Annotated in this window: 94 protein-coding genes, 1 other RNA gene, 2 pseudogenes and 1 riboswitch (2 of these 98 cut by a window edge); of the genes and pseudogenes, 37 read left to right on the top strand and 60 right to left on the bottom strand. The window is 62.1% G+C overall.

Translation table 11 applies throughout. From position 1 onward, the window contains the following. The 4 genes from CWE01_RS15010 to CWE01_RS14995 all read right to left on the bottom strand — a co-directional run. Nucleotides 1-2468, bottom strand: the 5' portion of a protein-coding gene (locus CWE01_RS15010) for a fimbria/pilus outer membrane usher protein (RefSeq protein ID WP_100941318.1). It extends 112 nt beyond the left edge of the window; 2468 of the gene's 2580 nt are visible here — the first part of the coding sequence; the start codon lies at nt 2466-2468; the stop codon falls past the left edge of the window. Nucleotides 2469-2585: 117 nt separating this feature from the next. Then, the gene (locus CWE01_RS15005; RefSeq protein ID WP_100941317.1) at nt 2586-3326 is read right to left on the bottom strand and encodes a molecular chaperone; all 741 of its coding nucleotides are present in this window, start codon (nt 3324-3326) and stop codon (nt 2586-2588) included. Between the two features lie 63 nt (nt 3327-3389). Further along, entirely contained in the window at nt 3390-3947 is a 558-nt protein-coding gene (locus CWE01_RS15000; RefSeq protein WP_100941316.1) for a fimbrial protein, read from the bottom strand. A gap of 415 nt (nt 3948-4362) precedes the next feature. Beyond that, on the bottom strand, nt 4363-4689 hold the full coding sequence (locus tag CWE01_RS14995) for a hypothetical protein (protein WP_100941315.1): 327 nt from the start codon (nt 4687-4689) through the stop codon (nt 4363-4365). A gap of 300 nt (nt 4690-4989) precedes the next feature. Here CWE01_RS14995 and CWE01_RS14990 point away from each other — a divergent pair, with 300 nt between their 5' ends. The 5 genes from CWE01_RS14990 to CWE01_RS14970 all read left to right on the top strand — a co-directional run bounded on the left by CWE01_RS14990 (nt 4990) and on the right by CWE01_RS14970 (nt 12882). Then, nucleotides 4990-6153 carry an efflux RND transporter periplasmic adaptor subunit gene (locus CWE01_RS14990; protein WP_100941314.1) on the top strand — a complete coding sequence of 388 codons (1164 nt, stop codon included), beginning with the start codon at nt 4990-4992 and terminating at the stop codon, nt 6151-6153. Continuing rightward, a complete protein-coding gene (locus tag CWE01_RS14985) occupies nt 6150-9245 on the top strand; it encodes a multidrug efflux RND transporter permease subunit (protein ID WP_100941313.1) in 3096 nt (1031 codons plus the stop codon). Before CWE01_RS14990 ends, CWE01_RS14985 begins: the two co-directional genes overlap by 4 nt. A gap of 9 nt (nt 9246-9254) precedes the next feature. Next, nucleotides 9255-9935 carry a heavy metal response regulator transcription factor gene (locus tag CWE01_RS14980; protein WP_100941312.1) on the top strand — a complete coding sequence of 227 codons (681 nt, stop codon included), beginning with the start codon at nt 9255-9257 and terminating at the stop codon, nt 9933-9935. Beyond that, the gene (locus tag CWE01_RS14975; RefSeq protein ID WP_100941311.1) at nt 9925-11289 is read left to right on the top strand and encodes a heavy metal sensor histidine kinase; all 1365 of its coding nucleotides are present in this window, start codon (nt 9925-9927) and stop codon (nt 11287-11289) included. Before CWE01_RS14980 ends, CWE01_RS14975 begins: the two co-directional genes overlap by 11 nt. A gap of 150 nt (nt 11290-11439) precedes the next feature. Next, entirely contained in the window at nt 11440-12882 is a 1443-nt protein-coding gene (locus CWE01_RS14970; RefSeq protein WP_100941310.1) for a diguanylate cyclase, read from the top strand. Nucleotides 12883-13030: 148 nt separating this feature from the next. On the opposite strand, the gene lpxC is transcribed toward CWE01_RS14970, so the two are convergent. From lpxC to rsmI, 18 genes are all read right to left on the bottom strand, one after another. Next, nucleotides 13031-13942 (bottom strand): UDP-3-O-acyl-N-acetylglucosamine deacetylase, encoded by a 912-nt coding sequence (gene lpxC, locus CWE01_RS14965; protein ID WP_100941309.1) that lies wholly within the window; start codon nt 13940-13942, stop codon nt 13031-13033. Between the two features lie 112 nt (nt 13943-14054). Then, nucleotides 14055-15248, bottom strand: coding sequence for a cell division protein FtsZ (gene ftsZ, locus CWE01_RS14960; protein ID WP_100941308.1), 1194 nt, complete (start codon nt 15246-15248; stop codon nt 14055-14057). 55 nt (nt 15249-15303) lie between these two features. Next, nucleotides 15304-16569 carry a cell division protein FtsA gene (gene ftsA, locus CWE01_RS14955; RefSeq protein ID WP_100941307.1) on the bottom strand — a complete coding sequence of 422 codons (1266 nt, stop codon included), beginning with the start codon at nt 16567-16569 and terminating at the stop codon, nt 15304-15306. 14 nt (nt 16570-16583) lie between these two features. Beyond that, complete coding sequence (locus CWE01_RS14950) at nt 16584-17453, bottom strand: cell division protein FtsQ/DivIB (protein ID WP_100941306.1); 870 nt, start codon at nt 17451-17453, stop codon at nt 16584-16586. Between the two features lie 4 nt (nt 17454-17457). Beyond that, complete coding sequence (locus tag CWE01_RS14945) at nt 17458-18414, bottom strand: D-alanine--D-alanine ligase (protein ID WP_100941305.1); 957 nt, start codon at nt 18412-18414, stop codon at nt 17458-17460. Continuing rightward, complete coding sequence (gene murC, locus CWE01_RS14940) at nt 18411-19865, bottom strand: UDP-N-acetylmuramate--L-alanine ligase (protein WP_100941304.1); 1455 nt, start codon at nt 19863-19865, stop codon at nt 18411-18413. The genes CWE01_RS14945 and murC overlap by 4 nt, the downstream gene beginning before the upstream one ends. Then, nucleotides 19858-20928, bottom strand: a complete 1071-nt coding sequence (gene murG / locus CWE01_RS14935) for an undecaprenyldiphospho-muramoylpentapeptide beta-N-acetylglucosaminyltransferase (RefSeq protein ID WP_100941303.1) — start codon at nt 20926-20928, stop codon at nt 19858-19860. Before murG ends, murC begins: the two co-directional genes overlap by 8 nt. Further along, nucleotides 20918-22132, bottom strand: a complete 1215-nt coding sequence (gene ftsW, locus CWE01_RS14930; protein WP_100941302.1) for a putative lipid II flippase FtsW — start codon at nt 22130-22132, stop codon at nt 20918-20920. Before ftsW ends, murG begins: the two co-directional genes overlap by 11 nt. Next, a complete protein-coding gene (gene murD / locus CWE01_RS14925) occupies nt 22129-23475 on the bottom strand; it encodes a UDP-N-acetylmuramoyl-L-alanine--D-glutamate ligase (RefSeq protein WP_100941301.1) in 1347 nt (448 codons plus the stop codon). Before murD ends, ftsW begins: the two co-directional genes overlap by 4 nt. Nucleotides 23476-23480: 5 nt before the next feature. Beyond that, nucleotides 23481-24563 (bottom strand): phospho-N-acetylmuramoyl-pentapeptide-transferase, encoded by a 1083-nt coding sequence (mraY, locus tag CWE01_RS14920; RefSeq protein WP_100941300.1) that lies wholly within the window; start codon nt 24561-24563, stop codon nt 23481-23483. Then, a complete protein-coding gene (murF, locus tag CWE01_RS14915; protein WP_100941299.1) occupies nt 24563-25945 on the bottom strand; it encodes a UDP-N-acetylmuramoyl-tripeptide--D-alanyl-D-alanine ligase in 1383 nt (460 codons plus the stop codon). Before murF ends, mraY begins: the two co-directional genes overlap by 1 nt. Beyond that, nucleotides 25938-27401 (bottom strand): UDP-N-acetylmuramoyl-L-alanyl-D-glutamate--2,6-diaminopimelate ligase, encoded by a 1464-nt coding sequence (locus CWE01_RS14910; protein WP_100941298.1) that lies wholly within the window; start codon nt 27399-27401, stop codon nt 25938-25940. The genes murF and CWE01_RS14910 overlap by 8 nt, the downstream gene beginning before the upstream one ends. Further along, entirely contained in the window at nt 27401-29137 is a 1737-nt protein-coding gene (locus tag CWE01_RS14905; protein ID WP_177145043.1) for a penicillin-binding protein 2, read from the bottom strand. The genes CWE01_RS14910 and CWE01_RS14905 overlap by 1 nt, the downstream gene beginning before the upstream one ends. After that, on the bottom strand, nt 29137-29430 hold the full coding sequence (gene ftsL / locus CWE01_RS14900) for a cell division protein FtsL (RefSeq protein ID WP_100941296.1): 294 nt from the start codon (nt 29428-29430) through the stop codon (nt 29137-29139). The genes CWE01_RS14905 and ftsL overlap by 1 nt, the downstream gene beginning before the upstream one ends. Beyond that, entirely contained in the window at nt 29427-30374 is a 948-nt protein-coding gene (gene rsmH / locus CWE01_RS14895) for a 16S rRNA (cytosine(1402)-N(4))-methyltransferase RsmH (protein ID WP_371315572.1), read from the bottom strand. The genes ftsL and rsmH overlap by 4 nt, the downstream gene beginning before the upstream one ends. Continuing rightward, complete coding sequence (gene mraZ, locus CWE01_RS14890; protein ID WP_100941295.1) at nt 30371-30826, bottom strand: division/cell wall cluster transcriptional repressor MraZ; 456 nt, start codon at nt 30824-30826, stop codon at nt 30371-30373. Before mraZ ends, rsmH begins: the two co-directional genes overlap by 4 nt. 310 nt (nt 30827-31136) lie before the next feature. Continuing rightward, nucleotides 31137-31490, bottom strand: an RNA gene (rnpB, locus tag CWE01_RS14885) — RNase P RNA component class A. A gap of 132 nt (nt 31491-31622) precedes the next feature. Further along, a complete protein-coding gene (gene rsmI, locus CWE01_RS14880; RefSeq protein ID WP_177410480.1) occupies nt 31623-32477 on the bottom strand; it encodes a 16S rRNA (cytidine(1402)-2'-O)-methyltransferase in 855 nt (284 codons plus the stop codon). 236 nt (nt 32478-32713) lie between these two features. Here rsmI and CWE01_RS14875 point away from each other — a divergent pair, with 236 nt between their 5' ends. The 4 genes from CWE01_RS14875 (at nt 32714) to CWE01_RS14860 (ending at nt 36202) form a co-directional block, all read left to right on the top strand. Next, complete coding sequence (locus CWE01_RS14875) at nt 32714-34525, top strand: penicillin-binding protein activator (RefSeq protein WP_100941294.1); 1812 nt, start codon at nt 32714-32716, stop codon at nt 34523-34525. After that, nucleotides 34525-34896, top strand: coding sequence for a YraN family protein (locus CWE01_RS14870; protein WP_100941293.1), 372 nt, complete (start codon nt 34525-34527; stop codon nt 34894-34896). The genes CWE01_RS14875 and CWE01_RS14870 overlap by 1 nt, the downstream gene beginning before the upstream one ends. Before the next feature lie 137 nt (nt 34897-35033). After that, nucleotides 35034-35627: a phosphoheptose isomerase gene (locus tag CWE01_RS14865; RefSeq protein WP_100941292.1), complete on the top strand. Its 594-nt coding sequence runs from the start codon at nt 35034-35036 to the stop codon at nt 35625-35627. Beyond that, nucleotides 35624-36202 carry a BON domain-containing protein gene (locus CWE01_RS14860; protein WP_100941291.1) on the top strand — a complete coding sequence of 193 codons (579 nt, stop codon included), beginning with the start codon at nt 35624-35626 and terminating at the stop codon, nt 36200-36202. The genes CWE01_RS14865 and CWE01_RS14860 overlap by 4 nt, the downstream gene beginning before the upstream one ends. A 195-nt stretch (nt 36203-36397) precedes the next feature. Here the strand turns inward: CWE01_RS14860 and CWE01_RS14855 are convergent, their stop codons facing one another. The 7 genes from CWE01_RS14855 to rplM all read right to left on the bottom strand — a co-directional run bounded on the left by CWE01_RS14855 (nt 36398) and on the right by rplM (nt 41324). Then, nucleotides 36398-36811 carry a ClpXP protease specificity-enhancing factor gene (locus CWE01_RS14855; protein ID WP_100941290.1) on the bottom strand — a complete coding sequence of 138 codons (414 nt, stop codon included), beginning with the start codon at nt 36809-36811 and terminating at the stop codon, nt 36398-36400. Nucleotides 36812-36822: 11 nt separating this feature from the next. Next, a complete protein-coding gene (locus CWE01_RS14850; protein ID WP_100941289.1) occupies nt 36823-37440 on the bottom strand; it encodes a glutathione S-transferase N-terminal domain-containing protein in 618 nt (205 codons plus the stop codon). Between the two features lie 185 nt (nt 37441-37625). Beyond that, nucleotides 37626-38405, bottom strand: coding sequence for a cytochrome c1 (locus CWE01_RS14845; RefSeq protein WP_100941288.1), 780 nt, complete (start codon nt 38403-38405; stop codon nt 37626-37628). Continuing rightward, on the bottom strand, nt 38405-39616 hold the full coding sequence (locus CWE01_RS14840) for a cytochrome bc complex cytochrome b subunit (RefSeq protein ID WP_100941287.1): 1212 nt from the start codon (nt 39614-39616) through the stop codon (nt 38405-38407). Before CWE01_RS14840 ends, CWE01_RS14845 begins: the two co-directional genes overlap by 1 nt. Next, nucleotides 39616-40212: a ubiquinol-cytochrome c reductase iron-sulfur subunit gene (gene petA, locus CWE01_RS14835; RefSeq protein ID WP_100941286.1), complete on the bottom strand. Its 597-nt coding sequence runs from the start codon at nt 40210-40212 to the stop codon at nt 39616-39618. Before petA ends, CWE01_RS14840 begins: the two co-directional genes overlap by 1 nt. Before the next feature lie 276 nt (nt 40213-40488). Continuing rightward, entirely contained in the window at nt 40489-40881 is a 393-nt protein-coding gene (gene rpsI / locus CWE01_RS14830) for a 30S ribosomal protein S9 (RefSeq protein WP_100941285.1), read from the bottom strand. A gap of 14 nt (nt 40882-40895) precedes the next feature. Further along, nucleotides 40896-41324, bottom strand: coding sequence for a 50S ribosomal protein L13 (gene rplM / locus CWE01_RS14825; protein WP_100941284.1), 429 nt, complete (start codon nt 41322-41324; stop codon nt 40896-40898). Nucleotides 41325-41569: 245 nt separating this feature from the next. On the opposite strand from rplM, the gene CWE01_RS14820 reads away from it, so the two are divergent. Continuing rightward, a complete protein-coding gene (locus CWE01_RS14820; RefSeq protein WP_100941283.1) occupies nt 41570-42610 on the top strand; it encodes an NADP(H)-dependent aldo-keto reductase in 1041 nt (346 codons plus the stop codon). A gap of 102 nt (nt 42611-42712) precedes the next feature. Here CWE01_RS14820 and CWE01_RS14815 read toward each other — a convergent pair whose 3' ends face one another. Further along, a complete protein-coding gene (locus tag CWE01_RS14815; protein ID WP_100941282.1) occupies nt 42713-43849 on the bottom strand; it encodes an acyl-CoA dehydrogenase family protein in 1137 nt (378 codons plus the stop codon). Nucleotides 43850-44109: 260 nt separating this feature from the next. On the opposite strand from CWE01_RS14815, the gene CWE01_RS14810 reads away from it, so the two are divergent. From CWE01_RS14810 to CWE01_RS14790, 5 genes are all read left to right on the top strand, one after another. Continuing rightward, on the top strand, nt 44110-45006 hold the full coding sequence (locus CWE01_RS14810) for a GlxA family transcriptional regulator (protein WP_177145042.1): 897 nt from the start codon (nt 44110-44112) through the stop codon (nt 45004-45006). A 137-nt stretch (nt 45007-45143) separates the two neighbouring features. Beyond that, entirely contained in the window at nt 45144-47123 is a 1980-nt protein-coding gene (locus tag CWE01_RS14805) for an NAD(P)/FAD-dependent oxidoreductase (protein WP_100941280.1), read from the top strand. Between the two features lie 112 nt (nt 47124-47235). Continuing rightward, entirely contained in the window at nt 47236-48132 is an 897-nt protein-coding gene (locus tag CWE01_RS14800) for a nitrilase family protein (protein ID WP_100941279.1), read from the top strand. 11 nt (nt 48133-48143) lie between these two features. After that, entirely contained in the window at nt 48144-49301 is a 1158-nt protein-coding gene (locus CWE01_RS14795; RefSeq protein ID WP_256579357.1) for a hypothetical protein, read from the top strand. 84 nt (nt 49302-49385) lie between these two features. Continuing rightward, nucleotides 49386-50369: an asparaginase gene (locus CWE01_RS14790; RefSeq protein WP_100941278.1), complete on the top strand. Its 984-nt coding sequence runs from the start codon at nt 49386-49388 to the stop codon at nt 50367-50369. Between the two features lie 57 nt (nt 50370-50426). Here CWE01_RS14790 and CWE01_RS14785 read toward each other — a convergent pair whose 3' ends face one another. After that, the gene (locus tag CWE01_RS14785; protein ID WP_256579356.1) at nt 50427-51413 is read right to left on the bottom strand and encodes a GlxA family transcriptional regulator; all 987 of its coding nucleotides are present in this window, start codon (nt 51411-51413) and stop codon (nt 50427-50429) included. A gap of 71 nt (nt 51414-51484) precedes the next feature. Here CWE01_RS14785 and CWE01_RS14780 point away from each other — a divergent pair, with 71 nt between their 5' ends. Beyond that, nucleotides 51485-52270: an MBL fold metallo-hydrolase gene (locus CWE01_RS14780; RefSeq protein ID WP_100941276.1), complete on the top strand. Its 786-nt coding sequence runs from the start codon at nt 51485-51487 to the stop codon at nt 52268-52270. A 43-nt stretch (nt 52271-52313) separates the two neighbouring features. Here CWE01_RS14780 and zapE read toward each other — a convergent pair whose 3' ends face one another. The 3 genes from zapE to CWE01_RS14765 all read right to left on the bottom strand — a co-directional run bounded on the left by zapE (nt 52314) and on the right by CWE01_RS14765 (nt 55498). Next, nucleotides 52314-53408 (bottom strand): cell division protein ZapE, encoded by a 1095-nt coding sequence (zapE, locus tag CWE01_RS14775; protein ID WP_100941275.1) that lies wholly within the window; start codon nt 53406-53408, stop codon nt 52314-52316. Nucleotides 53409-53498: 90 nt separating this feature from the next. Further along, complete coding sequence (locus tag CWE01_RS14770) at nt 53499-54854, bottom strand: tryptophan--tRNA ligase (RefSeq protein ID WP_100941274.1); 1356 nt, start codon at nt 54852-54854, stop codon at nt 53499-53501. A gap of 14 nt (nt 54855-54868) precedes the next feature. Then, on the bottom strand, nt 54869-55498 hold the full coding sequence (locus tag CWE01_RS14765) for an alpha/beta hydrolase (protein WP_100941408.1): 630 nt from the start codon (nt 55496-55498) through the stop codon (nt 54869-54871). Between the two features lie 149 nt (nt 55499-55647). On the opposite strand from CWE01_RS14765, the gene CWE01_RS14760 reads away from it, so the two are divergent. After that, complete coding sequence (locus CWE01_RS14760; RefSeq protein ID WP_100941273.1) at nt 55648-56082, top strand: YhcB family protein; 435 nt, start codon at nt 55648-55650, stop codon at nt 56080-56082. 194 nt (nt 56083-56276) lie between these two features. Here the strand turns inward: CWE01_RS14760 and CWE01_RS14755 are convergent. The 10 genes and pseudogenes from CWE01_RS14755 to CWE01_RS14710 all read right to left on the bottom strand — a co-directional run. Beyond that, nucleotides 56277-57011: pseudogene (locus CWE01_RS14755) on the bottom strand (OmpA family protein); the annotation flags it as partial. A 96-nt stretch (nt 57012-57107) separates the two neighbouring features. Further along, nucleotides 57108-57752 carry an MBL fold metallo-hydrolase gene (locus CWE01_RS14750; protein WP_100941271.1) on the bottom strand — a complete coding sequence of 215 codons (645 nt, stop codon included), beginning with the start codon at nt 57750-57752 and terminating at the stop codon, nt 57108-57110. A 44-nt stretch (nt 57753-57796) separates the two neighbouring features. Beyond that, nucleotides 57797-59086: an MFS transporter gene (locus CWE01_RS14745; protein ID WP_100941270.1), complete on the bottom strand. Its 1290-nt coding sequence runs from the start codon at nt 59084-59086 to the stop codon at nt 57797-57799. A gap of 42 nt (nt 59087-59128) precedes the next feature. Further along, on the bottom strand, nt 59129-63412 hold the full coding sequence (locus CWE01_RS14740) for a hybrid sensor histidine kinase/response regulator (RefSeq protein WP_256579362.1): 4284 nt from the start codon (nt 63410-63412) through the stop codon (nt 59129-59131). Between the two features lie 117 nt (nt 63413-63529). Then, on the bottom strand, nt 63530-65224 hold the full coding sequence (locus CWE01_RS14735) for a bifunctional diguanylate cyclase/phosphodiesterase (RefSeq protein WP_100941269.1): 1695 nt from the start codon (nt 65222-65224) through the stop codon (nt 63530-63532). Between the two features lie 203 nt (nt 65225-65427). Beyond that, a complete protein-coding gene (locus CWE01_RS14730; protein ID WP_100941268.1) occupies nt 65428-68175 on the bottom strand; it encodes a LuxR C-terminal-related transcriptional regulator in 2748 nt (915 codons plus the stop codon). 234 nt (nt 68176-68409) lie between these two features. Next, nucleotides 68410-69774 (bottom strand): DUF1329 domain-containing protein, encoded by a 1365-nt coding sequence (locus CWE01_RS14725; protein WP_100941267.1) that lies wholly within the window; start codon nt 69772-69774, stop codon nt 68410-68412. 29 nt (nt 69775-69803) lie between these two features. Continuing rightward, entirely contained in the window at nt 69804-71663 is a 1860-nt protein-coding gene (locus CWE01_RS14720; RefSeq protein WP_100941266.1) for a DUF1302 domain-containing protein, read from the bottom strand. A gap of 336 nt (nt 71664-71999) precedes the next feature. Further along, nucleotides 72000-73682 carry a fatty acid--CoA ligase gene (locus tag CWE01_RS14715; RefSeq protein WP_100941265.1) on the bottom strand — a complete coding sequence of 561 codons (1683 nt, stop codon included), beginning with the start codon at nt 73680-73682 and terminating at the stop codon, nt 72000-72002. Between the two features lie 148 nt (nt 73683-73830). Next, complete coding sequence (locus tag CWE01_RS14710) at nt 73831-75015, bottom strand: MFS transporter (RefSeq protein ID WP_100941264.1); 1185 nt, start codon at nt 75013-75015, stop codon at nt 73831-73833. Nucleotides 75016-75121: 106 nt separating this feature from the next. Between CWE01_RS14710 and CWE01_RS14705 the strand changes: the two genes are divergently transcribed. Beyond that, nucleotides 75122-75895, top strand: a complete 774-nt coding sequence (locus CWE01_RS14705; protein WP_100941263.1) for a helix-turn-helix domain-containing protein — start codon at nt 75122-75124, stop codon at nt 75893-75895. Here CWE01_RS14705 and CWE01_RS14700 read toward each other — a convergent pair. Then, a complete protein-coding gene (locus CWE01_RS14700) occupies nt 75879-76508 on the bottom strand; it encodes a LysE family translocator (RefSeq protein WP_100941406.1) in 630 nt (209 codons plus the stop codon). The genes CWE01_RS14705 and CWE01_RS14700 overlap by 17 nt on opposite strands. A gap of 89 nt (nt 76509-76597) precedes the next feature. Between CWE01_RS14700 and CWE01_RS14695 the strand changes: the two genes are divergently transcribed. The 3 genes from CWE01_RS14695 (at nt 76598) to CWE01_RS14685 (ending at nt 79427) form a co-directional block, all read left to right on the top strand. Beyond that, nucleotides 76598-77563 (top strand): 2-hydroxyacid dehydrogenase, encoded by a 966-nt coding sequence (locus CWE01_RS14695; RefSeq protein WP_100941262.1) that lies wholly within the window; start codon nt 76598-76600, stop codon nt 77561-77563. 32 nt (nt 77564-77595) lie between these two features. Next, nucleotides 77596-78594: a class I SAM-dependent methyltransferase gene (locus CWE01_RS14690; RefSeq protein WP_100941261.1), complete on the top strand. Its 999-nt coding sequence runs from the start codon at nt 77596-77598 to the stop codon at nt 78592-78594. Between the two features lie 40 nt (nt 78595-78634). Then, a riboswitch (yybP-ykoY riboswitch) is annotated at nt 78635-78754 on the top strand. 88 nt (nt 78755-78842) lie between these two features. Then, nucleotides 78843-79427 (top strand): TMEM165/GDT1 family protein, encoded by a 585-nt coding sequence (locus tag CWE01_RS14685; protein WP_100941260.1) that lies wholly within the window; start codon nt 78843-78845, stop codon nt 79425-79427. A gap of 113 nt (nt 79428-79540) precedes the next feature. Here CWE01_RS14685 and CWE01_RS14680 read toward each other — a convergent pair whose 3' ends face one another. Beyond that, entirely contained in the window at nt 79541-80359 is an 819-nt protein-coding gene (locus CWE01_RS14680) for a M48 family metallopeptidase (protein ID WP_100941259.1), read from the bottom strand. A gap of 213 nt (nt 80360-80572) precedes the next feature. On the opposite strand from CWE01_RS14680, the pseudogene CWE01_RS34290 reads away from it, so the two are divergent. Next, nucleotides 80573-81919: pseudogene (locus CWE01_RS34290) on the top strand (HAMP domain-containing protein); the annotation flags it as partial. Between the two features lie 15 nt (nt 81920-81934). Next, on the top strand, nt 81935-82777 hold the full coding sequence (locus CWE01_RS34285) for a methyl-accepting chemotaxis protein (protein ID WP_371917142.1): 843 nt from the start codon (nt 81935-81937) through the stop codon (nt 82775-82777). A 31-nt stretch (nt 82778-82808) separates the two neighbouring features. On the opposite strand, the gene CWE01_RS14670 is transcribed toward CWE01_RS34285, so the two are convergent. The 3 genes from CWE01_RS14670 to CWE01_RS14660 form a co-directional block, all read right to left on the bottom strand. Then, nucleotides 82809-83429 (bottom strand): SOS response-associated peptidase, encoded by a 621-nt coding sequence (locus CWE01_RS14670; RefSeq protein ID WP_100941257.1) that lies wholly within the window; start codon nt 83427-83429, stop codon nt 82809-82811. A 172-nt stretch (nt 83430-83601) separates the two neighbouring features. Beyond that, nucleotides 83602-83862, bottom strand: a complete 261-nt coding sequence (locus CWE01_RS14665; protein WP_100941256.1) for a putative signal transducing protein — start codon at nt 83860-83862, stop codon at nt 83602-83604. A gap of 13 nt (nt 83863-83875) precedes the next feature. After that, entirely contained in the window at nt 83876-84058 is a 183-nt protein-coding gene (locus tag CWE01_RS14660) for a CPXCG motif-containing cysteine-rich protein (RefSeq protein ID WP_100941255.1), read from the bottom strand. 143 nt (nt 84059-84201) lie between these two features. On the opposite strand from CWE01_RS14660, the gene CWE01_RS14655 reads away from it, so the two are divergent. Together CWE01_RS14655 and CWE01_RS14650 are read left to right on the top strand one after the other, a co-directional pair. After that, nucleotides 84202-85368, top strand: a complete 1167-nt coding sequence (locus CWE01_RS14655; protein WP_100941254.1) for a 1-acyl-sn-glycerol-3-phosphate acyltransferase — start codon at nt 84202-84204, stop codon at nt 85366-85368. A 133-nt stretch (nt 85369-85501) separates the two neighbouring features. Further along, complete coding sequence (locus tag CWE01_RS14650; protein WP_100941253.1) at nt 85502-85708, top strand: hypothetical protein; 207 nt, start codon at nt 85502-85504, stop codon at nt 85706-85708. A gap of 21 nt (nt 85709-85729) precedes the next feature. On the opposite strand, the gene CWE01_RS14645 is transcribed toward CWE01_RS14650, so the two are convergent. Then, entirely contained in the window at nt 85730-86314 is a 585-nt protein-coding gene (locus tag CWE01_RS14645) for a YajG family lipoprotein (RefSeq protein WP_100941252.1), read from the bottom strand. Between the two features lie 929 nt (nt 86315-87243). Here CWE01_RS14645 and mqo point away from each other — a divergent pair. Beyond that, nucleotides 87244-88752 (top strand): malate dehydrogenase (quinone), encoded by a 1509-nt coding sequence (gene mqo / locus CWE01_RS14640; RefSeq protein WP_100941251.1) that lies wholly within the window; start codon nt 87244-87246, stop codon nt 88750-88752. Between the two features lie 199 nt (nt 88753-88951). Here the strand turns inward: mqo and CWE01_RS14635 are convergent, their stop codons facing one another. Continuing rightward, complete coding sequence (locus CWE01_RS14635; protein WP_100941250.1) at nt 88952-89239, bottom strand: PA4642 family protein; 288 nt, start codon at nt 89237-89239, stop codon at nt 88952-88954. Nucleotides 89240-89442: 203 nt separating this feature from the next. On the opposite strand from CWE01_RS14635, the gene glsB reads away from it, so the two are divergent. Then, complete coding sequence (gene glsB, locus CWE01_RS14630; RefSeq protein ID WP_100941249.1) at nt 89443-90351, top strand: glutaminase B; 909 nt, start codon at nt 89443-89445, stop codon at nt 90349-90351. 169 nt (nt 90352-90520) lie between these two features. Here the strand turns inward: glsB and garD are convergent, their stop codons facing one another. The 4 genes from garD to kdgD all read right to left on the bottom strand — a co-directional run bounded on the left by garD (nt 90521) and on the right by kdgD (nt 95960). Continuing rightward, nucleotides 90521-92074 carry a galactarate dehydratase gene (gene garD, locus CWE01_RS14625; protein WP_100941248.1) on the bottom strand — a complete coding sequence of 518 codons (1554 nt, stop codon included), beginning with the start codon at nt 92072-92074 and terminating at the stop codon, nt 90521-90523. An 11-nt stretch (nt 92075-92085) separates the two neighbouring features. After that, nucleotides 92086-93447 carry an MFS transporter gene (locus CWE01_RS14620; RefSeq protein WP_100941247.1) on the bottom strand — a complete coding sequence of 454 codons (1362 nt, stop codon included), beginning with the start codon at nt 93445-93447 and terminating at the stop codon, nt 92086-92088. Nucleotides 93448-93545: 98 nt separating this feature from the next. After that, nucleotides 93546-94991 carry an aldehyde dehydrogenase family protein gene (locus tag CWE01_RS14615; protein WP_100941246.1) on the bottom strand — a complete coding sequence of 482 codons (1446 nt, stop codon included), beginning with the start codon at nt 94989-94991 and terminating at the stop codon, nt 93546-93548. Between the two features lie 57 nt (nt 94992-95048). Beyond that, nucleotides 95049-95960 (bottom strand): 5-dehydro-4-deoxyglucarate dehydratase, encoded by a 912-nt coding sequence (gene kdgD / locus CWE01_RS14610; RefSeq protein ID WP_100941245.1) that lies wholly within the window; start codon nt 95958-95960, stop codon nt 95049-95051. Between the two features lie 226 nt (nt 95961-96186). On the opposite strand from kdgD, the gene CWE01_RS14605 reads away from it, so the two are divergent. After that, nucleotides 96187-97812: a phospholipase gene (locus CWE01_RS14605; RefSeq protein WP_100941244.1), complete on the top strand. Its 1626-nt coding sequence runs from the start codon at nt 96187-96189 to the stop codon at nt 97810-97812. A gap of 14 nt (nt 97813-97826) precedes the next feature. Beyond that, nucleotides 97827-98018 (top strand): hypothetical protein, encoded by a 192-nt coding sequence (locus CWE01_RS14600; protein WP_100941243.1) that lies wholly within the window; start codon nt 97827-97829, stop codon nt 98016-98018. Between the two features lie 177 nt (nt 98019-98195). Here the strand turns inward: CWE01_RS14600 and CWE01_RS14595 are convergent, their stop codons facing one another. The 5 genes from CWE01_RS14595 to CWE01_RS14575 all read right to left on the bottom strand — a co-directional run bounded on the left by CWE01_RS14595 (nt 98196) and on the right by CWE01_RS14575 (nt 104131). Continuing rightward, entirely contained in the window at nt 98196-98945 is a 750-nt protein-coding gene (locus tag CWE01_RS14595) for a FadR/GntR family transcriptional regulator (RefSeq protein ID WP_100941242.1), read from the bottom strand. Nucleotides 98946-99016: 71 nt separating this feature from the next. Further along, nucleotides 99017-100747: an ABC transporter ATP-binding protein/permease gene (locus tag CWE01_RS14590; RefSeq protein ID WP_100941241.1), complete on the bottom strand. Its 1731-nt coding sequence runs from the start codon at nt 100745-100747 to the stop codon at nt 99017-99019. Nucleotides 100748-100843: 96 nt separating this feature from the next. After that, nucleotides 100844-101404 carry a response regulator transcription factor gene (locus CWE01_RS14585; protein WP_100941240.1) on the bottom strand — a complete coding sequence of 187 codons (561 nt, stop codon included), beginning with the start codon at nt 101402-101404 and terminating at the stop codon, nt 100844-100846. Further along, a complete protein-coding gene (locus tag CWE01_RS14580) occupies nt 101401-102660 on the bottom strand; it encodes an ATP-binding protein (RefSeq protein ID WP_100941239.1) in 1260 nt (419 codons plus the stop codon). Before CWE01_RS14580 ends, CWE01_RS14585 begins: the two co-directional genes overlap by 4 nt. A gap of 160 nt (nt 102661-102820) precedes the next feature. Next, a complete protein-coding gene (locus tag CWE01_RS14575; RefSeq protein ID WP_100941238.1) occupies nt 102821-104131 on the bottom strand; it encodes a hypothetical protein in 1311 nt (436 codons plus the stop codon). Nucleotides 104132-104569: 438 nt separating this feature from the next. On the opposite strand from CWE01_RS14575, the gene CWE01_RS14570 reads away from it, so the two are divergent. The 8 genes from CWE01_RS14570 to CWE01_RS14535 form a co-directional block, all read left to right on the top strand. Further along, on the top strand, nt 104570-105277 hold the full coding sequence (locus CWE01_RS14570) for an SIMPL domain-containing protein (protein WP_100941237.1): 708 nt from the start codon (nt 104570-104572) through the stop codon (nt 105275-105277). Between the two features lie 100 nt (nt 105278-105377). After that, on the top strand, nt 105378-106979 hold the full coding sequence (locus CWE01_RS14565; protein ID WP_100941236.1) for an ABC transporter substrate-binding protein: 1602 nt from the start codon (nt 105378-105380) through the stop codon (nt 106977-106979). 257 nt (nt 106980-107236) lie between these two features. Continuing rightward, nucleotides 107237-108862 carry an ABC transporter substrate-binding protein gene (locus CWE01_RS14560; RefSeq protein WP_100941235.1) on the top strand — a complete coding sequence of 542 codons (1626 nt, stop codon included), beginning with the start codon at nt 107237-107239 and terminating at the stop codon, nt 108860-108862. A gap of 297 nt (nt 108863-109159) precedes the next feature. After that, on the top strand, nt 109160-110758 hold the full coding sequence (locus CWE01_RS14555) for an ABC transporter substrate-binding protein (RefSeq protein WP_100941234.1): 1599 nt from the start codon (nt 109160-109162) through the stop codon (nt 110756-110758). 169 nt (nt 110759-110927) lie between these two features. Then, complete coding sequence (locus tag CWE01_RS14550; RefSeq protein WP_100941233.1) at nt 110928-112343, top strand: OprD family porin; 1416 nt, start codon at nt 110928-110930, stop codon at nt 112341-112343. Nucleotides 112344-112424: 81 nt separating this feature from the next. Beyond that, nucleotides 112425-114020: an ABC transporter substrate-binding protein gene (locus CWE01_RS14545; protein ID WP_100941232.1), complete on the top strand. Its 1596-nt coding sequence runs from the start codon at nt 112425-112427 to the stop codon at nt 114018-114020. Nucleotides 114021-114096: 76 nt separating this feature from the next. Further along, entirely contained in the window at nt 114097-115107 is a 1011-nt protein-coding gene (locus tag CWE01_RS14540) for an ABC transporter permease subunit (protein WP_100941231.1), read from the top strand. Nucleotides 115108-115117: 10 nt separating this feature from the next. Next, a protein-coding gene (locus CWE01_RS14535) for an ABC transporter permease subunit (RefSeq protein WP_100941230.1) crosses the window boundary here: on the top strand, nt 115118-115343 show its beginning. The gene runs 686 nt beyond the window's last position; 226 of the gene's 912 nt are visible here — the first part of the coding sequence; it begins with the start codon at nt 115118-115120; its stop codon lies beyond the right edge, outside the window.

Genomic DNA, 115343 nt, shown 5'->3' with positions numbered 1-115343 from the left:
TCCTGCTCACTGAGCACCAGCGCGCGACTGCTCGGATCGACCACCGCCAGGGTTCGGCCGGCGGCGTCCTGGACACTCGCGCCGAGGGGAATCGGGCTGCCATCGGCCTGGCTCAGCTCGAACTGCACGCGCCGTCCGGCACTGGCCTTGAAGGTTGCCAAAACCACCGCGCCACGCCGTGGAACCACCTGGGCGATGGCGTTATCCACCTCGACATCGGCCCCCAGGTCGCGGGTATCCAGGCTGATCCAGTTGGCCCGGTAAGGCTGCGCGTAAGGCACCACGGCATAACCGTTGGCACCGGTTTCGACACCGGCGAAGTTGTTGAAGCGGGCACCGCTGACGCCCGGCACCTGCGCCAGCACAAAGGTGTCGCCCAGGGACTGGCCGAGGTTGATGCCACCGCCATGGGCCACCAGCGAACCCCGAGCCCCAAGGTTCCAGCTGTTGAAATCACGCCCATGGCTGTAGCCGGCCTCGAAACGCCCGACGGACGTGGTGCTGTTCACGCTGGCCGAACCCGCTCCGGCACCGCTGCCGTCGTTACCGGCGAGCACCGAATAGAAGGTGTCGCGACTCTCTGGCAGCCGCCCGGTCACGCCGGCCAGGGCACTGGAACCGCCCTCGCTGTCGCGCACCCCGGTAAACGAGGCGCTGGTCGCCCGGTCAGGACTGCCGAAGGGCATCGATAGGGTCAGGGTCAGTTGATGGTCGGTACCGGCCTGGCCATTGATATCCGTGACTTCGGCGCGGTCCAGGGACAGGCTGTAATTGAGATCGCGCCAGTAGCCGCCGTAGGTCACGTTGTACTGCCGGGATGTGCCGGGCAGGTCCCAGAAGCGCTGCTCCAGGGCCGAAACGCTCAAGGTCCCGGTGCCCAGTGGCTGGCTGAGGTTGAGATCCACGCGATCCCTGGCCCGCCCCGGCAGGATCAGGCCGGGCTGGCTGCGCTCCTGCACATGTTGGTCGAACGTGCGGTATTGCTCGCTGGAATAGCGATAACCGGCGATGGCAAAGGTGGTGCTGGTGGCATTCAGGGTATTGGCATAACGCAGGCGTACGCTCTGCCCGGCCAGGTCAGTCGCCGGCTGGCGACTGATCGAATGGGTCAGGTCCGCCGAAATCGCCCCCAGCCCGGTATTGACCCCCGCCCCCAGGTTGCTGGCCTGGTAATCCCCGGCCAGTTGCAGGCCACCATAGCCGGTCAGGTGTTCGGTCAGGCCGTAGATCAGGGTGGTGCTGGTAAAACCGGGGGTCTGGTAACCGCTGCTGTTGCTGTCGTATTGCCCGGCTTCGACGCTGTAGCTGAAGGTTCCCTCGGGCACCATGATCGGCAGGGAGGCGAACGCCTGGGTAAAGGTGCGACGCCGGCCATCGGCCTCGATCACCGTCACCAGCAGATCGCCATTCGAACCGCTGGGGTAGAAGTCGCGGATTTCAAACGGCCCGGGCGCCACGTTGGAGCTGTACAGCAAGTAGCCGTTCTGGCGGATTTCCACCGTCGCGTTGCTTTCGGCCACACCGCGAATGGTCGGCGCGTAGACACGTTCGCTGTCCGGCAGCATGCCGTCGTCGGTGGCCACCTGGACACCGCGAAACCGCACGCTGTCGAAAACCCGTGAATCGGTATAGGTCTGGCCCAGGGTCAGTTGGCTCTTCCAGGCGGTCAGGTCGCGCTGGGCGAAGGTGCTGTTGCTGCTCCAACTCGCCGATTGATCGGTGCCCTGCAACAGCGACGACTGGTTGCGCAGGCGCCAGTCACCAAGGTTCACCCCGTTGTTCAGGCCCAGGTAGTAGCTGTCGGTACGAATCCCGGTGACCTCGCGACGGTTACCGAGAAAGCTGTAGTCGATAAAAGCGCTGTTCACCCCACGGTCCCACAACTGCGGCGAGATGTAGCCACGGGCGCTGCGGCGCAAGGCAATCTGCGGCACGCTGATGTTCAGTTGCAGGCTGTTGGGTTGGTAGTCGACGCTGGCCTGATCCAGTCGGCGCCAATCGAAGCACTGTCCGGGCGCCGTGTCGTCGCTCAACACCCCGAGGCTGCGCAGACGCTCCAGGTCCAGCCCGAGGTCGTCGAGTACCGGCAAGGTCAGGCACGGCTCGACCTGGCCGGTCGCGGCGTTGCGGGCAAACACCAGGTCCCGGCGCGCGCTGAGGTTGCGATTGAGGTAGATGTCCACCCGGTAGGTTCCCGGCGCTACGCTGTTGCCTTCGAGGAAGGCCTTCAGGTCCGCCGACTGCTCGCCGCCGTGGATAAAAGCGGTATTGAAGCGAGGTCCCTGCCCGCTTTCATCCCCCGACGGCTCGGCAAAGGCAGCGCCCGGCGCAATCAGCGCCACCCCCAATGACAATTTGAAGCCCCAGGGGCCGCATGCTTTCTCAAGCAGGGAGCGCACCCAGGCGCCGCCGCTGCCATGACGTGATAATGCGAGAACTTCCTTTGTTCGCTGATAAAGCCAATCCATGTGCACCTTCACAATACGATAACTTGAAGTGTGTTCCAGACGGATTCCTTCCGCCCGCACAATGCCCTGACCTGCGCGGGGTCCGGCATCGAAAAACTCGGATAACGATCTAAGACGCTAACTGCCCAGCGGTTGCGCCTGGCCCTGGGTCCAGTCGCCCGAGGACAACCGATAAGGCACCAGCGCCCCATGGTCGTTGATGACACTGAAATTCAGCTGGGCGTTCTGGGCCTGGGCATGTTCCTGCAGGTCATAGTCGGCGGACTGCCCCGGGGCCAGCATCGAGTTCTTCCTGCGCAGGACCCGATGCCCGCCGGACAGCAACTGAATGTCCACCAGCGTCACATGATAGGGCCCGGTATTGACCACATTCAGCACGCCACCACGGGGCAGGCTCCAACGCAGTTGCGTCGGCGCCTGCTCGACCTCCTCATTGAGCCGGCCAGGACGGTAGAACAGCTTGATGCGCTGGCGGATACCGATCTGCAGGACATTCTCCCGCTCGCTGGCCTGGGGAATTTCCTGCACGTTCAACCAGAACAGCGACTCGCGGTCCGCCGGCATCGCGGCCCCGGAATGAATGATGCGCACCGTCTGCCGCCCGCCCGACGGCAATTGCACCAGGGGCGGAACCACCACAAAAGGCAACACCTCGGCCACCTCGCCCTCACCCTCGGCTTCCAGCCAGGACTGCAGCAATATGCTCGAGGAATTATTGTTCAGTACACTGAGTACCGCTTCCTTGTCTTGCGCCGGATACACCACCCGTGTCGTATTCAACACAATACCCGCCCGCGCATCGGCTCCTATCGACATTGCCAGGACAATGCCGATCATCGGAGCAAAAACGTTCCGCATGTGAACTACCCATTTCAATGAAAAAAGAACGGAGCTGTGCAAAGCCCCGTTCAAGAAAGCCACTTAGTTATAAGTCAGGACAAAAGGCACGGTGCCTGTTGCGGCACCGGGGACCGTGGCCACACCGTTCTTGACGAACACCGCCCGCAGGGCCAGTTCGCCGCGCGAGCCGGTACCGCTGGCCTCAAGGACGCCATCAATGGTGTCGGTGGGATCCTGGATGTTGAGGAAGGTGTCGCTTTCGCGGCGTACCAGGCCGATGCCGACGCCCTTGGCGGCCCCGGCGGTGGTCAACAGGTAAGGATCGTTGGCGTCGGTTTGTGATGGCCGGAACGACATATGCACGGTGTTCTCCGCCGCCGGTTGCAGGCAGGTCACCACCAGGTCGATGTCTTTTGCGGTGCCCAGTCGCGAGTCGGTGCGGTTACCGATATCGGCAAACGACACACGGCCCAGGTCCACCGGAATGTTATCGGCCGAACCGCCCCCGGAAGACACTTCACAACTGGTGTTGGTCAAGGCACCGGTAAAGTTCAGCGTGCCATTGTTGGCGGCCTGTGCGGTAGTGATTGCCCCCAGGGTTGCCGCCAATAAGGCCAGGGTCATAGATATTTTTTTCATGCGAACACAATCCTTCGAGTTAATTCGTTTGCACCCATTACTTGGGTGGCGAGCACTATAGACCCGAAGAATTTATTACGCTGTAAGCCCTTCTCGACTGGAAAACTAAGAGCACGCTTACAAAGAGGAACGCCGATACTGTCAGAGCCCGGCGTCATTCAAAACCCCAAGAAAAAAGAACAATAACTGTTTAACGCTCACACTCTTTCAACGAAACAACCTATCGTTAAAATACAACTCTCCAGCACACTGACATTACTTTGATATCCTGCCAAACAGCTGCAAACAGTACCCTTTTTCCGGTATGACCAAGTGGCGGGCCTGCGCGCTCGTGCAGGCCGCCGGATTTTTACCTGTCCGGCAGCCCGTCTATACACACAACCGGCAACGGCGGGTGTTTGAGCCCACGTACAACTTAGTTGTACGTGATGGTGACCACGCCTTGCGTTGCCGACTGCCGCGTCGCGACACTCGACGCCAGGGGCTGATAGCTGGCGCTAAAAGGCACCCGCCCACCGCGACAGGCGTTGACCGCTGTATCGACATTCAAATTCACTGCGGAAGAGACTTTGAGCAATCGGCTATCGGGCCCGAAATGACCGGTTGCCGGTGTCCCGACTTCGCAACCGGACTCCACGATCGCCCCGGAGAACCTGATCTGACCGGTATTGTTCGCCGCTTGCACGTTGAAACTGCCGGCCATCAGCACCAGCACACTGAGACTTATTATTTTCCCGTTCATTTCCAACACTCCCAAAGCAGGGTCGGTATTAACCAGTAAAGATCACGACGGGCCTATGCACCAGAAAACAAAGAATCATCCGTAGGATATATCAATAGTGTTTGTACGCCCGTGACACTCTTTATCGTTATCGGCCAAAGCGATAGCGGCTTTAATAGCCGGGCGTGTTATAAAACGGACGGTTTTCTGACAGCCCTGTCAGGTAGCCGTCACCTTGCTGACCCGGTTGGGGGGTTATAAAGGAGCTACTGTTCTGCCAGCATTCACCTTCCTATCCCTTTGTCCCGGCGTCCTGACAGCATGCGTATCCCGAAGAAAACCGCGTTGATCCTTGGCCTGGTGGTCCTCGTGGCCGCTGCCGCGACCTGGACCCTGACCCGAGCCCCCAAGGCCAAACCCACGGCCAACACCGCCGTGCCGGTCACGGTGGTCAGCGTGGTCCAGCAGGACGTGCCGCGTTATGTCAGCGGTATCGGTTCGGTGCTGTCGCTGCACAGCGTGGTGATCCGCCCGCAGATCGACGGCATTCTCACCAAGCTGCTGGTCAAGGAAGGGCAACTGGTCAAGGAAGGTGACCTGCTGGCGACCCTCGACGACCGTTCGATCCAGGCCAGCCTGGCGCAGGCCAAGGCCCAGCTGGCGCAAAGCCAGGCGCAGTTGCAGGTGGCGGAAGTCGACCTCAAGCGCTACAAGTTGCTGACCGTCGATGACGGCATTTCCAAGCAGACCTACGACCAGCAACAAGCGCTGGTCAATCAGTTGAAAGCCACCGCCCAAGGCAACCAGGCGGCGATTGCCGCGGCGCAGGTGCAACTGTCCTATACCCAGATCCACTCGCCGGTCACCGGCAGAGTCGGTATCCGTGCCGTGGACGAAGGCAACTTCCTGCGCATGAGCGATGCCCAGGGCCTGTTCTCGGTGACCCAGATCGACCCGATCGCCGTGGAGTTCTCCCTGCCCCAGCAAATGTTGCCGACCCTGCAAGGCTTGCTCAGCACTGTCCCGCCGGCGCCGGTCCGGGCGTTCCTCGGCGACGACGGGCATAGCGGCCTGCTGCTCGGCGAAGGTCACCTGACCCTGATCGACAACCAGGTCACGGCGGGCACGGGGACCATCAAGGCCAAGGCCGAATTCAGCAACAAGGGCCAGAAACTCTGGCCGGGCCAACTGGTGAACATCAAGATCCAGACCACCCTCGAGCGCAACGCCCTGGTGGTGCCGCCCGTGGTGGTCCAGCGCGGCCTGGACAACTACTTCGTCTACCGGGTCAAAGGCGACGGCGTGGAAGTGGTGCCGGTGCAGATGGCCTACCAGGACAGCGACCTGAACATCATCACCGGCGTGCAGGCCGGCGATGTGCTGGTCAGCGACGGCCAGTCGCGGCTCAAGCCGACGTCGCGGATCGAAGTGCAGGGCCAGCCGAAAATAGCTGACCGCCAGGCCGCCGTGGAGTCCAAGCCATGATCAAGGAAAGTCGCGGCGTTTCAGCCTGGTGCATCGACCATCCGGTGGCGACCATCCTGCTGACCTTCGCCCTGGTGCTGCTCGGGGCGATCGCCTTCCCGCGCCTGCCCCTGGCGCCGCTGCCGGAAGCCGAGTTCCCGACCATCCAGGTCTCCGCCCAGCTCCCCGGCGCCAGCCCGCAAACCATGGCGTCCTCGGTCGCCACACCGCTGGAAGTGCAATTCAGCGCCATCCCCGGCATGACCCAGATGACCTCCAGCAGCGCCCTGGGCACCACCACCCTGACGTTGCAGTTCACCCTCAGCAAAAGCATCGACACCGCCGCCCAGGAAGTCCAGGCGGCGATCAACACCGCCTCGGGCAAGCTGCCCAAGGACATGCCGACCCTGCCGACCTGGCGCAAGGTCAACCCGGCCGACAGCCCGGTGCTGATCCTCAGTGTCAGCTCCAGCCAGATGCCCGGCACCGAACTCAGCGACTACGCCGAAACCCTGCTGGCCCGTCAGCTCAGCCAGATCGACGGCGTCGGCCAGATCAACATCACCGGCCAGCAGCGCCCGGCCATCCGGGTCCAGGTGTCGGCTGACAAGCTGGCGGCCATCGGTCTGACCCTGGCGGACGTGCGCCAGGCGATCCAGCAGACCAGCCTCAACCTGGCCAAGGGCGCGCTGTACGGCAAGTCGAGCATTTCTACCCTGTCGACCAACGACCAGTTGTTCCAACCGGAGGAATACGACCAGTTGATCGTCTCCTACAAGGATGGCGCGCCGGTCCAGCTCAAGGATGTCGCCCGGGTCATCCGCGGTTCCGAGGACGCCTACGTACAGGCCTGGTCCGGCGACGAACCGGGGGTCAACCTGGTGATTTCCCGCCAACCGGGGGCCAACATCGTCGAGACCGTGGACCGCATCCAGGCCGCCCTGCCGGGCCTCGAAGCCATGCTGCCGGCCTCGGTGCAGGTCAAGGTGCTGATCGACCGGACCCAGACCATCCGCGCCTCGCTGCATGAAGTGGAAATGACCCTGCTGATCGCCATCCTGCTGGTGGTGGCGGTGATGGCGCTGTTCCTGCGCCAACTCTCGGCGACCCTGATCGTTTCCTCGGTGCTCGGCGTGTCCCTGGTGGCCAGCTTTGCCCTGATGTACGTGATGGGCTTCAGCCTGAACAACCTGACCCTGGTGGCGATCGTCATCGCCGTCGGCTTTGTGGTCGACGATGCGATTGTCGTGGTGGAAAACATCCACCGTCACCTCGAGGCCGGCGACGGCATGCGCGAAGCGGCGATCAAGGGCGCCGGGGAGATCGGCTTTACCGTGGTTTCCATCAGCTTCTCGCTGATCGCCGCATTCATTCCGCTGCTGTTCATGGGCGGCGTGGTCGGCCGGCTGTTCAAGGAGTTCGCCCTGACCGCGACCTCGACCATCCTGATTTCGGTGGTGGTCTCGCTGACCCTGGCCCCCACCCTGGCCGCGCTGTTCATGCGCGCGCCAGTGCATCACGAACATTCGAAACCGGGCTTCGGCGAACGCCTGCTGGCCGTCTACGAGCGTGGCCTGCGCCGGGCCCTGGCGCACCAGAAAACCATGTTCGGATTGTTCTGCGTGACCCTGTGCCTGGCCATCGCCGGTTATGTGTTCATTCCCAAGGGTTTCTTCCCGATCCAGGACACCGGCTTTGTCCTCGGCACCACCGAGGCCGCCGCCGACGTGTCCTTCGCCGATATGGTGGCCAAGCACAAGGCCCTGGCCGAGATCGTCGCGGCCGACCCGGCGGTGGAAGCGTTCTCCCATTCGGTGGGGGTGTCCGGCAGCAACCAGACCATCGCCAACGGCCGTTTCTGGATTGCCCTCAAGCCCCAGGACCAGCGGGATGTGTCAGCCAGCGCATTTATCGACCGGATTCGCCCGCAACTGATGAAGATTCCCGGCATCGTGCTCTACCTGCGCGCGGGCCAGGACATCAACCTCAGTTCCGGCCCGAGCCGGGCCCAGTACCAGTACGTGCTCAAGAGCAATGACGGCGACACGCTGAACACCTGGACCCAGCGCCTGACGGAAAAACTGCGGGCCAACCCGGCGTTTCGCGACCTGTCCAACGACCTGCAACTGGGCGGCAGCATCACCCATATCAACATCGACCGCAGCGCCGCGGCGCGTTTCGGCCTGACCACCAGCGATGTCGACGAAGCCCTCTACGACGCCTTCGGCCAACGGCAGATCAACGAATACCAGACCGAGATCAACCAGTACAACGTGATCCTCGAACTGGATGCCGCACAACGCGGCAAGGCCGAAAGCCTGAACTACTTCTACCTGCGTTCGCCGCTGACCGGCGAGATGGTCCCGCTCTCGGCCCTGGCGCGTTTCGACGTGCCCACCAGCGGCCCGTTGTCCATCAGCCATGACGGCATGTTCCCGGCCGCCAACCTGTCGTTCAACCTGGCCCCTGGCGTGGCCCTGGGTGACGCGGTGCTGCAACTCAACCAGGCGAAGAACGAGATCGGCATGCCGGCCTCGGTGAACGGTTACTTCCAGGGCGCGGCCCAGGCCTTCCAGAGTTCCCTGGCAAGCCAGCCGTGGCTGATCCTCGCGGCGCTGGTGGCGGTCTACATCATCCTCGGGGTGCTCTACGAAAGTTTCGTGCACCCGCTGACGATCATTTCGACCCTGCCGTCCGCCGGTCTCGGCGCACTGATCATGCTCTGGCTGCTGGGCCAGGACTTCTCGATCATGGCGCTGATCGGCCTGGTGCTGCTGATCGGCATCGTGAAAAAGAACGGCATCCTGATGATCGACTTCGCCCTGGAAGCCCAGCGTGGCGGGCTGTCGCCGGAGGACGCGATCTACAAGGCCTGTATCACCCGGTTCCGGCCGATCATCATGACCACCCTGGCCGCCCTGCTCGGTGCCCTGCCGCTGATGCTCGGCCACGGCACCGGCGCCGAATTGCGCCAACCCCTGGGGATCGCCGTGGTCGGCGGCCTGCTGGTGAGCCAGGCGCTGACGCTCTTTACCACCCCCGTCATATACTTGTGGCTTGAGCGGCTCTTCCATCGGCCGACACCGGCGCCCGCGCCGGCGATCACACTCTGAGGCGGGTTCATGCGCGTTCTGATTATCGAAGACGAAGAAAAAACCGCCGACTACCTGCACCGCGGCCTGACCGAGCAGGGCTACACCGTGGACCTCGCCCGGGATGGCGTCGGCGGTCTGCACCTGGCGCTGGAAAGCGACTACGCGGTGATCATCCTCGACGTGATGCTGCCGGAGCTGGATGGCTTCGGCGTACTCAAGGCGCTGCGCGCGCGCAAGCAGACCCCGGTGATCATGCTCACCGCCCGCGAGCGCGTCGAAGACCGTATTCGCGGCCTGCGCGAGGGCGCCGACGATTACCTGGGCAAACCCTTTTCCTTCCTCGAACTGGTGGCCCGCCTGCAGGCCCTGACCCGGCGCAGCGGCGGCGGCCACGAGCCGGTGCAGATCAGCGTCGCCGACCTCTGGGTCGACCTGATCAGCCGCAAGGCCAGCCGCGCCGGCGTGCGCCTGGACCTGACCGCCAAGGAGTTCTCGCTGCTCAGCGTCCTGGCCCGGCGCCAGGGCGAGATCCTCTCCAAGACTTCCATAGCCGAGATGGTCTGGGACATCAACTTCGACAGCGACGCCAACGTCGTCGAAGTGGCGATCAAGCGCCTGCGGGCCAAGCTCGACGGGCCGTTCGAACAGAAATTGCTGCACACCATCCGCGGCATGGGCTACGTGCTGGAGAGTCGCGGTGCCCACTAACAGCATCGCCCTGCGCCTGAGCCTGCTGTTCAGCGGCGTGGCGCTGCTGGTGTTCCTGTTGATCGGCTGGGCCCTGTACCAGCAGGTGGGCAAAGGCCTCGGCCTGCTGCCGGAAGCCGAACTGGAGGCGCGCTACAGCGTGCTGCTGTCGTCGCTCAATCGTGACAGCACCCTGGACCACTGGGCCAAGGTCAGCGCCAAGCTCAAGCAGTTGGGCGAAGAAGACAAGCGCATTCGTTTCTGGGTGGTCAGCGGCGATAGCAACTACGAGTACGGCGCGCCCGACGCCCTGGTTCGCACCTTTGCCGAAGGCCCCGCGGGCATGCGCGACCTGCGCTTGCCGGGGCACGCCTACCCCTTCAAGGTGCTGGTCAACGCCCTGGCGGCCAAGGGGCCGCGCCCGCCATTGAAGTTCCTGATCGCCATCGACACCGAAACCTTCCGGCAGACCCAGCACCACCTGCTGATCGCCCTGATCGGCTTGGCCATCATCGGCATCGCCCTGGCGTCCGCGCTGGGTTACTGGGTGACGCGAATCGGCCTGAAACCCTTGATCAAGCTGTCCGAGGAGGCGCAGAAGCTGGCCCCGCCACGGCTGTCCGGGCGCCTGCAGTTGTCACCGCTGCCGCCGGAGCTCAGCCAGTTCGTCAACTCCTTCAACTCGACCCTGGAACGCGTCGAACATGCCTATTCGCGCCTGGAGTCGTTCAACGCCGACGTCGCCCATGAACTGCGCTCGCCACTGACCAACCTGATTGGCCAGACCCAGGTGGCCCTGACCCGCGGACGCTCGGCCGAGCATTATTTCGAGGTCCTGCAATCGAACCTCGAAGAGCTGGAACGCCTGCGTTCGATCATCAACGACATGCTGTTCCTCGCCAGTGCCGACCAGGGCAGCAAGGCCACCAAGCTGATCAGCGCCTCGCTGGCCGGCGAGGTGGCGACCACCCTGGACTACCTGGACTTCATCCTCGAAGACGCCCAGGTCCAGGTGCGGGTCAGCGGCGATGCCCAGGTACAGATCGAAATCGCCCACCTGCGCCGGGCGCTGATCAACCTGCTGAGCAATGCGGTGCAGCACACGGTGCCGGGGCAGGTGATCGTGGTGCGCATCGAACGCGAGGGCGAGCGGGTCGCCATCGGCGTGTCCAACCCTGGCGAAGCGATTGCCGCCGAGCATCTTTCGCGGTTGTTCGAACGCTTCTACCGGGTCGATGCCTCACGCAGCAACAGCGGCGCCAACCACGGGCTGGGGCTGGCGATCGTCAAGGCCATCGCCCTGATGCACGGCGGCGACGTGTTCGTGCGCAGCCGCGATGGGATCAATACCTTCGGCCTCTACCTTCCGGCCTGAAGCGCTCCTGGGACAAAACACCACAGGCCGGTCGCTCGAGACTGGCCTTTTTCTTGCGTGGGCCGTATACATGCGCCAATAACCCGTACGTTCGAGAGTGCCACCATTCCTCACGCCCCGGCAAAGACCGTCAAGCCGCAAACCTTGCTGATGCTGGTCAGCGGGATGACGGTGGTCGCCATGCTTGCCATCGTGATCTTCCTGCTGATCCGTGAGCGCGACAGCGCCACCGAGGCCGCCGCACGCTCGGCGAACAATATCGTGCAGTTGATCGACGCCGATGTGTTGCGCAACATCGAGCTCTACGACCTGGCGCTGGAGGGGCTGATCCAGGCCTCGCAGCGCCAGGACCTGCTCACGGTTCCCGCCGAGGTCCGTCATCTCGCGCTGTTCGACCGGGCGTCGAGCACCTCGCACAAAGGCGACATCCTGTTACTCGACCGACTGGGCAATGTGATCGCCGACTCTTTATCGGTCACCCCGAGGGCCGAGAATTTTTCCGATCGCGAGTATTTCCAGTCCCACGAGAGCGACCCTGACCCGAGACTGATGATCAGCCATCCGTTCAAGTCCCGCCGGCCCCCGTATCCCTGGCTGATCAGTTTCAGTCGCCGGGTCACCTCCGCGGATGGCGAGTTCCTCGGCGTGGCCGCAGCCGGGATGCGCCTGAGTTACTTCGACGAACTGTTCATGAACCTGAGCGTCGGCAAAGGCGGCTCCATCAGCCTGGTCAGCACCGACGGCACGCTGCTGTCCCGGCAAACACCGTTGCCCGACGAGCTGACCGGCCAGAACTTCAGCAACTACCCCAACTTCATCCGGATCCTGAAACAAGGCAACGGCAGCTTCAGCGCCACCTCGGGGATCGATGGCAGCGAGCGGCTCTATACCTTTTCCCAGGTGGGCGAGCTACCGCTGATCGTGATCGTGGCCCAGTCCGCCGACGAAGTCTATGGCGCCTGGAAACGCACGACCCGCCTGGTCGGCCTGGCCACGGGCGTGCTCTGCATCGGCCTGCTCTGGCTCAGTTGGCTGTTGGCCCGGGAGCTACGCCGACGTCAGCGCGCCGAGCAGGAGCTGGCGCAACTGGCCGCCACCGACTCGCTGACCGGCCTGGCCAATCGCCGGGCGCTGGACCAGACCCTGGCGACCGAATGGGCACGGGCTCAGCGCTCCGGCAAACCGCTGTCGCTGCTGATGATCGATGCCGATCACTTCAAGGCCTTCAACGACCGCCATGGCCACCCGGTCGGCGACGAGGCCTTGCGGCGGCTGGCGCAGGTGATCAGTGACAACATCCGGCGTCCTGGCGACATGGCGGCGCGGTATGGCGGCGAAGAGTTTGCCGTGGTGTTGCCGGAAACCGATGAGCTGGGGGCAATGAGCCTGGCGCAAAAGATCAGGACGGCCATGGCCGCACTGGCGCCCTTCAAGGGCGACCGGCAGGCGATCACCGTCAGCATCGGCGCCAGCACTGCCTCGCCGCCCAGCGACGGCACTGTGGAGCAACTGCTGCGCAAAGCCGACCAGGCGCTGTACCTGGCCAAGCACGAAGGCCGCGACCGCGCGGTGCATACCAGCCTCGATCACTAGCAAGCCGCGTAAAAGCCTTGCATGGCGCTCAAGCCCTGCACTGACTGACTACCCGACCGCTTTCGCGAGCAAGCCTGTTCCTACAGGAACAGGCATAAAAAAAGCCGCCCGGGGGGCGGCTTTCAAATACAACAAAAGGAGAGAGTCGTTACACGGCCGCAACGGGACGCATGTAAGAGATCGGCGCGGTGCTGGCGTCTTCGAAGGTCACCACTTCCCAGGCATCTTTCTGCTCGATGAGCTTACGCAGAAGCTGGTTGTTCAGGGCGTGACCGGACTTGAAGCCTTTGAACTCACCAATCAGGCTATTGCCCAGCAGGTAGAGGTCACCGATAGCGTCGAGGATCTTGTGTTTGACGAATTCGTCTTCGTAACGAAGGCCGTCTTCGTTCAGTACACCGTCCGAATCCACCACGATGGCGTTTTCCACGCTACCGCCGAGTGCGAGGTTGTGCTTGCGCAGGTACTCGATATCACTCATGAAACCAAAGGTCCGGGCGCGGCTGACTTCTTTTACGAACGAAGTGCTGGAAAAATCCACGCTGGCACTCTGGATGCGGTCACGGAACACCGGGTGATCGAAATCGATCTCAAAGCTCACCTTGAAACCTTCGAAAGGCACGAAAGTGGCGCGCTTGTCGCCGTCTTCCACTGAGACTTCACGAAGGATGCGGATGAACTTCTTGGCTGCGTCCTGTTCTTCCAGGCCGGCAGATTGAATCAGGAATACGAAGGGTCCAGCGCTACCATCCATGATCGGGACTTCGGACGCGGAGAGCTCGACGTAGGCGTTATCGATGCCCAGGCCGGCCATGGCCGAGAGCAAGTGCTCAACCGTGTCCACCTTGACGTCACCGTTGACCAACGTGGTCGACATCGTGGTTTCACCGACATTTTCCGCGCGAGCAGGGATCTGCACGACAGGGTCGAGGTCGGCACGACAAAACACGATACCGGTGTCCACAGGCGCTGGCTTGAGGGTCAGATAGACCTTCTCGCCGGAGTGCAGGCCGACACCTGTAGCACGGATAATATTTTTCAGGGTGCGTTGTTTAATCATGGCATGGGCCGCTTCAGCGCAAATTGCGAACAGGTATCAACAAAGGCTGGCGATGATAGCAGACCAGGCCTTTGCTGAACACCAATCACCCTAATACTCCTGATACATTCCATCAATCGGCCTGGCGACGCAGGAAAGCCGGGATATCCAGATAGTCCAGGTCATCCTGCGGGTTCATCTTCGCGGCAGTCGCAGCACCGGCCTGAGCCTGGTTGCGCATGACGGTCGGACGATCCAGGTCACGGTAGTTCACCGATGGCAGCTCATGACGCGCCGGGGCTTGCGTCTGGGCGGCAGCCGATTGGCTGGTTTGCAGCGTATTGTCGATGACCTTCACAGGCTTCTCGATACGCGCACCCAGGCCGGTGGCGACCACGGTCACGTGCAGCTCGTCGCGCATGTCCGGATCGATAACGGTACCGACCTTGACCATGGCGTGCTCGGACGCGAAGGCTTCGATGATGCTACCCACGTCGGAGTACTCACCCAGGGACAGGTCAGGACCGGCGGTGATATTCACCAGGATGCCGCGCGCGCCTTGCAGGTTGACGTCTTCCAGCAGCGGGTTGCGAATCGCCGCCTCGGTCGCTTCACGTGCACGGTTAGGACCGCTGGCGCAGCCAGTGCCCATCATCGCCATGCCCATTTCGCTCATCACGGTACGGACGTCGGCGAAGTCGACGTTGATCATGCCCGGACGCTTGATGATGTCGGAGATACCGCGAACGGCACCGGCGAGTACATCGTCAGCCTTGGCGAAAGCCGACAGCAGGCTGGCGTCCTTGCCCAGGATGGTCAGCAGCTTCTCGTTGGGAATGGTGATCAACGAGTCGACGCTTTCGCTCAGCGCGCGGATGCCTTCATCGGCGATCTGCATGCGCTTGCGGCCTTCGAACGGGAACGGACGGGTCACCACCGCAACGGTGAGGATGCCCATTTCCTTCGCCACTTCGGCAATGATCGGGGCCGCACCGGTACCGGTACCGCCACCCATGCCGGTGGTGATGAACACCATGTTGGTGCCTTGCAGCACTTCGGCGATGCGCTCGCGATCTTCCAGAGCGGCCTGACGACCGACTTCCGGATTGGCGCCAGCACCCAGGCCCTTGGTCACGCCGGTACCCAGTTGCAGGATAGTCCGCGCGCCAATGTTTTTCAGGGCCTGGGCATCGGTGTTGGCGCAGATGAACTCGACGCCTTCAATGTTGCTCTTGACCATGTGGTTAACGGCGTTGCCGCCGCCACCGCCTACGCCGATAACCTTGATTACCGGACTTTGTGGGACGTTGTCTACGAGTTCGAACATGTTCCCTCTCCTTTCATTCTCTAGTTTTTTCGCCTACTTCTACTGCTTTGAAACTTTAAAAGTTGCCCTGAACCCAACGCTTCAAGCGCTCCAGCACAGGTGCTTTCTGTTCTTCATCGCGATAGTCGTTTCTGTTGCCGCCGTTGTAGCCGGACAGGGAAATGCCGTCCGACTGCTTTTGCAGCCCGTACAGCAACAGCCCTACCCCAGTTGAATAGATCGGGTTGCGGACCACGTCCGACAGCCCTTTGACGCTGTGCGGCACGCCCAGGCGCACCGGCATGTGGAAAATCTCTTCGGCCAGTTCGACCGCGCCTTCCATCTTCGAGGTACCGCCGGTCAGCACGATGCCGGCCGGAATCAGGTCCTCGTAGCCGCTGCGACGCAGCTCGGCCTGGATCAGGGTGAACAGTTCGTCGTAGCGCGGCTCGACCACTTCGGCCAGGGCCTGGCGCGACAGTTCGCGCGGCGGACGGTCGCCGACGCTCGGCACCTTGATGGTTTCACCGGCACCGGCTAGTTTCGCCAGGGCACAGGCGTAGCGGATCTTGATCTCTTCGGCGTACTGGGTCGGGGTACGCAACGCCATGGCGATGTCGTTGGTCACCTGGTCGCCGGCAATCGGGATTACCGCGGTATGACGGATCGCGCCTTCGGTGAAGATCGCGATGTCGGTGGTGCCGCCGCCGATGTCCACCAGGCACACGCCCAGCTCTTTCTCGTCGTCGGTCAGGACCGAGTACGCCGAGGCCAGTTGCTCGAGAATGATGTCGTCGATTTCCAGACCGCAGCGACGCACGCACTTCTCGATGTTCTGTGCCGCGTTGACCGCGCAGGTGACCACGTGGACCTTGGCTTCCAGGCGTACGCCGGACATGCCCAGGGGCTCGCGAACGCCTTCCTGGTTGTCGATCACGTAGTCCTGCGGCAGGGTGTGCAGGACCCGCTGGTCCGCCGGGATCGCCACGGCCTGGGCCGCATCGAGCACGCGCTCGAGGTCCGCCGCACTGACTTCGCGGTCGCGGATCGCGACGATACCGTGGGAGTTCAGGCTGCGGATGTGATTACCCGCCACGCCGACGAACGCCGAGTGGATCCGGCAACCGGCCATCAGTTGCGCTTCTTCTACCGCGCGCTGGATCGATTGCACGGTGGACTCGATATTCACCACCACGCCCTTCTTCAGGCCACGGGAAGGGTGGGTGCCGATACCGACGATTTCCAGCGTGCCATCGGCCGCGACCTCGCCCACCAGCGCCACCACCTTGGAGGTACCGATATCCAGCCCGACGATCATTTTGCCGCTTTGCACGTTTGCCATGGTCCTGCCTCTTCTTAATTCTTCGCAACGGCGGGTTTGGCCGTCACGGGTGCCACAGGTTCCCGCCATCCGACGGCCAGGCCGTTGGAATAACGCAGATCGATGCTGGCAATGTTCGTAATCTGTTCTTTCAGCGTTTTTTCATAAATGGCAATAAAACGGCGCATCTTCTCGACCAGATGGTCGCGGCCCAACAACAGCTCGATTCCCGGCCCCGCGCTGCCCGCGCCGGTGGTCAGAAACCAGCTGCCACGTTCACGCAGCTCCAGCCGGGCAATCGAGAAACCCAGCGGGCGCAGCATCTGACTCAACACCTGATACTGCTGCATCACCTGCTGCTGGGCCCGTTGGGGACCGAACAGCTGCGGTAGATGCTCGTAGTTCGCCAGTTCCCGTGGCGCGAACGCCTGGCCCTGGTTGTTCAACAGCGCCCCATCGCCCCAGCGGGCCACCGGCAATTGCTCTTCCAGGCGGATCACCACCTGGTCCGGCCACACACGCCGGACCTCGGCGTGGGCGATCCACGGCATGGTCTCAAGCTCCGCGCGCATGCTCGCCAGGTCGATGGTGAAGAAGCTCGACGCGACGTACGGCGCGATCCGCTGCTGCACCGCCTGCTGGCTGATGTAGCTCAGGTCGCCCTGCACGTTGATCTTGCTGATCGGCCGATCGGCATAGGGCAACAGGCGCTGGGCACCTTCGTAGGTGCCGAAACCCAGGGCCACCAGCAGCACCGGCCACATCAGGCGCTTGAAAATGCTGAAGTTGGCTTTCGGCAGGCGCACCGACATCGGCTCTTTAGCCACCATCCGGCTGGCACCCCGCGGCACCGGCTTGTTACGGCCGGGGGCGGGTGACTGATGACGAATCGATGCGCCTTGCATGGTCTTAACCTCGCGCCTCTACACTGGCCGCCAGGATCGCCAGCACCAACTGCTGGAAGTCCAGGCCGGCGGCCCGCGCGGCCATGGGGACCAGACTGTGGTCAGTCATGCCCGGCGCGGTGTTGACTTCCAGGAACCAGAACTGCCCGTCGGCGTCCTGCATCACGTCGGCCCGGCCCCAACCGGCGATACCGAGCGCCTCGCAGGCCTTGGCCGTGAGGTCCATCAATTCTTTTTCCTTGGTGCTATCGAGGCCGCAGGGAATCCGATACTGGGTATCGGACGCCAGGTACTTGGCGTCGTAGTCATAGAACGAATGCGGGGTGCCGAGGGCAATCGGCGGCAGGATCTGGTCGCGCAGGGTGGCGATGGTGAACTCCGGACCTTGAATCCATTGTTCGACCAATACTTGCGAATCGTAGGCGGCGGCGGCTTTCCAGGCGGCGATCAGATCGTCGGCACAGGTCACTTTGGCCATCCCAATACTGGAGCCTTCATGAGCAGGTTTGACGATCAAAGGGAACCCCAGTTCCGCGCCGGCTGAAATACAGTCGGCCGCGGAACTCAACACGGCGTGACGCGGTGTCGGAATCCCCAGGCTGTGCCAGACCTGCTTGGTCCGCAGCTTGTCCATGGCCAGCGCCGAGGCGAGGATGCCGCTGCCGGTGTAGGGAATCCCCAGGCATTCGAGCAGGCCTTGCATGCTGCCGTCTTCACCGCCGCGACCGTGCAGGATGATAAAGGCGCGGTCGATCTTTTCATTGAGCAGGCGTTGCAGGAAATCGTCGCCCACATCGATACCGAAAGCATCGACACCGGCGCTTTGCAGCGCTTCGAGCACCGCGTTGCCGGACTTCAGCGAGACCTCGCGCTCGGCGCTCTTGCCGCCGAACAGCACGGCGACGCGGCCGAAGGATTTCGGCGGGGCGGTCGAGAACAGGTTGGCGTAGGCAGCGGTCATTTCGACTTCTCCTGGCTGGCTACGGCAGTGGCGAACAGCGGGCTCTTGAGCAATTGCGGGGCAAGGCCACCGATATCGCCGGCCCCCTGGCAGAGCAGGATGTCACCGGGCAGCAACAGCGGCTTGACCAGCGGAGCCAGCTCGACACCACGCTCGATATAGATCGGGTCGAGCTGGCCGCGCTGACGAATGCTGCGGCACAGCTGGCGGCTGTCCGCGCCCGGAATCGCTTCCTCGCCGGCCGGATAGACTTCCATCAACAGCAGGACATTGGCGTCGGCCAGCACCTGGACGAAATCGTCGTACAGGTCGCGGGTGCGGGTGTAGCGGTGCGGCTGGTAGACCATCACCAGGCGGCGCTCCGGCCAGCCACCGCGGACAGCCTTGATCACCGCCGCGACTTCGGTCGGGTGGTGACCGTAGTCGTCCACCAGCATCACGCTGCCGCCGTCCACCGGCAGTTCGCCGTAGACCTGGAAGCGCCGGCCGACGCCCTGGAAGCCCGACAGCCCCTGGACGATGGCTTCATCGCTGATGCCCTCGTCGGTGGCGATGGCGATGGTTGCCAGGGAATTGAGCACGTTATGGTTGCCGGGCATGTTCACCGACACGTTCAGCGGCTCGCGGTCGCGGCGCAGCACGGTGAAGTGGGTCTGCATGCCGGCTTGGCGAATATTGATCGCGCGCACGTCGGCGTCTTCGTGGACCCCGTAGGTCACGGTCGGACGGGCGATCTGCGGGAGGATCTCGCGGACCACCGGATCGTCCAGGCAGACCACGGCCAGGCCGTAGAACGGCAGGTTGTGGAGGAACTCGACGAAGGTCTTCTTCAGTTTGTTGAAGTCGCCTTCGTAAGTGTCCATGTGGTCGGCGTCGATGTTGGTGACCACGGCGACCAGCGGTTGCAGGTGCAGGAAGCTGGCGTCGCTTTCATCGGCTTCGGCGATCAGGTAACGGCTGGTGCCGAGCTGGGCATTGGTGCCGGCGGCATTCAGCCGGCCACCGATGACAAAGGTCGGATCGAGGCCACCGGCGGCGAACACCGAGGCGATCAGGCTGGTGGTGGTGGTCTTGCCATGGGTACCGGCGACGGCGATACCGTGGCGATAACGCATCAGCTCGGCCAGCATCTCGGCGCGCGGCACCACCGGAATGCGTCGCTCCAGGGCGGTGGCGACTTCCGGGTTGGATTTGTTCACGGCACTCGACACCACCAGCACATCGGCCTCGGCGGCGTTCTCGGCACGATGGCCGATAAAGATGTGGGCACCAAAGGACTCGAGACGTTCGGTCACCGGCGAGGTTTTCAGGTCGGAACCGGACACTTCATAGCCCAGGTTCAACAACACTTCGGCAATCCCGCACATGCCCACGCCGCCGATACCGACGAAGTGGATACGACGGATACGGCGCATTTCCGGTTGCGGCATGGCTTTCTGATTCTCAACCATGGGCCACCTCCAGGCAGATTTCGACCACGGTGCGGGTGGCATCTGGCTTGGCCAGGCGGCGGGCAGTGCGCGCCATGCTGTTCAGTCGTTCCGGTTGCATCAAAACCTCTGTCAGGCGAGCCGCCAGGTCGGCGGCGCCAGTCGTTCTTTGCGGCAGCAGGAAGGCAGCGCCCTCCCCGGCCAGATATTCGGCATTGCGGGTCTGGTGATCGTCGATCGCATGGGGCAAGGGCACCAGCAACGAGGGCAGACCGGCGGCGGCCAGTTCACTGACGGTCAAGGCGCCGGCACGGCAGACCACCAGGTCGGCCCAGCCATAGGCTTGGGCCATGTCTTTGATAAAGGGCGCCACTTGCGCCTCGACGCCGACCGCCTGGTAGCGTTCGGCGGTGATTTCGTCGTGATTGCGTCCGGCCTGATGAAACACTTCCGGGCGGTACTCGGCCGGCACTTGCGCCAGGGCTTCGGGCAACAGCTTGTTCAACGGTTCGGCACCCAGGCTGCCACCCAGGATCAGCAGGCGCGCGCGGCGTCCGGCGAGGTCCTGGCGCGGGGTTTCCAGGAACAGTTCGGTGCGCACCGGGTTACCGGTGGTCCGACGTTTGCCCGAGGCGCCGAAGGTATTCGGGAAAGCTTCGCAGACCCGGGTCGCCAAGGGCACCAGCAGCCGATTGGCGGTACCCGCCACGGCGTTCTGTTCATGAACGATCACCGGAATACCGGCCATCCGCGCGGCGACGCCACCGGGGCCGGTCACGTAACCGCCAAAGCCCAGCACACAGACCGGCTTCAGTTCACGCATGACCTTGCGTGCCTGCCATACAGCCTTGAGCAGGACGAACGGTGCCTTGAGCAACGACAGCTTGCCCTTGCCCCGCAGGCCCGTGACCTGGATCAGGTGCAACGGCAGGCCGGCGCCTGGCACCAGTTCGTTCTCGATACCCCGCGGCGTGCCCAACCAGTGCACCTCGTAGCCGCGCGCCTGGAATTCCCGCGCGCAGGCCAGCGCCGGGAACACGTGCCCGCCGGTGCCGCCGGCCATGATCAGCACTTTATCGGCCATGGGGTGACTCCTCGGCGAAGTCACTTTCATCGAACTCCATCTCTTCACTGCCCAGATGGGTTCGACTCTCCCACTCGATACGCAGCAACAAGCCGAGCTGGGCACAGCAGATCACCAACGAACTGCCGCCGTAACTGAGGAACGGCAGGGTCAGGCCCTTGGTCGGCAACAGGCCGACGTTCACACCGATATTGATCAGGAACTGACCGATCCACAGGAACGCCAGGCCGTAGGCCATATAGGCGGCAAAGTACTGCTTGGCCTTTTCCGCCCAGAGGCCGATGTACATGGCCCGCACACTGACGAAAACGAACAGTGCGACCGTGAGCAGCGAACCCACCGCCCCCAACTCTTCGGCCAGGACGGAGAACACGAAGTCGGTGTGCGCTTCAGGCAGGTAGAACTGTTTCTGCACGCTGTTGCCCAGGCCCACGCCCAGCCATTCGCCGCGCCCGAAGGCGATCAGCGCCTGGGTCAGCTGGTAGCCGGAACCGAACTGGTCGGCCCAGGGGTCGGTAAAGGTGGTCAAACGCGCCATCCGGTAGGGTTGCGCCTTGATCAGCACCACCACCGCCACCACCGCGAGCATGACCATCAGGCCGAAGCGCAACAGCCCGACCCCGCCGAGGAACAGCATTGCCGCCGCCGCGCCCATCATCACCACGGTGGCACCGAAGTCCGGTTCCATCAGCAACAGCCCGGCCATCGGCAACAACACGATGAAGGGCTTGAAGAAGCCCATCCAGCTTTCGCGGACTTCCTTCTGGCGCCGTACCAGGTAACCGGCGAGGTAGATCACCACGAAGACCTTGGCGATTTCCGAGGGCTGCACGTTGAAGAAGCTGAAGCCGATCCAGCGCATCGAACCGTTCACCTCGCGGCCGATGCCCGGTAGCAGCACCATGACCAGCAAGCCGAAGGCGCCCACCAGCATCATGAAGCCCATGCGCTGCCAGGTGGCGATCGGCACCATCATGGTGGCGATGCAGGCACCCAGGCCGATGACCATGTAGATCAGGTGGCGAATCATGTGGTACAGCGCGTTGCCCGACTGCACGGCGGCGACTTCCGACGACGCCGAGGTGATCATCACCAGGCCCAGGCCCAACAGGCCCAAGGCGCCGGCCAGCATCGGGAAATCGACGTCAATGCCATGCCCGCTGATAATCGGCGACGGATAGGGCTTGATGATGTTGAAACTCATACCAACCCCTCCACGGCCCGGGCGAACAGGCGTCCGCGTTCTTCATAGTTCTTGAACATGTCGAAGCTGGCACAGGCTGGCGACAGCAGCACCGCGTCACCCGGCTCGGCCAACTCGGCACAGCGTTGCACGGCCTCGTCCAGGCTCTGCACGCGAACCAGCGGCACATCGTCACCCAGGCCCTGGGCCAGGAGCTCGGCATCGCGGCCAAGCAGGACCACCGCACGGCAGTTGGCCGCGACCGGGCCGCGCAGGCCGCTGAAGTCAGCACCCTTGCCGTCGCCACCGGCGATCAGCACAACTTTGCCGGCAATGTCGGCCCCGAGGCCTTCGATGGCGGCCAGCGCCGCACCGACGTTGGTGGCCTTGGAGTCGTTGTAGTAGTTCACGCCGTTCAACTCGCGCACCCACTGGCAGCGATGTTCGAGACCGGAGAAAGTCCGCAGGCTCGAGAGCATGGCGTCGAACGGCAGCCCGACCGCATGGCCCAGGGCCAGGGCCGCCAGGGCATTGGCCTGGTTGTGGGCGCCGCGAATCCGCAGCTCGCTCACCGGCATCAGGTTCTGGAATTCGAAGGCCAGGTACTTTTCGCCGTTCTCTTCACGCAAGCCGAAGGCCTTGAAGTCCGGTTTGCCGAGGCCGAAGGTCCAGCACGGCAGGCCTTCGCTCATCAGCGGCCGGGACAAGGCGTCCTGACGATTGACCACCACCTGCCTCGCGCCACGGAAGATCCGGTGCTTGGCCAGGTGATAAGCCGGCAGGCCGCTGTAGCGGTCCATATGGTCTTCGCTGACATTGAGCACGGTGGCCACTTCGGCACCGAGGTGGTCGGTGGTTTCCAGTTGGAAGCTCGACAGTTCCATCACGTACAGCTCGACGTCGTCACTGAGCAAATCCAGCGCCGGGGTGCCGAGGTTGCCGCCGACGGCGACGCGCTTGCCGGCCGCCGCGGCCATCTCGCCCACCAGGGTGGTGACGGTGCTTTTTGCGTTGGAACCGCTGATGGCGACAATCGGCGCCTTCGCGTGACGCGCGAACAGCTCGATATCGCCGGACAATTTCACGCCACGGGCTGCCGCCGCTTGCAGGGCCGGAGTCGCCAGGGCCAGGCCGGGGCTCACGTAGAGCTCATCGGCACGGCAAAGGAATTCGACATCCAGCTCGCCACAACGCACTTCCACCTGCGGATAGTCACGGCGCAGGGTGGCCAGCTCCGGTGGATTTTCCCGCGTATCGGCCACGGCAAAGGCAATGCCCCGGTTCGCCAGGAAGCGAACCAGGGACATGCCGCTCTTGCCGAGGCCGACAACGATGCGGAAGTGGTCAGAAGCGATCAGTGACACGTGTTCTACCTCAGCTTCAGAGTGGCAAGGCCGACCAGCACCAGGATCACGGTGATAATCCAGAAACGGACGATCACCCGTGGCTCGGGCCAACCCTTGAGTTCAAAGTGGTGGTGAATCGGCGCCATGCGGAACACACGGCGGCCCGTCAATTTGAAGGAAGCGACCTGGATCACCACCGACAGGGTTTCCATCACGAACACACCGCCCATGATGAACAGGACGATTTCCTGGCGAACGATCACCGCAATGGTGCCCAGCGCCGCGCCCAGCGCCAGCGCGCCGACGTCGCCCATGAAGACCTGGGCCGGATAGGTGTTGAACCAGAGGAAGCCCAGGCCGGCACCGATCAGCGCGCCGCAGAACACGATCAGCTCGCCCGCGCCCGGGACATAGGGAATCAGCAGGTATTCGGCAAACTTCACGTTACCCGACAGGTAGCAGAAGATCCCCAGTGCGCCGCCAACCATCACCGTCGGCATGATCGCCAGGCCGTCGAGGCCGTCGGTCAGGTTGACCGCGTTGCTCGAACCGACGATGACGAAGTAGGTCAGGACGACGAAACCGACACCCAGCGGGACGCTGACATCCTTGAGCATCGGCACGATCAGGGTGGTTTCCACCGGGGTCTGCGCGGTCATGAACAGGAAGATCGCGGCGCCGAGGCCGAACACCGACTGCCAGAAATATTTCCAGCGGCTCGGCAGGCCACGGGAGTTCTTCTCGATCACCTTGCGGTAATCGTCGACCCAGCCGACGGCGCCGAACAGCAGGGTGACCAACAGGACCACCCAGACATAACGGTTGTGCAGGTCGGCCCAGAGCAAGGTGCTGATGCCGATGGCCGAGAGAATCAAGGCACCGCCCATGGTCGGCGTACCGGACTTGGACAGGTGCGATTGCGGACCGTCATTGCGCACGGATTGGCCGATCTGGCGATTCTGCAACGTACGGATCATCCAGGGACCCAGGCACAGCGACAAAGACAGTGCGGTCAGTACCCCGAGAATCCCGCGCAGGGTCAGGTACTGAAAGACCGCAAAGCCTTTGTGAAACTGTTGCAGGTACTCCGCTAGCAGCAGCAGCATTAATGCTTCTCTCCCTTGTGTTCGTCAGAAGCGGGCCCACACAAAGCCGCCACGATGTTTTCCATCGCAGCGCTGCGCGAACCCTTGATCAAAATGGTGGTGTCAGTGTCTTGCTCGGCGCCCAGCGCCTCGATCAGATCGGCCTGGGTGGCGAAATGACGGGCGTGCAGGCCGAAGGCGTTGACGGCATGAACCATCATCGGTCCCACCGCATATAGCGCTGAAACCTTGTCGGCGGCATAAGCGCCTACTTCACGATGTCCTTGCTCCGCCCACTCGCCCAACTCGCCGATATCTCCGAGCACCAGAACGGTGCGGCCGGAAAAGCCGGCGAGTATATCAACGGCGGCAGCGATTGAGGCAGGGTTGGCGTTGTAGGTGTCGTCAATGACACGAATGCCATTGATTGCTAATTGCGCCACCGTGCGCCCCTTGACCGGCCGCACCGCTTCCAGCCCGGCCACGATGCCCGGCAGGGAAACGCCGAGGGCATGGGCGGCGGCGGCGGCGGCCAGGGCATTGGCCACGTTGTGGGTGCCCAGCAGGTTCAGTTGCACCGGGGCACTGCCCAGTGGGCTGTGCAGTTCAAATCTTGGGCAGCCGCGCGGATCACGGGAAATCTGTCCGCCATGGAAATCGGCGGCGGTGTTTTCCAGGGCAAAGCTCAGGACTTTTCGACCGGCGGCACGGGTTTGCCAGATACCGAAAGCCTTGTCGTCCAGGTTGAGGACCGCCACGCCGTCGGCCTGCAGCCCTTCAATGATTTCGCCCTTGGCCTCGACGATTTTCTCGGGACCACCGAACTCGCCGACATGGGCGGTTCCGGCATTGTTCAGTACGGCCACATGGGGCTTGGTCATGGCGACGGTGTAGGCAATTTCGCCGAGGCGCGACGCCCCCAGCTCAATGACCGCGGCACTGTGCTCCGGGGCCAGTTCGAGCAGGGTCAGCGGCACACCCAGTTCATTGTTCAGGTTGCCGCGAGTGGCCAGGACCAGGCCACGGGTGCGCAGGATGCTCGCGAGCAGTTCCTTGACCGTGGTCTTGCCGCTGGAGCCGGTAATGGCCGCCACCGGCTGGGTAAAGGCGGCGCGGTTCAGCGCGCCCAACTGCCCCAGGGCCAGACGGCTGTCGGCGACCAGCAACTGCGGCAGCTTGCTGCCGGCCACTTCACGCTCGACCAGTGCCGCGACGGCGCCTTTGGCGGCGACATCGTCGAGATAATCGTGACCGTCGAAACGCGGCCCGGCCAGCGCGACAAACAACTGGCCCGGCTGAATCGCCCGGCTGTCGATGCTGACGCCATTGAAGCTGGCGTCGGCCGCCAGCAGGCGCGCCGACAAGGCATTGGCCACTTCGCTGAGTTTCATCGCCTCAAGCATGGGCGACCTCCCAGGCATCCAGGGCCTTGGTGGCTTCGACCAGATCGGAGAAGTCATGGCGCTGGCCGTTGATCTCCTGATAGTCCTCATGACCTTTGCCGGCCAGGACGATCACGTCGTCGGCCGAAGCACCGGCAATCAGTTCGGCGATGGCCAGGCCGCGACCGGCGACAAAACGGACCTTGTCCGCGGCCACGAAGCCGGCACGGATATCGTCGAAAATCCGCGAAGGGGTTTCCGAACGCGGATTGTCATCGGTGACCAGCGCCACATCGGCCAGACGCTCGACCACTTCCGCCATCAGCGGACGCTTGCCGCGATCGCGGTCGCCGCCACAGCCGAACAGGCAGAGCAATTGACCCTTGGCGTGGGGACGCAGGGCCAGCAGGACTTTTTCCAGGGCATCCGGGGTGTGGGCGTAGTCGACCACCACCAATGGCCGGGCACCGCCACCCAGGCGTTGCATGCGACCGGCCGGACCTTCGAGCTGTGGCAACACCCGCAGGATCTCGTCCAGCGGGTAATCCAGGCCCAGCAAGGCACCGATCGCCGCCAGCAGATTGCTCAGATTGAAACGCCCGAGCAGGGCACCGCGCAGATGATGCTCGCCCTGCGGCGTCACCAGCGTGGCGCGCACGCCTTCGTCGCTGAATTGCGCGTCGCGGCAATAGAGGTAGGCGCTCGGATCTTCCAGGCTATAGGTCACCAGGCGCGATTCATGTTTTTCCAAAGCCAACTGGCGACCGAACTCATCGTCGATATTGATGACGCGGCAGCTCAGGTCGGTCCAGTTGAACAGCTTGGCCTTGGCCGCGCCGTAGGCCTGCATGGTGCCGTGATAATCCAGGTGATCGCGGGACAGGTTGGTGAACACCGCCACGTCGAACGCCAGCGCGGTCACCCGTCCTTGATCCAGACCGTGGGAAGACACTTCCATGGCCACGGCCTTGGCCCCGGCTTTCTTCAAGTCGGCCAGGCTCGCCTGCACGGCAATCGGGTCCGGCGTCGTCAGCATGCCGCTCTGCAGCGCACCGTGAAAACCCGTTCCCAGTGTGCCGAGAATGCCGCAATGCTGGCCCAGCAGATCCAGAGCCTGGGCAATCAACTGGCTGACACTGGTCTTGCCGTTGGTCCCGGTCACGCCCACCAGGTTCAGGTGGCGACTCGGATCACCGTAGAAACGCCCGGCGATATCGGAGAGCTGCGCGGCCAGGCCCTTGACCGGGATCAGCGGCACATCGGTGATCGGCAGCACGGTGGCGCCTTCGACTTCATAGGCGACCGCCGCCGCGCCGCGCTGCAAGGCGTCGGCAATATGGTTGCGGCCGTCGACCTTGCCGCCCGGTATCGCCAGGAACAGGTCGCCGGCGCGGACTTTACGGCTGTCGAGCGCCAATTCGCGAATCAGCAGATCGCGACCGGCGTGGGCAAAAATCTTGTTCAGGCTCAGGGACATTAACCACGCCCTCCTTTAACCGGGGCAGGCGCGACAATGGCCTGCTGCTGGGGCGTTGTCGGCAAGTCGTCGGGGATGACGTTCATCAGGCGCAGAGTGCCGGACATGACTTTGCTGAAGACCGGTGCCGAGACCAGGCCACCGAAGTAACCGGCCTTGCTCGGTTCGTCGATCACCACCACGATGGCGTAGCGCGGATCGCTCATCGGGCCGAAACCGGCGAACAGCGAGCGGTAGGCGTTTTCCTCATAACCCTTGGTGCCGACCGAGGTCTTGCGCGCCGTACCGGACTTTCCGGCCACGTGATAGGCCGGCACTTTCGCGCGCCAGACACCGCGCGGCGCCTCGATCACTTGTTGCAACATACCTTGCATGGTCTTGGCGACATTTTCCGGGATAACCTGGGTACCCTCGGGCATCTTGTCGGTCTTGATCAAGGTCAGCGGCACGATCTTGCCGTTGTTGGCCAGGGCCGAGAACGCGTGCACCAGCTGGATCGCGGTCACCGAAAGGCCGTAGCCGTAGGACAGGGTCGCGGTCTCGGCCTTGCGCCACTCGCGGTAGTTCGGCAGGTTGCCGACCCGCTCGCCGGGGAAGCCGAGGCCGGTGTCCTGGCCCAGGCCGACTTTCTGCATCACGCGGAAAATCGCTTCGCCGCCGATATCGAAGGCGACCTTGCTCATGCCGACGTTACTGGAGTTGATCAGGATGCCGGTCAGGTCGAGCACCGGACCTTCGGTCTTGGACACGTCACGAATGGTGTACTTGCCCAACTGCAGGGTGCCCGGGTAGACCTCCACCGTGTCGCTGGGTTTCCAGCGGCCGGTTTCCAGGGCCGCGCTCATGGAGATCGGTTTCATGGTCGAACCCGGCTCGAACACGTCGATCATCGCGCGATTGCGCATCATCGCCGGTTGCAGGTTGCGCCGGTTGTTGGGGTTGTAGGTCGGCTGGTTGACCATGGCGAGGATCTCGCCGGTCTTCACGTCCATGATCACCAGGCTGCCGGCCTTGGCGCCGTTTTCCACGAGGGCGTTGCGCAGTTCGCGGTTGGCCAGGTATTGCAGGCGCAGGTCAATGGACAACGCCAAGGGCTTGCCGGCCTTGGCGTTTTTGGTGACCTGGACATCCTTGATCAGCCGGCCGCGCCGGTCCTTGATCACCTGTCGCTTGCCGGGAACCCCGGCCAGCCACTCGTCGTAAGCCAGTTCCACCCCTTCACGACCGTGGTCGTCGATGTCGGTAAAGCCGACCATATGGGCCGCCACTTCACCGGCCGGGTAGAACCGCCGGAACTCCTCGATGCCGTAGACGCCAGGAACCTTGAGGTCGAGCACGGACTGGCCCTGCTCCGGGGTCAGGCCGCGGACCAGGTAGATGAATTCTTTATTGGCCTGCTGTTCCAGGCGCTCGGTCAGCAGCTTCGGGTCCTGCCCGAGCGCAATGGCCAGCGCCGGCCAGCGATCCTTGGCCAGTTGCATTTCCTTGGCGTTGGCCCACAGCGTGGTCACCGGGGTACTGACGGCCAGGGGCTCGCCATTACGGTCGGTGATCAGGCCACGGTGCGCCGGAATCGGGATATGCCGCATGCTGCGCGCATCGCCCTGGCCGATCAGGAACGCCCGGTCGATGACCTGCAGGTCGACGATCTTCCAGCTGATATAGCCGACCATGATCGCCAGCGCGCCGAGGACCACGCGGAAGCGCCACGGATAGAGCGCGCCTTCGAGTTTCATCATGGCGCCACCATCCTGACTTCGGATGGGCTGGGGATGCGCATCTTCAGTTGTTCGGTGGCCAGGGTTTCGATCCGGCTGTGGGCGGTCCAGGTGCTCTGCTCGAGGATCAGGCGACCCCATTCGGCCTGGGCCTTGTCACGCACGCTCAGCTCGTTGTACAGCGAGTTGAGCAACTGACGGTTCCAGTGCGCGCTGTAGGCCACGCCGATGGCGGAAACCAGCACGGCGACAAACAGCAGGAACATGAAAAAGCTTCCGCCTGGAAGTGGCTTGGCGTAGAGCTTGCTCACCGCAACTTCTCCGCGACGCGCATGACGGCGCTGCGCGCACGCGGGTTGGCCTTGAGCTCGGCTTCGGAGGCGAACTGGGCCTTGCCATGCACTTTGATCCGCGGCTCGAAAGCCTGGTGGCGGACCGGCAGGTTACGCGGCAGGTTGTCGCTTTCGCCCTTGACCAGGCGGCGCATGAACAGTTTGACGATGCGGTCTTCCAGGGAGTGGAAGCTGATCACTACCAGACGGCCGCCGACTTCGAGGGCGTCGAGCGCCGCTTCGAGACCGGTTTCCAGATCGCCCAGTTCGTTGTTGACGTGGATGCGCAGGCCCTGGAACGCACGGGTCGCCGGGTTCTTGCCCTTTTCCCAGGCCGGGTTGGCGACCTTCAGCACTTCGGCCAGGTCGGCGGTGCGCTCGAAGGGTTTGATCACGCGACGCTCGACCACGGCACGGGCCATGCGTCCGGAGAAACGTTCTTCGCCGTATTCCTTGAAGACCCGGGCAATTTCTTCAGCCGGTGCAGTGGCAATGAACTCGGCGGCACTGATGCCACGGGACGGGTCCATGCGCATATCCAGCGGGCCGTCGTTCATGAAACTGAAGCCACGCTCCGGATCGTCGAGCTGCGGCGAGGACACGCCAAGGTCGAGCAGGATGCCGTTGACCTTGCCGGCCATGTCACGCTCGACGATTTCCGAACCGAGCTCGGCAAAGCTGCGCTGCACAACGACAAAGCGGCCGTCTTCGGCCGCTAGCGCTTGCCCGGTGGCAATCGCCTGAGGATCCTTGTCGAACCCGAGGAGTCGGCCACCCGGCCCGAGCTTGCTGAGAATCAGCCGGCTATGCCCGCCACGGCCGAAGGTGCCATCCAGATAGCAGCCATCAGGGCGTACGGCGAGAGCCTCGACGGCTTCGTCAAGCAGTACGGTGATGTGGTTAAAGCCGCTATCAATAGTCACAGGATCAGATCACGCAGTTCATCAGGCATCGCGCCCGGTTGTTGAATGGCCGCCAGGTCCGCTGCCGATACAGCGTTCCAGGCGTCCTCGTCCCACAGTTGAAACTTGTTCAGTTGGCCCACCAGCATCGCGTGCTTGTCCAGCTTCGCGTACTCGCGCAGGCGCGGCGGCACCAGGAAACGGCCGCTGCCGTCGAGCTCGAGGTCGACGGCATTACCAATCAGCAAACGCTGCAGCCGGCGGTTCTCTTCCCGCAACGACGGCAACGCACGCAGCTTGGTTTCAATCAGCTCCCACTCGTCGAGCGGGTACACACACAAACAGGGGTCCACGGCATCAATGGTCACGATCAGTTGGCCGGAACTACGCGAAACGAGCTCGTCACGGTACCGGCTCGGCATAGCGAGACGGCCCTTTGCATCGAGACTGATAGCGTTGGCTCCGCGAAACACAGCTGCGTTTCTCCAAATATTAGCGTTTTACGTCAAAAAAACCCACTTCATGCCACTTTCCTCCACTTGCGCACACTATAGGAATGCGCCCACCACACCGTCAAGGCGCGGTCTTAAGGAAAAGCCTTACAGATCGGAGATTTAGGAGCATAAAAGGAGGTAATTCGACAATCGGGAGAGTGTTTCCGGAGACGAACTTCAAGCCACTCAGAAATTTGAGTGTGGAAGTTAAAGTGATTTGTGAAGAGTAAGATTTTTTCGGTATTACAAATGCGCTTCTGCCAGCGATTGCGTGCAGGGAGGGAAAGAGGTGGAGAGTCGATCTGTAAGCCGGGTTCTGTCGAGGACAGTCATTCCTCTACGATGGCCATCACTGGACATCTTTAGCAACCTACCCGGTTCCAGCGCGGGCCACGCCTTGGAACCCTATTTGGTCTTGCTCCGAGTGGGGTTTACCTAGCCACGAACTGTTGCCAGCCGTGCGGTGCGCTCTTACCGCACCTTTTCACCCTTACCGGCGCCGAAGCGCTTAGGCGGTTATTTTCTGTGGCACTTTCCGTAGGCTCACGCCTCCCAGGCATTACCTGGCACTCCGCCCTATGGAGCCCGGACTTTCCTCCCCCCCCTAATTTTCATAGGGGGCAGCGACTGTCCAATCGACTCTCCGCCGCGAAGGTTACCGGCACATGCCCTGAAGGACAAGCATTAAAGGCGTTTCGCCACTGGGCGCTGTCCCGGCAAACACCGGCAGGCCGGTTCCCATGGTCGAATGGGATCCAACCTACGCCCGAATCGGTCAGGCATTTTTCTGCCGATCCAGCGCCACCTGATACAGCAGGTTCTTGCGCACCCCGGTGATTTCCGCCGCCAGGGCCGCGGCACGCTTGAGCGGCATTTCCAGGAGCAACAGGTCGAGGACGCGCATCGCCTCGCTGCCGACCGCATCGTCGTTTTCCGGCGCCGTCCAGCCGGCGACCAGCACCACGCACTCACCGCGCTGCTGGTTGGCATCCGCCTCGACAAAGCCGCGCAGCTCGCTCAACGGCAAGCCCTTGAGGGTCTCGAAGGTCTTGGTCAGCTCACGGGCCAGCAGCGCCGGGCGCTCGGCGCCGAAGACCGTCTCCATGTCCTGCAGACATTCGAGGATCCGGTGCGGTGCTTCATAGAAGATCAGCGTGCGCGGTTCTTCCTTGAGCAGTTCCAGGCGAGCCCGACGCCCCACCGCCTTGGCCGGCAGGAAACCTTCGAAGATGAAGCGATCGGACGGCAGCCCCGCCGCCGAGAGCGCGGCGATCAACGCGCAGGCGCCGGGAACCGGCACTACACTGATACCTGCCGCCCGCGCCTGACGCACCAGGTGATACCCGGGATCGGAGATCAACGGCGTGCCCGCATCGGAGATCAGGGCCACATCCTCGCCCGCCAGCAACTTGGCGATGAAACGGCTGCCTTCGTCACGTTCGTTGTGCTCGTGACAGGCCGCAAGCGGCGTCGTAATTCCGAAGTGCTGCAACAGCCTGAGTGAGTGGCGGGTGTCTTCCGCGGCAATCAGCGACACGTCGCGCAACACCTTCATGGCCCGCGCACTGATGTCATCCAGGTTGCCAATGGGCGTCGCCACCACATAAAGCGAGCCGACAGCGGAATTCAAAGCACCTGGAGCAGTCAAAGCGCATACCTCGAGAAGAACGAAAACGCCATTGTAGCGCGTAGCCGCCCTGCCGATATGCTTCACAGCGGCGAGTGCGGGGCCCAAAGGCGAGCGATTCGAGTGCCGCGACACGCTTTGTACGACCTAATTTGACCGTTTCACGCCAGTAACATCGCGCCCCGGCCAGTGCTTGGGTACAATTCCACGCTCATATGATCGAGTATCAGGAACACTACATGATCGCTTGCCTGCGGCTGTTCTCTGCCCTCTGCCTCGCTGCCTTGCTGGCGGCTTGCGCCAGCTCGCCCTCTTCCAGCCTTGGCGAACTCCCACGGACCCCGAATGCCAGCATCGAGCAACTGCTCGAGCAGGCGGCTTCCAGCAAGACGCCGGAACAAGCCGCGGTGCTGCGCCTGACCGCTGCCGACCTGGCCTACCGCCAGAAAGACAGCGGTCGCGCCTCGCAGATTCTTGCGCAGGTTCCACTGGACACCCTCAAGCCGGCGCAACAGGTGTACGCCAGTACCCTGGCGGCCGAACTGGCGATGACCCGCAACCAGCCCAAGGCGGCGCTGACTGCCTTGAGCCATCCGAGCCTGGAACGCCTCAGCGAGCTGCCGGTGGACCAGCAGATTCGCACCCAGACCGTGCGGGCCCGCGCCCTTGAAGCCGACGGCCAGACCCTGGCCGCCGCCCGCGAGCGCATCTTCATCGCCCCACTGCTCAGCGGCGACGCGGCAAAAAACAACCATGAAGCCATCTGGGCACTGATCGCGGCCCTGCCCACCGACCAGTTGCAGCCCACCGGCAACGACGACCTCAGCGGTTGGTTGAGCCTGGCACTGGCGGTGAAATCCTCCGGCACCCTGGAACAACAGCAGGCGGCCATCGACACCTGGCGCGCGCAGAACCCCAAGCACCCGGCCGCCGTGCAATTGCCGCTGCCCCTGGTGAAACTCAAGGAACTGGCCAGCCAGCCGCTGAGCAAGATCGCCCTGCTGCTGCCCCAGGACGGTCCGCTGGCCTCGGTCGGCAAGGCCCTGCGTGAAGGCTTCATGGCCGCTCACTACCAGGCCGAGCAGGCCGGTCAGAAGCCGCCGGTCATCGAGTTCTACGACAGCTCGCGCCTCACCTCCCTCGACGACTTCTATCGCAAGGCCCAGGCGTCCGGCGTGCAACTGGTGATCGGCCCGCTGGAGAAGCCGCTGGTCAAGCAGCTCAGCGCCCGCCCGCAACTGCCGATCACCACCCTGGCACTGAACTACAGCGAAAGCGCGCAGAACCCGGCGCAGTTGTTCCAGTTCGGCCTCGCCGCCGAAGACGAAGCCCGCGAAGTGGCCCGTCGCGCCCGCGCCGACGGCCTGCACCGCGCCGCCGCCATGGTGCCGAAAGGCGAATGGGGTGACCGCGTGCTCAAGGCCTTCCGCCAGGACTGGGAAGCCAACGGCGGTACCGTGGTCGGTATCGAACGTGTCGACCAGCCGGTCGCCCTGGCCCAGCAGATTGCCGAGCTGTTCCAGCTGCGCCAGAGCGAAGGTCGCGCCAAGAGCCTGCAAAGCACGGTCGGTGGCCAGGTAGCCGCCCAGCCGTCGCGTCGCCAGGACATCGAGTTCATCTTCCTCGCCGCAACACCGCAACAGGCGCAGCAGATCAAGCCGACCCTGAACTTCCAGTACGCCGGTGATGTGCCGGTGTACGCGACCTCCCACGTGTTCAGCGCCACCGGCGACCAGAACCAGTACAACGACATGAACGGCGTTCGCTTCTGCGAAACCCCTTGGTTGCTGGACGCCAACGACCCGCTGCGCAAGCAGGTCACCGCGCAGTGGCCACAAGCCAACGGTGCCCTCGGTCGCCTGTATGCCATGGGTGTCGACGCCTATCGCCTGGCGCCACGCCTGGGTCAACTCAAGGCCCTGCCCGACAGCCGTATCGAAGGTCTCTCCGGCAGCCTGAGCATGGATCCGCAGCAACGGGTCGAACGCCAATTGCCTTGGGCCCAGTTCGTCAGCGGCCAGGTCCAGCGCCTGCCGGATACGCCGCGCTGATGGCACCCGCCGCCCACCTGGAACACGGCAAGGATGCCGAGCTCCTGGCGCTGCGGCATCTTGAACAACAGGGCCTGCGCCTGCTGGCGCAGAACTGGACATGTAAACGGGGCGAGCTTGATCTGGTCATGCTCGACGGCGATACAGTAGTATTCGTCGAAGTTCGTTACAGGAAAAACACCCAATGGGGTGGCGCACTGGGCAGCATCGATGCCCGCAAGCGCAAGAAGGTAATATTCGCCGCGCAGTATTTCCTGCAACGCGAATCACGCTGGGCCCATTGCCCTTGCCGTTTCGACGTCGTGGCCATAGACGGCCCGGTCGAAACGACACCCCAGCTGAACTGGCTACGGAATGCCTTCGACAGCTGATCCAGGCTGTCGACCCGGTTACTCTTTTCACCCACCGATTTTGCTCTTTGCTTTGCGGGCTGCACATTCTTGTGCCGGGCAGCCACCGGGAAGACCCGGTCTGCGCTCGACCAGCCGCCCTACTTAAGGTCACATAGATGGACATGCAATCCCGAATTCGCCAGCTTTTCCAGGCCAGTATCGACACCAAGCAACAGGCGATGGACGTTCTTGCACCTCACATCGAGCAAGCCAGCCAGGTCATGGTCAATGCCCTGCTCAACGAAGGCAAAATGCTCTCCTGCGGCAACGGCGGCTCCGCCGGCGATGCCCAGCACTTTTCCTCGGAACTGCTCAACCGTTTCGAGCGCGAGCGACCGAGCCTGCCGGCCATCGCACTGACCACCGACAGCTCGACCCTCACCTCGATCGCCAACGACTACAGCTACAACGAAATCTTCTCCAAGCAGATCCGCGCACTGGGCCAACCGGGCGACGTGCTGCTGGCGATTTCCACCAGCGGCAACTCCGCCAACATAATTCAGGCCATCCAGGCCGCACATGACCGCGAAATGATTGTCGTAGCCTTGACCGGACGCGACGGTGGCGGCATGGCTTCCCTGCTGCTGCCCGAGGATGTCGAGATTCGCGTCCCGGCCAACGTCACCGCACGTATTCAGGAAGTCCACCTGCTGGCGATCCATTGCCTCTGCGATCTGATCGACAGCCAATTGTTCGGGAGTGAAGAATGACCACCAATCGCCTTAGCCTGCTGGCCTTGACCCTGTGCCTGGGCATCAGTGGCTGCAGCTCGGTACTGACCGCCACCCGTGACGATCCGATCAACGACGATCGCGGAACCCGCACCCTGGGTAGCAAGATCGATGACTCGCTGATCGAAACCAAGGTCGCGGTCAACGTCGCCAAGGCCGACCCTGGCCTGGAAAACGGCTCGCATATCGTCGTCACCAGCTACAACGGCATCGTCCTGCTGGCCGGCCAGACCCCGCGGGAAGACCTCAAGGCCAAGGCCGAACAGGCCGCCGCCGCAGTTCAACGGGTGAAGAAGGTCAACAACGAACTGCAGGTCATCGAGCCTTCCTCGATAGCGGCCCGCGGCAGCGACAACTGGCTGACCACCAAGATCAAGGCGCAGATGCTGACCGACAACAGCATTCCCGGCTCGCGCATCAAGGTCGTCACCGAGAACGGCATCGTCTACCTGCTGGGCCTGGTCACCCAGGACGAAGGCACTCGCGCCACCAACCTGGTGCAGGGAGTCAGCGGCGTGCAGAAGATCGTCAAACTGTTCGAGTACATCGACTGATCCGAGACCTTCGCGGGCAAGCCCTGCTCCTACAGTGCGTCGTTGTTCACTGATCTTATGTACGACACGATATTGCAGGAGCAGGGCTTGCCCGTGAAGAGGCCGCTGAGCCTTGCGCCCCCCCATACGAACAGCTCGCAACCCAGCCAAAATGCAGACGTAAAAAAGGCGCCTCGGATGGAGGCGCCTTTTTTATTACTTCACGACCTTCAAGCTTGGCCGACCGCTCGGACGCGGCGGCTCGGAACCTGGCGGCGGACCGTCATCATCCGGCTCGACCCCATCGTCGCCCTCCTGGGGCGCTTCCAGCTCGAACACCATGCCCTGGCCATTCTCCCGGGCGTAGATCCCGAGAATGGCGCTGATCGGCACGAAAAGCGTATGGGGTACACCGCCGAAACGCCCTTCGAAGCTGACAGCCTCGTTGTCCATGTGCAAATGACGCACTGCACTGGGCGAAACGTTCAAGACGATTTGCCCGTCGCTGGCAAAACCTTGCGGCACCTGGACCGAGGGATACTCGGAATTGACCAGTATGTGCGGCGTACAATCGTTATCCACTATCCATTCGTACAGAGCACGAACCAAATAAGGGCGACTGGAGTTCATAAAACGGCTCCTTAGCGCATATCGCGTTCGACACCAGACAAGCTTGCCTGGAAAGCCTCACGCGCAAACTGGCGCTCCATATAATCGAGCAACGGCTTTGCAGGCCGCGGCAATTCAATACCCATAATCGGCAGACGCCAGAGTATCGGTAATAGACAGCAGTCCACCAGACTTTGCTCATTACTCAGGAAAAATGGCTTGTCGGCAAACAGTGGCGACGCCCCTGTCAGGCTCTCGCGCAATTCCTTGCGCGCCTGCACCCGCGCCGGTTCCTTGCTGCGCGAATCCAGAATCGTATCCACCAGCGCACACCAGTCACGCTGAATGCGATGGATCAGCAAACGGCTGTTGGCCCGCGCCACGGGATAAACCGGCAGCAGCGGCGGATGCGGGTAACGCTCATCCAGATATTCCATCACCACGGTCGACTCCCACAACGCCAGGTCACGATCGACCAGGGTGGGCAGGCTGCCGTAAGGGTTCACCTCGATCAGCTTCGGCGGTTGACGCCCCGCTTCCACAGTAATGATCTCGGCGCTGACACCCTTCTCTGCGAGCACGATGCGTACCCGGTGGGAATAGTGGTCGGCGGGGTCGGAGTAACAGGCCAACCGGTTGGTCACGCCCATGGCGGTCCTCCTCGCTTGTTGAAATTATTGAAAACGGAAAAACGAGCGCGCCCAAGACAAGCCTCCCGCAGCCACGAAACAGAGCGAGGGTGAGGCCGTTGCCGGCTCACCCCGCCCGTTCCTGCTGGCTACATCTTCAGAGGCACCCTTGGGCGCGCACGATTGACAGCTATGTTACAACGTTATCAATGCACATCCTTCCAGTATTCGCGCTTGAGCAGATAAGCGAACACGAAGAAGAAGGCCAGGTACAGCAAAACGTAGGTACCGATGCGCTGATGTTCCAGCTTCACCGGGTTGGCCGAGTAGGCCAGGAAGGTCACCAGATTCTTGACCTTCTCGTCGAATTGTTCTTCGTTCAAGGCACCGGTTTTCGGCACGATGGTCAGCTGGTCGCACGCTTCATGGGTCAAAGGCGTACCGGTCAGCGGATCATACTGCTTCTTGCCGTCCTCGACGATTTGAACCTGCTTGCAACCAACCACCTGACGCCCCTGCAGGCCCGCCAGCACGTTGGGCATGCCGACGTTCGGGAAGACCTTGTTGTTCACGCCCCAGGGCCGCGCAGGGTCTTCGTAGAAGGATCGCAGGTAGCCGTAGAGCCAGTCGGTACCGCGCACCCGCGCCACCAGGGTCAGGTCGGGCGGTGCCGCGCCGAACCAGGCCTTGGCGTCGGCCGGCTGCATGCCGATGGTCATGTGGTCGCCGATCTTGGCGCCCGTGAACACCAGGTTCTTGAGCATCAGATCATGGGGAATCCCGAGGTCATCGGCGACCCGTTCATAACGCTGGAACTTGGCACTGTGGCAACCCATGCAATAGTTGGCAAAGGTCCGCGCACCATCCTGCATGGCCGCCTTGTCGGAAACATCGATGTCGACTTTTTCAAGATCAGGACCATGTTCGTCGGCAAAAGACAGGAGTGGCAGAGCCAAAAGCATCAAGACTGCAAATAATTTTTTCATCAGCCAGTCACCCTTTCCGGTACCGGTTTGGTCTTCTCGAGCCGGGTATAGAACGGCATCAGAATGAAGTAGGCGAAGTACAGGACCGTGCAGATCCGCGACAGCAGCGTGCGCTCAGGCGTCGGCGGCATCACACCCAGCCAGCCGAGGGTGACGAAGGCGATGCAGAACACCCACAGCCAGATCTTGCTCAGCCAGCCCTTGTAGCGCATCGACTTGACGGGACTGCGGTCCAGCCACGGCAGGACGAACAGCACGGCGATCGACGCGCCCATGGCCATGACACCCATGAGTTTGTCCGGAACCGCCCGCAGGATCGCGTAGAACGGCGTGAAGTACCAGACCGGTGCAATGTGCTCAGGCGTCTTGAAGGCGTTGGCCACTTCGAAGTTGGGTTTTTCGAGGAAATACCCGCCCATTTCCGGGAAGAAGAACACGATGGAGCAGAAGATGAACAGGAACACCACCACGCCGACGATATCCTTCACGGTGTAGTACGGGTGGAAGGCGATGCCATCCAGCGGTACGCCGTTCTCGTCCTTGTGCTTCTTGATGTCGACGCCGTCCGGGTTGTTCGAACCGACCTCGTGCAGCGCCAGTACGTGCAGCACCACCAGGCCGAGGATGACGATCGGCAGGGCCACCACATGCAGGGCGAAGAAGCGGTTCAGGGTGATCCCAGAAATCAGGTAGTCACCACGAATCCACTGGGTCAGGTCGTTGCCGATGACCGGGATCGCGCCGAACAGCGAGATGATCACCTGCGCCCCCCAGTAGGACATCTGCCCCCATGGCAGCAGGTAGCCCATGAAGGCCTCGGCCATCAGCGCCAGGTAGATCAGCATGCCGAACAGCCACACCAGCTCACGGGGCTTCTGGTACGAACCGTAGAGCAGGCCACGGAACATGTGCAGGTAGACCACGATAAAGAACGCCGAAGCGCCGGTGGAGTGCAGCAGGCGCAGGATCGAGCCGTACTCGACGTCGCGCATGATGTATTCGACGGAGGCGAAGGCCTCTTCCGCCGAGGGGGTGTAGCTCATGGTCAGCCAGACGCCGGTGACGATCTGATTGACCAGCACCAGCAGGGCCAGGGAGCCAAAAAAGTAGAAAAAGTTGAAGTTCTTCGGAGCGTAATACTTGCTGAGATGGTCTTCCCACATCTTGGTGGCGGGAAAACGTGCGTCGACCCAATCCATGAACTTGCTCATCACGCTTTCTCCGTATCGACGCCAATCACAATAATCGTGTCGGACTCATAGGAATGCGGCGGAACCGGCAGGTTCAAAGGCGCGGGTTGCGACTTGTAGACGCGGCCAGCCAGATCGTAGTGAGAACCGTGACAAGGGCAGAAATAGCCACCGACCCAGTCGGCGCCCAGATCGGCGGGCGCCACTTCCGGACGGAAGGTCGGTGAACACCCCAGATGCGTACAGATACCGATCAGCAGCAGCAGCTCTGGCTTGATCGCGCGGTTCTTGGGGTCGACATAGGTGGGCTGCGTGGACTCCTTGGAGTTGGGGTCGGACAATCGATCCTCGATCTTGGCGAGATTACTCAGAATCTCCGGAGTACGGTGCACGATAAAGACCGGTTGACCTCGCCATTCGGCAATCATCTGCTGTCCGGGTTCGATCTTGCTGATATTCACCTTCACCGGCGCCCCCGCGGCTTTCGCCTTGGCACTGGGAAACCATGACCCCACGAACGGGACCGCAGCCCCCACCGCTCCTGCAGCTCCTACCACGGATGTGGCTGCTACGAGGAAGCGACGCCGGCCTGCATTCACGCCGTCATTGCTACTCATTCAGTCCTCTCCCATCAGCTTTGTGGCCTGTTAAATCAGGCGTCTACTAAGTAAATTTTTGTACTTATAAATTTTGCCGAATGGTAATGAAAAGCCACACGTCTGACAAGGTAATTACCAGCCCTACCCTGCCCCAAGCCTTGTAGTATAGGGGCTCTACGGATGTGGCAAGTTGTCACAGGAAAATATTTCGCCCACAAAAAAGCCCGGTTTCGCGAGGAAACCGGGCCTTTTGTAGAACGTATAGCTGAAACGTAGAGCGGTACGGGGACCGAATTAACGCTTCGAGTACTGCGGACGCTTACGCGCTTTACGCAGACCGACTTTCTTACGTTCAACTTCACGAGCATCGCGGGTTACGAAGCCGGCTTTGCGCAGCGCACCACGCAGAGTCTCGTCGTAATCCATCAGAGCGCGAGTGATACCGTGGCGGATTGCGCCAGCTTGACCACTTACACCACCACCGATGACAGTGACGTAGATATCGAATTTCTCGGTAGTCTCAGTCAGTTCCAACGGCTGGCGAACTACCATGCGGGCAGTTTCGCGACCGAAGAACGAGTCCAGGGTGCGGTTGTTGATGGAGATGTTACCAGTACCCGGACGCAGGAAAACGCGTGCGGTTGCGGTCTTGCGACGGCCAGTGCCGTAATTTTGAGTCGCCGACATAATGAACTATTCCGTTAAATCTTCAGTTCTTGGGGCTGCTGAGCAGTATGAGGGTGAACAGCGCCCGCATAGACTTTCAGCTTACGGTACATGTCGCGACCCAGCGGGTTCTTAGGCAGCATGCCTTTGACCGCGGTCTCGATCACGCGCTCAGGGGCTTTAGCGATCAGCTTTTCGAAGTTGATCGACTTGATGCCGCCCGGGAAACCGGAGTGGGAGTAGTAGATTTTGTCGGTGGTTTTAGCACCGGTCACACGAATCTGCTCGGCATTGATAACAACGATGTAGTCACCGGTGTCAACGTGCGGAGTGTATTCGACTTTGTGCTTGCCACGCAGGCGGCTCGCGATTTCGGTGGCCAGACGACCCAGGGTCTGACCAGCAGCGTCGACGATAAACCAGTCGCGCTTAACTGTTTCCGGTTTAGCAGTAAAAGTTTTCATTCTTTATAGCCTCAGGGGCCGCCTGTAAATAAGACGGCGGATCTTACTGAATAGTGCGTACTTTGACAAGGTCAAAGGCAGCCGGATACAGACGCTTTCGGGGGCTCGGGTCGGCGCGTCCGTTCAACGGCAAGATTCTTTGGCGGCGGCGCATCACTTCCACTGCATAAAGAGGTGCGTAATTATGCAGATTGCCAAAAAAATTTCAACCTGCTTTTATGGTCGTTTTCCCACAGGAGCAGCCAATGGAATACCGTCAGCTAGGCCGGACCGATCTGAACGTGAGCGCAATTTGCCTGGGGACCATGACCTGGGGCGAGCAGAACACCCAGGATCAAGCCTTTGCCCAGATCGAACGGGCGAAAGGCGCCGGGATCAATTTCATCGACACCGCCGAGATGTATCCGGTGCCGCCCAAGGCCGAAACCTACGCCAGCACCGAGCGCATGATCGGTAACTGGTTCAAGCAGCGCGGCGACCGTGCCGACTGGATCCTGGCGAGCAAGATCGCCGGCCCCGGCAACGGCATCGGCTATATCCGCGACGGCCAGCTCAAGCACAACCGCCAGCATATCGTCGAAGCCCTGGATGCCAGCCTCAAGCGCCTGCAGACCGACTGGATCGACCTCTACCAGTTGCACTGGCCAGAGCGCAGCACCAATTTCTTCGGTCAATTGGGCTACAAGCACAAGGCCGATGAAGACTTCACGCCGATCGAGGAGATCCTCGAAGCGTTGGACGAACAGGTCAAGGCCGGCAAGATCCGCCATATCGGCCTGTCCAACGAAACCCCGTGGGGCACCATGAAATTCCTGCTCGAGGCCGAGCGTCGCGGCTGGCCGCGGGCGGTGTCGATCCAGAACCCCTACAACCTGCTCAACCGCAGCTTTGAAGTGGGCCTGGCGGAAGTTGCCCTGCGCGAGCAATGCGGCCTGCTGGCGTACTCACCGATGGCGTTCGGCTTTCTGTCGGGCAAGTATGAAGGCGGTGCCCGGCCGGACAAGGCGCGCCTGAGCCTGTACAGCCGTTTCAGCCGTTATTTCAACCCGCAGTCGGAAGCGGCGTGCAGCCGTTATGTCGCCCTGGCCCGTGAACACGGCCTGGACCCGGCGCAGATGGCTTTGGCGTTTGTGACCCAGCAACCGTTCGTCACCAGCAACATCATTGGCGCGACGACGCTGGAGCAACTGGACAGCAACATTGCCAGCGCCGAGCTGAAGTTGTCGGAGGAAGTGCTGGCGGGGATCGAGGCGATCCACAAGGATCACCCGAACCCGGCGCCGTAAGCTTCGGTGTGCGCAAAACTGTAGGAGCCGGCTTGCCGGCGATAGGGCCCGCAAGGACACCATCGCTGCCAAGCCAGGCCCCACCCTCGACTGTCCACGCCCTCAAAGCGACCGCGCAATGATCTCCTTCATGATCTCGTTGGTCCCCGCATAAATGCGCTGCACCCGCGCATCCGCCCAGGCCCGGGCCACCGGGTATTCCCACATGAACCCGTAGCCACCATGCAACTGCACGCATTCGTCGAGCACCTTGCATTGCAGGTCGGTGCCCCAGTACTTGGCCATCGCCGCCGTCGGCACATCGAGCAGGCCTTGCAGATGCAGCTCCAGGCAGCGGTCGACAAACACCCGGCCGATCTGGATCTCGGTAGCCATTTCCGCCAGCTTGAAGCGGGTGTTCTGGAAGTCGGCAATGGACTTACCGAAGGCCTTGCGTTCACGGGTGTATTCCAGCGTCCACTGCAACGCCGCCTCGGCCGAGGCCAAACCACCGATTGCCACCGTCAGGCGCTCTTGCGGCAACTCCTGCATCAAATAGGCAAAACCTGCTCCGGCCTGGCCCAGCAGATTTTCCCTCGGCACCCGCACATCCTGGAAAAACAGCTCGGAGGTGTCCTGGGCCTTCATCCCGACCTTTTCCAGGCGCTTGCCCTTGGCAAACCCCGGCGTATCGGCCTCGACCAGGAACAGGCTGGTGCCCTTGGCCCCGGCGTGCGGATCGGTCTTGGCGACGACGATCACCAGGTCGGCGAGAAAGCCGTTGGTAATAAAGGTCTTCGAGCCATTGAGCACATACTCGTCACCGTCCAGCACCGCCGTGGTCTTCACCCCTTGCAGGTCGGAGCCGGCCCCCGGCTCGGTCATCGCAATGGCCGTGACCATCTCGCCGGACACCAGCTTGGGCAGGTACTTGAGCTTCAGCGCTTCGCTGCCGTAATGCAGGATATAAGGCGCGACAATGTCCGAGTGCAGGGAAAAACCGATGCCGCTCAAGCCCTGCCGGCTGATCTCCTCGATCACCACGGCACTGTAGAGAAAGTCCGCCGCCATGCCGCCGTAGGCCTCCGGCAGATGGGAACAGAGCATCCCCTGCGCGCCCGCCTTGTTCCACAGTTCACGGTCGATATAGCCGCGTTTCTCCCACTGCGCATGGAAGGGCGCCGCTTCCTGCTCGAGAAACTTGCGCACACTGCTGCGAAACAGCTCGTGCTCGGGACTGAACAGGGTTCTGGGGATCATGGGGCACCTGCAAGGACACTGAGGCCAGGATTGGCCCGTAGAGCCTATGCCAGTGTTTTGCCGGGTAACACTGGACACATGCGACAAAAAATAAGACGATCCAGCCGTCTGTTGACCACTTTCCCCTATAAGAACTTTCCGCTAATAAGAACAATGGAATTATGGCTAATCCACTCTCCACGCCCTTGCGGCGCGTCAGCATCCTGGCTATCGACCGGGTATTCGCTTCCACCCTCATGCAAGCCAAGGATTTTTTCCACCTGGCCAGCCTGCGCTACGGCAAGCAGCTCGGCCAAGGACTCACCAAGGCCTTCGAGACCCGCCTGGTCAGCCCCGACGGCAAACCGGTGTGCAGCTTCAGCGATGTGATTCTGCCGGTGGACGGCGGCCTGGAAAATGCCGATGTGATCATCCTCCCGGCCTTCTGGGACGACTTCGAAACCTTGTGCCAGCGTTACCCGCAAGTCATGCCCTGGCTGCGCGAGCAGCATGCCCGCGGCGCCGTACTCTGCGGCGAAGCCACCGGGGTGTTCTGGCTGGCCGAAGCCGGCTTGCTCGATGGCAAGGAGGCGACCACCTACTGGCGTTTCTTCAACGCCTTCAGCGAACGCTACCCCAACGTCCAGCTGAACCAGGACAAGCACCTGACCGACGCCGACAACCTCTACTGCGCCGGCGGCACCACCTCGGCCTGCGACCTCTATATCTACCTGATCGAACGCTTCTGCGGGGCCAACGTCGCCCAGGCCGTGGCCCGCGACATTCTCTATGAGGTTCAGCGCAGCTACGCCCCGGGGCGTATCGGCTTCGGCGGCCAGAAGCTGCACCAGGACGTGATCATCCTGCAGATCCAGCAATGGCTTGAAGAGCATTTCGCCGACAAGTTCCGCTTCGAGGATGTCGCCCGGGAGCATGGCATGAGCATTCGCAACTTCATGCGGCGCTTCCAGACCGCCACCGGCGACAAGCCGTTGCACTACCTGCAACGCCTGCGGATCGAAACCGCCAAGGGCCTGCTCTCGGGCACCCGCAAGAGCATCAAGACCATCAGCTATGAAGTCGGCTATGACGACGCCAGCTTCTTTGCCCGGCTGTTCCGCCAGCACACCGAACTGTCTCCCAACCAGTATCGCCAGCAGTTCCAGCAAGCGGCATGAAGCCCGTGCGCCGTTTTCGACACTAAACGAAAGCGGCGCGCGACCTTGCATAATTAATTACCACAGCGCCCTGCCCTCGCCTTCGTAGACTCGCTCCGGCAATCACTACCGATTGCCACTGACAAGGAGCGTCGTACATGCCTATTGGATTGGCTCAACAGCAGCCCTCATTCCCTACACCGACGGTGGAGCCCCAGCGCACCTGGCGCGCCCGTTTCCCCAACCCGCCGGACCTGTGCTTCGACTATCGCCGACTGGTCGAGCAACCCGGCGGCGTCGCCCGCGCCACGGACCGCGCCCACCGGATCTGCATCATCGGCGCCGGCGTCACCGGCCTCAGCGCGGCCCATGAGCTGCTGCGCTGCGGCTTCACGGACATCACCCTGCTCGAACAGTCCCGGCGCATCGGCGGTCGCCACCTGACCGTGATCGACAAAAGCCAGCCCGCCACCACCGGTTCCACGCCCTTCGAAATGGGCGCGATGCGCCTGCCGTATTTCAACCGCGAGGGCGAGGCGCCGTTGAAAGGGCGCTCCGTGCTGGCGCACTACACCGAGCAGTTCAACCTGCGTCTTTCGGATTTCGCCAACCCCGGCAGCGCCCAGGTCAAGAGCACCGGGATTTTCCTCCGCGAGGGCCTGCTGGAGGGGCAGGAAACCCCAAGGATGCTGATCTGGGACAACCGCGACGGGCAGACCCCGCCCCCGGGAAAACTGCTGAAACAGGTCCACGAAAAATGGCGCCTGTTCGCCGAGCGCATGACCCGCCAGGTGGAAGCCCACTACGCCAGCGAGGGCTGGGAAAGCCTCTGGTCGGCGATTGTCCAGCGCTATGAAAGCCTGTCGTTTCGCAACCTCGTCACACTGCCCGCCATCAGTCACTGGCAAGCGGACGACCCGGGCAATTTCGGCGGCGTCGGCATGAGCGCCGAAGAATCGGCGATCTTCTATGCCATCGGTATCGGCGACGGCAGCTGGGGCGCGTTCTATGACGCCTGCAGCCTGTACCCGATCCGCACCGCGATCTTTGGTTTCAGCCATCGCCTGCAGTTGATGCACGGCCGCGTCGATGAGCGCGGCAATCCGCTGCCATCACCGCATCTGCAGGCCGGCACGCTGCTCGACTGCAACGGCCTGGCCTTCGACGCACCGCGCTACCTGGGTGTCGCCGCCCTCGACGAATGCCTGTTGTTCATGCCGGTCGAAGGGCGTGGCCTGTCCTTCTACGAGCATTGCCGGCAGCGCGGCGCCGGGTTCGCCACCCAGGCCCAGGTCAACGGCCTGAGCAAACTGCCCAACCAGCAGATTCGCGTCGACTACGCCTGGCAATGGAACGATCCGCAGCGCCGCGAGCGGCGCAGTGAAGTCTTCGACTCGGTGATTCTCACCCTCCCGTCCTGGCTGATCGAAACCACCGTCGAGCTCAAGGGCTTCGACGAACGGATGCTGCCGTTCCACATCCGCAGCGCCTACAAGACCGCCCACTGGGAAACCAGCTGCAAGGTGTTTGCGCCGCTGAAAAAAAGCTTTTTCACCGAGCCCCACGGCATCCCCCAGGCGCTGGTCACCGACAGCCTGATCCATGACATGTACACCTACAGTTACAACGACACCTATCCCTATGACTGCATCCTGCTGAGTTACACCTGGGAGGACGACGCCACCAAACTCGCGCTGTTTTCGGACCAGGAGCTGGTTGAGAAATGCGTCGGCGAGCTGGATCGCATACTGCTGCACGCGAGCAATATCAATCGGCGGATCTCACCCTATATCGACACGCAAAAGGCCGCGGTGCATCGCTGGATGAGTGATCGCAATGCCCTCGGTGCGGCCAAGCTCTATCGTCCCGGCACCTATTACGAAGCCATCGACCTGATGAACTACAACCGCCACTACTCCGCCCGTTCCGGGCTCTACCTGTGCGGCGAGTCCTTTTCGGTCGACGCCGGCTGGACCGAGCCCTGCCTGCGGGGTGCCCTCGATGCCACGATCCATCTGTGCCAGCGAACCGGCGCAACATTCAATGGAGGTTTCAGCTTGAAGCACTACCCCGAATACAGCGGGCGACCACCGGCCAGCGAGTCACCAACGGCGTTCAGTATTCCCAGGCTGTTCTAGGAAATACCCGACTGGTTTACCGGAGGCCCACCGACATACACCACTCATTGAATGGCTTCTCATAGGCGTATCAACCCATTCGGGTTGAATAACAAGAATGAGAGCACCTCAAATGAATGAATCTCGCCCCGCTGTCAGTCCCGTACGCGTCGCCGTCGTGCAGTTCGATCCCCAGGCCGGCGTTGCCCACACCCCGTATAACCTGGACCGCAGCCTTGCGCTGGCGGGCCAGGCGGTGCGCGGTGGCGCCAACCTGATCGTGCTGCCGGAACTGGCCAACACCGGCTACAGCTTCCAGAACCGCCAGGAAGCATTTCTCCACGCCGAAGCCGTACCGCAAGGTCCCAGCGTGCAGGCCTGGGTAAATTTCGCACAAGAGCATCGGATCTACCTCGCAGCCGGAGTCGCCGAATGTGACGGGGTGCAGTTATTCGATACCGCAGTGCTGGTCGGCCCGGACGGGTTTATCGGCAAGTACCGCAAGGCCCATTTATGGAACGAGGAGAAGCTCTGGTTCACCCCCGGCGACCTGGGCTTTCCGGTCTTCGACACGCCCATCGGGCGGATCGGCCTGCTGATCTGCTGGGACATCTGGTTTCCCGAAGTACCACGCCTGTTGAGCCAGCAGGGTGCGGATATCATCTGCAGCCTGAACAACTGGGTATGGACCCCACCGCCGCTGTTCGATGAAACCGGCAAATGCATGGCCTCGTACCTGACCATCACCGCCGCCCACGTCAATAACGTGTTTATCGCCGCGGCCAATCGTGTCGGCAGCGATCGCGGCGAGCGTTTCCTCGGCTGCTCGCTGATCGCCGGGACCAACGGCTGGCCCCTCAGCGAGGTGGCCTCGCCCATCGATGAGGCCGTGCTGTTTGCCGATATCGATCTGGTCAGCGCCCGCAGCGCACCGATCTGGAACAGCCTGAACGACCTGCCCAGGGACCGCCGGACCGACCTCTACGACGACATGCTCGGCTACCTCCACCATCCTTCTCTGCCGCGCTGAAGGGGATCGAGATGAACATTGTCTCCAACCCCGGCCGGCTCGCCGGCCTGTTCGGCCTGGGCCTGGTCGTTCCGGGCCTGCTGCTGGTCTGGCTGAGCCTGCCGTTCGGCGGGTCCGGCTACCTGCACATGATGGAAACCCTGCCCGCCGCCAGTGCCTGGCTGCGCTGGGTGCTCGGCGATATCAGCGAAATGGTCTTCTACAAACATGAGCTGGCTTCGCTGGGCCTGCTGGCCGGTGCCGGCCTGGCCCATTGGGCCCACCGCCGGGGCAAGGCCTGGCAGGGCTTTGCCATTTGTTATGGCAGCGGCCTGTGGCCCTGGTTGATCGGCAGTTCGCTGCTGGGCCTGTTGTTGAGCAACCTGCTGTGGGGCTGGAGCGTGCCGCGTTATGGCTGGCAACCGACCTTCGCCGCCTTTGTCTCCGTTCCGGCCGCCACCGTGCTGCTGTTTGGCGCGGGCATGCGGATCGCCGTCAGCGGTGCGGTCATGGGGGCGTTGCTGGTTACGCCGCTGTGCCTGCTATTGGTCAACTTTGTCTGTAACCCGCTGGACCTGCCGGCGGTGATCGGCAATGTGCTGGGGATGGCTCTCGGCAGCGTGATCGCCTTTACGCTCTGTCGGCGTTGGCCGGCGCTGGTGAAACCCGAGCCTGCGTCGGCCGCTGCACCAGCGCCTGCGCCGAAAGCGGGGAATCACGGGCTGGTCTGGGGCATGCGCCGGGTACTCGCCGATTTTTCCGAAGCGCCGTTTTTCGGTAACGAATGGGCGAGCCTGGGATTGCTGTTGGGGGTATTGCTGGCCTACGGGCTCAACCCGGCCGGGCCAGTCTACGGTTCGGACCTGCTGCTGCCGATGCTCGCGGCCCAGGCCCTGGCGTCGGCCATTGGTGTGATGGTCTGGCGCCGGCAATGGATTGCGCGGGGTTGGTATCCGACCTATATCCCGATTGTCTCGGTCGCCCCGGCCGCCGTACTGATCCATGGTGGCGGAACGCTGGTGGTGATCGCCAGCGCCCTGCTCGGCGCCTTGATCGCACCGCCGCTGGCCGTCGCCCTGTCGCGGCGGGTCCCCGGGCATATGCACCCGTATATCGGCAATGTCTTGTCGATGGCCCTCAGCACGGTGCTGATCGTGCCGCTGCTCGGCTGGCTGCTCAAGCTGGCCTGAATCGAACAGCGCTTTTCCTTCCACCCGGCGGTACTCTGGTGCCGCCGGTATCGCCGCTTCCCGACCTTTATCAGCGAGAGCACCATGTCCCTGCCTCAACTTTCCATCGCCGCCCTGGGCGGCACCGTCAGCATGCAAGCCGCCCACCCGGATCAGGGTGTGGTGCCCAGCGTCAACGGCCAGGCTCTGCTGGAGCAGGTCCCGCTCCTGACGACTCTGGCCCGGATCCACGTCGAGACCTTGTGCCTGCAACCCAGCGCCTCGCTGGAGTTCGACTTTCTGCTCGGTGTCCTCGACTGGGCCAGGCGCCAGGTCGAACAAGGTGCCAGCGGCGTGGTGATCACCCAAGGCACCGACACCCTGGAGGAGACCGCGTTCTTTTTCGAACTGCTCTGGGATCGTGAGGAGCCGCTGGTGTTGAGCGGTGCCATGCGCTCGGCCAAAGAAATCAGTGCCGACGGCCCGGCGAATCTGTTGCACGCAGGGTTGGTCGCGCTGGCGTGCGCCAGCCGTGGGCGTGGTGTCCAGGTGGTGATCAATGGCCAGATCCACGGTGCGAGCCGTGTGCGCAAGAACGATGCGCTGGCACTGGAAGCCTTTGGTTCGCCGGTGTTCGGCCCCAACGGCCTGGTCATCGAAAATGCCGTGCGCTATCTGCACGCTCCAGCACCGAGAAAAACCTTGCCATCACCGGTTCGCGTTGGGCAGCGGATAGCCCTGCTCGAAGCGTCGCTGTCAGCCGATACGCTGTTATTGGAGAAGCTGTTGGAGTTGGGATACGACGGTTTGGTGATCGCCGGTTTCGGCGCAGGTCACGTCAGCGAAGAATGGGCCAAGGCGATCACGCCGCTGGCGTTGAAGATCCCGGTGGTGATCGGCACACGCACCGGAGCCGGTTCAACCGCGAGTCACTCCTACGGCTTTACCGGCAGCGAAATCGACCTGATCCAGCGCGGCGCGCGGATGGCCGGTTTTCTGTGCCCGCGCAAGGCGCGGATTCTGTTGTGGCTGCTGATTGGCTGCCAGCGAAGCAGCGAACTACCGGAGTACCTGCGTCATTTCGGATAAGCCCTGTCGGAGTCAAGAACGCCGAAAGCTTCGTCGGCACGCCACACTGCGTATCCCTCAACGCCGCCCAAACTGCTGCCGATACTCAAGCGGAGTCAAATCGGTCAGCTCCTTGAACATCCGACGCAGGTTCGAATCACTGCTGAAACCCAGGTCGGCACTGATAGTGTTGACCGCCGTAGACGTCAGCATCAGCCGCTCACTGACCTGGTTGAGCTTGATACAACGGGCATAAGCCGCCACGGCAACGCCCGTTTCAGCACTCACCCTGCGCGCCAACGTGCGTGGCGACAACCCCAACTGCTCCGCCAGCCGCTGCACAGTGATCTGCTCCGCCGGCGAGTCCTCGACACAGCGGTGCAACTGCCGCAACAACGAACTCGATTGCTCGATCAGGCTCATCGCCGCAAAGGCCGGATGCGCCTGGACCGGACGCGCCAGCACCATCAATTTGGCCAGATCGTGAAACATCTCCTGACCGATCGCCTGCTCGATCAACGCCTGGGCAATCGGCAAATAGCCAGTCACCCCGGAAGCCGTCGCGGTCGACGGATTGATCACCCAGTGACGCTGGCTCTGCCAGTTCACCTTGGGATAACGCCGGGCCATGGCACCCGCCAACCACCAGGTCACCGTTGCCGCCTGCCCCTCCAGCCGCCCGCTCGCAGCGATGAGGCAGACACCGGTGCAATAACTCCACAACTGCACCCGCTTCGGACAAGCCGCCAAGGCCAACACCAAAGCGTTGTTATCGCTTACGACCTTCTCGACCTGCCGGGAAGACTCGGCCCAGAAGCCGGCAATCAGCAGCGCATCAACGTCCACCTCTGACAAGGCCTGGGACACCTGCAACGACACACCACCAGCACACACCACCGGGCCTGCCTGCAAGGCGACAAACAGGGTTTCGAAGAGCGTCTGCGAAGCGCGACGGTTGGCGGCATACAAAAGATCGGCAAAGGACAGCAGCCCCGACGGTATGCAACCCGGGTACAGCAGCAATCCAATTCGAAGAGGCCGGCTCATGGCAGAAACAGAATCCATTATGTCCAATCCTGCCATTCTGCGTGAGCGCCCGGTCGAACACAATGCAACCTCTTCCCAGAGGTATGAGCATGCACATCCATCAGCTACGCAATGCGACGATTATCCTGGAGTTCGGCCGTCATCGTATTTTGGTCGACCCGATGCTGGCGCGCAAAAACGCCCTGCCACCCTTGCGCGTATTCCGCGCCAGGAACCGCAACCCGCTGGTCGAATTGCCGGTATCGGCCACCGAGGCACTCCAGTCGGTCACCCATTGCCTGATCACCCATTGCCAGAAAGGTCACTTCGACCACCTCGATCGCGCCGCGAAAAAATGGCTGCGCGACACCGGCACGCCGGTGATCTGCACGCCCCACGACGCGGCCTATCTGGCCACCCACGACCTGAACGTACAGCCGTTGCCCGGCGACCACGAACAGCCCAGCCCTTTCCTCGACGGTCAGATCCGCACGGTGCGCTGCACCCACGGCCTGGGACTGGTGGGCAAGCTGATGGAACACGGGGTGGGTTATCTGATTGAAATGCCGGGCGAGCCCAGTCTCTTCCTGAGTGGCGATACCCTGCTCACCCCGACCGTCAAGGCATTCATCGCCGAGCATCGGCCACAACTGTCCGTCGTACCGGCGGGCGGCGCGCGATTCGATCTGGGTGGGGACATCATCATGGGGGTTGAAGAGGTCGTCGAATTCACAAAGCTGTCAGCGGGCCTGGTGATCGCCAATCACCTGGAAGCCCTCAGCCATTGCCCGGTGAAACGCCGCTCGCTGGCCGACGCGGCGCAACTGGCCGGCGTCGAAGCGCGCCTGCTGATTCCCGAGGATGGAGAAGTCTTGACCTTCCCCTCCGCCGGGTAACCCCGAACACAGCGCGGCTCAAGGGCCGCGCCGGGGATCGCGCTTAAGGCTTGTGCGCCCGCGACAGGAACTCGTGGGACTGCATTTCCAGCAAGCGGCTCAAGGTGCGCTGGAACTCGAAGTTCAATCGCCCGCCGGTGTAGAGATCCTTGAGTTCGACTTCCGCCGAGATGATCAGCTTGACGTTGCGGTCGTAGAATTCGTCGACCATGTTGATGAATCGACGGGCGATATCATCGGTGGTGACGCTCATCTGCTCGACACCGCTAAGCAACACGGCATGGAAAATCTTGCCCAGTTCGATGTAGTCGTTCTGGCTGCGCGGGCCATCGCAGAGTTCGCGGAAGTCGAACCAGGCCACGTCGTCGCAGGTACGGATCGCGCGAATCTCGCGATTCTCGATCATCAGCACGTCGTTCTCGAGGGCCTGGGTGCATTCCGGCGTCAGCGCGCGGAAGCTCTTGCGCAGGCTTTCCTCGGCCACTGCGTTCAGCGGGAAGTGGAACAGCTCGGCCTGCTCCAGGTGACGCAGGCGATAGTCGACGCCGCTGTCGACGTTGACGATCTCGGTGTTCTGCTTGATCAGGGCAATCGCCGGCAGGAAGCGCGCACGTTGCAGGCCGTCCTTGTACAAGCCGTCCGGCACGATGTTCGAGGTGGCCACCAGGGTCACGCCGTTCTTGAACAGCTCTTCCATCAAGGTGCCGAGAATCATCGCGTCAGTGATATCGGAAACGAAGAACTCGTCGAAACAGATCACCCGGGTCTCGGCGGCAAAGCGCTTGGCGATCAGGGTCAGCGGGTTTTTCTCGCCGGTCAGGGTCTTCATTTCCTCGTGCACCCGCTTCATGAAGCGGTGGAAGTGCGTGCGGGTCTTTTCCTTGAACGGCAGCGCTTCGAAGAAGGTGTCCACCAGGTAGGTCTTGCCGCGACCGACACCGCCCCAGAAATACAGGCCCTTGACCGGCGCCTGGTCTTTCTTGCCGAACAGTTTGCCGAGCAGGCCCGGCTTGTTCTGCGAGGCCGCGATCAGGTCGTCGTACAAGCGCTGCAAATGGCGCACTGCCGTTTCCTGGGCCGCGTCGTGAAAGAACTCTGGGCGTTTCAGATCAGCTTGATATCGTTCTAGGGGCGTCATAATTTCGTTAGCAAGGTAACAAAAACGGGCCGTCACTTTAGCGACGGCCCGTGGGAATGGCAATCAACCCTTGGTCGGGAAGGCCTCGAATCAATCCTGTGCCGGGGTCAGCGCGACCCGCAATGCCTCGATGGCCGCGTCACGTGACACTTCGTCGGCGAACTCGGCGCTGTCGGCCACGCATTCGCCTTCCAGCCAGACGCTGAAACGCCCGGCTTCACTGCGAATATCCAGGGCCTGGCCGGCTTGCAATTGCTTGGTCACCGCGCCGGCGGCCTTGCCATCGGCAAAGTTCCGCGACAGCAGCAGTTGCTCGCCATCGGCGGCCAGCAGGCGGAAGCGGAAACTGCCGTCGTCTTCACGGAAGCTGACAAACCGCGCGGCCTTGGCGGCTTTCTTCTTGCTGCTCGCGGTCACCTGGGTCTGGTTGACGAAGGAGCGCAGGCCCACCGCCTCGCGCAGTTCGCCGAGGAACGGGGTGGCGACGCTGCGGGCTTTCTTCGCCCCGGCCTGGAGGATATCTTCCAGGTCAGACGGACGGGTGATCAGCTCGTGATAACGCTCGCGGGCCTCGCCCAGGTCATTGTCCAGCAGGGTGAACAGGCGGCCCTTGGCTTCGCCCCAACCCAACCCGCCCAGCAGCTCGCCACGGAATTCGGCGGCTTGTGCCGGGGTGGAAAACGCCTGGAACAGGGTGAACAGGTGCGAGTTGTCCGGGTCCTTGGCTTCGCCTGGCGCGCGGGAGTCGGTGACGATGCGCGAGATGGCGTCCTTCATGTCCTTGGCGCTGCTGAACAACGGGATGGTGTTGTCATAGCTCTTGGACATTTTCCGGCCATCAAGGCCCGGCAGCGTGGCGACGCTTTCCTCGATCAGCGCTTCGGGCATGACAAAGAACTCCTTGCCCTGGCCGAACAGGTGGTTGAAGCGCTGGCCGATGTCGCGGGCCATTTCCACGTGCTGGATCTGGTCGCGACCGACCGGCACCTGGTGGGCGTTGAACATCAGGATGTCAGCAGCCATCAGCACCGGGTAGCTGTACAGGCCCATGGTGATCCCGGCATCCGGGTCTTCACCGCCTTCAACGTTCTTGTCCACCGAGGCCTTGTAGGCATGGGCACGGTTGAGCAGGCCCTTGGCCGCGACGCAGGTCAGCAGCCAGGTCAGCTCGGGGATTTCCGGAATGTCCGACTGGCGATAGAAGGTCACGCGGTCCACATCCAGGCCACCGGCCAACCAGGTCGCGGCGATTTCCAGGCGCGAGCGCTGGATGCGCAGCGGGTCATCGCACTTGATCAGGGCGTGGTAGTCGGCCAGGAAGTAGAACGAATCGGCGTTGCTGTCACGGCTGGCGAGGATCGCCGGGCGGATCGCGCCGGCGTAGTTGCCCAGGTGCGGCGTGCCCGTGGTGGTGATGCCAGTGAGGATGCGCGTACGTGTGGTCATGGATGATCGCTTGTTCAATTCGAGAGGCGCGGCAGGATCAGATCCTTGAGATCGGTCAGCTTGCCGTGAAAAAAGTGTCCGCATTCTGCCACTTTCAGCAGCTCATGGGGGCGTTCCAGCGCGGCGGACCAATCATAGACAAGCTGCGGATCGATCACTTCGTCGGTTTCCGGCTGGATCAGGGTCAGCGGGCAGTTTTCCGGCAGACGGTCGACCGCCTGCAAACGCATGACCGCCGCCGCCACCAGGAACAGGTGCTGCAAGCTCTGGCCCTGGGCTTCCAGGCGACCGCCGAGGCTCGCCGCGACAAAACCGCCGAAGGAAAAACCGAACAGGGTCAGGGGCAGGTCCGGGTGCCGTTCGAGCAGCCATTGCGCGGCGGCCTGGGCGTCATCGACTTCGCCGTGGCCCATGTCGTGGCTGCCGGCACTGGCGCCGACGCCACGATAATTGAAGCGCAAGGTGATCAGGCCGGCATCGCGAGCGGTGCGTTGCAGGGTCGAGACGACCTTGTTGAGCATGGTGCCGCCCTGCACCGGATTGGGGTGGCAGATCAGCGCCAGGCCACGCGCTTCGGGCATGTCCAGGTACAAGGCTTCCAGTTGGCCGACAGGGCCATCGATCAATACAGGGGTTTCACGCATCAGCAAGGAAGGAACTCCGTGACCTCTCAAGGGGTCGACTCGTCTAGCTAAAAGTCTGTGCCTGACATGACTGCGACCTTAAGATCGCGGTATACAGCGCAGGTCCGAGCCGTTAACGTAAAGCAAAGCCGTTTATAGAGGAAGGACTCGTGGAACACTCGCTCTTAGTTTGGTTGTTGCCGACTCTTGCCCTGGTTGCCGGTGTCGCCATTGGTTTCCTGGTTGCCCGTCTGGTCCCGAGTGCCGCCCCGAGCAGCACGCAGCGTCAGTTGGACGATATCCAGGAACGTTTCGACAGTTATCAGAACGAAGTGGTCACCCACTTCAACAGCACCGCGACCCTGGTGAAAAAGCTCACCCAGAGCTACCAGGAAGTGCAAGAGCATCTCGCCGAGGGCGCCAACCGCCTGGCCCTCGACGACCTGACTCGCCAACGCCTGCTCGCCGCCCTGCACGCCGATGCGGCACAGAGCCCACGGGAACGCCTGACGCCACCGCGCAGCCAGGAGCCGCCGCGCGACTACGCGCCCAAGGCGCCGAATGCGCCCGGCATGCTGGATGAGCACTACGGCCTGAAAAAATAAGCCGGTTTCCCGCACCATGAAAAAGCCCGCCCGATCAGTGATCGGGCGGGCTTTTTTACGCCTGGGGTTCAGTCAGGCGATCAAGGGTACTGCTGCACCGGCTGGCCATACTGCTGGCCCTGTTGGTATTGCGGCTGACCTTGCTGCTGATACTGGGGTTGGCCTTGTTGCTGATACTGCGGCTGAACTTGTGGCGGATATGGCTGACCCTGTTGCTGACCTTGCGGCTGGCCATAGTTCTGGCCGGGAATCGCCTTCAGGTTGACCTCAACACGACGGTTCTGCGCCCGACCGTTGACATCGGCGTTGCTGGCCACCGGGTTATCCGGGCCGGCACCGCGAGCCGAAAGGTTGGCCCCGCTGACACCCTGGGACGTCAGGTAGCTCGCCACGCTCTGGGCCCGGCGCTGGGACAGGTCCATGTTGTGCTGGCGGCTGCCGGTACTGTCGGTGTAGCCGACGATCTCGATCTGGTTCTGGCTGAATTCGCGCAGCGAGCCGGCCAGGTTGTTCAGCGGCTGATAGAAGCTGGGGGAGATATCCGACGAATCGGTGGCGAAGGTGATATTGCCCGGCATGATCAACTTGATCTGATCACCCTGGCGCTGCACCTGGACCCCGGTATTGGCCATGCTCGCCCGCAGTTTCTTTTCCTGCTGGTCGGCGTAGTAGCCGTAACCGGCACCGGCCAGGCCGGCCAGGGCACCACCGACCATCGCACCTTGGCCATGGTTCTTGTGGTTGATCAACGCACCGGCTGCGGCGCCGGCCAGCACACCGATACCGCCGTACTTGACGGTATTGCTCACGCCCCCGGAGCTGGGTGGTTGCTGTGCCTGTCCCTGGCTGTCATATGGGTTTTGCGACGCGCAACCGGACACGATGGCGACGGCGGTAGCGAGGATAATCAAGCGACGCGAGGTGAACATGAATCAGGCTCCTACTCATTTTGGTGCAATCGAGGTTGAAGATAGACCTCTGTGGACCTTGGAACATGACGAATGGCGAAAATTCCATGAAACTTTTCAGCCGCGAACGAAAGGATTCTCGCGCATTTCCTCGCCCAGGAGAGTGTCAGGACCATGCCCGGTGACCACCGTCGCCCCTTCGTCCAGGGTGTACAGGCGCTGCTTGATCGAACGCACGATGGTGGCCTGGTCGCCACCCCACAGATCGGTGCGACCAATCCCGCGACGAAACAGCGTGTCTCCGGCAATCAGCAGTTTAGCCTCGGCAAACCAGAAACTCATGGAGCCCGGGGTATGTCCCGGGGTATGCAGCGCCACCCCGCAACCGCAGGCCAGTTCTTCATCGTCGGCCAGCCACTGGTCCGGCGGCGGCACCGGCACGTAAGGCACGCCGAACAGGTTGCATTGCATTTCCAGGTTGTCCCAGAGGAACTGGTCTTCCTTGTGCAGATGCAGGGTCGCGCCGGTTTTTTCCTTGAGTTGGCCGGAGGCCAGGAAATGATCCAGGTGCGCGTGGGTATGGATGATGCTGACCAGTTTCAGCCCATGGGCTTCGAGGCGGGCGAGAATCAGCTCCGGGTTGCCGCCCGGGTCGACGACGATGGCTTTCTTCGTGATCGGGTCGCCGATCAGGGTGCAGTTGCACTGCAAGGGGCCGACGGGAAAGGTTTCGCGGATCAGGGTAGGTTTTGCAGCGTCCATAGGTGTTCACTGTGAAGTTAATAGGGTGTGATGCAGCCCGAGGCTTATTCCTGCGGCTGGGGACAATACTGCGCCGGGCTTGATTCATCGCTGTTCACGCCGGCACGGTCGCTACCCTTGGGCACGAGCAATACCAGCACACCAGCGATGACTTCAAGAATCCCACTCCCGACGATGACGCTTCCCGGTTCGAAGTGGGCGTACAAGGCCGCGCCGCACGCGCCGGCAATCAGGATCGAAGCCCCCATCGCGGCAAATCGCAGCCGGGCCAGACCGGCAATCTCACTCTGCCTGAAGGTGGTTTGAATCAGCAGGATAAACGAGATGTCGATTACCGGACCGCCGAGGGCGGCCAGGCCGGCGCCGGACATGATGCCGGCCAGAACATGCTCCGCTGGCAGGTACAGCACCGCCGCACCGATGATCGCAATGCCCAGGCCATTGAGCACCGAACCGAAGCTGAAACCACCATACAGGCGACGGATCTGCAGGTTGCCGACGACAAAAATGCCGATCAGGTTACCCGCGCCATAAGCCCCCATGATCAGGCCGTAGACCGCAAAACCGTGGAAGCCAAAGCCCTGGATATCGTACCTGACCACCGCCAGCGCCATGCCGATGGACATCCCCAGGCTCCAGGCGACGTTGCCCAAACCGGCGCACACATACACCACTTGCATCCGCCGCCGACCGACCAGGCTGCGCCAACCCGCGGCAAACGCGGCGCGCCGACTGATCATTTGTGCCGGTTGACGCGGCAAGGCCTTGCCCAGCTTCATCAGCGCCCAGGCCGAGATCAGGAACGTCAGGCTATTGAGGGTAAACAACTGCTCCAGCGGAATCAGCAGAGTGATGGCCGCCGCCAGCATCGGCCCGATCACCCGCGCCACCCGGATGATCGCGTCGAACAGCGCGTTGACCGCCTGCAACTGCTCCGGCGCCGCGACAATCCGTGGCAGGCTGGCGCGCAAGGCCGGTTCGAACAGGGAGTTGACGATCATCATCAGCATGACCGGTATCGCCAGGGTCCACAGGCTCATGAAGCCCAACGCCCAGGCCAGCATCGGTATCAGGGCAAATCCGGCGCGCACCAGGTCAGCGCCGATCATCGTCCGTCGATGGTCCCAGCGCTCGGCCCAGATACCACCCAGCAACGCCCCCACCAACGCGGCGGCACCGCGCAAGGCGCCGAGCCAACTGGCATCGCTGCCGGCGACCTGCACCGCCATCCAGGCCACGGCGATCGCGAACAGTTCATCGCCGACCGCCGAGAGCGCCAGCCCTCCCCACAGCAACGCCACCGGTCGCTGCAGCAGGGGCCTAAACAGTTTCATCGAACATGCGGGTCCAATCCCTCTCCAAACCAAGACCTGGGTTCAAGAGAACGGCCCCGAAGCCGCCTCCCTGGGCGAATCCCCTCGATACCCGGTGCCAAACGCCACCTGCAACTGCTCGACACTGCGCACCAGCAATTCCTTGAGTTCCGGCAACCATTGCGGGTCTTCCAGCACCCGCAGCACCGCCGCCGCATCACCATACATCAGCTCGCGTTCGAGGGCACTGGCACGCAGCGACAAGGCCTGCGCGCCGACGGTACCGGAGCTGCCCTTGATCGCATGCAGCACCGCCGCCACCGCCGGCCCGTCACGGTCCTGCAGGTGTGCCGGGAGCAACGTCAGTTGTTTCTCCAGCTCAGCACCAAAGGTATGCAGGACGGTGCAGATCAATTCGAGGTTGCCGCCGAAGCGGCTCATGATCGAGTCACGCGGTTCGATCACCGACTCCGTCGAATGCTGATGTACCTCGCTCATCATCAACGGCTGAGGCGCCTCGCGCCCGGTCTGGACGCGCAGCTTCAGCACAAGCTGCTCAAGGTCGATGGGCTTGCTCACATGGTCGTTCATGCCCGCCGCCATGCAGGCTTCACGGTCGCTGTTGGAGGCGTTGGCGGTCATCGCCAGGATCGGCAACAGGGCAAAATGCGGGTGACGGCGAATCCGCCGCGTCGCCTCCAGGCCATCGATGTCCGGCATCTGGATATCCATCAGCACCGCGTCGAACGGCGTCGACGCCGACATGACCTGACTGACACCCTCCAGCCCGCCTTCCGCCAGGATGACCTGGGCGCCCTCGCCCCTCAGCAACTCGTCGGCGACCTGGCGGTTGAGAGCATTGTCTTCCACCACCAGCAAGCGCAAGCCCGCCAGGCGCCGGGGCCCGACCGGCCCGGGCAAGGCCTCGGGCAGCGGCTCGCTGCTGAAGGCGCGCTGGACCGCATCGGCCAACTGCCGCGGAGTCACCGGCTTGGTGAGAAAGCCGACAAACGGCGCATCGCCTTCGTGGTGCACATCCGCCAGGACTTCGCGCCCGTAGGCGGTAATCATGATCACCATCGGCGGCGGCGCGACTCGCTCCTGCAAGCTGATCAAGCGGGCGGCACTGAGGCCGTCCATGTCCGGCATGCGCCAATCCATCAGCACCACATCGTAGGGTTCGCCACGCAACTGCGCACTGCGCACAGCCTCGACCGCCGCCGTGCCGCCACTCACCGTGTCGGCGCTCCAGCCCAGGGAGCGTACGGTGCGCAGCAGCAGTTCGCAGGCCATGGAGTTGTCGTCGGCCACCAGCAGGCGCATCGTCGAATCAACACCAGGACAGGACAGCCGAAGGGCCTCCTCGCGGGCCACGTCCAGGCTGATATCGAACCAGAACCGACTACCGGCACCCACCTCGCTCTCGACCCGCAATTCACCGCCCATCAGGCCGACCAGCCGCTTGCAGATCACCAGGCCCAGCCCGGTGCCACCGAAGCGGCGACTGGTCGAGGCTTCCGCCTGGGTGAAACCGTCAAAGACGCGTTGCAACTGTTCGGCACTGATGCCGATGCCGGTATCGCACACTTCGACCCGAATCTTCACCAGGCCCTGCAAACGCTGCAACTGCCGGATACTGACCACCACCTGGCCCTGCTGGGTGAATTTCAGGGCGTTGCCGGCCAGGTTGATCAGCACCTGCTGCAACCGCAGGCTGTCGCCCACCAGGCTGCCGGGCAGGTTGGAGTCGAGGTCGAACATCACCTCGACTTCCTTGCTGCCCTGGTTGCCCGACAGCACCACCGCCAGGTCGCGCATCAGCGGTTCGAGTTCGAAGGGGTGCGGGTCCAGGCGCAGTTTGCCGGCTTCGATCTTGGAGTAGTCGAGGATATCGTTGAGCAGGCCGAGCAGTGACTTGGCCGCCGTCTGGGCCTTGACCACGTAGTCGCGCTGACGGGCATTGAGGTCGGTGTGCTGGACCAACTGCAACATCCCCAGCACCGCGTTCATCGGCGTGCGGATTTCATGGCTCATATTGGCCAGGAAGAACGACTTGGCGGCGCTGGCGCTGTCGGCGCGGTTCTTGGCCTGGAGCAGGTACGACTCCAACTCGCGTTGAGCGGTGATATCGCGGTTGATACCGGTCACCCGCAGGGCCTGCCCCTGGGCATCGCGCTCGACCTGGGCGCCGGCCTGAATGAAACGTATCCGGCCATCCGTCCCCTGCACACGGAAGATCGGGTCATACACAGCCTCCCCGGCAACAGCGGCCGCCAACTGCGCAGCGGCCGCCTCGACGTCCTCAGGGTGAACCCGCTCGTACCAGTGCGCATAGTTCAAACCGTTATCGCGCAACGTCAGCGGCTGGCTGTAGAACTCGAACATCCGATCATTCCATTGCAAGCCATTGTCCGACAGGGTCCAGGTCCAGATACCCAACTCGGCCACGTCGGCGGCCATCAACAATTGATCGCGGATCACCCGGCTCGCTTGCAGGCTCAACTCAAGCTGATGCTCGGCCGCCTTGCGCTGGGTGATATCGACAGCGATGCCCAGATAGCCCATCAGTTGCCCTTCGTCGTCGCGCAGGTCGGTCACCACCAGGCTGACCGGCACCTGCGAGCCATCCTTGCGCACATAGGTCCATTCGCGGGTTTCCGAGTGTTCGAACTCCGGCTTGTGGACAAAGACCCGAAAGCCCTCGATGACTTGCCCATACTCCGCACTGAGTTCAGCGGCACGCTCCATGACCTCCTGCTCCACGTGGAGGATCGCCGGAGTCGTCTTGCCCAGCACTTCCTCGGCGCGATAACCAAGCATGTGCTCGGCGCCTTCGTTGAACACACTGATCACGCCGTCCAGGTCGGTGGCGATGATCGACACCTCGGAGGCCGAACGCAGCACACTGCTGAACAGCAGGTTGATCCGCCGTAGCTCGCAGGTGCGTGCCGCCACCTGTTCTTCGAGGCTGGAATTGAGTTCGAGAATCCGCGCCTCGGCGGCCTTCTGCGCGCTGATGTCACGAAGAATCTTGGAAACACCGACCACCCGACCGCTTTCATCGCAGATGGGGGAAACATTGACCGACACATGGATACTGCGACCGTCCTTGCGCCGCCGCAGGGTATCGAAGTTGGTAATCGTCTCGCCGAGCGCGATACGCGCCAGGATATCGGCCTCTTCCGGGGACAACTCGAGCGGCACGATCAACTTCACCAGCGGCTGGCCCACCGCTTCCTGCGCGGTATAACCCAACAGGTTCTGCGCCCCCTTGTTCCAACTCGTCACAACACCTTGCAAGGTCTTGCCGATGATCGCGTCCGCCGAGCCCTCGACGATCGAGGCCAATCGCCCCTGCTCGGCGATCACCTGCAGGCGGCGCTGGGAACTGACCCCGGCAATCGCGGCGAGCGCGGCCAGCAGCAGGGTCGCCAGGACGCCGAGGGCAAACACCACGGTCGGCGACACCAGGTGCAGGCGCTGGGCGAACAGCGGCAGCGCTTCCAGGTCGACCCGCCAGCGCCGACCGAATATCTCGCGTTCCAGGGTATAGGTCATCAACCCCGTCGGCTGCACATCCTCCGCATAGCTCGTCTGGTAAAACTGTTCTTCCTCCCCCGGCACTGTAACGTCCGTGAGCCGCAGGTTGACGGCCTCGCTTTCCGGCAATAAACCGCCCAGCACACTCTCGATCAGCAACGGCGCGTAGCCCCAGCCCACCACCGCAGCCTCGCGCTCGGTCTCGGTGGGCGGGACGATACCGTCCTTGTAGATCGGCAACAGAATCAGGAACGACTGTTCCGGGCTGCCCACCGCCTGTACCAGCGTGATCGGCGAGGTGATGCGCGCACTTGCGCTACGCGCAGCCGCACGGGCGGCCTCGGCCCGGTCGGACTCCGAGGCGATGTCCAGGCCGAAGGCCGCCGACTGGTCGGCGTTCGGCTCCAGGTACTGGATCACATAGAGGTCGCCGTCATGGGGCGCAAACTGGTGAATCGTGAAGTCCGGTGCACCATCGGCCCGGGCCCGGCGCACAAACGCATCCAGTTCCTGAACCGGTACCCGGCGGATAAAGCCGAATCCACGGGCCCCGGGAAACTCCTTGGGCACGTCACGCATCTGGCTATAGCGGTGGAAGATCTCCCGCGTCATGCCATCCACGCCGGCGGTGATCATCGCGCCACGGGTACCGCGCAAGCCGTACTGGTACAACTGCAACCGGGTCAACACCGACTGCACCGCGCTTTCGGCCTCAGCCTCCAGGGCTTCGCGGGTACGTTGCTCATTGCTGTTGTGCAGGATCAGGCATCCCACGACAGTCGCCACCAGCCCCAGGGCCAGGATCATCGCAACACGCCCATTCAGGGCAGACAGGCTAGTTCGTTTCAACACTGGGGCTCCCTTGAGCTGTGCGGCTATCCCGAAGGCCGGGATGTCGATCGTCGGCGGCTGGCCCCACGGCCCTCATGCCGTTCGTGGCCATGAAGACAGGAAGGTGCAGATCTGGGTAAACGGAACCGGTCGGCAATACAGATAGCCCTGCATGATCCGGCAACCCTGCTCCAGCAGGAGGGCGGCCTGTTGCCGGGTCTCCACGCCTTCGGCCACCAGTTCAAGGCCCAGTGCCTGCCCCAACTTGATGATCGCCTCGACGATGGCCAGGTCGCTCTTGTCGGTGAGCATGTCGCGCACAAAGCTCTGGTCGATCTTCAACACATCGATGGGAAACCGCTTGAGATAAGCCAGGCTCGAATAACCCGTGCCGAAATCGTCGATGGCCACGTGAACCCCCAACGCCTTGAGCGCCACCAGGATTTCGCGGGCATTGTCGATGTCCCGGGCCAGGACCCCTTCGGTGATTTCCAGTTCCAGCCAGCGCGGCTCCAGACCCGAGTCGAGGAGGATGCTCTTGACCATCCCGAGGAAGGACTCTTCGCGAAACTGCACGGCGCTGATGTTCACACTGACGCAGATCGGATAGCCCAGTTCGTGGAGTTTGCAGGTGTCCTTGCAGGCCTGGAGCAGTACGTATTTGCCGATGGGGATGATCAACCCGGTTTCCTCGGCCAGCGGAATGAAATCCGCCGGCGAGACCAGGTTACCGTCACCGTTGCGCCAGCGGATCAATGCCTCCATGCCGACCACGCGATGATCCCGGGCATCGACCTTGGCCTGGTAGAACACCTCGAACACCCCCTCCTCGATGGCCGCGCGCATATGCCGTTCAAGCAGGTGACGGGCACGCATGCCGCTTTCAATACCGGGAGAGAAAAACAGATAGCGGTTACGCCCCGCCAGCTTGGCCTGATACATCGCGGCGTCGGCATGTCGATAGAGCGACTCGAGGTCATCGCTGTCTTCCGGGAACACCCCGATGCCGATGCTGGCACTCAGGTCGTAGCGCGTGCCCTGCAACGAAAACGGGCTGGAAATGGCTGCCAGCACCTGCTCGGCAAAGTCGCCCACCGCCTCGAAACCGTCCACCTCCGAGAGCAGGATGATGAACTCGTCGCCGCCCTGGCGACTGAGGGTATCCATGCCCCGCAGGAGCATCGACAGGCGCGTCGCCACATATTTGAGCATCTGGTCGCCGACCGAGTGGCCCATGGAGTCATTGATGGCCTTGAAATTGTCCAGGTCCAGCAACAGCATCGCCAGGCGCCCATGATCGCGCCGGGCCATTTTCAGCGCCTGCTCGGCACGATCCTGCAACAGCATGCGGTTGGGCAAGCCGGTCAGGGCGTCATGGTTGGCCAGGCGCTTGGCTTCATTGCGCAGGGTGATATGGGCGTTGATATGCGCCCTGGCCACCGGGATATTCAGGGGCTTCTGGATAAAATCGATGCCGCCGTAGCCCAGGGCCTGAAGTTCGTAATCGGCCTGGGCATGGGAGGTGACGAAAATCACCGCGGCGTCAGACAGCTTGGGATCGGCCTTCAGCGCCTTGCAGACCTCGAAGCCGTTCATGCCGGGCATCTCGATATCCAGCAGGACCACATCGGGACGGCATTGACGCGCGACTCGCAGCGCTTCTTCGCCACTGGTGGCGACATGCACCTGGGCCAGATCCCGCACCGACTCACGCAGAATCATCGCGTCGGTCGCTTGGTCATCGACGATCAGGACGACCGGAGCGGGGCTAAATGTGGACTCGCGCATTCCTTGCTCCCAGGCAATTCCTTTGTAATTCATGACCAAAGAGCGCTGACGTGGCGCCGTTCCTCACCCCCTGGTCAGCCTTCAGTCGTTCAAGGCGTTGAAAGTGAGTGCAGACGTCTATTGGTTATAGCTGACGCAAGGCACATAGCCACCCCGTCGAAGCTTCTTCGACGGCTCGTGGGTCGAACGGTAGGCCGAAGCGCTCAGCGCAATTCGCCCAGCAACCCCAGCTCCTGCGCCCGCGCCACGGCCTGGGTCCGCCGCTCGACCCCCAATTTGCTGTTGATATGGCTGGCGTGGGTTTTCACCGTGTGCAGGGAGATGAACAACTGGTCGCTGATCTCCTGGTTCGAACAACCCTGGGCGATCAAGTGCAGGACCGCCAGCTCACGGGTACTCAGACTCTCGACCGGCTGCGCCAGTTCCCCCGCTTCGCGCACCGTCGGGGCCGGCAGCAGCGCCAGCAGGCTTTGTCGCAGCGGCGTGTCGGGGCCGTGCAACAGTTGCTCGCGCATCCACTCCGGATGCGCCTTCACCAGGGCCTGGAACGGCAGCAGCGCGCCGCCCGTGGTGGCCTCCACCGCGTGGGCGAACAGCGGCCGGGCTTCCGCCTCCCGGGCCGTCGCCAGCAACACCAGCACCCACTGGTTCCAGGCCATCACGCTCAGCAACTGGCCACCGCTGGCCTGACCCTGCTCCACCAGTTTCGCCAAGCGCTGCTGCGCGGCCGTCGGCTTGCCGCGCAGCGCTTCGAGCAAGGCCTGCTGCAACTGGATATGCAGCGGCAGTTGCAGGTGGAACTCCGGCGCCGCCGCCGCTTGCTCACCGTTATAGGTCTGCTCCAGGCGCCCCAGCCAGGCTTCGGCCAGGTCGATGCGGCCCTGGGCCAGCCACAGTTGGCATTTCATCAGGGTGATCATCGCCAGGTAGTAGATCGGCGGCACATCCCAGATATGCATCAGGCGCTCGGCCTCGGCCAGTTCGGCAAAGGCCTTGGCAAACTCGCCGTTGCGCCCGTCCTGGCTGGCAATCACGCAATGCCCGACCAACACGCTGATATCCCGGCAGGCCCGCGCTTCGTGGAGACCGGCGAGCAGGCGAAGGCGCCCGGCTTCGGGTTGCAGGCGCAGGGTCAGCAGATAACCCTCGTAGAGCGTCAGACGGGCACGGGCCGCGTACAGTCGCTGGGCAGGCAACCCCTCCAGGCGCTGCAAGCCCTGGCGGACCTCATCCAGCGCACGCAGCACCTCGCCACGGGCCTGGAGCACCCGCGCCCGGTCGTAATGGGCCAAGGCCTCGAACAACGGGTTGCCGACCCGCTGGGCCAGCTCCAGGGACTCGCGATTCAGGCCACGGGCCCGCCACAGGTCGCCATCGGCAATCGCCAGGTTGGACAGGGTCGACAGGCACACCAGGCGCTGGCCGTAGCGCTTGTGCGGCAGGCTGAGCAAGGCTTCGCCGCAATAGGCCTGGGTCTTCTGGCGATCGCCCCGGCCGCGAGCGATGATCCCACTGAGGGCCAGCCATTGCGCGAGCATGGACTTCTGCGCCGTGGCCGAAGGCGCGGGCAGGAATCGGCTCAGGTGACTGGCCAGTTCTTCGGCCGCATCCAGCTGGCAGGCCAGGCCCAGGGCCCAGGCGTAGAGCACGATCAGGCGTGGCGTGCTGACCAGCAGGCGATCGGGCAAATCGGTTTTCCAGCGCAGCAGCATGCCGACGTTCTGCTCGGCCAGCAGTTGCTCTTCCGAGAGGTTCTGCACCAGGTTGGCCGCCACATCCAGATGCCCGGCGCGCAAGGCCTGTTCCACCGCTTCATCGAGCAGGCCCTGGGAACTGAACCAGCGGCAGGCCCGCAGATGCAGGCTGGCGGCCGGGACCAGGGCATTGCTCGGCGGGCGGCTGCGCAGCAGATCGGAAAACAGATGGTGATAACGGAACCAGTGGCCGTGTTCGTCCAGCGGCACCAGAAACACCTGGTGCGATTGCAGGTAACTGAGGATCTGCGCGCTGTCGTGGGACTCGCGAATGGCATCGCACAGTTCGCTGCAAAAGCGCTCCTGGGGCGCGGTGTCGTAGAGAAAAGCCTGAACCTCGGGCGGCAGGCAGTCGATCACCTCCTCCAGCAGGTAATCGCGAATCAGCCCGGTGCCCCCTTGCAGGACCTGGGGCAACGCCGTATCGCTGCTGGCCTGGGCGGCGGCCAATAGCCAGAAGCGCAAGCCGGCCACCCAGCCCTCGCTGCGTTCAATCAGCGTGTGCAGGGCCTCGCCACGCAAGGAACTGCTGTGGCGCTCGAACAGGTCCAGGGATTCGTCGTGGGTCAGGCGCAGGTCCTGCTCGTTCAATTCCAGCAGTTGCCGCGACAAGCGCAGGCGCGCCAGGTGCCACTCCGGCCGCTGCCGACTGGTGACCATCACCAGCAATCCGGCGGGCAGGTGATTGAGGAAGAACTGCAGGCAACGGTCCAGCACCGGGCCCTGGGCCAGATGGTAGTCGTCGAGCACCAGCAACAGCGGCGTGGTAACGGAAAGGTGCAATGCCAGTTCGTCGAGCAGGCCGTCCAGCCATTCTTCGAACGCGAAGGGTTGATGGCGCTGACGCATTTTCAACAGGCCCAGGGCCTGGCTGCCGAGGCCCGGGAAGTAATGCTGCAGGCCGTCGAGCAGGCGCTCGAGGAAACGTCCCGGATCGTTGTCCCGCGGACTGAGCCCCAGCCACAGGCTTTGCCAGTGTCCGGGCAGGCCCTGGCAGAACTCCACCGCCAGCGAACTCTTGCCGAAGCCGGCCGGAGCGCTGACCAGCAACAGACGTCCGTGCAATCCGGCGCCGAGGCGCTCGCACAGACGGGGTCGCAGCACATAGCCGTCCGGCAATGGCGGACGGTAGAAGCGTCCTTCCAGGGCAGGTATGGCCGGACCCACGGGACCTTGCACACGGGACAGATCAGTCATGGCCGGCTCTTGTTGAAGGGCTGTTATCGGCAGGCGAATGTCCGCAGACTAGCGGTAAAAAGCGCCGTAATGAAGGCTTATTGTCTTGATTTTGTCGAAAAGCATCGACTTTGAAATATTTAGCCACACATATCCCGCAAGCAAAAAAACGCCCCGAATCAGCCGGGGCGTTTCAACGCAGGATGCGGCCTGCGCTTGTAACGGAGTTGCAGGTGGGAGCGAGCGCCCACCGTTTCAGCGAACGCCGTCCTGGCGCAGGGCGGCCGGGGTGAAGTCGCTGGTGGTGGCGGTGAAACCGAAGTCATACGCCTGCTTCTCTTCGTTCTTCATGCCCAGCGCCAGGTAACGGCCGGACTGCAGGTCGTAGAGGGTTTCCAGGGCGTACCACGGCACCTGCTTGTCGTAGTAGTTCTCGGCATGGGCTTCGGCGACACGCCAGAGCTGACCGCGACCGTCGTAGTGGTCGATCACTGCCGCCTGCCAGGTGTCTTCGTCGATATAGAAGTCACGCTTGGCGTAGATGTGCCGCTGGCCTTCCTTCAGGGTCGCGACCACATGCCAGACGCGGCGCAGTTCGTAACGCGCCAGGTCCTGGTTGATGTGCCCGGCCTTGATGATGTCGGCGTACTTCAGTTGCGGCGAATCGAGCTTGTAGCTGTCGGAGGCGATGTACATCTCCTGCTTGCCTTCGAGCTTCCAGTCGTAGCGATCCGGCGCGCCGTTGTACATGTCCAGGTTGTCGGAGGTGCGCAGGCCGTCGGCGGCGGTACCCGGGCCGTCATAGGAGACTTGCGGGGCGCGTCGCACACGGCGCTGGCCGGCGTTGTAGACCCAGGCCGAACGCGGCTCCTTGACCTGGTCGAGGGTTTCATGGACCAGCAACACGCCACCGGCCAGGCGCGCCGGCGCGGTCACTTTCTGCTTGAAGTAGAAGAGGATATTGCCCGGGTTGGCCGGATCGTAGTCCTTCATCTTGTCGCGGAAGACGAACTGGTCCTGGAAATACACCAGGCTGTAGGAGCCGTTGGCCTGGGGCGTGGCCTGGGTCACCAGGCGGGTCACGCTGCCGCCGCGATAGCGGGTGATATGGTTCCAGATCACTTCCACGCCGCTTTTCGGAATCGGGAACGGCACGGCGGTCTTGAAGTTTTCCAGGCCATTGCCGCCGCTGACCAGGTTGGTCCTGGTGGCGTTTTCCTTGATCGCGGCAAACACGTCATCCGGCACGGTGGCGCCGCGATGGGACGGGTAGACCGGCATCTTGAAGGTCTCCGGATAACGCTTGAACATCGCGTATTGCCCCGGGGCCAGCTTGTCCTTGTACTGCTCGACGTTCTGCGCGGTGATGATGAACAGCGGCTTTTCACTGGCGTACGGGTCGGAGAGGAAGCCCTTGCTGTCGACCGTGCCGATGGTCTTCGCCATCGGCGCCCAGGCCGGGATGGTGCCGGCGGCGTTGCCGGCCTTTTCCGCGCCCATCGGGGTCAGGCTCGCGCCCAGTTTCGCCGCTTCGTCGGCGGACACCGCCGCCATCACACCACTGGCCAACAACGACAATCCCAGTACACCGACCTGCAACAGATTCTTGGTGATTTTCATCTTATTGTTCTTCCTGAAATTCAGCGTACTTAGAAGTTCATGCCAACGCTCAGCGCCACGAAGTCACGGTCATCCACCGTGCTGTAGTCGCCACCGAAGAAGTTGGTGTAATTCAGGCTCGCGGTGTAGGTGTTCTGGTACTCGGCATCGAGGCCCAGGCTGACCGCCTTGCGTCCTTGCTCGAAGTTGCCGCCAGGGCCCGGCGAGTAACCTTTCACGTCATGGGACCAGGCCACGTTGGGCTTGAGGTTCACCCCGGCGAAGACATCCGGGTATTCCCAGATGGCCCGGGCGCGATAGCCCCAGGACGTGGCGGTGGTGAAGCCGTCGTTGTTGCAGTTGGTGCTGCGGTTGCTCGCGTCCGCGCCAGGCCCCGCGCCAGCGATGGTGTTGCCATTGAGGGTTGGGCAAAAACCGTTGGGCAAGGTGCCCGGCCCATAGACCGGATCCCGGCCGTAGCGAACCTTGTCGCGGCTTTCCAGACCGCCCACATAGGTGATCCCCGCTTCACCGACCAGGGTCAGGCGACTGGCGCCCATGACCTGATCGAAGAAATGCGTGAAGGTGGTCTGGAACTGGGTGATTTCCTTGCGGTTATAGCCGTTGATCGTCTGGCCCGGCGAGCCCTTGATGATCGAGGCATTCCCCAGGCCCGGCAATGGCGTGACGCCGGCATAGAGGATATCGGTGGAGCTGATCTGCACCGGCGCATTCGGCCGGTAGCTCAACTCACCGCTCCAGGCGGTGCCGGTGGGCAAGGTGGTGGAGAAGCTCAAGCCATACAGGCGAATATTGTCCGGGTACTCCATGAAGTAGCTGGAGTTGCCAGCCACCACCAGGGGGGCTGCTGTACCGAAACCTGGAGCTGCGTTGAAGACCGCCTGGGAGGCGCCCTTGGCACTGAAGATCGGCGCGCGACTGTGGTAATTCATGAAATAGGCGCCGAACTCGGTGTCCAGCGGCTCGAAGTTGTAATGCATGGCCAAGCCGAACTGGCCGCCGCTGCTGGGATCCTGGTCGGGCGTGCGCCGAACCAGCACACCCTCGCCGTTGATATCGACCCCAAACGGCCGTAGCCCCGCTTGCTGGGCCGGGCTGAGGGTAGCGCTCGAGTTCAAGACCCGCAGGTTGTTGTTACAACCGTGGGAAGAAATGTCCGACTGCGAAAAGAACGTGCCGCAGTTGTCGGTGACCGTCGAGTCCCAGCCAATCTGGTAGAAGCCTTCCGCCGAGAGGTTATCGGTGAGGCTCTGGTTCATATAGAACATGTTGACCGGAATCAGGCCTTCCTTGATCTCGGCCCCCGGACGACGGAACGCCGACACATCGATCGGGTTGATCGCATTGATGCCGCCACCGATAAAGGTACTTTCACCCCAGCTCACCACCTGCTTGCCCAGGCGCACCGTGCCCGGCAGGTCGGCAATGCTGTAGTTGTGATAGACGAAGGCGTCGAGGATCTCCGCGCCGGAAGAGCGGGCGCCTTCCTGGCGGCCGTCGTTGCTGACGTTCTTGAAGTCGAGGTCCTGGTTCTGCAAGGCGAAGTCGTACCAGTACTTGCCGCGCACGAACACGCCGGTATCGCCGTATTTCAACTCAAGGTCATGCACGCCCTTGAAGATCTTCGAAAAGGTGTCCCCGGCCTTGAAGTTCTGGCGCCCGTCATCGGAGGTCTGCGACAACCCCGCGCCACCATTGTTGACGCCGATCAGGTTCTTGTTGGGATTCTGCGTCGACCAACTGGCCCCCAGCGACAGGGACGAGTCGAAGCTGCCCTCGATTTCACCGACATTGAAGCTGACGCCAAAGGCGGGACCGGCAAGCGTAGAAGCGAGACTGACGGCCAAGGGCAGCTTCGCCCGGCGCCAGAACGGGTTTAACGCGATCATCGACATACTCCATGTGCTTTATTGTTTTGGCAGTGAGTACCTTCAGGAACGCCCCGGACGAAAGGGGAGCAGACACTCCCAACCCTCGTCCGAAGTGGCGGTGCGGCGTATCGCCTGCCTGCCCCACGCCTGAAAATCCGTCAGCGGACTATATCCAGCAGGTAGTACCGCTTGATCCCTCTAAAGTGTGATTTGCACCCTGAGGTCACTGCACAAACAATGCGTTCGCCAAGCCGCTGAAAAGCGGCGGGCAAGAATGACTGAAAATTCGGATTCGGCAAGCCAAGCGCTTGCTTGGTGGGGCTGCCACGCCCTTTCGGGCGTGGTGGGGACACCTCAAAGGGTCGAGAGGAAGCTGCTGTTGCTGGCCTGCCATTGGACGATATCAATACGGATGCGCTTCTTGTCCAGTTTGCCGACGCTGGTCTTGGGAATTTCCGTAACAAGGGCGATCTGGCTCGGGATCGCCCACTTGCTCAAGTGCCCCTGCTCGACGAAGGGCTTGAGGTGTTCCTTGAGTTCCCGGGCACCGATCTCATGGCCTTCACGCAAGACCAGCAGGGCAAACGGACGCTCGCCCCATTGAGGATCGGCAATGCCCACCACGGCGACTTCACGTACCGCCGGATGACGACTGACCAGGTCTTCCAGGGCCAGGGAGGAGATCCACTCGCCGCCGGTCTTGATCACGTCCTTGATCCGGTCGCGGATGTCGATCACCCCCAGGCTGTCGAGGGTCGCCACGTCGCCGGTGTGCAGCCAGCCGCCGGCCCAGAGCTCGGCGCCCTTCTGCGGTTCGTTGTAATACCCCTCGGTCAGCCAGGGTGCGCGCAGCACCAGTTCGCCCTGGGTCTCGCCATCCGCCGGGAGGAAGTTGCCGTCTTCGTCGACAATCGCCGCCTCCACCAACGGTCCGGGCACGCCGGCCTTGATCCGGTAAGTGGTGCGTTCGTCCTCGCTGCCAGCCATCAACTCTTCGCTGAGGTGGGCACAGGACACCAACGGACCGGTCTCCGACATACCATAGGCGGCGGTCAGTTGAATGCCCTTGCTCTTGGCGGTCTCATACAGCGTGCGGTTCAACGCACTGCCGCCGATCACCATTTTCCAGCCCTTGAAGTCGGTGCCCTGGGCCGCCTTGGCGTTGAGCACCATCTGCAGGATGGTCGGCACGCAGTGGGAGAACGTGACCTTTTCCTTGCGCCACAGCTCCACCAGCAACTCGGGGTCGTAACGGCCGGGATAGACCTGCTTGAGCCCGAGCATGGTCGCCACATAGGGCAGGCCCCAGGCATGCACGTGGAACATCGGGGTGATCGGCATGTAGACGTCGTTGGTGCCCAGCAGGCGCACGCTGTCGACGCTGCCCATGATGGTCGCCACACCCATGGTGTGCAGTACCAACTGACGATGGGTGAAGTACACGCCCTTCGGATTGCCGGTGGTCCCGGTGGTGTAGAAGGTGGTGGCGACCGAGTTTTCGTCGAAATCCTCGAAGTCGTAGACCGGGCTCGCCGCCGCCAGCAGTTGCTCGTACTCACCCACCAGGTTCGGCAGCTCGGCGCTCTTGTCCTCGGTGTCGGTGAGCAGCAGGGTCTTGTCCACGGTGGTCAGTTGCCCGGCGATCGCCTGGTACAGGCCGACGAACTCGCTGTTGACCAGCACGAAGCGGTCCTCGGCGTGGTTCATGGTGTAGAGGATCTGCTCGGGCGAGAGGCGCACGTTGATGGTGTGGATCACCGCGCCGATCATCGGGATGGCGAACATGCACTCCAGGTAGCGATGGCTGTCCCAGTCCATCACCGCGACGGTGTCGCCAGCCTTGACCCCCGCCGCCGTGAGCACGTTGGCCAGGCGGGCGACCCGCTCGCTCAAGGTCGGATAGCTGTAGCGCAGCTTGTCGCGATAGACGATCTCGCGGGTTTTCTCGTAGCGGCTGCCGGACATCAGCAAGCGCTTGATCAACAGGGGGTATTGATAAGCCCCTTCGGCGGGCGGAATGATACGAGTCTGCAACATGGAGCTTCCTTGGTCTGTCTGCACGGTCGAGGCTAAAGATAGGCACTCTAGAGCCGCCGCGCACTCACTAAATCACCCAAAGGAATGATTTGCAGACGAACGTGGGTGCTAGCTCACAGCCAGCACCCACGAAAACCTCCATCCAGGCTCAGGCTGGCTGCCCCGCTGGCTGCTGGGCCGGGGTACGCGGGAACACCAGCGCGGCGACAAAGGTCAGCGCGGCAAAGCCCGCGAGGATCAGGTACAGACCGGCAAACCCCTGGCGCGGCTCGACAAAGGCGATCAACGGAATGGCCGTCGCGCTGGCCCCGAACGACAGGCAATAGCGCAAGGCAAAGACCCGCGATTGCCACTGCGGCGCGACAAAATTGGCGACCATCGCGTCATTCACCGTCACCTGGCCGAAGACCACGAACATCAGTGCCGCGCCCAGGACCATCACCGACAGGCCGTCGACATAGGCCAGGCCGAACAGCAACGGCGCCTGGCACAGGGTCAGCACCACGAACGGCCATTTCAGGCTCACGCGGTCGAGCATCCGCCCGATGCTCAACTGCGCCACCGCGCCAAAGGCGTAGGCCAGGCTGACGATCACCCCGAGCAACTGCGGCGAGGCGAGCCACTCATGCAGGCGCTCCTGGAACAGCTTCGGGTAGGTCATGGTAGTGGCGTTGAACACCACCCCGCCGGTGGCCGTGACCAGCGCCAGGACACTGAACACCATGACCATGGAAATCTGCTGGCCGCTGGCGTTGCGCAGTTTCACATGGGGCTGCACCGGAATCGGCTCTTCGCGCACCTGCCAGGCAAACAGCACGCCAAGGATGATCGACACCGCCCCCGGCAGGATAAACGCCGAACGCCAGCCGAACTGCGCCACCAGAAAGCCGGTGACCAGCGCCGAAAACGCCACGCCGAGGTTGCCCCACATGCCGTTGACGCCGATTTCACGGCCACGGTTCTGCGCGTAGCTGACCAGCATCGCGGTGCCCACCGGGTGGTAGATCGCGGCGAAGACACCCACCAGGGTCAGTCCCAGGGTCAGCATCGGCGCCGTGCTGCTCAGGCCGGTAAAGATCGACGCAGCGCCGATGCCGAAGAAGAACAGCAGCATCATGCTCCGTCGACTCCAGTGGTCCCCCAGCCAGCCAGCCGGCAGCGAACAGGCGCCGAAGGCAATGAAGCCACCGAGGGACAGGCCGATCATCTGGGCGAAGTCGAGGCCGAAGGTCTGGCCCATGCCAAGCACGGCGGCAGGGAAAATCAGCATGAACATGTGGTCGATCACATGGGCTGCATTGATGTAGCGGATTACGTTTCGGGGTTGGTTCATCGCGGCACACACGTCAGGATTGTTATCGGTCCGTTATGCTAAATTGGCGACAAAACGCATTTCTGCCAACAAACTCATCAAACCAGACAGACTTGTAGAATCGGACATGTTAATCAGCCACTTCCTACACGGGCCGGTCAGCGCCTATCCCCGCGACTACGTCGACGGCGCACACCAGGAACTGCACGTCCATCAGGAAGCGCAGTTGCTCTATGCCGTGTGTGGAGTCATGCGCCTGGTCACCGCCGAAGGCGCGTGGATCATTCCGCCGACCCGCGCCGTGTGGATTCCGCCCTGGGTCGAGCATGAGATTTTCATGAGCGGCGAAGTGCGCATGCGGTCGTTATTTATCGCCGCCGAGTATTCGCCGGCCAACCTCCGCGGTTGCTGTGTGCTGGCGGTGACGCCGTTGCTGCGGGAGCTGATCGTGCGTGCGGTGCAAGGGCCGGAACAGGCGAGCAACCCGCTGATCCAGCAGCTTATGCTGGAGGAACTGGCGGCCCTGGAGAACCTGCCGCTGCATATCCCGATGCCGACCGACCGACGCCTGCAACGGATCTGCCTGGCCCTGCTGGAAACCCCGGATCACCCCAACAGCCTGGAAGACTGGGCACAGCAGGTCGGCGCCAGTACCCGGACCCTGGCGCGGCTGTTCCAGCAGCAAGTGCGGATGAACTTCAATGCCTGGCGCCAGCAACTGCGCCTGATGGAGGCCTTGCCACGCCTGATCGCCGGGGAAAGCGTGCAGCACGTGGCCAAGGTGTTGGGCTATGGCAGCGCCCGGGCCTTCAGCTCGATGTTTCGCCGCCTGCTCGGCGACAACCCGCGGGACTACCTGAATGCCCTGAACCAGTTCAGCGCCATCAATGCATCTCGGTGAAGGCCAGCTTCACGCCGATGGCGATCAGTACCGCGCCCATGGTCCGGTCGAACCAGTGACCCATGCGGGCAAAACCGGCGCGCACACGCTGCTGGCTGAACAGCATCGCCACCAGGCAGAACCACAGCGCGGTGGCCACGGCCAGGTAAACGCCGTAGCCGGCCTGGACCAGCAGCGGCGTGTGCGGGTTGATCACCACGGTGAACAGCGAGAGGAAGAACAGCGTGGCCTTGGGGTTCAGGCCATTGGTCACGAAGCCCGAGGTGAAGGCGCCGCGCGCGGTGCGCTCGCCCACCTGCAAGGCCAGCTCGTCGTTCACCGGCTGGGCCGGCTTGGCGCGGATGGCCTTGAAGCCGATGTACAGCAGGTAGGCCGCCGCCAACCATTTCAAGGCATTGAACAGCACGATCGACTGCGACACGATCAGGCCGATACCCAGCAGCGAGTAGCCCACGTGGAGGAAAATCGCCGTGCCGACGCCCAGCGCGGTCCAGGTGCCGGCACGTCGGCCATGGGTCACGCTCTCGCGCACCACCACGGCAAAGTCCGGGCCGGGACTGGCCACCGCCAGCAGGTGAATCAGGGCAACGGTCAGGAATTCCGTCAGGTAGATGGACACGGCGATGGGCTCCTCAGTCACTGAATAGGTCTGTTAGGCTGGCTACCTTACGCTTTCACCCGACAGCACAAAAGGTACAGTTGATGAGCAACTCCCGCCGCGCGGTATTCCTCGATCACCCTTCCCTGGATCTCGGCGATCTGGACCTCGATCCGCTGCGGGCCTGCTTCGATGAGCTGCGGCTGTGTCCCGCGACCACACCGGAGACGGTCGTCGAACACCTGAAAGGCGCCAGCGTCGCCATCAGCAACAAGGTCCCGTTGACCGCTGCTACCATGGCCGCCTGCCCCGACCTGAAGCTGATCCTGATCAGCGCCACCGGCACCAACAATGTCGACCTGGCCGCCGCCCGCGCCCAGGGCATTACCGTGAGCAACTGCCAGGGTTACGGCACGCCGTCGGTGGCCCAGCACACCCTGATGTTGCTGCTGGCCCTGGCCACACGCCTGACCGACTACCAGAAAGCCGTCGGCGAAGGCCGCTGGCAACAGGCCAAACAGTTCTGCCTGCTGGACTTCCCGATTGTCGAGCTGGAAGGCAAGACCCTCGGCCTGCTCGGCCATGGCGAACTCGGTGGCGCAGTGGCACGACTCGCCGAAGCCTTCGGCATGCGGGTGCTGCTCGGGCAGATTCCCGGGCGTCCGGCCCGGGCCGATCGCGTGCCGCTGGAACAACTGCTGCCGCAGGTCGATGCGCTGACCCTGCATTGCCCGCTCAACGAATACACCCGCCACTTCATCGGCGCCGCGGAACTCGCGCAGCTCAAGCCCGGGGCCTTTGTGGTCAATACCGCCCGTGGCGGCCTGATCGACGAACTGGCCCTGGCCGATGCCCTGCGCAGCGGCCATCTGGGCGGGGCCGCCACCGATGTGCTGAGCGTCGAACCGCCCACCAACGGCAACCCGCTGCTGGCCGGCGACATTCCGCGCCTGATCGTCACCCCGCACAACGCCTGGGGCAGCCGTGAAGCCCGGCAACGAATTGTCGGCCAGTTGGCGGAAAACGCCTTGGGCTTCTTCAATGGGGCAGCGTTGCGGGTTGTCAGTTGATAGACTGCGGCACTTTTTTCAGGGAGCAGACCATGGATCCGCGCAGTGAAGTACTGCTTCGTCAGGCCGAATATTTCCAGGGCAAGCTGTTGCTCGCCGGGCTGCCCGCCGACGACCTGCTCGGACGCCTGCCCAACGCCCACGGCTGGTGCTGGCACGCCGGCGATCAGGCGGCACTCGAAGCACGCTTCGAAGGCCGCAGCCATTTTGGCGTGAATATCCCCGAGATCCCGTTCGACAGCGCCGTGATATTCCTGCCCAAGTCCAAGGACCTGACCGACTACCTGCTCAACGCCGTCGCCTCGCGCCTACCGGGTGGCGAGGTGTTCCTGGTCGGGGAAAAACGCAGCGGTATCGAAGGCGCGGCCAAGCAGCTCAACCCCTTCGGCAAGCCGCGCAAGCTCGACAGCGCCCGGCATTGCCAGCTGTGGCAGGTCACCGTGGCCGAGGCGCCGGTGGCCAAGTCGCTGGAAAGCCTGGCGCAACATTACGAACTGGACCTGGCCGAAGGGCCGCTCAAGGTGGTCAGCCTGCCCGGGGTGTTCAGCCACGGCCGGCTGGATCGCGGCAGCGCCCTGCTGCTGGAGCACCTGGACAAACTGCCGAGCGGCAACCTGCTGGACTTCGGTTGCGGTGCCGGCGTCCTCGGCGCGGCGGTGAAGCGGCGTTACCCGCACAACCACGTGATCCTGCTCGATGTCGACGCTTTTGCCACCGCCAGCAGTCGCCTGACCCTGGCCGCCAATGGCCTCGACGCCGAGGTATTGACCGGTGATGGCATCGACTCCGCGCCCATGGGCTTGAGTGCGATCCTGAGCAATCCGCCGTTCCATGTCGGGGTCCACACCGATTACCTGGCGACGGAGAACTTGCTGCGAAAAGCAGCGAAACATCTGAAAAACGGCGGCGAACTTCGGTTGGTGGCGAACAGCTTCCTGCGCTATCAGCCCTTGATCGAAGAGCATCTCGGGCGCTGCGTGACCAAGGCCGAGGGACAGGGCTTCCGGGTCTACAGCGCCAAGCGCGGCTGAAAAAGAAGGCTTGCGTAACGGATTTTGCCTAGGCAGAATCCGCTCCGTCCTAGGGGAGTAGTCTCCCACGAGCGCCACGCTCGTCCGGCATGCGTCAACATACTTGGTCAACAGACCATGGCGCATGCGACCCACGGTCCGCACAGACGGGCCCAGGGTTTGACAAGACCTATGACACGAACACCTTACCCGGGGCGGGAAGGCTGTACGTGTCATAGCCGTGTCGACCCGCCCCTTAGGAAAACCTGATGCTGGATTCCCTGCTCGTCCCCACTGCAATCGTTGCCTTGGCCGAAATCGGCGACAAGACGCAGCTGCTCGCGCTCATTCTGGCTGCACGGTTTCGCAAACCCTGGCCGATCATTGCCGGTATCGTCGCGGCGACCCTGGCCAACCATGCGGCAGCCGGCGCGGTAGGCGCCTGGTTCGGCAGTTTCTTCTCCGATGCGGTGTTGCACTGGATCCTCGCGGCGAGCTTTACCGCCACCGCCCTGTGGACCCTGGTACCGGACAAGATGGACGATGACGAAGCCACCACGGCGCGCAAGTTCGGCCCGTTCCTGACCACCCTGATTGCGTTTTTCCTCGCGGAAATCGGTGACAAGACCCAGATCGCCACGGTGATGCTGGCGGCGCAGTATCCGGAGTTGTGGCTGGTGATCATCGGCACCACCCTGGGTATGCTGATTGCCAACGTTCCGGTGGTCTTGGCGGGCAACTTCGCCGCCGACAAGCTGCCGCTGACCCTGATCCGTCGCCTGGCGGCGACAGCGTTCTTCATCCTTGCGGTGGTCGCGGTGTACAAGGCGATGCAGAGCAGCGGCTGGATCTAGGCCACATGACCTGTAGGAGCCGGCTTGCTGGCGACGGCGCCCGCATGGGCAGCGCAAGGCTCAAGGGCCTCATCGCCAGCAAGCCGACTCCTACACGGCATCGGGACAAAGGCTCAGGACTTCCTGGCCTGCTGATACAACGGCATCACCTTCGGAATCGCCGCCTCCAACGAGGCGATACGACTGCCGGACGCCGGGTGGGTGCTCATGAACTCCGGCGGTGCACCTTCAGCCGCCTTGCCCATCTTGTTCCACAGGCTGATGGCCGCGTTCGGGTTGTAGCCGGCACGGGCCGCCAGCTCCAGGCCGATCAGGTCCGCTTCATTCTCATTCGCCCGGCTGTTGGGCAAGGTCATGCCGTAGTTGGCCACGGTATCGGCCAGCGCCAGGCTGTCCTGCCCCAGGCCGAACAAGGCGCCCGCGCCCTGCTTCGCCATCTCGACCCCATAAGCCTTGGACATCGCTTCACGCCCGTGCTCGCGCAAGGCGTGGGCAATTTCATGGCCCATGACCGCGGCAATCTCGTCGTCGCTCAGCTTGAGCTTATCGATCAGGCCGCTATAAAAGATGATCTTGCCGCCAGGACCACAGTTGGCATTGAGCTCGTCACTCTTGATCAGATTGACCTCCCACTGCCATTGCGCCGAATCCGGGCGGAAGGTCGGCGCCTGGGCGATCAGGCGCCTGGCAATCGCCTGGACCCGCCTGGCATTGGCGCTGGTCTTGTCCAGGACCCCTTTGCCACCCGCCTCGCCCAGGGTCTTCTGGTACGACTGCGCATACATCTGATCGACCTGCTGGCTCGATAACAGGCTGAACATGTACTGCTTGCGCTCAACCCCGACCGCCCCACCGCTGGTGGTGTTAACCGCCTGGCATCCGACCAACAGCAAACTCGCGCTCAACGCGCCCAACACCCAAGCTCTAGCCATGAACACTCTCCCTGGAAACTGCGACTATCCTAGGCGGTGATTTGTATCAATGCCAGATACAAACGACGTGTAGCACATCAACTTCAGATACATCCCGCGCCTCTCGTAGGAAAAGATTCATAAACCCGTCCAAGCCACGGCGGAGCCAGCCCCCGCACCTATCCATTTGCGACCTGCACGCATCCAAAGCAGCCATTTCGTCACGGCCCCCTCATGCCGGTGAAAACTCCAGCCGATACACACTGGCAGATGTCACTCCTTGCGTCCGGGGCTCTCATGAAATTCAAGTCGATCCAGTTTTCCGTCGCGGCCCTGGCCGGGGCCATTATTCTCAGCGTGGTCGGGGCCCTGGTGGTCTACGCCCTGTTTTCCGGGGCCAGGACCCAGGACATGGTGCAACAGCGCACCCAGGAGCAATTCGAACAGGTGATCCAGCAGCGCCTGGATGCGCTGGCCCGCACCCAGGTCAGCCAGATCCAGCGCGAACTCGAAGCGCCACTGCTGATCGCCGGTGGCCTGGTCAGGGTCAACACCTTGATCGGTACCACCGGTGCCGACGGCAAGCCCGCGTTGAGCCTCAGCCGCGAACAACTGATCAGCCTGGTCAAGGAAAACGTCCAGCAGAACCCGAAGATCCTCGGCACCTACATCGGCTGGGAAAAGAACGCCCTGGACCACAACGACGCCGCCTATGTCGACACCAAGGTCGCCGGTATCGACCCCAAGGATGGCCGCTTCCTGCCCTGGTGGTTCCGTAACGACGACGGCAGCCTCGGCGAGTCGAGCCTGGTGGATGTGGACGACCAGAAACTGCTCTCCACCGGCATTCGCGCCAGCGAGTACTACCTGTGCTCCAAGGAAACCAGGAAGTCCTGCGTGATCGACCCGGCGCCCTACAAGGTCGGCGACAAGATGGTCATGCTCGCCTCCTTTATCGAGCCGATCCTGCTCAACGGCGCGTTCCAGGGCATCGTCGGCGCCGACCTGTCGGTGAACTTCATCCAGGACATGCTGCTGGCCGCCAACCAGAAACTCTATGGCGGCGCCGGCAACATGGCGCTGGTGGGCACCAATGGACGCCTGGTGGCCTACACCAAGGATTCGAGCAAATTCGGCGAGAAAGCCGGCGACGTGATCGGGGCCGACAAAGTCGCAACCATGGGCAAGCTCAATCGCGGCGAAGTGACCTACAACGTCGACAAGGACAAAGGCACCATCGAGCTCTACCTGCCTTTCGGCATCGGCCAGACCGACGCGCGCTGGACCCTGATGCTGCAACTGCCGCTGGACGCCGTCATGGCTGACCTGCACAAATTGCAGGGCGACCTCGACACCCAGCGCAAGGCCGATATCTTCGGCATGGCGATGGTCGGCCTGGTGATCGCCGGCCTCGGCTTGCTGGTGATCTGGCTGGTGGGCCACGGCATCGCCCGCCCCCTCAAGCAGATGGTCGCCATGCTCGACGATATCGCCCAGGGCGAAGGCGACCTGACCCGTCGCCTGACCAGCGACCGTGCCGACGAACTGGGCTCGATCGCCAAGGGTTTCAATACCTTCCTGATCAAGTTGCAGGCGATGATCAGCCAGGTGGTGACCTCGGTGCAGAGTGTCAGCGACTCCTCCGAGCACACCGCGGATATCGCGATCCGCACCAACCAGGGCGTGCACAAGCAGATGGCCGAGATCGACCAGGTGGCCACCGCCGTGCAGGAAATGACCGCCACGGCCCAGGACGTGGCACGCAATGCGACCCAGGCGGCCCAGGCCGCCAGCCATGCCGACATGGCCGCCAGCGACGGGATGCGGATCGTCAAGGACACCTCGACCTCCATCGGCGCCCTGGCGCTGGAGATCGGCCGCGCGGTCGGCGTGGTGCAGACCCTGGCCAAGGACAGCGAGAACATCAATGCGATCCTGACAGCCATTCGTGGGATTGCCGAACAGACCAACCTGCTGGCGCTCAACGCGGCCATCGAAGCAGCCCGGGCCGGCGAGCAGGGTCGAGGCTTTGCGGTGGTGGCCGACGAAGTGCGCAATCTGGCGCAGAAGACCCAGAAGGCCACGGAAGAAATCCAGTCGATGATCCAGCAGTTGCAGCAGGGCACCCGCGACGTGGTCAAGGTCATGGAAGACAGCCAGACCAAGACCGACGAAAGCGTGCAACACGCGGCCAAGGCGGCCCAGGCGCTGGAAAGCATTACCCGGGCGGTGTCGGTGATCAACGACATGAACACCCAGATCGCCAGCGCGGCCGAGGAACAGAGCGCGGTGGCCGACGACATCAACCGCAACGTGATCAATATCGGTCAGGTGGCCAACGAAGTGGCGGGCGGCGCCGATGAGTCGAGCGCGGCCAGTGCGCAGTTGACCAAGCTGGCGGAGCAGCAGCGGCGCTTGATCAATCAGTTCAAGGTTTAGCCACACAAGAGCGAGGGGGCTTGCTCCCCGCTCAACCCGGCGTCAGGCACTCCGGCGCATTGAGCTTCGGATCGTTCACCAGATTGGCCAGCACCCGCTCGCGCAAAGGCGCCTGGGGACTGGCCAGCAAGGCCTGCAAATCCGGCATTGAGGTGTCGGCGGACAACCAGGCCTCCTGCCCCGCCGCATCCAGGATCAAGGGGCGCCGCTGATTCGACGCCGCCTGGGTCACCACCGCGGTGCTCAACCAGACATGCCCATCCACCGGATAGGCTTCCCAGATCGCCGCGAAAAACAGGCTCGACCCTTCCGCCGGGGTCAGCCAGTAAGGCCGCTTGCGCTGGGTACCGCGCCACTCGTAGAAGCCGTTGGCCGGCAGCAGGCAACGCCGCTCGCGGAACGCCTGGCGAAACATCGGCTGCTCGGCCAGGGTTTCGGCCCGGGCATGGGCCGGCGTCTTCGACAGATCGGTCAGCCACGCCGGGGTCAGCCCCCAACGGGCGCGGGCCAGCTCACGCTGCCCCTCGGCGGCACGCAGGATCAGCACCGAATCATTGGGCGAAATATTCCACTGCGCCTGCTGGTCGGCGGGAAAGCCGGGCAAGGCCGCGAAGGTGGGGTTCCAGCGAAACAGGGCATAACGTCCACACATGGGGCAATACGGCTCTTTTCAAAAACTCGGGGCAATCAAGATACACGCGGCCCTTGCAGGCGCCGGCTTGCTGGCGATGGGGCCAGTCAGCCCTGCATCGATTATCCGGCCGCCATCGCCAGCAAGCCGGCTCCTACAGGGTTCGCGGCGCGGTGAATATTGCACAGACAGGCTAACAGACCAGCACATCCGGAAAACTCTCCGGCTCGTCACCGGCCAGCGGCAGCGCCGCATTGTACGCGGCGATCAGCTCCCGCGCGCATTGCGCCTGGTCATTGTCCACCGCCAGGGCCAGCAAGCCGAAGACCGGCAACTCCCCCACCCCACCCAGCAGGTCACGCCCCACCAGGTGCGCCTGAATCCCTTCACTGGCGAGCATGCCTTGCAGCAACTCGCCTTCCATCAGGTTTTCCGGCTCGTAGATACGCTGCATAGGGAGGCCCTCATCACTCGTTCTCGCTGTAAACGTCGAGCATCCATTCCTCACCATCGGTCTGCAGGACAAAGGTGATCGGTCGACAGCACACCGCACAGTCCTCGATATAACTCTGGTCACCGCCGGACAAGTCCAGTACCGCCTCACCGATTTCACCGCAATAGGGACATTCGTAACGCTCAGTTTCCAGCATCGCGGCCTCCGAAGTGACTTGTGCGTATAATCGCCGGTCTATTTGCAAGGCTATTTTATGTCTGGGCTTTATTTTCCAGACCAGGCTTTGTTATTTATCACTCAAACCTCTACTTACCCTAGCCGTTTCCAACAAGAGAGAATATGGGCGAATTCGATACCATCCGACCTTACGACGACAGTGAAGTACCGGCCGTCATGGCCCGGCTGTTCGGCGACCGGGCGTTTCTAGATATCCTCACCCACTTCCGCTTCCCGCGCCTGGCCGGTGCCTTCGGCTGGCTGCTCAGACCCTTGATCGCCCACCGCCTGCGCCGTGAATTCGCCGGCGTGACATCAGTGGCCACCTTGCAGGACAAGGTCGAGGTCTACGTCGACCAGACCATCGAGCGCGCCACCGACGGCGTCACCTACACCGGCGTCGAACAGTTCAAGTCCGGCCAGGCCTACCTGTTCCTGGCCAACCACCGGGACATCGTGATGGACCCGGCGTTCGTCAACTATGCCGTGTATCACGCCGGTTTGCCCACGCCGCGGATCGCCATTGGCGACAACCTGCTGCAAAAACCCTTCGTCAGCGATCTGATGCGCCTGAACAAGAGTTTTATCGTGCACCGCTCGATCGCCGGACGTCGGGAAAAGATGGCCGCCTATCAACTGCTCTCGGCCTATATCAACCATTCGATCCGCCATGATTGCCAGTCGATCTGGATCGCCCAGGCCGAAGGACGGGCCAAGGACGGCGACGACCGTACCGAATCGGCGATCCTGAAAATGTTCCACATGAGCCGCAAGGACGAGCCGTTCGCCGAGGTCATCCGTTCGCTGAACCTGACCCCCGTGTCCATCAGCTACGAATACGATCCCTGCGACCAGGCCAAGGCCCGCGAGCTGTATATCCGCGCCACCACCGGCAGCTACACCAAGGCCCCGGGCGAGGATGACGTCAGCATCGCCAAGGGTATCACCGGCTACAAGGGCCGGGTGCATGTGAACTTCGCCGCGCCCCTGAGCGATGAATTCGAAGACACCAAGGTCCTGGCCACGGAAATGGACCGGCAGATTCTCGAAGGTTATCGCCTGTTCCCGGTGCACTACCTGGCGTATGCCCAGTGGAGCGACGCCGATCCGCAGTTGCAGGTGCCAGGCGCCGCCCAGGTGTTTGCCGCCGACGAACTGGCCAAGGCCGAGGCGCAATGGCAAAGCCGCCTGGACGCCTGCCCGGCCGAGCACCGTCCGTACCTGGTGCAGCAATACGCCACGCCGGTGCGCAATCAGTATCGGGTCAAGGCCGGCCTGGGGCTTCCATAGCCACAATCTGTAAACGACAACGGCGCCCATGGGCGCCGTTGTCGTTTCTGTCGGTCGGGTTAATTTCCGTTGTCACCGGAACGTCACCTTAACAAGCCAGTCTGTCGCCCCTCGATAGCCCACGGAGCTTGTCATGCTGCACGCAGAAAACCAGGATCGTCTTTATCTGATCGCCCCCAGTGACGAACAGCAAGCCCTGGTGGACGCCATGTCGTTCAACGTCCAGGACCGCCACTGGCTGGTCTATTGCGCCCTCGGCGGGCACCAGCACGCCGACCTGCCGGAAGCCGATCTGCTGACCGGGGTGAGCATGCTGGATCTTTATGTGGAAGCGGCGTGAGCCGGCTCCACACCACTCAGATTATTCGCTCAGCACCTGGCCGATTTTCGGGTCCTTGAACACCCGGGTCAGCGCATCGCTCAACACGTCGCTGATCAACTTGGTGTTCGCCTCTTCGTTCGGCGCCATGCCGAAACGCTGGTTCAACGACGCCCCGTAGCTACCGCTGTAACGACGGTTGGCGTTGCTCACATCAGAGCGAAAGTTGGCCCCGATGGTCGCCTCGGTCACATAGACCCCTTCTTTCGGCGACTGATAGGTCAGGTCGGACAAGGTCACGGTCAGGGTCGGCGCATTCATCGCATTCGGCGAAGGGGTAAAGCCCAACAGGCGTACGGCCGCGTCGGCCTGGGCCTGCAGTTTCGGGATCAGGTCGGCGCCTTGCACGGTAATGGCGCTGGTTTCAGGATACAGGCCGCCCCGCGTGCCCAATACCGGCGAACGACGACCGTCCACCACCCGCACCACCACCGGCTGACCATGACCGACCGGCGCCAACTGAGTGGTGAGCGTGGGCTGCGGGCTGAGTTGTTGCGGGCTGTTGGCACAGCCGACAAGTGTCAAACTGGTTACAGTGATCAAACCGAACAACAGGCGTTGCAACATGCTCATCTCTCCAAGGACCAGGCATCATTCAGGCGCTGAGTATAGCGGGGCCCGGGCGTCGCTCACCAGCGCCACCACGGCTTGCTGAAAAGTCTGACAAACCGGGGCGGCCGGCGTTCCCGTCACAAACCTGTCACAGGGTTCTGCAACCCTGCGCACGGCCTCCGATCGACGCCACTGCCCGGCATCTGACCAGATGCCGAATAAAAGTCATTAAACACGACCATTTCTCCCCGTTTCTTAGTTACAATCTCCCCCCGATTATAAGGACGTCTCCTGATCGGGCCTCGCAGCACCGCCAATGCGCTTGCATCGGCACCTTCGTACTGCCCACAGAGAGCCGCCCACACAGATCGAGTGAAGCCGGCGAGCTTGCTGTTACCTGCGCAAACCACCGTTTTCAGCGAATCTGCCAGAGCTGCCCTTGTGCTCGCTCACTGAGTTGTTGGCCCGTGCCGCCTGCCCTTCCCGGCCGGTATTCGCACCGCGGGCCCGGTGACAGACCGCGGCAGCCCTTTTTTGAGGTTCACGTCTTCAAAAGAGCGTGAAAAAACGGGTTTTCACAACTTCACGAGAGTGTGGCGAACAAATGAATAGTTTCGCGTCTGAACAGGCACCATCAGCGTCCCCAACGGCCTCATCACACAGGACCCGATACACCCCGACAGGTGCTTGACGCCTGTTCGCTTACGGATTTGGTTGCACGAATCGGACGCTCTTGACCATAAGTCGAATTGCCCGTGTTGCCCGCACATGCGTTCATACGCACCTTGGGCCCACCGGCAGCGTCCGCTGAAGTTGCAAGAAATTGCGAAGAATCGGACATGGCCTTCCTGGTCGGGTCATTGCTGGGCTAACGTCAAACGTGCCCCGCCCATGCCCGGCAGCCATGCCGTCAATGTGGTGCTGCAGATTTTGGAGACGCGTTAATGGCGCATAACGAAGCAGTTGATGTGGTCCTGGTTGGGGCCGGCATCATGAGTGCCACCCTTGCGGTGCTGCTCAAGGAGCTCGACCCCGCGATCAAGCTGGAAGTCGTCGAGCTGATGGATTCCGGTGCCGCGGAGAGTTCCAACCCGTGGAACAACGCCGGTACCGGCCATGCCGGGCTGTGCGAGCTGAATTACACGCCGCAGGCGGCTGACGGCTCCATCGACATCAAGAAAGCCGTGCACATCAACACCCAGTTCGAGGTGTCGAAGCAGTTCTGGGCCTATCTGACCCAGAAAGGCACCTTCGGCTCGTGCAAATCCTTCATCAGCCCGGTACCGCACCTGAGTTTCGTCCAGGGCGAAAAAGGCGTCGACTTCCTCAAGAAGCGCTTTGAAGCCATGCATCCGCACCATGCCTTCGCCGAGATGGAATACACCGAAGACCGCGCGAAGATGGCCGAGTGGATGCCGCTGATGATGCCGGGCCGCGCGGCCGACGAGGCGATTGCCGCGACCCGCGTGATGAAAGGCACCGACGTCAACTTCGGCGCGTTGACCAATCAGTTGCTCAAGCACCTGACCAGCACACCCGATGCCCAGGTCAAGTACTGCAAGCGCGTCACCGGCCTCAAGCGCAACGGCGCCGGCTGGACCGTGAGCATCAAGGACGTGAACAGCGGCAACAGCCGTGAAGTCGATGCCAAGTTCGTCTTCCTCGGTGCTGGTGGCGCGGCGTTGCCGTTGCTGCAGGCTTCGGGCATCGAGGAGAGCAAGGGCTTCGGCGGTTTCCCGGTGAGCGGCCAGTGGCTGCGTTGCGACAACCCGGACGTGGTCAAGCACCACCAGGCCAAGGTCTACAGCCAGGCCGCCGTGGGTTCGCCGCCGATGTCCGTGCCGCACCTGGACACCCGTGTGGTCGACGGCAAGAAGTCCCTGCTGTTCGGGCCTTATGCCGGTTTCACCACCAAGTTCCTCAAGCACGGTTCGCTGATGGACCTGCCGCTGTCGGTGCGTGCTGGCAATATCGGCCCGATGCTGGCCGTGGCCCGCGACAACATGGACCTGACCAAGTACCTGATCAGCGAAGTGATGCAGTCCATGGAGCAGCGCCTGGAATCCCTGCGCCGCTTCTACCCGGAGGTGAAAGCCGAGGACTGGCGCCTGGAGACGGCCGGCCAGCGGGTGCAGATCATCAAGAAAGACGCGAAGAAAGGTGGCGTCCTGCAATTCGGTACCGAACTGGTCGCGGCCAAGGACGGCTCGCTGGCCGCCCTGCTCGGCGCATCGCCGGGTGCCTCGGTGACCGTGTCGATCATGCTGGAACTGATCGAGCGCTGCTTCGCGGACAAGGCCAAGGGTGAGTGGGCGGCCAAGCTCCACGAGATCTTCCCGGCACGGGAAAAGGTCCTGGAGACAGATGCCGCGTTGTATCGCCAGATCAATGCGCAGAACAACGTTCGCCTGGAACTGGTTGAGCCGAGCAGCGAGACCGAAAGCTACGCTTGAGGTGATCGCTGACAAAAACGCCCCGCTCTTCGGTTGAAGAGCGGGGCGTTTTTTTGATCGGGGTTTGACGAAAATCCGCGTTATCGTTCATCGCGAGCAAGCTTGCTCCTACAGGAACGGTGCCGTACGCGAAATATCGGTTCGCCGAAGTATTGCAGGAGCAAGCTTGCTCGCGATGCAGGCGACGCGGTCTTGAGTCTTACCCGCGAGCGTTGTCGATCAACTCGATATAGTCGCCGGCATTACGTTGATCGCGGATCAGGCTCACGAAGTCCTGGCCGTGCTCGTCTTTGCCGTCGAGGTCGTAACCGGCTTCCTTGAAGAACCCCAGGAAGCGCTCGAAATCGTCGATACGCAGGCCACGGTAGGCCTTGATCAGTTTGTGCAGGGACGGCGAAGTGGCGTCGACCGGCTCGAAATCGAGAAACAACTTGATCTGCGCATCGCCGATCTCGTCACCAATCACCTGTTTCTTATCTTTGCGCATTACCGGCTCCAGCCAACAGACATTACACGGGGCAGGCAGTTTACCCCCGCCTCTGCTCCGGTCTCAACGAGTACTAACTGATCCGGTCCACACGCGTATCCACAGCTCAACCCCGAGCGTAAAAACTGTGCTCCGAAGCCTGCACGCGGCGTCTAGCAGCATGTAGCCCCGCAACCCGGCGGGAAGTGACTGCGAGCCCGAGCATGCAAGCGCTGTTGAACGAGATCCTCGATGAAGTCCGGCCATTGATCGGTCAGGGCAAGGTGGCCAATTACATTCCGGCGCTGGCGGATGTGCCGGCCAATCAACTGGGTATTGCCGTGTATGGCAATGACGGCGAAATGTTCTGTGCCGGCGACGCGCACACACCGTTCTCGATCCAGAGTATTTCCAAGGTCTTCAGCCTGGTGCAGGCGATCAACCACTCCGGCGAGGCGATCTGGGAGCGGCTGGGCCATGAACCCTCCGGGCAGCCGTTCAACTCGCTGGTGCAGCTGGAGTTCGAACGCGGTCGTCCACGTAACCCGTTTATCAACGCCGGCGCCCTGGTGATCTGCGATATCAATCAATCGCGCTTCGCCGCCCCGGCGCTGTCGATGCGCGATTTCGCCCGGCGCCTGTCGGGCAATATGCAGGTCATGGTGGACGGCAAGGTGGCCGAGTCGGAATACCAGCACCGGGCGCGCAACGCGGCCATGGCTTATCTGATGCAGTCGTTCGGCAACTTTCACAACGATGTGGAAGCCGTGCTGCGCAGCTATTTCAGCCACTGCGCCCTGCGCATGAACTGCATCGACCTGGCGCGGGCATTCTGCTTCCTGGCCAATGACGGGTTCTGCAAGCACAGCGGCGAACAGATCCTGACCCGGCGCCAGACCCAGCAGGTCAACTCGATCATGGCCACCAGCGGGCTGTATGACGAGGCCGGGAATTTTGCCTATCGGGTCGGCTTGCCGGGCAAGAGCGGTGTCGGTGGCGGGATTGTCGCGGTGGTGCCGGGGCGCTTTACCGTGTGCGTCTGGGCACCGGAGCTGAATGTCGCCGGCAACTCGCTGGTGGGCATGGCGGCGCTGGAATTGCTGAGCGAGCGGATTGGTTGGTCGGTGTTCTAGGCAGAAAGACCGCGTTATCGTTCATCGTCGGCAAGCCAGGCTCCTACAGTACAGCGTCAGGCGCAGATTTTGCGCATGACACAAAACCTGTAGGAGCCTGGCTTGCCAGCGAAGAGGCCCTCAAGCCCCCTCACAAGCAATGGCTCCGACACCGGGCGGAACAAGAGCCTCAGGTAATCGGCGCCGGGTTGAACAAGGTAATGTCGTTGTGCAGCTTGTGCTGCTCGGCCCAGGTCTTTTTCCGGCCGCTGGCGACATCCAGGTAGTAGTTGAACAACTCCCAGCCCAGGTCCTCGATGGAAGCCCGCCCCGTGGCAATCCGCCCGGCATCGATATCAATCAGGTCCGGCCAGCGCTGTGCCAGCTCGGTACGGGTCGAAACCTTGACCACCGGCGCCATCGCCAAGCCATAAGGCGTTCCACGCCCGGTGGTGAACACATGCAGGTTCATCCCGGCCGCCAGTTGCAAGGTGCCACAGACGAAATCACTGGCCGGCGTCGCGCAGAAGATCAGGCCCTTGCGCGTAAAGCGCTCGCCCGGGCCGAGCACGCCGTTGATCGCGCTGCTGCCGGACTTGACGATGGAGCCCAGGGACTTCTCGACAATGTTCGACAACCCGCCCTTCTTGTTCCCCGGCGTGGTATTCGCGCTGCGATCAGCCTCGCCCTTGGCCAGGTAGCGGTCGTACCAGTCCATCTCGCGCACCAGCGCCTCGGCAACCGGCAGGCTTTCCGCCCGCGAGGTCAGCAGGTAGATCGCATCGCGCACTTCCGTCACTTCGGAAAACATCACCGTCGCCCCGGCCCGCAACAGCAGGTCGGAGGCATAACCCAAGGCCGGGTTGGCGGTAATCCCGGAAAACGCATCGCTGCCGCCACACTGCATGCCGAGGATCAGCTCCGACGCCGGCACGGTTTCCCGACGCCGCAGATCGAGCTTCTTCAGACGGGTTTCCGCCAACGCCATGATCTGCTCGATCATCTCGGTAAAACCGTGACTGGAATCCTGCAGCCGATACAACCACGGCTCGCTCAGGTCCACCGAGCTGTCGCCTTCGTGCATCACCTGCCCGGCCTGCAACTTCTCGCAGCCCAGGCTGATGACCAAGGCTTCGCCCCCCAGGTTCGGGTTACGCGCCAGGTTGCGCACGGTACGGATCGGGATATAGGCGTCGGTGGCGGTAATCGCCACGCCACAGCCATAGCTGTGGGTCAATGCGACCACATCATCGACATGGGGGTACTTGGGCAGCAACTCATCCTTGATGCGCTTGACCGCATGGTCCAGCACACCGGTGACGCACTGCACCGTGGTGGTGATGCCGAGGATATTGCGCGTGCCAACGGTGCCGTCGGCATTGCGATAGCCCTCGAAGGTAAAGCCCTCAAGCGGCGCCTGGGCCGCCGGCACATCGGTGGACAGCGGCAGGCTGTCCAGCGGCGGCGCGGTAGGCATGCGCAGTTGATCTTCCTTGACCCAACTGCCCTGGGGAATCGGCAGCAACGCATAACCGATGACCTGGCCGTAGCGGATCACTTCGCCGCCCTCGGCGATATCCACCAGCGTCACCTTGTGGCTCTGGGGAATGTGCTCGCGGGTCACCAGGCCGTCCGGGAACTCGGTACCGGCCGGTACACCCTGGTCATTGACCACGATCACCACATTGTCGCGCTCGTGCAGGCGGATGTAGCGCGGCGAGTCGGAATGTTCAATCAACTGCATGACGCCGCTCCTCAGGAATGGGCTTGGGACAGACGGGGCTCGCTATTGAGCTTGGGACCGGCCGGCGGATCGCGCAGTTCGACGCGCTTGATCTCACCGACGATCACCACATAGCTGATCACCGCCAACAGCGCATTGGCGCCGACAAACACCAGGGCCCACTTGAACGAACCGGTGGCGCTGATGATGTAGCCGATGACGATCGGCGTGGTGATGGAGGCGATATTGCCGAACATGTTGAACAGGCCACCGCTCAAACCGGCGATCTGCTTCGGCGAGGTATCCGATACCACTGCCCAGCCCAGTGCACCCACGCCCTTGCCGAAGAAGGCCAGGGCCATGAAGCCCACCACCATCCATTCGATGTCCACGTAGTTGCAGGCGACGATAGTGGTCGAAAGCAACAGGCCGCCAATGATCGGCGCCTTGCGGGCGAAGGTCAGGGAGTGGCCGCGGCGCAGCAGGTAGTCGGAAATGATCCCGCCCAGCACGCCACCGATAAAACCGCAGATCGCCGGCAAGGAGGCGATGAAGCCAGCCTTGAGGATAGTCATGCCGCGCTCCTGCACCAGGTACACCGGGAACCAGGTCAGGAAGAAATAGGTGATGCCGTTGATGCAGTACTGGCCCAGGTAGACACCGAGCATCATGCGGTTGGTCAGCAGTTGGCGCACGTAGTCCCACTTCGGACCGCCACCGGCGACCTTGCCCTGGTCCATATCGACCATGCCGCCGTTCTCGGCGATATGGTTGAACTCGGCGTCGTTGATCATCGGGTGCTGGCGCGGGCTGTGGATAACTTTCAGCCAGATCAGCGAGAACACCACGCCCAGGCAACCCATCACCAGGAACACATGCTGCCAGCCGAAGGTGAACACGATCCAGCCCATCAGCGGTGCGAACAGCACGGTGGCGAAGTATTGCGCGGAGTTGAAGATCGCCGAGGCGGTGCCGCGTTCGGCGGTCGGGAACCAGGCCGCGACGATACGGGCGTTACCGGGAAAGGATGGCGCTTCGGCCAGGCCCACCAGGAAGCGCAGCATGAACAGCGCAACCACGGCGGTGGAGATGCCGAACTCGCCGACATAACCTTGCATGGCAGTGAACAGCGACCAGGTGAAGATGCTCAGTGCATAGACTTTTTTCGAGCCGAAACGGTCGAGCAGCCAGCCGCCGGGAATCTGCCCGAGCACATAGGCCCAGCCGAAGGCGGAGAAGATATAACCGAGGGTGACGGCGTCGATGCCGAGGCTTTTTTGCAGGCTGGAGCCGGCAATGGCGATGGTGGCACGGTCGGCATAATTGATCGTGGTCACCAGGAACAGCATGAGCAGAATCAAATAGCGGACGTGCGTCTGCTTGGTCGCTTGCATGTAGATGTACTCCCACTCTTTATTTTTTTACGCGGGTAAAACATTCAGTGATGTACCGCACGAGGCCTCAGGCAAAAGCCCCGTGCGGGTAAAGCGGGTTACGAACCGATGTAGCTGGTTTTGACGACGGTGTAGAACTCCTGGGCGTAGCGACCTTGCTCACGGGAACCGTAGGACGAACCTTTGCGCCCGCCGAACGGCACGTGGTAGTCCACGCCCGCGGTCGGCAGGTTGACCATCACCATCCCGGCCTGGGAGTGGCGCTTGAAGTGGTTGGCGTACTTCAGCGAGGTGGTGGCGATACCGGCGGAGAGGCCGAACTCGGTGTCGTTGGCCATGGCCAGCGCGGCTTCGTAATCGGCCACGCGGACGATGTTGGCCACCGGGCCGAAGATCTCTTCGCGGCTGATGCGCATCGAGGCTTCGCTGTCGGCAAACAGTGTTGGCGCGAGGAAATAGCCTTCGGTATCGCAAGTCACCAGCTCACCGCCGGAGACCAGGCGCGCACCTTCGGACTGGCCGATATTGATGTAGCTCAGATCCTGCTCCAGTTGTGCCTGGGACACCACAGGACCAATGTCGGTACCGCTCTTGAGGGCGTGACCGACCTTGATCGAACGCATGCGCTCGGCCATGGCTTCGACGAACTTGTCGTGAATCCCGGCGGTAACGATCAAGCGGCTGGACGCCGTGCAACGTTGGCCGGTGGAGTAGAACGCGCTCTGCACCGCCAGCTCGACGGCCTGCTTGAGGTCGGCGTCATCGAGGATGACCTGCGGGTTCTTCCCGCCCATCTCCAGCTGCACCTTGGCCTGGCGCGACACGCAGTTGACCGCGATCTGCCGGCCGACGCCGACCGAACCGGTGAAGCTGATGCCGTCGACTTTCGGGCTGTTGACCATGGCGTCGCCGACCAGGCGGCCGCTGCCCATCACCAGGTTGAACACACCGGCCGGGAAACCGGCGCGGGAAATGATTTCCGCCAGGGCCCAGGCACAACCAGGGACCAGCTCGGCCGGCTTGAGCACTACGCAGTTGCCGTAGGCCAGGGCCGGAGCGATCTTCCAGGCCGGAATCGCGATCGGGAAGTTCCACGGGGTGATCAGGCCGACCACGCCCAGCGCTTCACGGGTCACTTCGACGTTGACGCCCGGACGCACCGACGGCAGGTAATCGCCGGACAGACGCAGGCATTCGCCGGCGAAGAACTTGAAGATATTACCGGCACGGCTGACTTCGCCGATGGCTTCGGGCAGGGTCTTGCCCTCTTCCCGGGCCAGCAGGTTACCCAGCTCTTCGCGACGGGCGAGAATTTCCGAACCGACTTTATCCAGCGCATCGCTGCGGGCCTGGATACCGGAAGTGGACCAGGCCGGGAACGCTTCACGAGCGGCGTCGATGGCCGACTGCACCTGGACCAGGTCAGCCTTGGCGTACTCACCGATGACATCGGACAAGTCCGACGGGTTGATATTGGCCGAGTACTCGGCACCGGCGACCCATTGGCCACCGATGTAGTTGTCGAAACGTTTTGCATCTGCCACGGAAAACCTCCTGAACCGAAAAAGCCGCTGATTGCTCAGCGGCCTGTTTATTCGTTCTTACTGTGCGCCTTGCTTGTCGATCAGCGCGGCCAGGGCGTCATATTCGTCCGGCAGCAGGTCGGTCAGCGGCGTGCGCACGGGGCCGGCGTCATAACCGGCGATCTTCGCCCCGGCCTTGACGATGCTCACAGCGTAGCCGGAACGACGGTTGCGGATGTCCAGGTACGGCAGGAAGAAGTCGTCGATGATCTTGCCGACGGTGGCGTGATCGTCCCGGGCAATGGCGTGGTAGAAATCCATCGCGGTTTTCGGGATGAAGTTGAACACCGCCGAGGAGTAGACCGGCACACCGAGGGCCTTGTAGGCCGCGGCATAGACTTCCGCGGTAGGCAGGCCGCCCAGGTAGCTGAAACGATCGCCGAGACGATGACGGATCGACACCATCAGTTCGATATCGCCCAGGCCATCCTTGTAGCCGATCAGGTTCGGGCAGCGCTCGGCCAGGCGTTCCAGCAGCGGTGCGGTCAGGCGGCAGACGTTGCGGTTGTACACCACCACGCCGATCTTCACCGACTTGCACACGGCTTCAACGTGGGCGGCAACACCTTCCTGGCTGGCTTCGGTCAGGTAGTGCGGCAGCAACAGCAGGCCTTTGGCGCCAAGACGTTCGGCTTCCTGGGCGTACTCGATGGCCTGGCGGGTCGCACCACCGACACCGGCGAGGATCGGCACGCTACCGGCGCAGGTATCGACGGCGGTTTTCACCACTTCGGAATATTCACTGGCTGCCAGGGAGAAGAATTCACCGGTACCGCCGGCGGCGAACAGCGCGGTGGCGCCGTAAGGGGCCAGCCACTCCAGGCGCTTGACGTAGCCGGCGCGATGGAAATCGCCCTGGGCATTGAAATCGGTCACCGGAAAGGACAGCAGGCCGGAGGAGAGGATGGACTTCAGTTCTTGTGGATTCATTATTCGAACACCCTGGGAAGCACGTTGTGATGAAAGAGACAGCGCAGACTGGCTGATGTCGTACGTCATCGTACAACTTAAATAACAAAGGTCAACAGGAATCGCTCAACCGATCCCACAAGATTTTCCCTCCTTGACGTAGGATTTTTTTCGTCTAGGCTCAATTTTAGCTGTATATACATACAGTTAATTTGGATAAAAAAGACGACATATCAAGGAGCCAGACATGTCAGCCACTCCACAGCACGCGCAGGATTTCCTGCTGCACGACGGCAAGGTCATTGCCGAACTGGACAGCCTCTTCACCGAACAAGGTATCGCCATTCCGGGCGATGGCGCGGCGGTGATCCTTCTCGCCGAAGGTCATCACACCCTCAAGTATCACCAGCCAACGGCGTTCGACAGCGCACTCAAGGGCAAACCCCAGGCACGCTTCGAAGGCGGCGAACACACCGCCATCGGCGACAGCGCCCAGTTGCGTTTTGCCAAGGACGTAGCGGCCATTCCGGCCTGGCAGGTCGAGCTGCACCTGACCAACGGCCTGGCCTTGACCTACGGCCAGATCGTCGCCCTGGGTGGCGACTTCTACGGAATCCCGGACCGCCCGATCGCCGACGGCAGCACCCCGGCCGACCGGCAGGCACGCTTTACCGCTTCCTTCAACTCGCTGGCGGTACTGCCCGCCTCCCGCGACGAAGCGCAGAAAATCCTGCAGGTGATGAAAACCGAGATCAACGCCGCCAACCAGGCGATCAAGGACGGCAAGCAGCCTCACGAAGCCTACGACGAACTGGGCGATACCCTCTCCGGCGAGTGGAACAAGATCACCGGTGGCGGCAGCTTTGCCTCGCCGCTGTTTCCCCTTGGCCGTTACCTGAAACTGGCCGCGAGCAACTGGGACCACTTCGGCGAATGGGCGCTCCTGGCTTACCAGGCCGGGCACGCCGCCGCCCTGCAACAGGCCGCCCTGGCGCACAAGAGCGGTGTCGACCAGGACCTGGAATTGGCCTACGCGATGAACGCCTTTGCCGATCATTTCCTCACCGACCTGTTCTCCGGCGGCCATCTGCGGGTGCCGCGCAAGCAACTGGCCGACAGCGTTACCCCCAGCGATGTGGGTTCGCTGATCTCCCGCTTCATGCACGACGAAGACAGCAAGTTCGGCCTGAAAGTCAGCAATGGCCGGGGCGACAAGTGGAACTGCTACGGCGACAAGCGCTATTTCGACACCGTCGACAGCAGCAACCGGCTGCAGGTCAAACAGGCGGTGCAGCAATCGGTGGATGAAGTCTTCGCGGTGTTTCTCAGCGGTGTCGTCGTACCTCCCGAAGCCTATTCCGCGCTGCGTTCGGTGCCGGACCTGGCGAAGGTGGAAAACAGCCAGGACAGCCTGAATTTCGCCCCGCTGTTCGCCCTCAAGGGCAAGACCGTGCTGCGCCGCAACGACGTCAACAACCTCAACGACCGCAGCCAGAGCGACAGCTGGTGGGGTTGGAGTACCTATCTGCTGCTCAAGGACTACAAGCCGAACTTGCCTGCCGGCTACCTCAATCCTCCCGGCGTGGCCCCGACCATCAAGGCCGATGGCTGGCAGAGCCGCACGCCCAGCGAACCCAACTGGCTGCCGGGCAATGCCGTGCGTTACGCCTTCAGCTACACCAAGGGGCTGGATGAGTCCTATATCGGCCCGTGGACGGCCTATGCCGAACTGACCGATCGTTTCCAGCCGACGCTGAATGTGCCGGTGGGGGCGACGGGACGTAATGTGTTCCGCCAGTTCCGTGGCGGTTCGCCGGAGCTGATCGGCACGCTGGACGGCCAGGCCACCACCTTTATCGACAACCATCAGTGACAGGGAGATCAGTCATGACCTTTACCGTAAAACTCGAACTGGCTTCCGGTCAGTCACTCAAGGATATGCCGCTGGAACTGCTGGCCGATGGCGTGGCGATTACCCGGGCGACGGCGGATGAGACGGGGCAAGTGGTATTTGATGTGCAGGCAAAAGCGGCGAAATGGGCCGTGCGCGTGGATCGGACGATCCTGCACAAACGTTAAGCACACCTGGAAAGTGGCGAGGGGGCTTGCCCCCGTTCGGCTGCGAAGCAGTCGTAAACCCGGGTACCTCAATCTACCTGACAGAGCGCGGTCGCTGGTTTCAGGGCCGCTTCGCGCCCCAACGGGGGCAAGCCCCCTCGCCACAATAATGGACGTTCCCTCTCGGATTGATCGCGCTTAGCCCTTCTGCACCTCGGCCTCTTCATGGGCCTGACGCAACCGCTCGCGGCTGTTGGTCAAATGCAAACGCATCGCTGCCCGCGCCGCATCGGAATCCTGGCGGGCAATCGCCTCATAGATCTCTTCGTGTTCACGCCCCAGCCGGTTCATATAGTGCTGCTGGTCATCATGGGCCAGCCGCGCCGAATTCAAGCGGGTCCGGGGAATGATGCTGGTGCCCAGGTGGGTCATGATATCGGTGAAGTAACGGTTGCCGGTGGACAGGGCGATCTGCAGGTGGAACTGGAAATCCGAAGCCACCGCATCGCTGGCGTGGGCCGCGCTTTCATTCAAGGCATCCAGCGCCGCCCGCATCGCCGCCAACTGCTCGGCGCTGCGGCGCTGTGCCGCCAACCCCGCCGACTCGACTTCCAGGCTGATACGCAACTCCAGAATCGCCAGCACATCGCGCAGGGTCACCACCGTCGCCGGATCGATACGAAAACCGCTGGGGCTCGGCGTATCCAGCACAAAAGTGCCGATGCCGTGGCGCGTTTCCACCTGCCCGGCCGCCTGCAGGCGCGAGATCGCCTCGCGCACCACCGTGCGGCTGACACCATGGGCATCCATGATCGCCGACTCGGTGGGTAACTTGTCCCCGCGCTTGAGCTGGCCATCACGGATCTGCTCGGAGAGCACGGTGACCAACTCCTGGGCAAGACTGCGGCGCTTTCGGGTCGGGCGAAGCCCGGCGCTCTGGTTTTCCATATCGAACATCTATCTCGGCTGAACGGCTGAGCGCGCATCATAGCTCAACCGGGTTGTACGATCACCGTTGACTATGCGCTGACGGCCTCCTGGGTAACCAGGTGTCCGCGCTCGATACGCAAATGTCGCGGGTGGAACTTGTTCAGGCTGCTGCGGTGCCCGACGCTGACAATGCTCAAGCCCGGGATCTGGTCGATCAGGGCCTGATACAGCGCCGCTTCATCCTCCTCGTCCATGGCCGCCGTGGCTTCGTCGAGGAACAGCCATTGCGGGGCATAAAGCAGCGCGCGGGCAAAGGCCAGGCGTTGCTGCTCACCCGGCGACAACATCCGCTGCCAGTGATTGCTCTCATCCAGTCGTCCGGCCAGGTGTGGCAGACGGCAGGTCTGCAAGACCTCCTGGTAACGCTCATCCGGATAGGCATCGCCCGGCTGTGGATAACTCATCGCCTCACGCAGGCTGCCGATCGGCAGATAGGGTTTCTGCGGCAGGAACAGCGAGCGCGCGGCCGGCAAGCGGATACTGCCACCGCCCCGTGGCCAGAGATTGCCCATGGCGCGCAACAAGGTGCTTTTGCCACTGCCGGAACGCCCGCTGAGCATCACCCGCTCGCCCGGGGCCACATTCATGCTTGCACCGGCCAGCAGATGCCGACCGTCCGCCAGATCCAGGTCCAGGTTATTCACCTGCAAGGCTTCACCCTGGTTCTGCACGTCGATGGCCGGAGCACGGTCTTCGTTGTCGAGCATGGCCTGACGGAAACTCAGCAGACGGTCACAGGTGGCTTTCCATACCGCAAGACTGGAGTAGGCATCGATGAACCAGCTGAAGTTTTCCTGCACATTGCCAAACGCCGAGTTGATCTGCATCAGTTCGCCGAGCTGGATCTTGCCGGCGAAATAGCGCGGTGCCGCCACCATGAACGGGAAAATGATCGCGATCTGGCTGTAACCGGCGGTGAAGAAGGTCAGGCGCTTGGTGACGCGCATCAGCGCCCAGTAGTTGGACCAGACCTTGCCGAAACGGGTACTCAGGCGCTGCTTTTCATTCGGCTCGCCGTCATACAGGGCAATGCTTTCGGCGTTTTCACGAACCCGCACCAACGAGAAGCGCATATCGGCTTCAAAGCGTTGTTGTTGGTTGTTCAACGGAATCAAGTGGCTGCCGATCACCCGGGTCAGCCAACTGCCGACGGCCGCATAAAGGAAGGCGCACCAGAACATATAACCGGGAATGCTGATGCCGAAGACTTCGATACTCCCCGATACCCCCCAGAGGATGATCGAGAACGACACCAGGCTGACTACTGTACGAAACAGGCCAAGGCCCAGGGTCAGGGTATCGGCGGTAAAGCTGTTGAGGTCTTCACTCAGCCGTTGGTCCGGGTTGTCGGTGTTCCCGCCCGACTCCATCTGGTAGTAGTTCTTGTGTTCGAGCCAACGCTTGAAATGCTGCTCGGTCAGCCAGCGACGCCAACTGATGGTGAGCATCTGGGTCAGGTACAGCCGATAGACCGCGCCGAGGATGGCGACGGCGGCAATACCGCCGAAATACAGGATCAGGTGCCAGAAGGCATCACTGTTTTTCTCCTGCAAGGCGTTGTAGAAATCCTTGTACCAATTGTTCAGCCAGACCGAAATGCCGACGCTGAAAAGTGACAGGGCCACCACACAGATCAGCAACAGCCAGGCCTTGCCCTTCTCTTCACTGCGCCAGTAAGGCGAGGCCAGTTGCCAGACCCTACGAAAAAAATGCCCTTTTACTGCATCGTTGACCGCGGAATATTCAGCGTTCTTAGTCATTCTAAGGCTCGGTTGGCGTAAGAAATTTCACCAACCGATCATAGATGATTCGCACCCGCCGTAGCGCGGTTTGAAAAGGATTCGTTCAGCGCCGGTTCAGCGCCGCACCGGCCGCTTCTGCAATTTGCGCTGCAAGGTCCGTCGATGCATGCCCAGGGCACGGGCGGTGGCGGAGATATTGCCTTCGTGCTCGGTCAGCACGCGCTGGATGTGCTCCCACTGCAGGCGGTCCACCGACATCGGGTTTTCCGGCACCAGGGTATCGAGGTCGGCATGCTCGGAGAGCAAGGCCGCCAGCACGTCGTCGGCATCCGCCGGCTTGCACAGGTAGTTGCAGGCCCCGCGCTTGATCGCCTCCACCGCCGTGGCGATGCTCGAATAGCCGGTGAGGATCAGCACGCGCATCTCCGGATCGAGTTCCAGCAGCTTGGGCAGCAGCACCAGGCCGGAATCGCCGTCCATCTTCAGGTCCAGCGCGGCGTAGTCCGGCAGGTCCTGCTGGGCCAGGATCAGGCCCTCTTCGGCGGAGCCGGCGGTGCTGACGCGAAAACCGCGACGGCTCATGGCCCGCGCCATCACGCGGGTAAAGGTGGCATCGTCGTCCACCAGCAACAGGTGCGGCAGTTCCTCGCCTTCGACCTGGATCTCGTCACTCATGCTTCTTCTCCTCGGGCAACACGGGGCAGGCGCAGCTCGGTGAGCGTGCCACCTTCCTCATGACTGTAGAGTTTCACCGAGCCGCCAGCGCGGGTCACGCTGGCCTTGCTCAAGAACAGGCCCAGGCCGAAGCCTTTGCCCTTGGTGGTAAAAAACGGTTTGCCGATCTGCTCGGCGATGGCCAGCGGCACACCGGCGCCGTGGTCACGAATATTGATGGTGAGGTTTTCCTCATCCCAGTCGAGCTGCACTTCGAGGCCCTCGGGACAGGCGTCGGCGGCATTGTTCAACAGGTTGAGCAAGGCCTGGGTCAGGTCCGGCGGCGGTGCCAGGCGTGGCACATCGCCCTGGCCGAGGCGCTGGAAGCGGTAACTGGCTTCCGGACGCATCAGGTGCCAGCGGTTCAGCGCTTCGTCGAGCCAGACCGTGACGTCCTGCATCTCCACCGCCAGCCGGCGATTGGCCTCGGCGGCGCGGACCAGTTGCTGCAAGGTTTGCTTGCACAGCTTGACCTGGTCCTGGAGCACGCTCAGGTCGTCCTGGAGCAGCGGGTCCGAATGGTCCTGGCGCATTTCCTTGAGCAGCACGCTCATGGTCGCCAGGGGCGTACCCAATTCATGGGCGGCGCCGGCGGCCTGGGTCGCCACGGCCAGCAGTTGCTGGTCCCGCAGGCCCTCTTCACGGCGCAGGGCGCGCAACTCTTCCTGGCGGCGCAATTCCTCGGCCATCTTCGCGGCGAAGAAGGTGATCACCGCGGCGGCCAGGGCAAAGCTCAGCCACATGCCGTAGATCTGCAGCTTCTCGCGGGAGATCGGGAAGGTTTCCAGCGGGTAGAACTGCACCAGCAGCAAGGTGTAGAGCACCAGCGCCGCGCCGGAGAGGACCACCGAGTAGCGCCAGGGCAGGGTCACCGCGGCGATGGTCAGTGGCACCAGGTAATAAGAGACGAAGGGGTTGGTCGAACCGCCGGAGAAATACAGCAAGGCGCTGTGGATAAACAGGTCGCAGGCCAGTTGCACGGCGTATTCGAGTTCGGTGACCGGCCAGGTGGTCCGCAGGCGTACCACGGTGAAGGCGCAGAGCACCATGGAACAGGCCAGGGTCATCGCCAGTTGCAGCCAGGGCAACGGCAGCAGGTCGAACCAGTAGGCGATGCCCACGGAACCGGCCTGGGCCGCCAGTACCAGAATACGGATAAAGGTCAGGCGCCAGAGGTTCTGACGGGTCGCGGACAGCAGTTGAACGGGGGCGAGCATGAGCTCTCCTGATGAGCGCTCCAGGCGGATCGCCACGAGTATAACCAGCCGGGGCGCGGACAGGCGAATGTGCGGCAAACCGCCACAGCCGGCAGACATCAGCGAGCTTTGTAAAACCGGCCATTGGAAAATGACTCAACGGCCGGCTGGACGCTACTGTTTATCCATGCAATCGCACAAGAGCAAAGGCTGCGGACTCGTCCATTTTGTAAATGAAGATAATTTTCCTGTCCGGCTGTACAGAAAGTCCATTGATAATGGCCTCACCGTCGAACATGACAATCCCCTGATTACCAAAAGCACCGTCCCATCCCATATCCTGCTCGAGGCTGGCAATAAAAACTTTACTAAAGCCAGAAGAGGCGAGCGCAACAGAGCCTGCAACAACCACGGTTGATTGCGGATTATAGAGCGCTGCTTTCCAGACGACAGTGTCAGCCGTGTTTGGACCACCGGTAACCCCAGCCCATCCTTGCTCTCCAAAAAGCGGATCCACCTGGCCATCCATTCCACGACGTTGGAGCACGAGGAACAAATGCTGGGAAGCCGTATTTGCAGAGGTGCCGACAAGATAAAATTCCGCGCTGCCCTCCCTAGGCAAAATGACGTTTTTGACCCTCGGCTGGCCATCATAGTAGCCATCGGTCGCAAAATGGGTATCCAAATTGCCATTGGCATCATATCTGGCAATAAACCACTCCCCCTCCCCCGTCAGGCGAGAGGTTGCTGCCACCAAAAAATTGTCACCTTGGCGCACAAGGTCTTCGGCCCAGACATGCCGACTATTTCGAGAAATAAACGTGTATCCCACTTCACAAAATGTTTTATCCAGGAAACCATCATTACCCACTTTCGTGAGAAAAGTCACATCCCAAATACCGGTACGGAGAGTGGACAGAATCATGACGCTACCATCATCCAGCAACACCATCGCCCCACGATAATCCGGGGAACGAAAATTTCGTATCGCCTCCTCATCAGGCGAAACCGCGCCCCCCTGATCAACGCTGATATCTTCATCTTCCCAGATCATCACCCCGCCAATTCCGAAATCCTCATCTAAACTTCCATCTGACTCAAACCTTGCCAACCCAGTTGCCCTGGCATCAGGTCCGTCACTGACAAAGAAACCCATAACAACTTTATTACGACCAGCATCAAACTTCACATTATAGGGTTTCGCCAAACTCATCCCTGGAAAAAAATCAGACAACTTGAATCGAGAAATCCCCGCACTACCAAAACTTGCATCTACAACGCCCCGACCATCAAGCCTGATCAGATAGGTCACCTGAAGATCATCCGAGTAGGCTGCGCAGAGTATTTTTCCGTCTGACAGTATATGAGTAGCGCAGGGCTGCAGATAAACTCCAGTGCCGTCAAACAAATAAACTTTACCTGCCACACCAAAGGTATAGTCCAGACTACCTCGAACCTCTGCTGCTTCGTTTGAATCATTTGAGCCAGTCATATATTAATCATCCGCAAGGGTTGGCGAAGAAAAAACATTAACGCGCCTGGCAATAAATCGTCACCTGTCAGAAATGACAGTTCATCAGATGGATTGGATATAAAAATACTTATTAACACTCATTATTGATCTAAACATAAAGACCTGAATTCTCTCGTATAATTTGTGCATTCTCTGTCTTTGCTCAAAGTCGTCCATGAGACTCGTATCCACTCTCTGCGCTACCGACGTTCGAGCCTGAACACAGCCTATCTGCACGGTGAAAAGCCCGCCTTGCGTCGACCTGCGCCCACTGGGTCAAACAGCGTAACCTCGTGGGCAGTTGGCGCTATATGTATTGAAGTTGTAACGACGCGAACCGGACAATCCCGGCGTAGTCTGATGCCTGCACGCGGGACTGCCCGACAATACCCGCGCACCGAATCCCAAGGAGCTTTTATGCACTTCACCCGCCGCGCCGCCCTTCTCGCCCTCAGCCTCAGTTCCCTGGCCAGCCTGCCGGCCCTGGCCGTCGACGAGCCGCATTACAACCAGATTTCCCTGCGCGCCGAAGCCAGCCAGGAAGTGGCCCGCGACCTGATGATCGTGACCCTCTATACCGAGGCGCAGAACAGCGATCCGGCCAAGCTCGCCGCCGACGTCACCACCACCCTGAACAAGGCGCTGGGCCAGGCCAAGGCGGTCAAGGAAATCACCTTGAGCCAAGGCAGCCGCAACAGCTACCCGATCTACGACAACAAGACCCAGAAGATCACCGGCTGGCGTGAACGCGCTGAGCTGCGCCTGGAAAGCGCCGACTTTGCCGCGTTGTCCAAGCTGACCGGCGAACTGATGCAAGACCTGAAAATGGAAAGCATGAACTTCGCCATTTCCACCAGCACTCGCAAGGCCAGCGAGGATGCCCTGTTCAAGGAAGCCATCGCCGCGTTCAAGGCCCGTGCCCAACTGGCCACCGAGGCCCTGGGTGGCAAGGGCTACAAAATCGTCAACCTCAACCTCAACAGCAACGGTTATCCACAACCGTACGCCCGTGGCGCGATGATGATGAAAGCCCCGGCCATGGACGCCGCGCCGACCCCGGACGTGGAAGCCGGCAAGGCACAAGTCAACATGAATGCCGATGGGGTGATCGAGGTCTTGCAGTAAACCCCGCACCGGCCCCCTTTATTGTCGGCACCAAGGCCTCGATAGGCCGTGCTAGAGTCGGAACCCTCCCCGCTCTATTACGCACCTTCGAGGCTTTTCAATGGAAAAGATTGCCTTCAAACCGCTACTGCTGGCGGCCGCCTTGCTGGCCTGTACACCCTTGGCCCAGGCGGCCTCGACCCTGGTCTACTGCTCCGAAGCCAGCCCCGCCGGCTTCGACCCGAGCCAGTACACCAGCGGCACCGACTTCGACGCCTCGGCGGAAACCGTGTTCAACCGCCTGGCCCAGTTCAAGCGCGGCGGCACCGAGGTCGAACCCGGCCTGGCCACGAGCTGGGACGTGGCCCCGGACGGCCTGGCGTACACCTTTCACCTGCGCTCCGGCGTGAAGTTCCACACCACCGATGACTTCAAGCCGAGCCGCGACTTCAACGCCGAAGACGTGCTCTTCACCTTCCAGCGCCTGCTCGACGCCAATCATCCGTTCCGCAAGGCCTACCCTTCGGAATCGCCGTATTTCAGCGACATGGACCTCAACACCACGATCAAGAACGTCGAAAAACTCGACGAGCAGACCGTGCGCTTCACCCTGAACCATATCGACGCCGCCTTCGTGCAGAACCTGGCCATGAGCTTCGCCTCGATCCAGTCCGCCGAATACGCCGCGCAACTGCTCAAGGAAGGCCGCGCCGCCGACATCAACCAGAAGCCGGTGGGCACCGGTCCGTTCGTGTTCAAGCGTTACCAGAAAGACTCGCAGATCCGCTACGTGGCCAACAAGGACTACTGGAAACCCGAGGACGTCAAACTCGACAACCTGATCTTCGCCATCACCCCGGATGCCGCCGCCCGCCTGCAAAAACTCAAGGCCGGGGAATGCCAGGTCAGCGGCTACCCGCGCCCGGCCGATATCGAGATCATGAAGCAGGACAAGAACCTGGTGGTGCTGCAGCAGCCGGGCTTCAACCTCGGCTTCCTCGCCTACAACGTCACCCACAAGCCCCTGGACCAGCTCAAGGTCCGCCAGGCCCTGGACATGGCCATCGACAAGCCGGCGATCATCAAGGCGGTCTACCAGAGCGCCGGCCAACTGGCACAGAACGCCCTGCCGCCGGGCCAATGGTCTTATGACCCGACCATCAAGGACGCGCCGTACGACCCGACCAAGGCCCGCGCGTTACTAAAGGAAGCCGGCGTGGCCGAAGGCACCAGCATCGACCTCTGGGCGATGACCGTACAACGGGCCTCCAACCCCAATGCGCGGATGTCGGCGCAGATGATCCAGGCCGACTGGGCCAAGGTCGGGATCAAGGCCAATATCGTCAGCTACGAGTGGGGCGAGTACATCAAGCGCGCCAAGAACGGCGAGCATGACGTCATGATCTACGGCTGGACCGGCGACAACGGTGACCCGGACAACTGGCTCGGCGTGCTCTACAGCTGTGCCGCGGTCAAAGGCAGCAACTACGCAAAATGGTGCGACCCGGCCTATGATCAACTGATCCAGAAAGCCAAGCTCAGCAGCAACCATGACGAGCGGGTCAAGCTCTACCAGCAGGCGCAGAAAATCCTCAAGGAACAGGTGCCGATCACCCCGATCGCCAACTCGACGGTGTTCCAGCCGATGCGCAAGGAAGTGCACGACTTCAAGATCAGCCCGTTCGGCCTGACACCCTTCTACGGCGTGAGCCTGGGCAAGTAACACCATGCCCCAACCGGGTGCGCCAGACGCCCCGGTTGCCCGCTTGAAGTGCGTCTCGCGCACCTGAAAATCCCCTCGAAACCTGTCAAATGCGTCAGAATTTACACATATGCGACATTCGTGTACGTTCGTGCCACTCTTTGAGGCTTCGCACGTATCTGCATCTTGCAATGGGTATGGGGCCTGCATAAGTATCCGCAGGTCGACTCACGAGGTCGTCCTCAAAACCAAAAATGACAACAAATCATGAGGCCACCATGCTTAAAAAAGCAGTCATTCCGTTTTTAGTCGGCGCAGGCCTCTTGGCCAGCGCACCGTTCGCCGTCGCCGCGACTAACCTGGTGTTCTGCTCCGAAGGGAGCCCGGCTGGTTTCGATCCAGGCCTGTACACCGCCGGAACCGACTTCGACGCCTCCGCGGAAACCGTCTTCAACCGTCTGAGCCAGTTCGAACGTGGCGGCACCGCCGTGATTCCTGGCCTGGCGACCAGCTGGGACGTGACCCCGGACGGCCTGACCTACACCTTCCACCTGCGTGAAGGTGTCAAGTTCCATACCACCGATTACTTCAAGCCGACGCGTAACTTCAACGCCGACGACGTGCTGTTCACCTTCAACCGCATGCTCGACAAGGACATGCCGTTCCGCAAGGCCTATCCGACCGAATTCCCGTACTTCACCGACATGGGCATGGACAGCAACATCACCAAGGTGGAAAAACTCGACGACAAGACCGTCAAGTTCACCCTGAAAACCGTGGACGCCGCGTTCATCCAGGACTTGGCGATGAGCTTCGCCTCGATCCAGTCCGCCGAGTACGCCGACAAGCTGCTCAAGGAAGGCAAGGCCAGCGACATCAACCAGAAGCCGATCGGCACTGGTCCGTTCGTGTTCAAGAGCTACCAGAAAGACTCCAACATCCGCTACACCGGGAACAAGGACTACTGGAAGCCTGAGGACGTCAAGGTCGACAACCTGATCTTCGCCATCACCACCGACCCGTCGGTACGTGCGCAGAAGCTCAAGAAAGGCGAATGCCAGATCACCGCCTATCCACGTCCGGCCGACATCGCCCCGCTCAAGGCCGACAGCAGCCTGAAGATGCCTGAACAGGCCGGCTTCAACCTGGGTTACATCGCCTACAACGTGATGCCGGTCCTCAAGGACCAGACCGCCGCCAACCCGTTGGCTGACCTGCGCGTACGCCAGGCGCTGGACATGTCGGTGAACAAGAAGCAGATCATCGAATCGGTCTACCAGGGCGCCGGCCAACTGGCGGTCAACGCCATGCCGCCCACCCAATGGTCCTACGACACCACCATCAAGGACGCCAAGTACGACCCGGAAAAAGCCAAGGAACTGCTCAAGGAAGCCGGCGTCAAGCCAGGCACCGAGATCACCCTGTGGGCCATGCCGGTCCAGCGTCCGTACAACCCCAACGCCAAGCTGATGGCTGAGATGCTCCAGTCCGACTGGAAGAACATCGGCCTCAACGTCAAGATCGTCAGCTACGAGTGGGGCGAATACCTCAAGCGTGCCAAGGGTGGCGAGCAGCAAGCCATGCTGATTGGCTGGAGCGGCGACAATGGGGACCCCGACAACTGGCTGGGCGTGCTGTTCGGCTGTGATGCGGTCAACGGCAACAACTTCTCGAAGTTCTGCTACAAGCCCTTCGAGGATCTGATCAAAGAAGCCAAGTCGACTGCCGACCAGGGCAAACGCACCGAGCTGTACAAGCAGGCGCAACACATCCTCAAAGACCAAGTCCCCTATACACCTATCGCACACTCGACGGTGTTCCAACCCATGAGCGCCAAGGTGCAGGACTTCAAGATCAGCCCGTTCGGCTTGAACTCCTTCTACGGCGTCAGCGTCAGCAAGTGAGGTTGCGCGAAGACGGCGTCCTAGGACGTTGTCTTCGCCTCCCCGCCAGAATTGCAGGAATTGTCCGGAATCCGTTGGCGGTAACCCGCAAACGGATGACCGCCGCACAGAGTTTTCCTACAGCTCTCTAAGGCTCTACGCATTTACCGCATCGACTTGGCCTCGTAACGTCAAGACTTCGCTGACATGCGTTCACGAGCGGCATTGCTGCATTCACTGACTTGATCGGCGATGGTTCCCGTGTTCCCAACACGGCCATTGTTCGCCGATGACAATAACAAAAGGATTGGGACCGTCATGCGCCAGACCTTCACTTTATCCGCTTTGGTGGGAGCCGCCCTGTGGGCGGGCGCCCCCTTTGTCCAGGCTGCCGGCAGCCTGGTGTTCTGCTCCGAGGGCAGCCCGGCAGGGTTTGACACCGCGCAGTACACCACCGCTACCGACAACGACGCCGCCGAGCCGCTCTACAACCGGCTGGTGGAGTTCGTCAAAGGTGAGACCTCCGTCGCACCGGCGCTGGCCGAAAGTTGGGATATTTCAGCGGATGGCCTGGTGTATACCTTCCACCTGCGCCGTGGCGTGAAGTTCCACACCACCGCCTATTTCACACCGTCCCGCGACTTCAACGCCGACGACGTGGTGTTCACCTTCAACCGCATGCTCGATCCCGCGCAGCCGTTTCGCAAGGCCTACCCCACCGAGTTTCCGTACTTCAACGGGATGAGCCTGAACAAGAACATCGCCAAGGTCGAAAAGACCGGGCCGCTGACCGTGGTCATGACCCTCAATTCGGTCGACGCCGCGTTCATCCAGAACATCGCCATGAGCTTCGCCGCGATTCTCTCCGCCGAATACGCCGACCAGTTGCTCGCCGCCGGTAAACCCAGCGAGATCAACCAGAAGCCCATCGGCACCGGGCCATATGTGTTCCAGCGCTATCAGAAAGACGCGCAGATCCGCTACGTGGCCAACAAGCAGTACTGGGACCCGGACAAGGTCCAGCTCGACCAGCTGATTTTCGCCATCAACACCGATGCCTCGGTGCGGGTGCAGAAACTCAAGCGCGGTGAATGCCAGATCACCCTGCACCCGCGCCCCGCCGATGTCGACGGACTGAAGAAAGACCCCAAGCTGCAGGTCATCCAGAAGCCCGGCTTCAACCTGGGCTATATCGCCTACAACGTGCAGCACAAACCCTTCGACCAGCTCCAGGTCCGCCAGGCGCTGGACATGGCGGTGAACAAGCCGAGCATTCTCAATGCCGTCTACCAGGGTGCCGGGCAACTAGCGGTCAACGCCATGCCGCCGAGCCAATGGTCCTACGACGAGAGCATCAAGGATGCCCCCTACAACCCGGAAAAAGCCCGGCAACTGCTCAAGGCCGCCGGCGTCAAGGAAGGCACCGAGATCACCCTCTGGGCCATGCCGGTGCAACGCCCGTACAACCCCAACGCCAAGCTGATGGCCGAAATGCTCCAGGCCGACTGGGCGAAGATCGGCCTGAAGGTGAAGATCGTCAGCTATGAATGGGGCGAGTACGTCAAGCGCACCAAGAATGGCGAGCACGACATCAGCCTGATCGGCTGGACCGGCGACAACGGAGACCCGGACAACTGGCTCGGCACCCTCTACGGCTGCGACGCGATTGGCGGCAACAACTACTCCATGTGGTGCAACCCGCAATACGACAAGCTGATCAAACAGGCCAAGCTCATCACCGACCACGATCAACGCGTGGCGCTCTACCAGCAGGCCCAGCAGTTGCTCAAGCAACAGGTGCCGATTACGCCTATCGCCCATTCGACGGTCAGCCAGCCGTTGAGCACCAGAGTCGAAGGTTTCAAGGTCAGTCCCTTTGGCCGGAACACATTCTCGGGCGTCAGTATCGAACAATAAAACCGTGACCCGTGCTGTGGGAGCGAATTTCGCTCCTACGCAAACTTGCAGCCGAAATTCGGCAAAACCCTGCCAGGCAAACGATTGCGCAAGCAAATAATGTGTTCACCAAAAAGCCGGATCAGCCAAGAAGGCCGGTATTAAAAAAAGAAAATAAGGAGCTTTAACCTTGAAACTCTCTCAAAAAACGTTGTTAGCCTTGGCCATCGGCAGTGCCTCCGTGATGGCCCACGCCGAAACCCAGAGCCAGGATTTCGTCCCGACGAGCCTGAGTTCGACCAATGCCCAGGAACAGACCAAGGGCTTTTTCGAAGAGCAAAGCGTGAGCGGTCTCACCCGTAACTGGTATGCCAACGAGCAGCTCCAACGGGGTGGCAAGTTCCACTACAACGACCATGGCGTATTGATCCCTACCGACCGTCGTATCAACTGGCTGCAAGGCACCATCGTCAAGTACAACTCCGGCTTCAGCGAGGGGACCGTTGGGGTCAGCACTGAAGTGGCGGTGTATAACGTCGTCGCCCTGGAACGCGATACCGAACGCCTGGCTTCGGCCAATGGCGGCGCACCGATTCCAGGTGTCGGCGGCCTGGGCAACAACCGCACCCTGACCAAAGACGGCGGCGACGCGCAGGGCCAGTGGAGCAAGCTCGGCCTGGCCAACGTCAAGTTCCGCGTGTCGAACACCACCGTGACCGCCGGCCGGCAGAGCTACAGCACGCCGATCGTCGACGTGATGCCCAACCGCGTGCTGCCCTCGAGCTTCGAAGGCGTGAGCCTCCATAGCGAAGAGTTCAACAACCTGTCGTTCGACGCCGCCACCTTTGACCGGGTGTCGCCAAGGACCGAAGAGAGCCTGTCGAAATTCCGCTCCGAGTACACCAACATCGATGTCGAGACCGATCACGTCAACATGGCGGGTCTCAACTATCAGCCGTTCAAGAGCCTGAAAACCAGCCTCTACGTGTCCAACGTCGAAGACTTCTGGAACCAGTACTATTTCGGTGCCACCCATGAACTGGGCGACAGCTCGGTGCTGGGCCTGACCACCGGCCTGAACTACTACAAGACCCTCGACACCGGCAAAAAGAAGATGGGTGAAATCAACAACGACGCCTACTCGCTGTCGTTCGGCCTGACTCACCAGGCCCATAGCCTGACCTTCTCCTACCAGGAAATCGACGGTAACGAGTACTTCGACTACCTGCACGAAACCAACGGTATCTACCTGGCCAACTCCCTGCTGTCGGACTTCAACGGCCCGAACGAAAAATCCTTCCAGATCGCCTATGGCCTGAACATGGCCGAGTACGGCGTTCCGGGATTGAAGTTCAATGTCTACCAGGCCCACGGCTGGGGCATCGACGGGACTCACTACACCGGCACCGCTTACGATGTGAAGAACATGCATGACGAGAAGCACTACGAGCAAGGCATCGGCGCGTCCTATGTCATCCAGAGCGGCCCGCTCAAGGCGGCCTCGATCCGGGCCAACTATACGGAGCACCGGGCCACGGCCAACCAGGGCGACGGCAGCATCACCGAGTTCCGCCTGGTCACCACCATTCCATTCAACATTCTCTAACCACACCTGAACGGCCCTGGGGCCGATTCGACGAATCGGCCCCAGCGTCTAATCTGGCTCAATCGATCAAGGAGGGTTTACATGAAGATGCTTCCCCTGCGCGCCGCCATCGCGGCCGCCGTGTTCAGCGTGGCTATCGGTGTTTCCGCCAAACCCTTGGTGGTCTGTACCGAAGCCAGCCCGGAAGGTTTTGACCCGGTGCTCTACACCACCGCCGTCACCGCCGACGCCGCCGCTGAAACGATGTTCAACCGTCTGGTGGACTTCAAGCCCGGCACCACCGAAATCCAGCCGGCCCTGGCCGAAAGCTGGGAGATCAGCCCCGACGGCCTGCAATACACCTTTCACCTGAGAAAAGGCGTCAAGTTCCACACCACCGACTACTTCAAGCCGACCCGCGAGCTGAACGCCGACGACGTGGTCTGGAGCTTCCAGCGTCAACTGGACCCCAACCATCCCTGGCATAAAGCGTCCACCGTCGGCTTCCCGTATTTCGAGAGCATGGACTTCCAGAACCTGCTCAAAAGCGTCGAGAAAGTCGACGACCTGACCGTGCGCTTCACCCTCAACCGCCCCGAAGCGCCGTTCCTGCCCGACCTGGGCATGGCCTTCACCTCGATCCACTCCGCCGAATACGCCGGCCAGTTGCTCAAGGCCGGCAAGCTCGACGAGCTCAACAGCAAGCCGGTCGGCACCGGCCCGTTCATCTTCCAGCGTTATGCCAAGGACGCCCAGGTCCGCTTCAAGGCCAACCCGGACTACTTCCGTGGCAAGCCGCCAGCGGACACCCTGATCCTGGCCATCACCGTCGACAACAACACGCGCCTGCAGAAGCTCAAGGCCAATGAGTGCCAGGTCGCCCTGTACCCCAAACCCGATGATGTGCCGAACATCAAGGCCGATCCGAACCTGAAGATCGACGAAATGGCGGCCATGTCCACCGGTTATGTGTCGATCAACACCGAACACAAGTACCTGAGCGATGTGCGGGTGCGCCAGGCCATCGAGCTGGCCCTGGACAAGCAGAACTACGTCGACACCCTGTACGGCAAGGGCAATGCCATCGCCGCGGTCAACCCCTACCCGTCGACCCTGCTGGGCTACAACACCCAACTGAAGAACCCGGCCCAGGACCTGGACAAGGCCCGCGCCCTGCTCAAGGAAGCCGGTGTTCCCGAAGGCACGGTGTTCACCCTCTATACTCGCAACGGCGGCGGCCCGACCAACCCGAACCCGCAACTCGGCGCGCAACTGATGCAGGCTGACCTGGCCAAGGTCGGTATCAAGCTCGATATCCGCGTCATGGAGTGGGCCGAGATGCTCAAGCGGGCGAAAAAAGGCGAGCATGACATGGTCTCTGCCGGCTGGAGCGGGGACAACGGGGACCCGGATAATTTCCTCAGCCCGCTATTGAGTTGCGAAGCGGCGAAAAACGGCGAAAACTACAGCCGCTGGTGCAATCCTCAGTTCCAGGCGCTGATCGACCAGGCTCGCGCCAAGACTGACCCCGCCCAACGTGCCGCACTCTATGAACAGGCCCTGGCTATCCTGCACGAGCAGGTCCTGTGGGTGAACGCTGCCCATCCGAAGATGTTTACCGCTATGCGCAAGAACGTAGAGGGCTTCCACATAAGCCCCCTATCCACGAATAACTTCGCCACCACCCAGGTGAAGTAGAACAACAAACGCTCTTCGGTGCCCGACCCCGGGCACTGATGAGCACGCCTAACCGGCTGATGAGGTACACCACACGATGTTTAGTTTTATTGCCCGCCGACTGGGGCTGCTGATCCCCACGTTCTTCGGCATCACGTTGCTGACTTTCGCGTTGATTCGCATGATCCCGGGCGATCCCGTGGAAGTCATGATGGGCGAGCGCCGGGTCGACCCGGAAATGCATGCCCAGGCGATGGAACGCCTCGGTCTTAACAAGCCGCTTTATGCCCAGTACATCGACTATGTCGGCAAGCTCGCCCATGGCGACCTCGGCGAGTCCCTGCGTACCCGCACCAGCGTGTGGACCGAGTTCACCACGCTGTTCCCCGCCACCCTGGAACTGTCCATGGCCGCCCTGCTCTTCGCCGGCGTCCTCGGGCTGCTCGCCGGGGTGATCGCCGCCCTCAAGCGAGGATCCCTGTTCGACCATGGGGTGATGGGCATCTCTCTGGCCGGCTATTCGATGCCGATCTTCTGGTGGGGCCTGATCCTCATCATGTTCTTCTCCGTGAGCCTGGGCTGGACCCCGGTGTCCGGACGCATCGACCTGCTCTACGACATCGAGCCCAGAACCGGCTTCATGCTCATCGACACCCTGCTCAGCGACCAGCCCGACGCGTTCTGGGATGCGCTGCACCATCTGATCCTGCCGGCCATCGTGCTGGGCACCATCCCGCTGGCGGTGATCGCCCGGATGACCCGCTCCTCGATGCTCGAAGTCTTGCGTGAAGACTACATCCGCACCGCCCGGGCCAAGGGCCTGTCGCCGGCGCGCGTGGTATTCGTCCATGGCCTGCGCAACGCGCTGATTCCAGTGCTGACCGTGGTCGGCCTGCAAGTCGGCACCCTGCTGGCCGGCGCCGTGCTGACCGAAACCATCTTCTCCTGGCCCGGTATCGGCAAATGGCTGATCGAAGCCATCGGCGCCCGGGACTACCCCGTCGTGCAAAACGGCATCCTGTTAATCGCCTGCCTGGTGATTGTGGTCAATTTCGTCGTGGACATCCTCTACGGCCTTGTCAATCCACGCATCCGTCACCAGCGCTGAGATCAAGATCATGAGTACTACTATCGCTTCGACCACCGTCGATCAAAGCCTGCTGTACCCCTCTCCGTACAAGGAATTCTGGCAGCACTTCGCCAAGAACAAGGGCGCCGTCGCCGGCCTGCTGTTCATGTCGCTGGTGGTGTTCTGCGCGATCTTCGCGCCCTGGGTCGCTCCGCACGACCCGAGCGAACAGTTCCGCGACGCCCTGCTGACCCCGCCGTCATGGCTTGCCAGCG

Origin of the sequence: Pseudomonas sp. QS1027, from assembly GCF_002814235.1 — a bacterium.
Taxonomy (GTDB): domain Bacteria; phylum Pseudomonadota; class Gammaproteobacteria; order Pseudomonadales; family Pseudomonadaceae; genus Aquipseudomonas.
The sequence above is the reverse complement of the archived record's forward strand: the minus strand, read 5'-3'. Positions and strand labels throughout refer to the sequence as shown.

What these genes read in the sequence shown, in the direction of transcription:
- CWE01_RS14875 (WP_100941294.1), top strand. Translation starts at nt 32,714, where the DNA reads ATGATCGCTTGCCTGCGGCTGTTCTCTGCCCTCTGCCTCGCTGCCTTG.
- CWE01_RS14815 (WP_100941282.1), bottom strand. Translation starts at nt 43,849, where the DNA reads ATGATCCCCAGAACCCTGTTCAGTCCCGAGCACGAGCTGTTTCGCAGC.
- CWE01_RS14865 (WP_100941292.1), top strand. Translation starts at nt 35,034, where the DNA reads ATGGACATGCAATCCCGAATTCGCCAGCTTTTCCAGGCCAGTATCGAC.
- CWE01_RS14555 (WP_100941234.1), top strand. Translation starts at nt 109,160, where the DNA reads ATGCGCCAGACCTTCACTTTATCCGCTTTGGTGGGAGCCGCCCTGTGG.
- CWE01_RS14950 (WP_100941306.1), bottom strand. Translation starts at nt 17,453, where the DNA reads ATGCAAGGCGCATCGATTCGTCATCAGTCACCCGCCCCCGGCCGTAAC.
- CWE01_RS14680 (WP_100941259.1), bottom strand. Translation starts at nt 80,359, where the DNA reads ATGGCTAGAGCTTGGGTGTTGGGCGCGTTGAGCGCGAGTTTGCTGTTG.
- CWE01_RS14770 (WP_100941274.1), bottom strand. Translation starts at nt 54,854, where the DNA reads ATGACCACACGTACGCGCATCCTCACTGGCATCACCACCACGGGCACG.
- CWE01_RS14765 (WP_100941408.1), bottom strand. Translation starts at nt 55,498, where the DNA reads ATGCGTGAAACCCCTGTATTGATCGATGGCCCTGTCGGCCAACTGGAA.
- ftsW (WP_100941302.1), bottom strand. Translation starts at nt 22,132, where the DNA reads ATGAGTTTCAACATCATCAAGCCCTATCCGTCGCCGATTATCAGCGGG.
- CWE01_RS14855 (WP_100941290.1), bottom strand. Translation starts at nt 36,811, where the DNA reads ATGAACTCCAGTCGCCCTTATTTGGTTCGTGCTCTGTACGAATGGATA.
- CWE01_RS14980 (WP_100941312.1), top strand. Translation starts at nt 9,255, where the DNA reads ATGCGCGTTCTGATTATCGAAGACGAAGAAAAAACCGCCGACTACCTG.
- mraY (WP_100941300.1), bottom strand. Translation starts at nt 24,563, where the DNA reads ATGCTGCTGCTGCTAGCGGAGTACCTGCAACAGTTTCACAAAGGCTTT.
- CWE01_RS15000 (WP_100941316.1), bottom strand. Translation starts at nt 3,947, where the DNA reads ATGAAAAAAATATCTATGACCCTGGCCTTATTGGCGGCAACCCTGGGG.
- CWE01_RS14660 (WP_100941255.1), bottom strand. Translation starts at nt 84,058, where the DNA reads ATGCTGGAAACTGAGCGTTACGAATGTCCCTATTGCGGTGAAATCGGT.
- CWE01_RS14690 (WP_100941261.1), top strand. Translation starts at nt 77,596, where the DNA reads ATGGATCCGCGCAGTGAAGTACTGCTTCGTCAGGCCGAATATTTCCAG.
- CWE01_RS14575 (WP_100941238.1), bottom strand. Translation starts at nt 104,131, where the DNA reads ATGACTGGCTCAAATGATTCAAACGAAGCAGCAGAGGTTCGAGGTAGT.
- CWE01_RS14580 (WP_100941239.1), bottom strand. Translation starts at nt 102,660, where the DNA reads ATGCTCGCCCCCGTTCAACTGCTGTCCGCGACCCGTCAGAACCTCTGG.
- murF (WP_100941299.1), bottom strand. Translation starts at nt 25,945, where the DNA reads ATGCTTGAGGCGATGAAACTCAGCGAAGTGGCCAATGCCTTGTCGGCG.
- rplM (WP_100941284.1), bottom strand. Translation starts at nt 41,324, where the DNA reads ATGAAAACTTTTACTGCTAAACCGGAAACAGTTAAGCGCGACTGGTTT.
- CWE01_RS34285 (WP_371917142.1), top strand. Translation starts at nt 81,935, where the DNA reads ATGATCAGCCAGGTGGTGACCTCGGTGCAGAGTGTCAGCGACTCCTCC.
- CWE01_RS14570 (WP_100941237.1), top strand. Translation starts at nt 104,570, where the DNA reads ATGCACTTCACCCGCCGCGCCGCCCTTCTCGCCCTCAGCCTCAGTTCC.
- CWE01_RS14645 (WP_100941252.1), bottom strand. Translation starts at nt 86,314, where the DNA reads ATGTTGCAACGCCTGTTGTTCGGTTTGATCACTGTAACCAGTTTGACA.
- CWE01_RS14970 (WP_100941310.1), top strand. Translation starts at nt 11,440, where the DNA reads ATGCTGGTCAGCGGGATGACGGTGGTCGCCATGCTTGCCATCGTGATC.
- CWE01_RS14735 (WP_100941269.1), bottom strand. Translation starts at nt 65,224, where the DNA reads ATGCGCGAGTCCACATTTAGCCCCGCTCCGGTCGTCCTGATCGTCGAT.
- CWE01_RS14995 (WP_100941315.1), bottom strand. Translation starts at nt 4,689, where the DNA reads ATGAACGGGAAAATAATAAGTCTCAGTGTGCTGGTGCTGATGGCCGGC.
- CWE01_RS14655 (WP_100941254.1), top strand. Translation starts at nt 84,202, where the DNA reads ATGGGCGAATTCGATACCATCCGACCTTACGACGACAGTGAAGTACCG.
- CWE01_RS14795 (WP_256579357.1), top strand. Translation starts at nt 48,144, where the DNA reads ATGAACATTGTCTCCAACCCCGGCCGGCTCGCCGGCCTGTTCGGCCTG.
- CWE01_RS14850 (WP_100941289.1), bottom strand. Translation starts at nt 37,440, where the DNA reads ATGGGCGTGACCAACCGGTTGGCCTGTTACTCCGACCCCGCCGACCAC.
- ftsA (WP_100941307.1), bottom strand. Translation starts at nt 16,569, where the DNA reads ATGGCAAACGTGCAAAGCGGCAAAATGATCGTCGGGCTGGATATCGGT.
- CWE01_RS14840 (WP_100941287.1), bottom strand. Translation starts at nt 39,616, where the DNA reads ATGAGCAAGTTCATGGATTGGGTCGACGCACGTTTTCCCGCCACCAAG.
- CWE01_RS14905 (WP_177145043.1), bottom strand. Translation starts at nt 29,137, where the DNA reads ATGAAACTCGAAGGCGCGCTCTATCCGTGGCGCTTCCGCGTGGTCCTC.
- CWE01_RS14650 (WP_100941253.1), top strand. Translation starts at nt 85,502, where the DNA reads ATGCTGCACGCAGAAAACCAGGATCGTCTTTATCTGATCGCCCCCAGT.
- CWE01_RS14750 (WP_100941271.1), bottom strand. Translation starts at nt 57,752, where the DNA reads ATGGACGCTGCAAAACCTACCCTGATCCGCGAAACCTTTCCCGTCGGC.
- lpxC (WP_100941309.1), bottom strand. Translation starts at nt 13,942, where the DNA reads ATGATTAAACAACGCACCCTGAAAAATATTATCCGTGCTACAGGTGTC.
- CWE01_RS14870 (WP_100941293.1), top strand. Translation starts at nt 34,525, where the DNA reads ATGGCACCCGCCGCCCACCTGGAACACGGCAAGGATGCCGAGCTCCTG.
- CWE01_RS15005 (WP_100941317.1), bottom strand. Translation starts at nt 3,326, where the DNA reads ATGCGGAACGTTTTTGCTCCGATGATCGGCATTGTCCTGGCAATGTCG.
- CWE01_RS14780 (WP_100941276.1), top strand. Translation starts at nt 51,485, where the DNA reads ATGCACATCCATCAGCTACGCAATGCGACGATTATCCTGGAGTTCGGC.
- CWE01_RS14910 (WP_100941298.1), bottom strand. Translation starts at nt 27,401, where the DNA reads ATGTCCCTGAGCCTGAACAAGATTTTTGCCCACGCCGGTCGCGATCTG.
- CWE01_RS14845 (WP_100941288.1), bottom strand. Translation starts at nt 38,405, where the DNA reads ATGAAAAAATTATTTGCAGTCTTGATGCTTTTGGCTCTGCCACTCCTG.
- CWE01_RS14790 (WP_100941278.1), top strand. Translation starts at nt 49,386, where the DNA reads ATGTCCCTGCCTCAACTTTCCATCGCCGCCCTGGGCGGCACCGTCAGC.
- CWE01_RS14685 (WP_100941260.1), top strand. Translation starts at nt 78,843, where the DNA reads ATGCTGGATTCCCTGCTCGTCCCCACTGCAATCGTTGCCTTGGCCGAA.
- CWE01_RS14725 (WP_100941267.1), bottom strand. Translation starts at nt 69,774, where the DNA reads ATGAAAATCACCAAGAATCTGTTGCAGGTCGGTGTACTGGGATTGTCG.
- CWE01_RS14740 (WP_256579362.1), bottom strand. Translation starts at nt 63,412, where the DNA reads ATGATCCTGGCCCTGGGGCTGGTGGCGACTGTCGTGGGATGCCTGATC.
- CWE01_RS14985 (WP_100941313.1), top strand. Translation starts at nt 6,150, where the DNA reads ATGATCAAGGAAAGTCGCGGCGTTTCAGCCTGGTGCATCGACCATCCG.
- CWE01_RS14800 (WP_100941279.1), top strand. Translation starts at nt 47,236, where the DNA reads ATGAATGAATCTCGCCCCGCTGTCAGTCCCGTACGCGTCGCCGTCGTG.
- rpsI (WP_100941285.1), bottom strand. Translation starts at nt 40,881, where the DNA reads ATGTCGGCGACTCAAAATTACGGCACTGGCCGTCGCAAGACCGCAACC.
- garD (WP_100941248.1), bottom strand. Translation starts at nt 92,074, where the DNA reads ATGCAGTTGATTGAACATTCCGACTCGCCGCGCTACATCCGCCTGCAC.
- mqo (WP_100941251.1), top strand. Translation starts at nt 87,244, where the DNA reads ATGGCGCATAACGAAGCAGTTGATGTGGTCCTGGTTGGGGCCGGCATC.
- CWE01_RS14605 (WP_100941244.1), top strand. Translation starts at nt 96,187, where the DNA reads ATGTCAGCCACTCCACAGCACGCGCAGGATTTCCTGCTGCACGACGGC.
- CWE01_RS14785 (WP_256579356.1), bottom strand. Translation starts at nt 51,413, where the DNA reads ATGGATTCTGTTTCTGCCATGAGCCGGCCTCTTCGAATTGGATTGCTG.
- CWE01_RS14635 (WP_100941250.1), bottom strand. Translation starts at nt 89,239, where the DNA reads ATGCGCAAAGATAAGAAACAGGTGATTGGTGACGAGATCGGCGATGCG.
- CWE01_RS14710 (WP_100941264.1), bottom strand. Translation starts at nt 75,015, where the DNA reads ATGAACCAACCCCGAAACGTAATCCGCTACATCAATGCAGCCCATGTG.
- CWE01_RS14720 (WP_100941266.1), bottom strand. Translation starts at nt 71,663, where the DNA reads ATGATCGCGTTAAACCCGTTCTGGCGCCGGGCGAAGCTGCCCTTGGCC.
- petA (WP_100941286.1), bottom strand. Translation starts at nt 40,212, where the DNA reads ATGAGTAGCAATGACGGCGTGAATGCAGGCCGGCGTCGCTTCCTCGTA.
- CWE01_RS14600 (WP_100941243.1), top strand. Translation starts at nt 97,827, where the DNA reads ATGACCTTTACCGTAAAACTCGAACTGGCTTCCGGTCAGTCACTCAAG.
- CWE01_RS14745 (WP_100941270.1), bottom strand. Translation starts at nt 59,086, where the DNA reads ATGAAACTGTTTAGGCCCCTGCTGCAGCGACCGGTGGCGTTGCTGTGG.
- murG (WP_100941303.1), bottom strand. Translation starts at nt 20,928, where the DNA reads ATGGCCGATAAAGTGCTGATCATGGCCGGCGGCACCGGCGGGCACGTG.
- glsB (WP_100941249.1), top strand. Translation starts at nt 89,443, where the DNA reads ATGCAAGCGCTGTTGAACGAGATCCTCGATGAAGTCCGGCCATTGATC.
- CWE01_RS14545 (WP_100941232.1), top strand. Translation starts at nt 112,425, where the DNA reads ATGAAGATGCTTCCCCTGCGCGCCGCCATCGCGGCCGCCGTGTTCAGC.
- CWE01_RS14715 (WP_100941265.1), bottom strand. Translation starts at nt 73,682, where the DNA reads ATGTTGCAGACTCGTATCATTCCGCCCGCCGAAGGGGCTTATCAATAC.
- CWE01_RS14820 (WP_100941283.1), top strand. Translation starts at nt 41,570, where the DNA reads ATGGAATACCGTCAGCTAGGCCGGACCGATCTGAACGTGAGCGCAATT.
- CWE01_RS14565 (WP_100941236.1), top strand. Translation starts at nt 105,378, where the DNA reads ATGGAAAAGATTGCCTTCAAACCGCTACTGCTGGCGGCCGCCTTGCTG.
- CWE01_RS14805 (WP_100941280.1), top strand. Translation starts at nt 45,144, where the DNA reads ATGCCTATTGGATTGGCTCAACAGCAGCCCTCATTCCCTACACCGACG.
- CWE01_RS14585 (WP_100941240.1), bottom strand. Translation starts at nt 101,404, where the DNA reads ATGAGTGACGAGATCCAGGTCGAAGGCGAGGAACTGCCGCACCTGTTG.
- CWE01_RS14620 (WP_100941247.1), bottom strand. Translation starts at nt 93,447, where the DNA reads ATGCAAGCGACCAAGCAGACGCACGTCCGCTATTTGATTCTGCTCATG.
- CWE01_RS14595 (WP_100941242.1), bottom strand. Translation starts at nt 98,945, where the DNA reads ATGGAAAACCAGAGCGCCGGGCTTCGCCCGACCCGAAAGCGCCGCAGT.
- CWE01_RS14590 (WP_100941241.1), bottom strand. Translation starts at nt 100,747, where the DNA reads ATGACTAAGAACGCTGAATATTCCGCGGTCAACGATGCAGTAAAAGGG.
- CWE01_RS14730 (WP_100941268.1), bottom strand. Translation starts at nt 68,175, where the DNA reads ATGACTGATCTGTCCCGTGTGCAAGGTCCCGTGGGTCCGGCCATACCT.
- ftsZ (WP_100941308.1), bottom strand. Translation starts at nt 15,248, where the DNA reads ATGTTCGAACTCGTAGACAACGTCCCACAAAGTCCGGTAATCAAGGTT.
- CWE01_RS14705 (WP_100941263.1), top strand. Translation starts at nt 75,122, where the DNA reads ATGTTAATCAGCCACTTCCTACACGGGCCGGTCAGCGCCTATCCCCGC.
- CWE01_RS14560 (WP_100941235.1), top strand. Translation starts at nt 107,237, where the DNA reads ATGCTTAAAAAAGCAGTCATTCCGTTTTTAGTCGGCGCAGGCCTCTTG.
- CWE01_RS14945 (WP_100941305.1), bottom strand. Translation starts at nt 18,414, where the DNA reads ATGACCGCTGCCTACGCCAACCTGTTCTCGACCGCCCCGCCGAAATCC.
- CWE01_RS14695 (WP_100941262.1), top strand. Translation starts at nt 76,598, where the DNA reads ATGAGCAACTCCCGCCGCGCGGTATTCCTCGATCACCCTTCCCTGGAT.
- zapE (WP_100941275.1), bottom strand. Translation starts at nt 53,408, where the DNA reads ATGACGCCCCTAGAACGATATCAAGCTGATCTGAAACGCCCAGAGTTC.
- CWE01_RS14990 (WP_100941314.1), top strand. Translation starts at nt 4,990, where the DNA reads ATGCGTATCCCGAAGAAAACCGCGTTGATCCTTGGCCTGGTGGTCCTC.
- kdgD (WP_100941245.1), bottom strand. Translation starts at nt 95,960, where the DNA reads ATGAATCCACAAGAACTGAAGTCCATCCTCTCCTCCGGCCTGCTGTCC.
- CWE01_RS14540 (WP_100941231.1), top strand. Translation starts at nt 114,097, where the DNA reads ATGTTTAGTTTTATTGCCCGCCGACTGGGGCTGCTGATCCCCACGTTC.
- CWE01_RS14670 (WP_100941257.1), bottom strand. Translation starts at nt 83,429, where the DNA reads ATGTGTGGACGTTATGCCCTGTTTCGCTGGAACCCCACCTTCGCGGCC.
- murC (WP_100941304.1), bottom strand. Translation starts at nt 19,865, where the DNA reads ATGGTTGAGAATCAGAAAGCCATGCCGCAACCGGAAATGCGCCGTATC.
- CWE01_RS14665 (WP_100941256.1), bottom strand. Translation starts at nt 83,862, where the DNA reads ATGCAGCGTATCTACGAGCCGGAAAACCTGATGGAAGGCGAGTTGCTG.
- CWE01_RS14860 (WP_100941291.1), top strand. Translation starts at nt 35,624, where the DNA reads ATGACCACCAATCGCCTTAGCCTGCTGGCCTTGACCCTGTGCCTGGGC.